The sequence below is a fragment of the Arthrobacter sp. T572 genome, from assembly GCF_056780115.1.
This window is the reverse complement of the sequence record NZ_JBRAZQ010000002.1, coordinates 1190504-1305846: the sequence shown is the minus strand read 5'-3', so window position 1 is coordinate 1305846 and position 115343 is coordinate 1190504. Positions and strand designations below refer to the sequence as shown.

At 64.2% G+C, this 115343-nt stretch carries 104 protein-coding genes, 1 tRNA gene and 1 riboswitch (1 of these 106 cut by a window edge); of the genes, 44 read left to right on the top strand and 61 right to left on the bottom strand.

Features of this window, described 5'->3' with window-relative positions; genetic code table 11:
- Positions 1-563 carry the 5' portion of an aldose 1-epimerase family protein gene (locus ACUYMZ_RS07255; protein ID WP_481602589.1) on the bottom strand. It extends 388 nt beyond the left edge of the window, so only the first 563 of its 951 coding nucleotides appear in the window; it begins with the start codon at positions 561-563; its stop codon lies off the left edge, out of view.
- A 101-nt stretch (positions 564-664) separates the two neighbouring features.
- On the opposite strand from ACUYMZ_RS07255, the gene galT reads away from it, so the two are divergent.
- The 3 genes from galT (at position 665) to ACUYMZ_RS07240 (ending at position 4278) form a co-directional block, all read left to right on the top strand.
- On the top strand, positions 665-1816 hold the full coding sequence (gene galT / locus ACUYMZ_RS07250) for a galactose-1-phosphate uridylyltransferase (RefSeq protein ID WP_481602588.1): 1152 nt from the start codon (positions 665-667) through the stop codon (positions 1814-1816).
- Positions 1813-2973, top strand: a complete 1161-nt coding sequence (gene galK / locus ACUYMZ_RS07245) for a galactokinase (RefSeq protein WP_481602587.1) — start codon at positions 1813-1815, stop codon at positions 2971-2973. The genes galT and galK overlap by 4 nt, the downstream gene beginning before the upstream one ends.
- 66 nt (positions 2974-3039) lie before the next feature.
- Positions 3040-4278, top strand: a complete 1239-nt coding sequence (locus tag ACUYMZ_RS07240; RefSeq protein WP_481602586.1) for an acetyl-CoA C-acetyltransferase — start codon at positions 3040-3042, stop codon at positions 4276-4278.
- 66 nt (positions 4279-4344) lie between these two features.
- On the opposite strand, the gene ACUYMZ_RS07235 is transcribed toward ACUYMZ_RS07240, so the two are convergent.
- Complete coding sequence (locus ACUYMZ_RS07235; RefSeq protein ID WP_426006473.1) at positions 4345-5256, bottom strand: Bax inhibitor-1/YccA family protein; 912 nt, start codon at positions 5254-5256, stop codon at positions 4345-4347.
- Positions 5257-5565: 309 nt separating this feature from the next.
- On the opposite strand from ACUYMZ_RS07235, the gene ACUYMZ_RS07230 reads away from it, so the two are divergent.
- The 5 genes from ACUYMZ_RS07230 to ACUYMZ_RS07210 all read left to right on the top strand — a co-directional run bounded on the left by ACUYMZ_RS07230 (position 5566) and on the right by ACUYMZ_RS07210 (position 11212).
- Positions 5566-6963 (top strand): branched-chain amino acid ABC transporter permease, encoded by a 1398-nt coding sequence (locus ACUYMZ_RS07230; protein WP_426006472.1) that lies wholly within the window; start codon positions 5566-5568, stop codon positions 6961-6963.
- 9 nt (positions 6964-6972) lie between these two features.
- On the top strand, positions 6973-7941 hold the full coding sequence (locus ACUYMZ_RS07225) for a branched-chain amino acid ABC transporter permease (protein ID WP_426006471.1): 969 nt from the start codon (positions 6973-6975) through the stop codon (positions 7939-7941).
- Positions 7938-8945, top strand: a complete 1008-nt coding sequence (locus ACUYMZ_RS07220; protein WP_442423505.1) for an ABC transporter ATP-binding protein — start codon at positions 7938-7940, stop codon at positions 8943-8945. The genes ACUYMZ_RS07225 and ACUYMZ_RS07220 overlap by 4 nt, the downstream gene beginning before the upstream one ends.
- Entirely contained in the window at positions 8942-9715 is a 774-nt protein-coding gene (locus tag ACUYMZ_RS07215) for an ABC transporter ATP-binding protein (RefSeq protein WP_426006469.1), read from the top strand. Before ACUYMZ_RS07220 ends, ACUYMZ_RS07215 begins: the two co-directional genes overlap by 4 nt.
- A gap of 654 nt (positions 9716-10369) precedes the next feature.
- Entirely contained in the window at positions 10370-11212 is an 843-nt protein-coding gene (locus ACUYMZ_RS07210) for a phosphotransferase family protein (protein ID WP_481602585.1), read from the top strand.
- A gap of 67 nt (positions 11213-11279) precedes the next feature.
- Here ACUYMZ_RS07210 and ACUYMZ_RS07205 read toward each other — a convergent pair whose 3' ends face one another.
- The 24 genes from ACUYMZ_RS07205 to ACUYMZ_RS07090 form a co-directional block, all read right to left on the bottom strand.
- Positions 11280-12635 (bottom strand): ABC transporter substrate-binding protein, encoded by a 1356-nt coding sequence (locus ACUYMZ_RS07205; RefSeq protein WP_426006466.1) that lies wholly within the window; start codon positions 12633-12635, stop codon positions 11280-11282.
- 223 nt (positions 12636-12858) lie between these two features.
- Positions 12859-12932, bottom strand: a tRNA-Leu gene (locus ACUYMZ_RS07200).
- A gap of 21 nt (positions 12933-12953) precedes the next feature.
- The gene (locus tag ACUYMZ_RS07195) at positions 12954-13874 is read right to left on the bottom strand and encodes an N-acetyltransferase (protein WP_481602584.1); all 921 of its coding nucleotides are present in this window, start codon (positions 13872-13874) and stop codon (positions 12954-12956) included.
- A gap of 94 nt (positions 13875-13968) precedes the next feature.
- Complete coding sequence (locus ACUYMZ_RS07190; protein WP_426006464.1) at positions 13969-15423, bottom strand: NAD(P)/FAD-dependent oxidoreductase; 1455 nt, start codon at positions 15421-15423, stop codon at positions 13969-13971.
- Positions 15424-15461: 38 nt separating this feature from the next.
- Positions 15462-16844 carry a S8 family serine peptidase gene (locus ACUYMZ_RS07185; RefSeq protein ID WP_481602583.1) on the bottom strand — a complete coding sequence of 461 codons (1383 nt, stop codon included), beginning with the start codon at positions 16842-16844 and terminating at the stop codon, positions 15462-15464.
- The gene (locus ACUYMZ_RS07180) at positions 16841-17797 is read right to left on the bottom strand and encodes a Ppx/GppA phosphatase family protein (RefSeq protein ID WP_481602582.1); all 957 of its coding nucleotides are present in this window, start codon (positions 17795-17797) and stop codon (positions 16841-16843) included. The genes ACUYMZ_RS07185 and ACUYMZ_RS07180 overlap by 4 nt, the downstream gene beginning before the upstream one ends.
- Positions 17794-18474, bottom strand: a complete 681-nt coding sequence (locus ACUYMZ_RS07175) for a DUF501 domain-containing protein (protein ID WP_481605834.1) — start codon at positions 18472-18474, stop codon at positions 17794-17796. The genes ACUYMZ_RS07180 and ACUYMZ_RS07175 overlap by 4 nt, the downstream gene beginning before the upstream one ends.
- A 68-nt stretch (positions 18475-18542) precedes the next feature.
- Entirely contained in the window at positions 18543-19205 is a 663-nt protein-coding gene (locus ACUYMZ_RS07170; protein WP_481602581.1) for an FtsB family cell division protein, read from the bottom strand.
- A gap of 167 nt (positions 19206-19372) precedes the next feature.
- Entirely contained in the window at positions 19373-20653 is a 1281-nt protein-coding gene (eno, locus tag ACUYMZ_RS07165; protein WP_426006459.1) for a phosphopyruvate hydratase, read from the bottom strand.
- 116 nt (positions 20654-20769) lie between these two features.
- Positions 20770-21447 carry a MazG nucleotide pyrophosphohydrolase domain-containing protein gene (locus tag ACUYMZ_RS07160; RefSeq protein ID WP_481602580.1) on the bottom strand — a complete coding sequence of 226 codons (678 nt, stop codon included), beginning with the start codon at positions 21445-21447 and terminating at the stop codon, positions 20770-20772.
- Positions 21425-22567, bottom strand: a complete 1143-nt coding sequence (locus tag ACUYMZ_RS07155) for an adenosine deaminase (RefSeq protein ID WP_481602579.1) — start codon at positions 22565-22567, stop codon at positions 21425-21427. The genes ACUYMZ_RS07160 and ACUYMZ_RS07155 overlap by 23 nt, the downstream gene beginning before the upstream one ends.
- Positions 22568-22597: 30 nt before the next feature.
- Entirely contained in the window at positions 22598-23290 is a 693-nt protein-coding gene (locus tag ACUYMZ_RS07150; protein ID WP_426007501.1) for a DedA family protein, read from the bottom strand.
- Between the two features lie 194 nt (positions 23291-23484).
- A complete protein-coding gene (locus tag ACUYMZ_RS07145; RefSeq protein WP_481605832.1) occupies positions 23485-24177 on the bottom strand; it encodes a DedA family protein in 693 nt (230 codons plus the stop codon).
- Positions 24178-24261: 84 nt separating this feature from the next.
- The gene (locus tag ACUYMZ_RS07140; RefSeq protein ID WP_426006456.1) at positions 24262-25572 is read right to left on the bottom strand and encodes a thymidine phosphorylase; all 1311 of its coding nucleotides are present in this window, start codon (positions 25570-25572) and stop codon (positions 24262-24264) included.
- The gene (locus ACUYMZ_RS07135; RefSeq protein ID WP_426006455.1) at positions 25569-25973 is read right to left on the bottom strand and encodes a cytidine deaminase; all 405 of its coding nucleotides are present in this window, start codon (positions 25971-25973) and stop codon (positions 25569-25571) included. Before ACUYMZ_RS07135 ends, ACUYMZ_RS07140 begins: the two co-directional genes overlap by 4 nt.
- A 2-nt stretch (positions 25974-25975) precedes the next feature.
- The gene (locus ACUYMZ_RS07130; RefSeq protein WP_481602578.1) at positions 25976-27265 is read right to left on the bottom strand and encodes an ABC transporter permease; all 1290 of its coding nucleotides are present in this window, start codon (positions 27263-27265) and stop codon (positions 25976-25978) included.
- The gene (locus tag ACUYMZ_RS07125) at positions 27262-28626 is read right to left on the bottom strand and encodes an ABC transporter permease (protein WP_481602577.1); all 1365 of its coding nucleotides are present in this window, start codon (positions 28624-28626) and stop codon (positions 27262-27264) included. The genes ACUYMZ_RS07130 and ACUYMZ_RS07125 overlap by 4 nt, the downstream gene beginning before the upstream one ends.
- The gene (locus tag ACUYMZ_RS07120; protein ID WP_442423511.1) at positions 28616-30136 is read right to left on the bottom strand and encodes an ABC transporter ATP-binding protein; all 1521 of its coding nucleotides are present in this window, start codon (positions 30134-30136) and stop codon (positions 28616-28618) included. The genes ACUYMZ_RS07125 and ACUYMZ_RS07120 overlap by 11 nt, the downstream gene beginning before the upstream one ends.
- Positions 30137-30263: 127 nt before the next feature.
- The gene (locus ACUYMZ_RS07115) at positions 30264-31370 is read right to left on the bottom strand and encodes a BMP family lipoprotein (protein WP_426006451.1); all 1107 of its coding nucleotides are present in this window, start codon (positions 31368-31370) and stop codon (positions 30264-30266) included.
- A gap of 227 nt (positions 31371-31597) precedes the next feature.
- Positions 31598-32623 (bottom strand): NADP-dependent oxidoreductase, encoded by a 1026-nt coding sequence (locus ACUYMZ_RS07110; RefSeq protein WP_481602576.1) that lies wholly within the window; start codon positions 32621-32623, stop codon positions 31598-31600.
- Positions 32620-33051, bottom strand: coding sequence for an organic hydroperoxide resistance protein (locus ACUYMZ_RS07105; protein ID WP_426006449.1), 432 nt, complete (start codon positions 33049-33051; stop codon positions 32620-32622). Before ACUYMZ_RS07105 ends, ACUYMZ_RS07110 begins: the two co-directional genes overlap by 4 nt.
- A 45-nt stretch (positions 33052-33096) precedes the next feature.
- Positions 33097-33531 (bottom strand): MarR family winged helix-turn-helix transcriptional regulator, encoded by a 435-nt coding sequence (locus tag ACUYMZ_RS07100; protein WP_426006447.1) that lies wholly within the window; start codon positions 33529-33531, stop codon positions 33097-33099.
- 122 nt (positions 33532-33653) lie between these two features.
- Positions 33654-34859: an amidohydrolase gene (locus ACUYMZ_RS07095; RefSeq protein ID WP_426006446.1), complete on the bottom strand. Its 1206-nt coding sequence runs from the start codon at positions 34857-34859 to the stop codon at positions 33654-33656.
- A 110-nt stretch (positions 34860-34969) separates the two neighbouring features.
- Positions 34970-36103, bottom strand: a complete 1134-nt coding sequence (locus ACUYMZ_RS07090) for a mannose-1-phosphate guanylyltransferase (RefSeq protein ID WP_426006445.1) — start codon at positions 36101-36103, stop codon at positions 34970-34972.
- 253 nt (positions 36104-36356) lie between these two features.
- Here ACUYMZ_RS07090 and sdhC point away from each other — a divergent pair, with 253 nt between their 5' ends.
- From sdhC to ACUYMZ_RS07065, 5 genes are all read left to right on the top strand, one after another.
- Positions 36357-36737 carry a succinate dehydrogenase, cytochrome b556 subunit gene (sdhC, locus tag ACUYMZ_RS07085; protein WP_011773978.1) on the top strand — a complete coding sequence of 127 codons (381 nt, stop codon included), beginning with the start codon at positions 36357-36359 and terminating at the stop codon, positions 36735-36737.
- Positions 36738-36740: 3 nt separating this feature from the next.
- A complete protein-coding gene (locus tag ACUYMZ_RS07080) occupies positions 36741-37202 on the top strand; it encodes a succinate dehydrogenase hydrophobic membrane anchor subunit (RefSeq protein WP_426006444.1) in 462 nt (153 codons plus the stop codon).
- 103 nt (positions 37203-37305) lie between these two features.
- A complete protein-coding gene (sdhA, locus tag ACUYMZ_RS07075) occupies positions 37306-39105 on the top strand; it encodes a succinate dehydrogenase flavoprotein subunit (RefSeq protein WP_426006443.1) in 1800 nt (599 codons plus the stop codon).
- On the top strand, positions 39105-39887 hold the full coding sequence (locus tag ACUYMZ_RS07070) for a succinate dehydrogenase iron-sulfur subunit (RefSeq protein WP_347110268.1): 783 nt from the start codon (positions 39105-39107) through the stop codon (positions 39885-39887). Before sdhA ends, ACUYMZ_RS07070 begins: the two co-directional genes overlap by 1 nt.
- A gap of 115 nt (positions 39888-40002) precedes the next feature.
- Positions 40003-40779 (top strand): alpha/beta hydrolase, encoded by a 777-nt coding sequence (locus tag ACUYMZ_RS07065; RefSeq protein ID WP_481602575.1) that lies wholly within the window; start codon positions 40003-40005, stop codon positions 40777-40779.
- 94 nt (positions 40780-40873) lie between these two features.
- Here ACUYMZ_RS07065 and ACUYMZ_RS07060 read toward each other — a convergent pair whose 3' ends face one another.
- Positions 40874-42175, bottom strand: a complete 1302-nt coding sequence (locus ACUYMZ_RS07060) for an ABC transporter substrate-binding protein (RefSeq protein WP_442423935.1) — start codon at positions 42173-42175, stop codon at positions 40874-40876.
- A gap of 117 nt (positions 42176-42292) precedes the next feature.
- Between ACUYMZ_RS07060 and ACUYMZ_RS07055 the strand changes: the two genes are divergently transcribed.
- Entirely contained in the window at positions 42293-44503 is a 2211-nt protein-coding gene (locus ACUYMZ_RS07055) for a hypothetical protein (protein WP_481602574.1), read from the top strand.
- Between the two features lie 13 nt (positions 44504-44516).
- On the opposite strand, the gene ACUYMZ_RS07050 is transcribed toward ACUYMZ_RS07055, so the two are convergent.
- From ACUYMZ_RS07050 to glyA, 11 genes are all read right to left on the bottom strand, one after another.
- Positions 44517-44669: a hypothetical protein gene (locus ACUYMZ_RS07050; RefSeq protein WP_426006438.1), complete on the bottom strand. Its 153-nt coding sequence runs from the start codon at positions 44667-44669 to the stop codon at positions 44517-44519.
- A gap of 24 nt (positions 44670-44693) precedes the next feature.
- Complete coding sequence (locus ACUYMZ_RS07045) at positions 44694-45779, bottom strand: YihY/virulence factor BrkB family protein (protein WP_426006437.1); 1086 nt, start codon at positions 45777-45779, stop codon at positions 44694-44696.
- Positions 45706-46383 (bottom strand): 2'-5' RNA ligase family protein, encoded by a 678-nt coding sequence (locus tag ACUYMZ_RS07040; RefSeq protein WP_442423937.1) that lies wholly within the window; start codon positions 46381-46383, stop codon positions 45706-45708. The genes ACUYMZ_RS07045 and ACUYMZ_RS07040 overlap by 74 nt, the downstream gene beginning before the upstream one ends.
- Positions 46384-46387: 4 nt before the next feature.
- Complete coding sequence (gene trpS, locus ACUYMZ_RS07035; protein WP_426006435.1) at positions 46388-47485, bottom strand: tryptophan--tRNA ligase; 1098 nt, start codon at positions 47483-47485, stop codon at positions 46388-46390.
- A gap of 23 nt (positions 47486-47508) precedes the next feature.
- A complete protein-coding gene (locus ACUYMZ_RS07030) occupies positions 47509-48342 on the bottom strand; it encodes an exodeoxyribonuclease III (RefSeq protein ID WP_426006434.1) in 834 nt (277 codons plus the stop codon).
- 10 nt (positions 48343-48352) lie between these two features.
- A complete protein-coding gene (locus ACUYMZ_RS07025) occupies positions 48353-48919 on the bottom strand; it encodes a hypothetical protein (protein ID WP_426006433.1) in 567 nt (188 codons plus the stop codon).
- 71 nt (positions 48920-48990) lie between these two features.
- Positions 48991-49824: an ABC transporter permease gene (locus ACUYMZ_RS07020; protein ID WP_481602573.1), complete on the bottom strand. Its 834-nt coding sequence runs from the start codon at positions 49822-49824 to the stop codon at positions 48991-48993.
- A complete protein-coding gene (locus ACUYMZ_RS07015) occupies positions 49821-50687 on the bottom strand; it encodes an ABC transporter permease (RefSeq protein ID WP_481602572.1) in 867 nt (288 codons plus the stop codon). The genes ACUYMZ_RS07020 and ACUYMZ_RS07015 overlap by 4 nt, the downstream gene beginning before the upstream one ends.
- Positions 50680-51609 (bottom strand): ABC transporter ATP-binding protein, encoded by a 930-nt coding sequence (locus ACUYMZ_RS07010; protein WP_481605830.1) that lies wholly within the window; start codon positions 51607-51609, stop codon positions 50680-50682. Before ACUYMZ_RS07010 ends, ACUYMZ_RS07015 begins: the two co-directional genes overlap by 8 nt.
- 202 nt (positions 51610-51811) lie before the next feature.
- The gene (locus tag ACUYMZ_RS07005; RefSeq protein ID WP_426006430.1) at positions 51812-52702 is read right to left on the bottom strand and encodes a bifunctional methylenetetrahydrofolate dehydrogenase/methenyltetrahydrofolate cyclohydrolase; all 891 of its coding nucleotides are present in this window, start codon (positions 52700-52702) and stop codon (positions 51812-51814) included.
- Positions 52696-53991, bottom strand: coding sequence for a serine hydroxymethyltransferase (gene glyA / locus ACUYMZ_RS07000; protein WP_442423941.1), 1296 nt, complete (start codon positions 53989-53991; stop codon positions 52696-52698). The genes ACUYMZ_RS07005 and glyA overlap by 7 nt, the downstream gene beginning before the upstream one ends.
- A 118-nt stretch (positions 53992-54109) precedes the next feature.
- A riboswitch (ZMP/ZTP riboswitch) is annotated at positions 54110-54195 on the bottom strand.
- A 35-nt stretch (positions 54196-54230) separates the two neighbouring features.
- Here glyA and purU point away from each other — a divergent pair.
- From purU to ACUYMZ_RS06985, 3 genes are all read left to right on the top strand, one after another.
- The gene (gene purU / locus ACUYMZ_RS06995; protein WP_442423942.1) at positions 54231-55079 is read left to right on the top strand and encodes a formyltetrahydrofolate deformylase; all 849 of its coding nucleotides are present in this window, start codon (positions 54231-54233) and stop codon (positions 55077-55079) included.
- 21 nt (positions 55080-55100) lie between these two features.
- Positions 55101-55760 (top strand): class I SAM-dependent methyltransferase, encoded by a 660-nt coding sequence (locus ACUYMZ_RS06990; protein ID WP_481602571.1) that lies wholly within the window; start codon positions 55101-55103, stop codon positions 55758-55760.
- Positions 55761-55844: 84 nt separating this feature from the next.
- Positions 55845-56363: a gamma carbonic anhydrase family protein gene (locus tag ACUYMZ_RS06985; RefSeq protein WP_481602570.1), complete on the top strand. Its 519-nt coding sequence runs from the start codon at positions 55845-55847 to the stop codon at positions 56361-56363.
- Positions 56364-56413: 50 nt separating this feature from the next.
- Here the strand turns inward: ACUYMZ_RS06985 and ACUYMZ_RS06980 are convergent, their stop codons facing one another.
- Together ACUYMZ_RS06980 and ACUYMZ_RS06975 are read right to left on the bottom strand one after the other, a co-directional pair.
- Complete coding sequence (locus ACUYMZ_RS06980) at positions 56414-58111, bottom strand: flavin monoamine oxidase family protein (RefSeq protein ID WP_481602569.1); 1698 nt, start codon at positions 58109-58111, stop codon at positions 56414-56416.
- Positions 58108-59634 carry an amino acid permease gene (locus ACUYMZ_RS06975; RefSeq protein ID WP_442423946.1) on the bottom strand — a complete coding sequence of 509 codons (1527 nt, stop codon included), beginning with the start codon at positions 59632-59634 and terminating at the stop codon, positions 58108-58110. Before ACUYMZ_RS06975 ends, ACUYMZ_RS06980 begins: the two co-directional genes overlap by 4 nt.
- A gap of 99 nt (positions 59635-59733) precedes the next feature.
- On the opposite strand from ACUYMZ_RS06975, the gene alr reads away from it, so the two are divergent.
- Together alr and ACUYMZ_RS06965 are read left to right on the top strand one after the other, a co-directional pair.
- Positions 59734-60966, top strand: coding sequence for an alanine racemase (gene alr, locus ACUYMZ_RS06970; protein WP_481602568.1), 1233 nt, complete (start codon positions 59734-59736; stop codon positions 60964-60966).
- On the top strand, positions 60956-62548 hold the full coding sequence (locus tag ACUYMZ_RS06965) for a PucR family transcriptional regulator (protein ID WP_481602567.1): 1593 nt from the start codon (positions 60956-60958) through the stop codon (positions 62546-62548). The genes alr and ACUYMZ_RS06965 overlap by 11 nt, the downstream gene beginning before the upstream one ends.
- Here ACUYMZ_RS06965 and ACUYMZ_RS06960 read toward each other — a convergent pair.
- The gene (locus ACUYMZ_RS06960) at positions 62545-63438 is read right to left on the bottom strand and encodes a carbon-nitrogen hydrolase family protein (protein WP_481602566.1); all 894 of its coding nucleotides are present in this window, start codon (positions 63436-63438) and stop codon (positions 62545-62547) included. The genes ACUYMZ_RS06965 and ACUYMZ_RS06960 overlap by 4 nt on opposite strands.
- Before the next feature lie 231 nt (positions 63439-63669).
- Here ACUYMZ_RS06960 and ACUYMZ_RS06955 point away from each other — a divergent pair, with 231 nt between their 5' ends.
- From ACUYMZ_RS06955 to ACUYMZ_RS06930, 6 genes are all read left to right on the top strand, one after another.
- On the top strand, positions 63670-64860 hold the full coding sequence (locus ACUYMZ_RS06955) for an ROK family transcriptional regulator (RefSeq protein WP_481602565.1): 1191 nt from the start codon (positions 63670-63672) through the stop codon (positions 64858-64860).
- A gap of 128 nt (positions 64861-64988) precedes the next feature.
- Positions 64989-66545 carry a multiple monosaccharide ABC transporter ATP-binding protein gene (gene mmsA, locus ACUYMZ_RS06950; RefSeq protein WP_426006416.1) on the top strand — a complete coding sequence of 519 codons (1557 nt, stop codon included), beginning with the start codon at positions 64989-64991 and terminating at the stop codon, positions 66543-66545.
- 44 nt (positions 66546-66589) lie between these two features.
- Positions 66590-67858 (top strand): multiple monosaccharide ABC transporter permease, encoded by a 1269-nt coding sequence (gene mmsB / locus ACUYMZ_RS06945; RefSeq protein WP_426006415.1) that lies wholly within the window; start codon positions 66590-66592, stop codon positions 67856-67858.
- A gap of 70 nt (positions 67859-67928) precedes the next feature.
- Positions 67929-69026, top strand: a complete 1098-nt coding sequence (locus ACUYMZ_RS06940) for a substrate-binding domain-containing protein (protein WP_426006414.1) — start codon at positions 67929-67931, stop codon at positions 69024-69026.
- Positions 69027-69203: 177 nt separating this feature from the next.
- Positions 69204-70646 (top strand): ABC transporter permease, encoded by a 1443-nt coding sequence (locus ACUYMZ_RS06935; protein ID WP_481602564.1) that lies wholly within the window; start codon positions 69204-69206, stop codon positions 70644-70646.
- 2 nt (positions 70647-70648) lie between these two features.
- A complete protein-coding gene (locus ACUYMZ_RS06930) occupies positions 70649-71341 on the top strand; it encodes an ABC transporter ATP-binding protein (protein WP_481602563.1) in 693 nt (230 codons plus the stop codon).
- On the opposite strand, the gene ACUYMZ_RS06925 is transcribed toward ACUYMZ_RS06930, so the two are convergent.
- The 3 genes from ACUYMZ_RS06925 to ACUYMZ_RS06915 are packed head-to-tail and all read right to left on the bottom strand — an operon-like array spanning position 71319 to position 74311.
- Positions 71319-72500: an ABC transporter permease gene (locus ACUYMZ_RS06925; RefSeq protein ID WP_481602562.1), complete on the bottom strand. Its 1182-nt coding sequence runs from the start codon at positions 72498-72500 to the stop codon at positions 71319-71321. The genes ACUYMZ_RS06930 and ACUYMZ_RS06925 overlap by 23 nt on opposite strands.
- Positions 72497-73225, bottom strand: coding sequence for an ABC transporter ATP-binding protein (locus ACUYMZ_RS06920; RefSeq protein WP_426006410.1), 729 nt, complete (start codon positions 73223-73225; stop codon positions 72497-72499). The genes ACUYMZ_RS06925 and ACUYMZ_RS06920 overlap by 4 nt, the downstream gene beginning before the upstream one ends.
- Before the next feature lie 6 nt (positions 73226-73231).
- Entirely contained in the window at positions 73232-74311 is a 1080-nt protein-coding gene (locus tag ACUYMZ_RS06915) for an efflux RND transporter periplasmic adaptor subunit (protein WP_481602561.1), read from the bottom strand.
- Positions 74312-74594: 283 nt separating this feature from the next.
- Here ACUYMZ_RS06915 and ACUYMZ_RS06910 point away from each other — a divergent pair, with 283 nt between their 5' ends.
- On the top strand, positions 74595-75665 hold the full coding sequence (locus ACUYMZ_RS06910; protein WP_481602560.1) for a Gfo/Idh/MocA family protein: 1071 nt from the start codon (positions 74595-74597) through the stop codon (positions 75663-75665).
- 55 nt (positions 75666-75720) lie between these two features.
- On the opposite strand, the gene ACUYMZ_RS06905 is transcribed toward ACUYMZ_RS06910, so the two are convergent.
- From ACUYMZ_RS06905 to ACUYMZ_RS06895, 3 genes are all read right to left on the bottom strand, one after another.
- Positions 75721-76161 (bottom strand): DoxX family protein, encoded by a 441-nt coding sequence (locus ACUYMZ_RS06905; protein ID WP_426006407.1) that lies wholly within the window; start codon positions 76159-76161, stop codon positions 75721-75723.
- Positions 76162-76262: 101 nt separating this feature from the next.
- Positions 76263-76946 carry a phosphonatase-like hydrolase gene (locus ACUYMZ_RS06900; protein ID WP_481602559.1) on the bottom strand — a complete coding sequence of 228 codons (684 nt, stop codon included), beginning with the start codon at positions 76944-76946 and terminating at the stop codon, positions 76263-76265.
- Entirely contained in the window at positions 76943-77740 is a 798-nt protein-coding gene (locus tag ACUYMZ_RS06895) for a GntR family transcriptional regulator (protein ID WP_481602558.1), read from the bottom strand. Before ACUYMZ_RS06895 ends, ACUYMZ_RS06900 begins: the two co-directional genes overlap by 4 nt.
- Positions 77741-77903: 163 nt before the next feature.
- Between ACUYMZ_RS06895 and ACUYMZ_RS06890 the strand changes: the two genes are divergently transcribed.
- The 5 genes from ACUYMZ_RS06890 to ACUYMZ_RS06870 all read left to right on the top strand — a co-directional run bounded on the left by ACUYMZ_RS06890 (position 77904) and on the right by ACUYMZ_RS06870 (position 82916).
- Positions 77904-79106 carry a TIGR03364 family FAD-dependent oxidoreductase gene (locus ACUYMZ_RS06890; protein ID WP_481602557.1) on the top strand — a complete coding sequence of 401 codons (1203 nt, stop codon included), beginning with the start codon at positions 77904-77906 and terminating at the stop codon, positions 79104-79106.
- A 35-nt stretch (positions 79107-79141) separates the two neighbouring features.
- Positions 79142-80059, top strand: coding sequence for a phosphate/phosphite/phosphonate ABC transporter substrate-binding protein (locus ACUYMZ_RS06885; RefSeq protein ID WP_481602556.1), 918 nt, complete (start codon positions 79142-79144; stop codon positions 80057-80059).
- Positions 80059-80820 carry a phosphonate ABC transporter ATP-binding protein gene (locus tag ACUYMZ_RS06880; RefSeq protein WP_481602555.1) on the top strand — a complete coding sequence of 254 codons (762 nt, stop codon included), beginning with the start codon at positions 80059-80061 and terminating at the stop codon, positions 80818-80820. The genes ACUYMZ_RS06885 and ACUYMZ_RS06880 overlap by 1 nt, the downstream gene beginning before the upstream one ends.
- Positions 80817-81671, top strand: coding sequence for a phosphonate ABC transporter, permease protein PhnE (gene phnE, locus ACUYMZ_RS06875; RefSeq protein ID WP_481602554.1), 855 nt, complete (start codon positions 80817-80819; stop codon positions 81669-81671). Before ACUYMZ_RS06880 ends, phnE begins: the two co-directional genes overlap by 4 nt.
- A gap of 141 nt (positions 81672-81812) precedes the next feature.
- Positions 81813-82916, top strand: coding sequence for an FAD-dependent oxidoreductase (locus ACUYMZ_RS06870; protein WP_481602553.1), 1104 nt, complete (start codon positions 81813-81815; stop codon positions 82914-82916).
- Positions 82917-82988: 72 nt separating this feature from the next.
- On the opposite strand, the gene ACUYMZ_RS06865 is transcribed toward ACUYMZ_RS06870, so the two are convergent.
- Positions 82989-85208: an NADP-dependent isocitrate dehydrogenase gene (locus ACUYMZ_RS06865; protein ID WP_481602552.1), complete on the bottom strand. Its 2220-nt coding sequence runs from the start codon at positions 85206-85208 to the stop codon at positions 82989-82991.
- 332 nt (positions 85209-85540) lie between these two features.
- On the opposite strand from ACUYMZ_RS06865, the gene ACUYMZ_RS06860 reads away from it, so the two are divergent.
- On the top strand, positions 85541-86542 hold the full coding sequence (locus tag ACUYMZ_RS06860; RefSeq protein ID WP_481602551.1) for a trypsin-like serine peptidase: 1002 nt from the start codon (positions 85541-85543) through the stop codon (positions 86540-86542).
- 127 nt (positions 86543-86669) lie between these two features.
- Here the strand turns inward: ACUYMZ_RS06860 and purH are convergent, their stop codons facing one another.
- Positions 86670-88340: a bifunctional phosphoribosylaminoimidazolecarboxamide formyltransferase/IMP cyclohydrolase gene (purH, locus tag ACUYMZ_RS06855; protein WP_481602550.1), complete on the bottom strand. Its 1671-nt coding sequence runs from the start codon at positions 88338-88340 to the stop codon at positions 86670-86672.
- Between the two features lie 108 nt (positions 88341-88448).
- Between purH and ACUYMZ_RS06850 the strand changes: the two genes are divergently transcribed.
- The 3 genes from ACUYMZ_RS06850 to ACUYMZ_RS06840 are packed head-to-tail and all read left to right on the top strand — an operon-like array spanning position 88449 to position 91719.
- Positions 88449-89396 carry an N-acetylglucosamine kinase gene (locus tag ACUYMZ_RS06850; protein ID WP_481602549.1) on the top strand — a complete coding sequence of 316 codons (948 nt, stop codon included), beginning with the start codon at positions 88449-88451 and terminating at the stop codon, positions 89394-89396.
- Positions 89371-90321 carry an N-acetylmuramic acid 6-phosphate etherase gene (murQ, locus tag ACUYMZ_RS06845; protein WP_481602548.1) on the top strand — a complete coding sequence of 317 codons (951 nt, stop codon included), beginning with the start codon at positions 89371-89373 and terminating at the stop codon, positions 90319-90321. Before ACUYMZ_RS06850 ends, murQ begins: the two co-directional genes overlap by 26 nt.
- 45 nt (positions 90322-90366) lie before the next feature.
- A complete protein-coding gene (locus ACUYMZ_RS06840) occupies positions 90367-91719 on the top strand; it encodes an MFS transporter (protein WP_426006393.1) in 1353 nt (450 codons plus the stop codon).
- A gap of 72 nt (positions 91720-91791) precedes the next feature.
- On the opposite strand, the gene ACUYMZ_RS06835 is transcribed toward ACUYMZ_RS06840, so the two are convergent.
- Positions 91792-92595 (bottom strand): hypothetical protein, encoded by an 804-nt coding sequence (locus ACUYMZ_RS06835; RefSeq protein ID WP_481602547.1) that lies wholly within the window; start codon positions 92593-92595, stop codon positions 91792-91794.
- A gap of 252 nt (positions 92596-92847) precedes the next feature.
- Complete coding sequence (gene purN, locus ACUYMZ_RS06830) at positions 92848-93429, bottom strand: phosphoribosylglycinamide formyltransferase (RefSeq protein WP_481602546.1); 582 nt, start codon at positions 93427-93429, stop codon at positions 92848-92850.
- Between the two features lie 11 nt (positions 93430-93440).
- On the opposite strand from purN, the gene ACUYMZ_RS06825 reads away from it, so the two are divergent.
- The gene (locus ACUYMZ_RS06825; RefSeq protein ID WP_426006390.1) at positions 93441-93890 is read left to right on the top strand and encodes a hypothetical protein; all 450 of its coding nucleotides are present in this window, start codon (positions 93441-93443) and stop codon (positions 93888-93890) included.
- 18 nt (positions 93891-93908) lie between these two features.
- Here ACUYMZ_RS06825 and ACUYMZ_RS06820 read toward each other — a convergent pair whose 3' ends face one another.
- From ACUYMZ_RS06820 to ACUYMZ_RS06805, 4 genes are all read right to left on the bottom strand, one after another.
- The gene (locus ACUYMZ_RS06820) at positions 93909-95240 is read right to left on the bottom strand and encodes a cell division protein PerM (protein ID WP_481602545.1); all 1332 of its coding nucleotides are present in this window, start codon (positions 95238-95240) and stop codon (positions 93909-93911) included.
- Between the two features lie 326 nt (positions 95241-95566).
- Complete coding sequence (locus ACUYMZ_RS06815) at positions 95567-95944, bottom strand: hypothetical protein (protein ID WP_481602544.1); 378 nt, start codon at positions 95942-95944, stop codon at positions 95567-95569.
- The gene (locus tag ACUYMZ_RS06810) at positions 95941-96432 is read right to left on the bottom strand and encodes a J domain-containing protein (RefSeq protein WP_481602543.1); all 492 of its coding nucleotides are present in this window, start codon (positions 96430-96432) and stop codon (positions 95941-95943) included. The genes ACUYMZ_RS06815 and ACUYMZ_RS06810 overlap by 4 nt, the downstream gene beginning before the upstream one ends.
- Positions 96433-96655: 223 nt before the next feature.
- Positions 96656-97078 (bottom strand): Hsp20/alpha crystallin family protein, encoded by a 423-nt coding sequence (locus tag ACUYMZ_RS06805; RefSeq protein WP_426006385.1) that lies wholly within the window; start codon positions 97076-97078, stop codon positions 96656-96658.
- Between the two features lie 136 nt (positions 97079-97214).
- Between ACUYMZ_RS06805 and ACUYMZ_RS06800 the strand changes: the two genes are divergently transcribed.
- Positions 97215-97646 (top strand): MerR family transcriptional regulator, encoded by a 432-nt coding sequence (locus tag ACUYMZ_RS06800; protein ID WP_481602542.1) that lies wholly within the window; start codon positions 97215-97217, stop codon positions 97644-97646.
- A 79-nt stretch (positions 97647-97725) separates the two neighbouring features.
- Here ACUYMZ_RS06800 and ACUYMZ_RS06795 read toward each other — a convergent pair whose 3' ends face one another.
- The 3 genes from ACUYMZ_RS06795 to ACUYMZ_RS06785 all read right to left on the bottom strand — a co-directional run bounded on the left by ACUYMZ_RS06795 (position 97726) and on the right by ACUYMZ_RS06785 (position 102112).
- Entirely contained in the window at positions 97726-98208 is a 483-nt protein-coding gene (locus ACUYMZ_RS06795; protein WP_481605828.1) for an excalibur calcium-binding domain-containing protein, read from the bottom strand.
- Between the two features lie 276 nt (positions 98209-98484).
- Positions 98485-100311, bottom strand: coding sequence for an FG-GAP-like repeat-containing protein (locus tag ACUYMZ_RS06790; protein WP_481602541.1), 1827 nt, complete (start codon positions 100309-100311; stop codon positions 98485-98487).
- A gap of 136 nt (positions 100312-100447) precedes the next feature.
- Complete coding sequence (locus ACUYMZ_RS06785; protein WP_481602540.1) at positions 100448-102112, bottom strand: FG-GAP-like repeat-containing protein; 1665 nt, start codon at positions 102110-102112, stop codon at positions 100448-100450.
- 395 nt (positions 102113-102507) lie between these two features.
- On the opposite strand from ACUYMZ_RS06785, the gene ACUYMZ_RS06780 reads away from it, so the two are divergent.
- The 5 genes from ACUYMZ_RS06780 to ACUYMZ_RS06760 all read left to right on the top strand — a co-directional run bounded on the left by ACUYMZ_RS06780 (position 102508) and on the right by ACUYMZ_RS06760 (position 108976).
- A complete protein-coding gene (locus ACUYMZ_RS06780) occupies positions 102508-103671 on the top strand; it encodes a glycosyltransferase family 4 protein (protein WP_481602539.1) in 1164 nt (387 codons plus the stop codon).
- A complete protein-coding gene (locus tag ACUYMZ_RS06775; RefSeq protein WP_481602538.1) occupies positions 103668-105092 on the top strand; it encodes a UDP-glucose dehydrogenase family protein in 1425 nt (474 codons plus the stop codon). Before ACUYMZ_RS06780 ends, ACUYMZ_RS06775 begins: the two co-directional genes overlap by 4 nt.
- A 406-nt stretch (positions 105093-105498) precedes the next feature.
- A complete protein-coding gene (locus tag ACUYMZ_RS06770) occupies positions 105499-106248 on the top strand; it encodes an FHA domain-containing protein (protein WP_426006377.1) in 750 nt (249 codons plus the stop codon).
- A 17-nt stretch (positions 106249-106265) separates the two neighbouring features.
- Entirely contained in the window at positions 106266-107003 is a 738-nt protein-coding gene (locus tag ACUYMZ_RS06765) for a hypothetical protein (RefSeq protein ID WP_442423975.1), read from the top strand.
- A complete protein-coding gene (locus tag ACUYMZ_RS06760) occupies positions 107000-108976 on the top strand; it encodes a protein kinase domain-containing protein (protein ID WP_481602537.1) in 1977 nt (658 codons plus the stop codon). Before ACUYMZ_RS06765 ends, ACUYMZ_RS06760 begins: the two co-directional genes overlap by 4 nt.
- A 44-nt stretch (positions 108977-109020) precedes the next feature.
- Here ACUYMZ_RS06760 and ACUYMZ_RS06755 read toward each other — a convergent pair whose 3' ends face one another.
- Complete coding sequence (locus ACUYMZ_RS06755) at positions 109021-110271, bottom strand: plasmid pRiA4b ORF-3 family protein (protein ID WP_481602536.1); 1251 nt, start codon at positions 110269-110271, stop codon at positions 109021-109023.
- 167 nt (positions 110272-110438) lie between these two features.
- Here ACUYMZ_RS06755 and ACUYMZ_RS06750 point away from each other — a divergent pair, with 167 nt between their 5' ends.
- Positions 110439-110846 carry a hypothetical protein gene (locus ACUYMZ_RS06750; RefSeq protein ID WP_481602535.1) on the top strand — a complete coding sequence of 136 codons (408 nt, stop codon included), beginning with the start codon at positions 110439-110441 and terminating at the stop codon, positions 110844-110846.
- A gap of 339 nt (positions 110847-111185) precedes the next feature.
- Positions 111186-111341 (top strand): hypothetical protein, encoded by a 156-nt coding sequence (locus tag ACUYMZ_RS06745; protein ID WP_481602534.1) that lies wholly within the window; start codon positions 111186-111188, stop codon positions 111339-111341.
- A 2-nt stretch (positions 111342-111343) separates the two neighbouring features.
- Here ACUYMZ_RS06745 and ACUYMZ_RS06740 read toward each other — a convergent pair whose 3' ends face one another.
- A complete protein-coding gene (locus tag ACUYMZ_RS06740) occupies positions 111344-112597 on the bottom strand; it encodes an APC family permease (protein ID WP_481602533.1) in 1254 nt (417 codons plus the stop codon).
- A gap of 75 nt (positions 112598-112672) precedes the next feature.
- A complete protein-coding gene (locus tag ACUYMZ_RS06735; RefSeq protein ID WP_481602532.1) occupies positions 112673-115219 on the bottom strand; it encodes a helix-turn-helix transcriptional regulator in 2547 nt (848 codons plus the stop codon).
- Positions 115220-115343 lie beyond the last annotated feature (124 nt).

Here is a 115343-nt window from a genome sequence, read left to right as displayed (position 1 = left end):
AGGACCAAATCCTCGGGCGGTACGTCGCCCAACCTCAGGTACGGGTGGGCGCCGAGGACGAAGGGAGCTTTGTCCTGGGAGTCGTTGATCAGGGTCTGCCGCACCCGCAGGTCCAGGTTGGCGTCCACTTCGTAGCGAACCCGGTGTCGCACCAGGAACGGATAACCGTGCTGCGGGAACACGGTTGCCTCGAGGGTGACCGAGTGCTCTGATTCGTCCACCAGCGTGTAGCCGGTATTCCGCAGGAGGCCGTGGCTGGCATTGTTGTACTTGACCTCGGTGATATCGAGTTGCTGCTTCTTGCCCTCCAGCAACCAGGCGCCGTCCTCCACCCGGTTGGCCCAAGGAGCCAGCGTGATGCCGGTGGCGCCGGGTGGAATGTCGGCGTCGCCGTAGCTCTCGGTCAGTTGGACGCCATTGCGGGAATACAGGCGGAGGCCTGCAGCGAGCTCGGTCACGACGGCGAGCGCGTCGCCGCGGCGGAGTTCGAACTGGCGTCCGGTGGCGAAGCGCCGTGGCTCTGCGTGGTGGCCGGTTTCAGCGGAAGGTGAGGAAGCAGGCATGGGAACCACCGTACTGCATCTGTTGGCTTCCCTCCCCGGATTCAATGTTAAGTTTTGTGAGAATCTATGCGCTTTTGGGTGATTGTGGAATAATGGTCTGCATGACCCGCATTACCAGTACCCGCCTTGCGGACAGCCGCGAGCTGATCTACTTCGATGATCCAGGAACTCCGGAGCGCATGCCCGCCTCCTTGGCGGACCACCGCGACCTTCCCGTCCGCGGTGAGCCCGGCGAAGTCCGGTTCGATGCCTTGTCGGGTGAATGGGTGGCCATCGCCGCACATCGGCAGACCCGGACACACCTGCCGCCGGCCCATCAGTGCCCCATCTGCCCCACCACTGAGGAGAATCCGTCGGAGATCCCCGCCGCGGACTATGACGTGGTGGTTTTCGAGAACCGCTTCCCGTCACTGGGTCCGGCGGTTGGTGACATCCCGGTACCACCTCCCGCGGGAGGGTCCGGCCACGGGATCAAGGGTCCGGCCTTTGGCCGGTGCGAGGTCGTGGCTTTCACTCCCCGGCACACCGGTTCGTTCGCCGAGCTGGGGGAAACCCGCGCGCGGACAGTCATCGAAGCCTGGGCCCACCGCACGGAAGCACTGAGCGCCTTGCCGGGCATCCGCCAGGTTTTCCCGTTCGAAAACCGCGGCGCCGATATCGGCGTGACGCTCCACCATCCGCACGGCCAAATCTACGCCTACCCGTACGTGACACCGCGCGCTGCCACCTTGGGTGCTGTGGCCCGGAAGTACTACGACGACTCCGGCGCCAAAGAGACCCTGGGGGCCTCCCTCTTGAAGGCTGAGTGCGAAGACGGCAGCCGGATGGTCCTGGAAGCAACCCACTTCAGCGCCTACGTGCCGTTCGCTGCCCGGTGGCCCCTTGAAGTGCACCTGGTTCCGCACCGCAGCGTCCCGGACCTTGCAGCCCTGACGGGCGAAGAACGGGACGAACTCGCCCACGTCTACCTGGACCTGCTGAAGCGGCTGGACGCCCTTTACCCTACGCCGATGCCGTATATCTCCGCTTGGCACCAGGCACCCTTGGACCCGGCCCTCCGCCCTGCAGGCCAACTCCACCTTCAACTCACGTCCCCCCGCCGCGCAGCCGATAAACTCAAGTACCTCGCAGGGTCCGAGGCCGCCATGGGGGCGTTCATCAATGACACCACCCCGGAGGCCGTCGCGGACCGCCTGCGAAGCGTCGCGGCTCAAGCCCCTGTTTCCCAGACCCTGGAAGGCAGCCCAGCATGAGCACCACCACGGACACCAGCGCCCTCACCGCCCGTTTCCGGGAAACCTTTGGGTCGGCTCCCGACGGCGTGTGGCAGGCGCCGGGGCGCGTCAACCTGATAGGTGAACACACCGACTACAACGAGGGCTTCGTCCTGCCGTTCGCCATCGACAAGACGGCCAAGGTGGCCCTTCGGGTCAGAGATGATTCCAACGTCCGGTTGCTGTCCACATTCGGCGGGCACGGTGTGGTCGAGGCCGACCTCGCGGGGCTGGAACCGGGATCCGGCGAAGGCTGGGCCCGGTACCCCTTGGGGGTTGCGTGGGCGTTGCAGGAGCAAGGCATCGACATCCCCGGATTCGACCTCCTGCTGGATTCCGACGTGCCGCTGGGTGCCGGGCTGTCCTCTTCACACGCCATTGAATGCGCCGTCATCACCGCGCTGAACGAGATCAACGGAGCCGGTCTGGGTGCCGAGCAGCTGGTCATCGCCACCCAGCGGGCCGAGAACGTGTTCGTAGGAGCTCCCACCGGCATCATGGACCAATCGGCCTCGCTGCGCGGAGCCAAAGGGCACGCGGTGTTCCTGGACTGCCGGGACCAGCATGTGGAACTGGTGCCGTTCGACGCCGAGGCGTCCGGTTTGGTCCTGCTGGTGATCGACACGAAAGTCTCGCACTCCCACGCTGACGGCGGTTATGCTTCCCGCCGCGCGTCCTGTGAGCTGGGGGCAGAGGTACTGGGCGTCACGGCACTGCGCGACGTCGGACTGGAGGCTTTGGAAGATGCAGCAGGCCTGCTGGATGAGATCACGCTGAAGCGCGTCCGCCACGTTGTCACCGAGAACGATCGTGTCCTCCAAACCGTGGAAGCCCTGGCCGCCACCGGGCCGGCAAGCATCGGCGCGTTGCTGGATGCCAGCCATGTTTCCATGCGGGACGATTTCGAGATTTCCTGCCCTGAACTGGACATCGCCGTGGATACGGCCCGGGCCAATGGGGCCATCGGCGCACGGATGACTGGCGGCGGGTTCGGCGGCTCAGCCATCGCCCTGACCCCGGTGGGCAAGGAGCAACAGGTGCGTGACGCCGTCGTCGTGGCCTTCAGCGAGGCGGGGTTCATGGCACCGGACATCTTCACCGTGACTCCTGCGGCCGGCGCGTTGCGTCTTGCCTGAACGCCGCCGAGGCGTGCGTTCGGCATCCGCCCGGCGCCAGCCATGTGCCGGGCGTAAGCTGGGCCCATGACTGAGGCTGTGATCGTTTCCACTGCCAGAAGCCCGATCGGCAGGGCCTTCAAGGGCTCCCTCAAGGACGAACGCCCCGACGACCTCGCCACGGCCATGGTGCAGGCTGCCCTGGCCAAGCTCCCGGGGTTCGAGCCGGCCAGCGGCCCCGGGACCGGATTGGACGACATCCTGCTCGGCTGTGCGGAGCCCAGCGGGGAGGCCGGTTCCAACATGGCGCGGGTTGTTGCCGTGCTCGCAGGCCTTGACCGCGTTCCCGCTGCGACCGTCAACCGGTTCTGCGCGTCGAGCCTGCAAACATTGCGCATGGCCTTCCACGCGATCAAAGCAGGCGAAGCCCACGCCGTGGTGTCCGCAGGGGTGGAAAGTGTCTCCCGTTATAAAGACTGGGCCGGTGCCGGGGAAACCGACGCGGCCAACCATAACCCATTGTTCGGCGCGGCAGCACAGCGGACGGCGGCGCGGGCAGCGTCCAATATCCCTTGGACCGACCCCCGGCTTGGCGGGCGGTTGCCGGATATCTATATCTCCATGGGCCAGACCGCCGAGAACGTGGCCACGACGTATGGCATTTCCCGGCGGGAGCAGGACGAATGGGGTGTCACCAGTCAGAACCGGGCCGAGGCAGCCATCGCGTCCGGCTTCTACGCGCGGGACATCACCCCGTACACCCGCAAAGATGGCACTGTGGTGGATCGGGACGACTCCCCCAGGCCGGGCGTTACGTTGGAGGCGGTCTCGGCATTGCAGCCGGTGTTCCGTGCGGAAGGTACCGTCACCGCCGGGAATGCCTGCCCGTTGAACGATGGCGCCGCGGCTGTGGTGGTCATGAGTGAATCAAGGGCACGGGAACTGGAGCTCCAGCCCCTGGCGCGGATTGTGTCCACAGGCGTCAGTGCGCTCTCACCGGAGATCATGGGCCTGGGGCCGGTGGAGTCCACCCGCCGGGCCCTCGCCCTTGCCGGGCTGACCATGGAGGACATTGACCTGGTGGAACTCAACGAGGCTTTCGCCGTCCAGGTCATAGCGAGCGCACGCGAGCTGCAGATCGACCCGGAGAAGCTGAACGTCCACGGTGGTGCGATCGCTTTGGGGCATCCATTCGGGATGACCGGTGCGCGAATGGCCACCACGCTGCTCAATGGTCTCCAGGACCGCGACCAGACCCTGGGGCTGGCCACCTTGTGCGTTGGCGGTGGCCAGGGAATGGCGGTCGTGTTCGAGCGCTTGAGCTGAAGGGTCTCTTAACGGGACGCGCCCCGAAGGTTTCCCTTCGGGGCACGTGCAGCGGAACGGATGCCGTTAGTCGTCGCCGCGCAGGATCGCCAGCAGGCGGATGATTTCGACGTAGAGCCACACGAGGGTGACAGTCAGGCCGAAGGCAGCGGTCCAGGAGTAGCGCTCGGGAGCACCGGCGCGAACGCCTTCCTCAATGCTGGTGAAGTCCATGATCAGCGAGAACGCCGCCAGACCGATGGCCAGGATGCCGATGAAGACACCCAGCGGGATGCCCGCGATCTCGAAACTCGTGCGGAGGCCGAAAGGCTCCTGCACAGCACCGGTCCACATCATCACGAGGTTGATCAGCGCGAAGACTGCGTACCCGATGGTGGCGATCATGAAGAAGCGGATCATCTTGGGGGTGGCACGGACCTTGCCGCTCTTGAACAGCAGCAGCGTGACCCCAAAGACAGCCAAGGTGCCGATGACTGCCTGAAGGCCGACGCCCGGGAACATGCCGTCGAGAACGCGGGTGAGGCCACCCAGGAAGAGGCCCTCAAGGCCTGCGTAAGCAAGGATCAGGGCAGGCGACGGCTGCTTCTTGAACGTGTTGACCAGCGCCAGGACGAAACCGCCCAGCGCGCCGACGATCATGAGCATGGTAGCCAGGGCAGGAGCCACGAACAGGGTGACTGCGGCGCCGATGACCAGCACCACCAGGCACATGACGGTCTTCATGATGACGTCGTCGTAGGTCATGCGTCCGGTGTCCGCAGGACCTGCAGCCGGCTGGTTGTACATCTGCTGCAGCTGTTCGTGCGTCAGGTTCTGCTGCTGCGCCGCCCAGGCGGACTGGGCGTCCATGACCTGGCCGGGTGCCCGGCCTGGGACCTGGTTAAACTGCTGGCCGTACGGGTTCTGCGGAACAGGCGGCGCCTGTGTGGCTCCACGGAAATTCTTTCCGTTGAAGATCGGGTTTCCGCCAAGTGCCATTGCGGGTGTCCTCCTGAAAAAGGGCTAAGTGATAATTCACGGTACCAATTACCACGCGTTCAGGGCAGGGAAAGTTCCCCTGTTCACCCAGACGACACTGAACCGTGACACGACAGGCCCCTGCAGCCGTCGTAAGTCGCCCGCCTTCCCCCTCCGAAGGTTGCCTGTGACGCCACAGTTGTTATCTGATCGCTACCTTAGGGGCCCTGAAGTGGGGATTTTTTGTTCCCCCCGAGCGGTAACATAGGCCACACATGGGTGACCTAAGTCACAATCGCGGCATTTAGGCAAGAATTGTCCACGAAGCCCATGACCGTTCGCACCGGCTGCAATGGCGCTGCCGGGACCACCCCCACTGTGGAGGTTTCCATTTTGAGAAGCACACTGCGCGACCCGTCCATGAGACGGTCCAAGGGACTGCAGAGAGCTGTGGGCGCATTCTTCGCCGCCCTCATCGCCACTCTGCTGATCGCCGCACCGGCGGCGGAGGCAACCACCCCCTCGCCTTCGCCATCACCAACAACATTCCAGAACAACATCAGCGGGTTCCTCCGCGACGACGCCCGGGCACCGATCTCCGGCGTCAAGATCAAGGCCTCCGGAAACGGGTTCGAGGGTGAGGCAACCTCGGGCTCCAACGGCGCCTGGAACATCGGAGTACCGGTGCAGGGCACCTACACGATCGAGCTTGACACCTCTACCTTGCCGGAGGGAATCACGCTCGCCGAGGGCCAGGAGAACCCCAGGGATGTCACGTTCAGCCAGACATCCAACCTGTCCGTGATCTTCGCCTTCGGCAAAGGCATCGTGATCCAGCAACAGGACTTCGGACAAAACCTCCTCAACCGTCTGGTGGCCGGCCTCAGTTTCGGCTTGCTGCTGGCGCTGGCCTCAGTAGGCCTCTCCCTGATCTTTGGAACCACCGGCCTGACCAACTTCGCGCACGGTGAGATGGTCACGCTCGGCGCGGTGCTCGTGTTCCTGTTTAACGGCTTTGGCTTCCCCTTCTGGCTGGCCATCCTGTTGGCCCTGGTAGGCGGCGGGCTCTTCGGCTACGTCCAGGACGCCGGTCTCTGGCGCCCCCTGCGGCGCCGCGGTTCCGGCCTTGTCCCCATGATGATCGTCAGCATCGGCCTCGCACTGGCCATCCGCTACGTCATCCAGTTCTTCTTCGGTGGTGCAACCCAGCAACTGCCGGGCGCACAGAGCGCCGAGATCCAGATTGGACCGGTCTCCATCTCGCCCAACAACCTGTGGTCGCTCATCATCAGCGCCGTGGTCATTGGCCTGATCGGCTTCGTCCTCCTGAAGACACGCCTGGGCAAGGCAACCCGCGCCGTCGCCGACAACCCGGCCCTGGCGGCAGCGTCCGGCATCGACGTTGACTCGGTGATCCGGATTGTGTGGATCGTCGGCGGCGTCCTGGCTTCCCTCGGCGGCATCCTCTGGGCGTACTACCGGCCCGGCGTTACCTTCGACATGGGCTCCCAGATCCTGTTGCTCATCTTCGCGGGCGTCACCTTGGGCGGCCTCGGCACCGTGTTCGGTGCACTGATCGGTTCAATCGTCGTGGGCATCTTCGTGGAGTTGACCACCGTGTTCGGGCTGCCCGCCGACCTTAAATACGTTGGCGCCCTCTTCATCATGATCGTTGTCCTTCTGTTCCGGCCCCAGGGTATCCTCGGCCGGCGTGAGCGTGTGGGTTAGGAGCGGGCCATGGACTTCGGTTTTATTCTTTCCAGCGCCCTGGGCGAACTTTTCAGTCCAACGACGGCGGCCTACGCACTCGCCGCTTTGGGCCTCGCCGTCCACTTCGGCTACTCGGGCCTGCTGAACTTCGGCCAGGCAGGCTTCATGGCCGTGGGTGCCTACGGTTTCGCTATCTCGACATTGTCCTTCGAGGTGCCGTTCTTCATCGGCCTGCTCATCGCGGTGCTGTGTTCGGTGATTTTCGCCTTCATCCTCGGTATCCCCACCCTGCGGCTGCGGGCGGATTACCTGGCAATCGTCACCATCGCCGCCGCCGAAATCGTCCGGTACGTGGTCACCACCAACCAGCTGACCAGTGTCACGGGCTCGGCCAATGGCCTGGCGGCCTTCGAGGGCGGCTTCTACTCCATGAACCCGTTCCCTGAAGGCTCCTACATGGGCATGAACAACAGGGACTTCTTCATCCGTGTTGTCGGATGGGGCCTGGTCATCATCTGCTGTGTCCTGGTGTGGCTCCTGATGCGCAGCCCGTGGGGCCGTGTCCTGAAGGGCATCCGCGAAGACGAGAACGCCGTTCGGTCGCTCGGCAAGAACGTGTACTCCTACAAGATGCAGGCCCTGGTGATCGGCGGCGTGCTCGGCGCCCTGGCAGGCATGATCTTCACGCTCCCCCGCGGCGCGGTCCAGCCATCCAACTACGGCACGGAACTCACCTTCTTCCTCTGGACATGCCTCCTGCTGGGCGGCATGGCCACGGTCCTGGGTCCGGTGATCGGCGCCATGATCTTCTGGGTGGTTCTTTCCCTGACGCAGAGCGTGCTCTATGGACTCATTGAATCCGGAGCCATCACCTGGCTGACCACGGTACAGGCAGGCCAGTTGCGCTACATTCTGGTGGGCGTGGCCCTGATGCTCCTGATGATCTTCCGGCCGCAAGGCGTCTTCGGCAACAAGAAGGAGCTTGCTTTCACATGAGCGAGACCAACAGCGGGACCAACGGTCAAAACGCTGACACCATCGATTACATGACGGATAACCGTCCCATCGCCGTCGGGGACAACACCCCCGGCTGCAAGAAGCGCGACCCGATCGTCGTCGCGGAGAACGTCACCCGGTCCTTCGGCGGCATCAATGCCGTGGACGTGGAATACCTGGAGATTCCCCGCCACAAGATCACCGCCCTGATCGGCCCCAACGGCGCGGGCAAAACCACGTTGTTCAACCTGTTGACGGGCTTTGACACCCCCAACTCCGGCAAGTGGGAGTTCGAGGGCAACAGCCTGGCCGGTGTCTCCTCCTACAAGGTGGCCCGCATGGGCATGGTCCGGACGTTCCAGCTGACCAAGGTCATGGGCAAGCTGACCGTGATGGAGAACATGCGGCTCGGCGCAGCCAACCAGCCCGGCGAGCGCCTCTCCAAGGCATTGTTCAAAGGGATCTGGGGAGGACGCGAAAAGGAGATCACCGCCCAGGCGGACCTCCTGCTGGAGAAGTTCAAGCTGGACGCCAAGAAGGATGACTACGCTGCCTCCCTCTCGGGCGGGCAGCGCAAGCTCCTCGAAATGGCCCGCTCCCTCATGGTCCGCCCCAAGCTGGTCATGCTGGATGAGCCCATGGCGGGCGTGAACCCGGCACTGACCCAGTCGCTCCTGGACCACATCAAGAACCTCAAGGCCGAGGGCATGACCGTGCTGTTCGTCGAGCACGACATGAACATGGTCCGCCACATCGCCGACTGGGTGGTGGTCATGGCCGAGGGCAAGGTGGTGGCCGAAGGCCCGCCCGGTGAGGTCATGAAGAACCCCGCCGTCATCGATGCCTATCTCGGCGCCCACCATGACGTGGACCTCGGCGACGCTGAGGGCATCAAGGAACTCGAAGCCGAACTCGAGGCGGACGATGAGTCCGTGGTGGGCACCGAAGACGCCGGGATCCTGTCTACCGACATCACCGAGACCAAGCACGAGGGGGAAAAATGAGTGGAGCAAGCCCCATGGCTGCTGCCCCTTCAGCGGCTCCCGTTGGCGACGCCGTCGTCAAGGTCACCAACCTGGTGGCCGGGTACCTGCCGGGCGTGAACATCCTTAATGGCTGCAGCATCGAAGCCCGGAAGGGCGAACTGATCGGCATCATCGGCCCCAACGGCGCGGGTAAGTCCACGCTGCTGAAGGCCATGTTCGGTTTGGTGAAGATCCACTCCGGCACCGTGGTTGTCCGGGGCCAGGACCTGACCGGGCTGAAGGCCAACAAGCTGGTCACACAAGGCGTCGGCTTTGTTCCCCAGACGAACAACGTTTTCGCCACCCTGACCATCGAGGAAAACCTTCAGATGGGCATGTTCCAGCGGCCCAAAGCCTTCACGGAGCGCTTTGACTTTGTTGCCAGCCTCTTCCCCGAACTCGCCAAGCGCCGCGCACAACGGGCTGGGTCGCTGTCCGGTGGCGAGCGGCAGATGGTGGCCATGGGCCGGGCACTCATGATGGACCCTGCGGTCCTGTTGCTGGACGAACCGTCCGCAGGCCTCTCCCCCGTCAAGCAGGACGAGACTTTCCTGCGTGTCCACGAGATCAACCGGGCCGGAGTCTCCGTGATCATGGTGGAGCAGAACGCCCGCCGCTGCCTGCAGATCTGCGACCGGGGCTACGTCCTGGACCAAGGGAAGGATGCTTACACCGGCACCGGCCGTGAACTTATGAAGGACCCCAAGGTGATCCAGCTGTATCTGGGTACCCTCGCGGACGAAGTCTGACAAGTACGGCACAGCACTAGTTGGCCCCGGTTCAGCTTGCTGAGCCGGGGCCAACGTTTTGCTGGGCCCTCCCGCCCCCGTACCGCCACCACCCACTTCGAGCCCACACAGCCCCCCCAAAGCCCCGAAAACCCGGCGTGTCCACCCTGACCAGCCCCAAAGCAGGTGGCAGCCGCACACCCACCTCCCACAAGCGCAAACCCACGACGACGGCACTCACCCACGCGCCGCCGTCGAACCTCCCGCTCCAAGTGACAGACGCAAACCCAGACCCCGTACCGCCACCACCCACTTCGAGCCCACACAGCCCCCCAAAGCCCCGAAAACCCGGCGTGTCCACCCTGAGAAGCCCCAAAGCAGGTGGCAGCCGCACACCCACCTCCCACAAGCGCAAACCCACGACGACGGCACTCACCCACGCGCCGCCGTCGAACCTCCCGCTCCGGATGACACCGCAAACCCAGACCCCCGTACCGCCACCACCTACTTCGAGCCCACACAGCCCCCCCAAAGCCCCGAAAACCCGGCGTGTCCACCCTGAGAAGCCCCAAAGCAGGTGGCAGCCGCACACCCACCCGCCCGTCGTGCCCCGCCCACAGCACGCAAAGCAGGCTGGCAACGCGGATCGCCCCGCAGGCATGGCATTCTGGGTTGGTGATTGAGTCGATCAGCGAGAGGCAACACAGCCTGCTCGTCGCGTGGTTGGGCAGCTTTACCGTGGTGGGCGACTACTCGTGGCCACTGCAAGACACCACGGTGCTGCACGTGGAAAGCATGGATGGACGCAAGTTCATCGTCAAGGCCAGCCGAACCAGCCACCATATCCGCCGTGAGATCGCCGCCTATGCCAGGGGCATGGACGGGCTGGAGGGGAAAGTTCCCACACTTCTGTTCTCTGCGCCGGAAGAGGGCTTGCTCGTTACCCAATACCTTGAGGGAACGCTGGTTGCCGGCAGTCCTGCTGAAAGCTCCCCGGACGTATATCGCCAAGCCGGGGCAGTTCTGGCACGGCTTCATCGTCCGGCTGGTATGTCGCGGAGTTACATGCGGTCATTAAGCGCCCGGACCAATGCCCTGATCGATAAGGCGAGGGATGTGCTGCCGCAGTCCATGGTGAGCCACCTGATCAAGGAGGTCTCCGCCGTCGAGCTTTGCCCGGTTGCGCTGGTGACGTCCCATGGTGACTACCAGCCAAGGAACTGGCTTTGCGACGCCGGCGAGGTGAAAGTCATCGATTTCGGCCGCGCAGACCTGCGCCCTTGGGTGCATGATCTGGTCCGGCTGAGTCACCAGCAGTTCCTTACGGCCCCTGACCTCGCGGACGCGTTCCACGAAGGCTTCGGACAGACCATGTCCAGCCCGGAGGAGCATGCCGTGTGGCGGCTCGAAAACCTGGACCAAGCGGTGGGTACGGTGGTGTGGGCACATGGAATTGGAGACCACGGCTTCGCACAACAGGGTGTGGAAATGGTTGAGAGAGTGCTCACGGAGTCCTAAAGAAACAGGCCCCCTTCCACCGGAGTGGAAGGGGGCCTGTTGGTCAGCGGGCGGAGGGAGTTGCGGCTTAGAGCTTGCCGAACTCTTCCCGGACCGGCTTGTAGGTGTTGTCATCCTGGTACTCATAGATACCGATGTACGCCTCGGTCGGGTCACCGGCGTCGGAGAACGTCACCGGGCCGGACTGGCCGTCGTAGTCGATGTCCTTGCCCTCGCGGAGCAGCTTGACGCAGGAGCCGAAGTCGGAGCACTTCTCGCCGCCCTCGGAGACTTCCTTGAGCTTGGCCGCAATGTCCGGACCCTTGGTGCTCTTGGCGGCCTCGGACGCCAGGGCAATGAGGTTCACGGCGTCATACGACTCGCCTGCGTAGGAGTAGTCCTTCAGGGCGGGATCGATGGCGAGCAGCTTCTGCTTGAAGGCATCCTTGGCGAAGGTGCCGGGGATGGTTCCCTGTGCGCCCTTCAAGGTGCCGGCCTGGAAGTCCTTGCTGTAGTCGGAGGTGTTGCCGTCAACCAGGAACAGCTGCGTGGGCTTGATGCCCTTGCCGGTGATCAGCGGAACAATGCTCTTGGCCTGGTCGAAGGTGATCAGGGCGATGGCATCCGGCTTGGCCGCGAGGACCTTGTCCACCTGGCTGCTGAACTGCGAGTCGCCTTCGTTGAAGAGTTCTTCTGCAACGACCTTGCCACCGGCTGCCTCGAAGGCTTCCTTGACGTTCTTCTGCAGGCCGGTGCCATAAGCGTCGTTGAGGACGATCATGCCAACGGTCTGGGCGCCACAGGTGGCCATGTAGTTGCCGAGCACCTTGCCCTGGAGGACGTCGGAGGGAGCCGTACGCCAGTACAGGCCCTTGTCATCCCAGGTGGTGAAGTCGGGCGAGGTGTTCGCAGGCGAGAACTGGATGACGCCGGCACCGGTGATCTGGTTGATGACCGTCTTGGAGACACCCGAAGATGCTGCGCCGATCACAGCACTCACGCCCTGGCCAAGGAGGGCCGTGGTGGACTGTGTGGCGATGTCCGTCTTGGTGTCACCGGAGTCGCGGTGGACTACCGAGACCGGAGCGCCCAGGACACCACCGGCGTCGTTGACTTCCTTGATGCCCAGGTTCACACCGGCAATTTCAGGTGGCCCGAGGAACGCCAGCGACCCCGTTGTCGGCAGGAGCGAACCAATCTTGAGCGGCGTGTCAGTGGTGGTAGTCGAGGGAGGCACAGGTCCCGTGTTGGAGGCAGCCTGGCTGTTGCCGGCTCCCGCCCCGCCGCTCGGTGCCGGGCAGGAGATCCCTGCCGCCGCGGCGGATGAAGACCCAGTCGTGGTCGGCGTCGAAGACCCACCACAAGCTGTGGCCAGAAGAGCGACCCCAATGCCAAGCGCGGTTAGCTTGGCGGCTCGGGGCGCCGCTGGGGAAAGATCAAACATTCGTTGTCTCCTCGATCGAAAGGTGCGAACTGCCTTTGATGCGATTTACTCAGGTGTTCCTGATTAAGACTCAAACTAATGCAATTGACTGGCGAAAATAAGTGATTCAGGTCACATCCCTATAACACTCGTTGCCTGTGGGGAATCTACACGAAAGCTGGGAGTCTGCCCACAGTGCAAAAACGCAGAAGGAGGGAAAGTTCAGAACTTTCCCTCCCGGCAGTGCCCCAGGTGGGACTCGAACCCACAACACGCGGATTTTAAGTCCGATGCCTCTGCCAATTGGGCTACTGGGGCGCCCGGACCATGGTATCCCAGCTAGAGGCGTTCAAACGGCGGCGCGTAGCGGAAGGTGCCTTGGACGCCATCGGGCCATCCCGGCAGCGTTAGCAGTTGAAAGTGGTCGCCCCACACCTCCTCGGGAGGCGCTACCCCGGCACTGGTCGCCGGAATGTAGCCGAATTTCGGGTAATAGGCGGTACTGCCAAGGAGGGCTATGCCCGGTTCCCCCGCGGCAGCGGCCCGCGCGTGCGTTTCGCGCATCAACGCCGAGCCGATCCCGCAGCGCTGCAACGTCGGCTCCACGCCGATAGGGCCCAGGGCCAAGAGTTCAAGGCCGTCCACCCACCCGCGCGTGCTGATCACGTGGCCCACAATGTCGCCGCCCATCTCGGCCACGATGCTGAACCCGGGCAAGTACTCCGCACAGTCGAACAGTTCCTGCAGCAGCCCCACTTCGACGGGTATGCCGTCCACCGGGGCGCCGGTCACCGGGGATATCGAGAACGCCCGGGACGTTAAGGCGAGGATCGCCGGCCGGTCCTCGGGCCGCTCGTTGCGCAGAACGATGCCACGCGAGAGCAGCCGCAGCACTTCAAGGGCCCGGTCCGCGTCAGCCGACGGCACCAGCAAGTGGTCGTGGTGGAAGCCGGCCAGGACGTTGCAGCTGATCCCGGCGTGCGTCAGCGCTGCGCTGACGGCCGCAGTGAGGCCCACGGCTTCCAAAGCCGAATGGATCTGCAGCGTGATCCAGGAAGCAACAAAGTCGTAGGCCAGGCCCAGCCGGTCCGCCTCCCCGCGATGCAGGACCACGGTCAGCCCTTCCGCCTCGCGGACAGCGGCTTCGATCTCCCCCTCCAAGGGCTTGCCGTGCGGCCACAACGCGTACACATAATCTCCCTCCCGGAGGGAAGGATGCATGGACTGGAGCAGCGTGGTGAGGTCGGTTTCGCCGGGCATGGGAACAGTCTAGGGGCCGTCCGGGCGGCCGGTCTGCGGTTAAACGTCGACGGCGGCCACCCACCTGAAGTGGGCGGCCGCCGTCGGGCGTTTGCTACTTGGCGTCAGCCGTCACCGGGGTCTTCTCCTCGGCGGGCTTCTCCGGAGCCGGGGCCGGCGCGGGAGCGGCGGCCGGCTTGGGGGCCGGGGTGGCTGCGGCAACGAATGCACCGCGCGGGTTGTCCAGGTCCATCAGCTGCGTGGTGTCGCGGCCTGCGAAGAAGGACAGGATCCAGCCGAAGATCACGCGGAACTTGCGCTCAACGGTAGGCATGGCCATGCCGTGGTAACCACGGTGTGCCAGCCATGCGAGGCCGCCCTTGAGGCCGATGCGGCCCAGGAGGTTGATGTTGGCAACGCCCTTCCACTCGCCGAAGCCGGCCACAGCGCCAAGGTTCTTGTGCTTGTAGTCGTGCAGCGGCTTGTCCCAGCGGGAAGCCCAAAGGTTCTTGGCGAGCTTCTTGGCCTGGCGCAGCGCGTGCTGTGCGTTGGGAACGCAGGTGCCGTCGGGCAGGCCCTTGCCCGTCAGGTCCGGGACGGCGGCGATGTCGCCGGCGGCCCAGGCGTTCTCGATAATGCCCTCGTCACCGGCGATGCGGAGGTCCGGCAGGACGCGGACGCGGCCACGGGGCTCCAACGGGAAGTCCGTGGAACGGATCATCGGGTTGGCCTGAACGCCTGCAGCCCACACGAGGGTGTCGGCTTCGACCTCGCCTGCGGAAGTCTTGTCCGGCAGGTTGATGAGCTTGAGCGTGCCATCGGCGCTGTCCAGCGAGGTGTTGAGCAGAACCTCGATACCGCGGCTGCGGAGGTGCTCGACGACCCATTCAGCCTGCGGTGCCGTGACCTCGGGCATGATGCGGCCCATGGCTTCGACCAGGACGAAACGGACTTCTTCCTGGCGGATGCGCGGGTTGTTGCGCACTGCCGCGCGGGCGAGGTCTTCCATTTCGGTGAGGCACTCGATGCCGGCAAAACCGCCACCGACCACCACGAAGGTGAGGGCCTTGGCGCGTTCGGCGGGATCGGTCATGGTGGAAGCGGCTTCAATGCGCTCCAGGAGCTTGTTGCGCAATGCAACGGCTTCCTCAATGGTCTTCAGGCCAATGCCCTTGTCCGCCAGGCCCTTGATGGGGAACGTGCGGGTGATGGCACCTGCGGCAATAACGACGTCGAAGTACGGAACCTCGAACGGGGCGCCGCCATCGGAGGGGGCAACCACTGCCGTGCGGTTGGCGTGGTCGATGCTGGTGACGCGGCCCTGGATGAGCTCAGTCTGCTTGAGGTGCTTGCGGTGGGACACGACGGCGTGGCGTGCCTCGATGTTGCCACCGGCCACCTCGGGGAGGAACGGCTGGTAGGTCATGTAGGGCAGCGGATCGACGACGGTGACGATGCCACCTGCGTTCGCGATCTTCTTCTGCAGTTTGAGGGCTACGTACAGGCCGACGTAGCCGCCGCCTACGACGAGAACCCGCGGACGGTCAATGAGCTCTGGGGTGGTTGCCATGACACCAGAGTACAGTACTTTGTGAAAATCTTCACTAACTACGGTTTGGCGGGCGGATCCACTGCCTCCATCACGCCGGTGTCGGCCTCCTCGGCCTGCGCCGGGGCACTGCGGGCTACGCGCCGCAGCTGGATGGCGGCACCTGCGATGATCAGGACAAACAATGCCCCAAAGCCCAGCACCACCGCGGCAGGCAGGGCATCATCCACCTGCGCCGGTGTCCTGGCGACGGGCACCGTGGGATCGGCCAACGTGGGTGCTGCGCTGGTGGGGCTGGCGACGGGAGCCTGCGACGGAGTGCTGAAGTCGCCGCGGCGGTGCACTCGGATCCAGTCCGCAATGGACCCCAAGGGGTTGGCGGCAGCAGCCGGCACATCATCCTTCAGCGCGGCCTCGGCATTGAGGATCCCGTAGCCATAAATCGGATCCTTCCCCGGGGCCCCGGCATCCTTGGCCGTGCTGACGATCCTGTTGATGACCTGCCTGGCACTCATCTCCGGCCACTTGGACCGGATCAGGGCAGCTACGCCGGAAACGATCGGAGCAGCTCCCGAGGTGCCGGCCCATTCGGCGTAGCCGCCGCCGGGCATGCCGCCCACGAGGTTCTCAGCAGGTGCAGCCACGCCGATGCTGATGCCCTGGGACGAGGAATCGATGCTGGCCTTGCCCTCGCCGTCCAGCCCTGCCACCGTCAGGACGCCGGGAATCGTGGCAGGAGCACCCACCTGGACGTTGCCTCCCACGCGGTTTCCGGCCGCCGCCACTATGACCACGTCCTTCTGTTCGGCGTAGAGGAACGCGGCGTCCCAGCTCTGCGGCCAGTCCGGGGAAGTGCTGCCCAGTGAGATGTTGATGACCTTGGCACCGTTGTCCACGGCCCAGCGGACAGCGTCCGGAATCTGCTCCTGGTCCGTCTTGCCGCCGGGATTGGGCGAGCCAAGCCACGTGGAGACCGCGAGGATCTGGGCCTCAGGGGCAACCCCCACCATGCCGTCCGGCCCGCCGGCAGGTGCCGGGGCAGGAGGAACAGCCGAGGGCGAGGCTGACGGTGAGGCGGTGGGCGTGGCATGACCCCTGCCCGCCAGCATGGTGGCTACCAGGGTGCCGTGCTCCGGTTTGGCGCCGATACTCTTCTGGCCGTTGGAAGCTCCCGCGCCGGAGGCATCCGCTCCCCCGGTGACAACTCCGCGCAGGTCAGGGTGGTTGCCGTCCACGCCGCTGTCGATGACAGCCACTTTCACGCCCGCTCCCTTGGAGACTTCCCAGGCTGCGGTGATACCGGACTCCTTCAGCCAGTACTCTTTGTCCCGCCAGGCATCCGCGGCAGCAGGTGGCGCCGCATAGAGGGACCCTGCCAGTGCGCCACCGGCCAGCAGGACCGACATGGCAGCGGAAAAGGAGCGTCGACGCGTCAACGTCATGCAGAATCCCGGATGCTCAAGGCTATGCCGTCAAGGATGTCATGCTCACTGGAGACGGCTCCGTTGACGGAGCCTTTGCTGACATCCGACAGGCGCTGCAGGATACGGCGCCACACCAGGGCTCCGGCTCCAATGACGTCCACGCGTCCGGGGTGCATGTAGGGCAAAACGGCGCGCTCGGCCCGCGTCATCTCCAGGAGGCTGGTGGCGGCATCGCTGATGGTTTCCAGGTCCAGGCGGGCACCGTGGATGCGGTGGGGCTGGTATTCCGTCAGGCCCAGTGCATGGGCCGTAATGGTGGTGACTGAACCCGCCACACCCACCACAACAGAGGCGCGGTCCAGCGGAACGGCAAGGGCCGCCTCGACAAGGGCGGCGTCGACGTCGGCCTCTGCTGCGGCGATCTGCGCAGCAGTGGGGGGATCGTTGCGCAAGTGGCGTTCGGTGAGCCGGACGCAGCCGATGTCCACGGACCGGGCAGCGATCACCCCGTTGGCATCACCCAGGACGAACTCGGTGCTGCCACCGCCAAGGTCAACCACCAGCACGGCGTCCTCACCCTGGACCGGCAGCACGCTGCTGGCGCCTGCGAAGGACAAGGCGGCTTCCTCGTCACCGGAAATGACTTCCGGCTCCACGCCCAGGAGGTCGCCGATACCGTCGACAAATACCTGGCGGTTTCGGGCGTCCCGGGTTGCCGAGGTCGCCACGAACCGGACCTCGCCGGCACCGTGGTGGTTGATCAGCGCGGCGTAGTCCTTGGCAGCGGCAAAAGTACGTTCCAAGGCATCGGGAGCAAGCTCGCCGGTGGCGTCCACACCTTGGCCAAGCCGGACCACGCGCATTTCCCGGACCACGTCCGTGAGCGGCGGTGCGCCGGTGTCCCCGGCGACGTCGGCGATCAGCAATCGGATGGAGTTGGTTCCGCAGTCAATCGCTGCAACCCTGCTCATGCATCATCCCCCGGTTCAACGTCCTGAAGCTTGGTTTTCCGGACCGGCGCAGGGCGGCCCACGATGTCCGGCAGGCCTTGCGGACCGTGGCGGCTCAGGTCCCTGGACGGAGCTTCGCCGGCCGTTTCCCAGGCACCATCGCAGTAGCAGCGGTCCTTGGTCCACCACTCCGCGATGGCTTCCAATGCTTCATCGCCGAGCGGGTTGACCCCCGGCCCCGCAGCCAGGGAATGCCCCACCAAGACGTGGAGACACTTCACGCGCGTGGGCATCCCACCTGCGGAAATACCGTCGATCTCCGGGACGGAACCGGTTCCCGAGCGCCCGGCAATGTCGTTGCGGGCCTGGAGGTAGGCCTCATGAGCCGCACGGTAGGCCCCGGCCAGTTCCGTATCCTCTGTGAGCCGTTGGTTCATCTCGTTCATCAGCCCGCCGGCCTCCAGCCGGGACACCGCGGAGGTGATGACGGGGTGGGTCAGGTAGAACGTGGTGGGGAACGGCGTGCCGTTGCTGAGCCTCGGTGCGGTGGCGGCCACCAGCGGGTTGCCGCAAACGCAGCGGGCCGGAATTTCGACGACGTCACGCACCGGCCTGCCCAACTGGCGGCTGAGGACGTCGAGGTCATGTGCTGACGGCTGCCGGGATTCCTGCGGCACTGCTGCCGTGTTCTCTTCCACGAGCGCTGCCAACCTTCCTGCCCTTGTTGCCGTGTCCCATGCGGACACGACGGCGGCGGGCACCGCGTCTAGTCTGTCGCCGATCGTCTGATGGACTCCCACAACGCATCAACCCATGGCAGGTTCGCCGGGTTGGCAGATGATCCGGAGCCGGTGCGGCCACCCGGGGTACCGGCGGCTTCTTCCCCGCCAAATACCCAGTAGCCCGTTTCACCCGGCATAACCATGTTAATGCGGTCGCGGGCCTGTTGTTTCACGTAGTTGGGGTCCTGCCATCGTGACAGCTGCTTGTTGAGCTCGGCCTGCTCGGCTTTGCGGCCCGCAATCTCGGCTTCCAGCGCCGAAATTTCTGCCCGTTTTTCCAAGAAGATACGCACCGTTGGCGCCAGCATGATGGTGATCGCAATCATCACCACTGCCAGCGCGAGCATCCTGCCGGAGAAGGCCTTGGCAGGTACGGGATCGTTGTCCTTGACCTCTGACGGTTCGGGTTTCCCGGGCTGTGCGGAGGATTTGGCGGCAGGCTTTGCCGGTTTACCGGACGCAGCTGCGGCCGGGGGTGCCGTGGGACTTCCTGTCCCGGTACGGGCGCCGCCGAACTCGGCCTTGATGACGTCTCCACCGCCGGCATCACTCTTGGCAGGGGTGGCCGCCGTGCCGGACGGCCGGTCCTTTCGGGAGGACCCTCCAAGGGCGTCGGCCCTGGGGACCTTTGGACGACGGGTAGCCATGACACTCCTGTAATGCCCGGTGCTTGCCTGGCGGTTGTGCGCTTGCCCTGCGCCTTGCGTGGACTTTTGGTCCGGCTCAGCCCGCGGTTCTGCAGGCAAGCGTTAAACGGAACCGGTGGCTATGGTCATTTCCACCATAGCCACCGGTCAGCTGTTTTCGCGGAAGGCTAGCCCTTGAAACGCGGGAACGCGCTGCGGCCGGCGTAGCGTGCGGCGTCGTCGAGTTCTTCTTCGATGCGCAGCAGCTGGTTGTACTTGGCAACGCGCTCGGAGCGGGCCGGGGCACCGGTCTTGATCTGGCCGGCGTTGGTGGCAACGGCGATGTCGGCGATCGTGGTGTCCTCGGTTTCGCCGGAGCGGTGCGAGGTGATGGTGGTGTAGCCGGAACGCTGGGCCAGGGAAACGGCGTCGAGCGTCTCGGTCAGGGAACCGATCTGGTTGACCTTGACCAGCAGGGAGTTGGCCGTAGCGGCGTCGATGCCCTGCTGCAGGCGGACCGGGTTGGTGACGAAGAGGTCGTCACCCACCAGCTGGACCTTGTCGCCGATCGTGTCGGTGAGGGTCTTCCAACCTTCCCAGTCGTTCTCGTCCAGCGGGTCCTCGATGGAAACCAGCGGGTAGTCCTCTACGAGTCCGGCGTAGTAGGCGCTCATTTCGGCCGAGTTCAAGGACTTGCCTTCGAACTGGTAGGTGCCGTCCTTGTAGAACTCGGAGGAAGCGACATCCAGGGCCAGGGCAATGTCAGTGCCCGGGGTGTAGCCGGCGTTCTTGATGGCTTCCTGGATCAGGTCAAGGGCAGCGCGGTTGGAGGGCAGGTTCGGCGCGAAGCCGCCTTCGTCGCCCAGGCCGGTGGAGAGGCCCTTTTCCTTCAGGACGGACTTGAGGTTGTGGTAGACCTCAACACCCCAGCGCAGGCCTTCGGAGAAGGTTTCGGCGCCGATGGGGGCGATCATGAATTCCTGGATGTCCACGTCGGAGTCGGCGTGGGAACCACCGTTGAGGATGTTCATCAGCGGGACCGGCAGGACGTGGGCGTTCGGACCGCCCAGGTACTTGTAGAGCGGCAGGTCCGAGGATGCTGCAGCAGCGTTGGCAACGGCCAGGGAGACACCCAGGATGGCGTTCGCGCCCAGCTTGCCCTTGTTCGGGGTGCCGTCGAGGTCGATCATGGCCTGGTCGATGCTGCGCTGGTCCGTGGCGTCGAAGCCGATGAGGGCCGGCGAGATTTCGTCGATGACGGCGTCAACAGCCTTCTGGACACCCTTGCCGAGGTAGCGGCCCTTGTCACCGTCGCGAAGCTCAACAGCCTCGTGCTCACCGGTGGAGGCACCGGAGGGAACTGCTGCGCGGCCGATCTGGCCGTCGGAGAGCAGAACCTCAACTTCTACGGTCGGGTTTCCGCGGGAATCAAGGATCTCGCGGGCGTGGATGGCATCGATAAGCGCCATGGATGTGCTCCTTATGGGCGAATTACAGGAATGTGGAGGGAAATTCTCAACGTCCTCGTCGCTACTAGCGTAGTCGAGAGGGGGCCAGGTTACGGCACGGATTCACAAGACTAACGTCACGAAGCCGGGCCGGGAGGGTCCTGGAAAGCGCGTACGGCCTTGCGGAGGGCCCGTTCGGCATCGAGCCCCTGTTCCCGCGCGCCCGCCACGACGGCCAGCAGCAGCTCCCCCAGCGCCTCTTCCGAGGCCGGGATGAGAGGAACCACGACGCCGGCCGGGCGGCTTTGGGCGGCTACGGACAGGCCCGCGCGGGCAGCCCGGTCCAGTGACTTCTGCGCTGCCGCCAACGCCGGAAGGTGCGGCGGAATGCCCTCGAACGGATCGGCACGTTCCGGTTTCTCCGCGCGTTTGGCGGCGTCCCACTTGAGGATGATTTCCTCTACACTCGCCGGGAAACTCTCCTGCAGGGAACCGTCCGCTTTGAAGACGTGCCGGTTCCGCCGGACCATCTTGGCGTTGATGTCCCGTGCTACGTCCTCGAAGTCAAAGCTGCCCCGCTCCTCGGCGAGCCGGGCGTGAAGTACTACTTGAAGCAGCACATCGCCCAGCTCACCGCGAAGCTCATCATCAACAGCACCAGCCTCGATCGAGTCCACCACTTCATAGGCTTCCTCGATCAGGTACTCCACCAGGGACTCGTGGGTGAGCGCGCCCATCCACGGGCAGTGCTCCCGCAAGGCACTGATTGTTGTGATGAGCTGATCGATGCCGTCAGCCGAGGTTGGCGTAGGCATCGTTGATGTACTCGACCAGGGCCTCGCGCTCATCCAGCGGCAGGAACGCTGCTTCGGCCGCGTTCAGCGTCAGTTCCAGCAGGTCGTCGAGATCGTAGTCGAAGGTCTCCACCAGGAGTTCGAACTCATCCGCAAGGCTGACGCCGCTCATCAGGCGGTTGTCCGTGTTGATGGTGACCTTGAAACCCAGCTGGAAGAGCATGTCCAGGGGGTGGCTTTCGATGCCCTCGCCGAAAGTGGAGATTGCACCGGTCTGAAGGTTGGAGGACGGGCAGATCTCCAGGGCGATGCCGCGGTCGCGCACCCAGGCGGCCACGCCGCCGAGCGTCACCATGCCGACCGTGCCTTCGCCGTCGTCGGGCGCGTTGTCCTCAAACTCCACCGAGATGTCCTCGGCGATCCGAACCCCGTGGCCCAGACGCAGGGCACGGCCGTCCACCAGCGCCGACTGGATGCTGTCCAGCCCGGCGGCCTCACCGGCATGGACCGTGGCGGGGAAATTGTTCTCCGCCAGGTACGTGAACGCATCCTTGAAGCGCGAGGGCAGGAAGCCGTCTTCGGCTCCGGCGATATCGAAGCCCACAGCGCCCTTGGCCCGGTGGCGGACCGCGAGTTCGGCAATTTCCTGGCCGCGATCGGCATGGCGCATGGCGGTGATCAACTGACCCACCTGGATCTGCTGGCCGCGGGCTTCGGCAGCATCGACGCCGGCTTCCAGGCCGTCCTGCACCGCCTCCACGACCTCGTCCAGGGTCAGGCCCTTCTGCAGGTGCTGTTCAGGGGCCCACCGGACTTCGCCGTACACCACACCGTCCTCGGCGAGGTCCTCAACGAACTCCTTGGCAACCCGGAACAGACCGTCCTTGGTCTGCATCACGGCAATGGTGTGGTCGAACGTCTCGAGGTAGCGCACCAGGGAACCGGAGTCGGCGGACTCCCGGAACCATTCGCCCAGTGCCACGGGATCCGTGGAGGGCAGTGTGTGGCCTACAGCCTCGGCCAGCTCAATGATGGTGGCCGGGCGGAGCCCGCCGTCCAGGTGGTCGTGCAGGGAAACCTTGGGCAGGCTCTTCAGGTCGAAGTCGAGGGCAGGGGCAGCGTCAACAATGGGCTCAGTCACGTACCCCACTGTAGGGGGACGGCAGGGAGCTTAGCCAGCAGGATTGGAAACGTCGCCTGCAGCTGCCGGTTGATGCGTCATCTCGGCAGCTGCAACCAGGGGCACCTCCGCGCGGGCAGCCTCGTCACGGGCAATGTCCCGCTTCTCCAGGTACTTGTGCCACCAGCGCAGGGCGTGGTCCACCACGATCCCCAGGAGCACGGCGAACGCCACGGCGATTCCCACGCCAAGCAACGGGTTGTTGTGCACCCATTGGCCGGCGAGCAATCCAATACCGATCGAGTAGCCGACCCAGGTGATGCAGGCGAAGGCGTCCAGCCAGAAAAACGTCCGGTGCCGGAACCCGGTCTGGCCTGCCACGTAGTTCACGGCCACGCGTCCCCACGGAATGTAACGGGCCGTGAAGATCAGCACCGCGCCCCGCTTGTCCAGCTCGTATTGGGCCCAGGCGAACATTTTCTGCACCTTGGGCCGGCGCATCCACTTCCACCGGGTCAGGCCGATCTTGCGGCCCAGCAGGTACGCCATGTTGTCCCCGGCCATGGCCCCGATCAGGGCCGTGGTACCCAGGATCCAAAGATTGGGTTCCCCGCTGTGAAGGGACAGCGCCGAGAGCCCCACAATGGCTGTTTCACTGGGGAGGATAGTGGCAAAACCGTCGATGAAGAAGAACAGAAGGAGTACCGGATAAATCCACGGCTGCCCGGCTGCATGCTCGAGCATTTGGTTCAAAAACTCCACGCGGCGGTAGCTCCTCGGCGAATATGACTTGACACTGTGACGGAAGTCGCTCTAAGTGTCCCATGGCCGGGACGTCGTTCGCTACGCCCCAGCCTGCGGGATCACAAACTTAACGCTATCCGCGACGGCCTGGTTCCGCCGTCAGCCGCCGGACTGATCTTGGGCACCCCGTGGCGTCATACCGTGGGTGGAGAAGGCGCCTCGCCCTCCGGGACGTTCCTGGCCGGACCGGTTTCCCTCAGGTCATCGGCCTCCACCTTGCCGTTCTCCAGGGGAGTCGATCCGCGGACCTTGCTGATGATGCGGTCGATGATGATCCCCAGGATCACGGCCACCACGATCGCGATCACTGCGCCCAGCAGATGGTTGTGCTCGAACCAGACCCCGAAAAAGTATCCGAGGACCACCGAGTACGCCGCCCATAGGATGGCTGAAAGGCTGGTCAGCGCCACGAAACGGCGATGGTTGAAATGCGTGGCCCCAGCGGTCAGGTTCACCGCCACGCGTCCGATCGGGATGAACCGCGCCACCATGATCAGCGAGGCCGCCCGCCGTCGTAATTCCTTGCCCGCCCAGCGGAAGGCTCCCTGCATGCGCTGGGTCCGCATCCACCGCCACCGTTGGACGCCGATCCGGCGGCCGATGAGATAGGCGATGTTATCGCCGGAGAAAGCCCCCACGGCTGCCACCACTGCCAGCAACCAGACGTTGGGAGACCCCCCGCTGCCCGACACGGCGCTCAAACCGACCACCACGGACTCGCTCGGAATTGGGGGAAAGAAACCGTCAATCAGACAACACGCCAGCACCAGGACCAGCACCCAGGGCTGCTCTGCCGCGGCGAGAATGAAATCGTTGATGCCCTGCACGGTTTCCTTCGGGTAGCCGGCACCATGGGCACCGGGAGGCTGGTGTTCCGGGTGCCCACGGGAGGACAACCCGGAACATTAAGCCTAGGCGATGCGGTCGATGATCAGCTGCCGGGCAGGACGGGATCCTTCTGGAGCAATCACCACGGCGTCCCGCAGCGCTTCCTTGGCACGGTCGAACTTTTCCGGGGTGTCGGTGAGGAGCGTCATGAGCGGCTCCCCCGCCCGCACCAACGCACCGGGCTTGGCGTGCAAGCGTACCCCGGCAGCTGCCTGCACCTGGTCCTCCTTCCGGGCCCGGCCCGCACCCAGGCGCCAGGCGGCGACGCCCACGGAGAGCGCGTCCAGTTCCACCAGCACGCCGTCCGCCGGAGCATAGACAACCTCTGACTCCCTGGCCACCGGCAGCGCAGCCCGCGGATCGCCGCCCTGTGCTTCGATCATGCGGTTCCAGACATCCATGGCGCGCCCGTCCTTCAAGGCCGCGGCAGGATCGGCGTCATGGACGCCGGCACCGGCCAGCATCTCTTCGGCCAGGCGGACGGTCAGTTCGACGACGTCTTCCGGGCCTCCGCCCGCCAGCACCTCTACCGATTCCTCCACCTCGATGGCGTTGCCGGCAGTGAGTCCCAACGGGGTGGACATGTCGGTCATCAGCGCAACCGTGTGCACCCCGGCATCCTTGCCCAACGCCACCATGGTTTCCGCGAGTTCCCGGGCGCGGGCTTCGTCCTTCATGAATGCCCCGGAGCCAACCTTGACGTCCAGCACCAGCGAGCCGGTGCCCTCGGCAATCTTCTTGCTCATGATCGAGGACGCGATCAGCGGAATGGCTTCAACAGTGCCGGTCACGTCCCGCAGGGCGTACAGCTTCTTGTCCGCAGGAGCCAGCCCCGATCCGGCAGCACAGATCACAGCCCCTACGTCCTGAAGCTGGGCCATGATTTCGGCGTTGCTGAGGTTGGCCCGCCATCCGGGGATGGCTTCGAGCTTGTCCAGCGTCCCCCCGGTGTGGCCTAGTCCCCTTCCGGACAACTGCGGCACCGCCACGCCGAACACCGCCACCAGGGGCGCCAGCGGCAGGGTGATCTTGTCACCGACCCCACCGGTGGAGTGCTTGTCGCTGGTAGGTTTCCTGCCGCCGTCGGGCTTTGTCAGCGACGAAAAGTCCATCCGCTCCCCCGAGGCGATCATCGCCGACGTCCAGCGCGAGATCTCGTCGCGGTCCATGCCGTTGAGCAGGATGGCCATGTTCAGCGCAGCCATCTGTTCGTCGGCGATGACGCCACGGGTGTAGGCATCAATCGTCCAGTCGATCTGTTCCGGGGTGAGCGTGCCCTTGTCCCGTTTGATGGTGATGATCTGGACGGCGTCGAACGCTTCGGTGCTTGTCACGTGCTTTCCTCCAGGTGCTCGGGACCAAAGGCGTCAGGCAGCACCTGGTCCATGGTTTTGATTCCCTGCGTGGTCATGAGCTGCATTCCGGGTGCCCGGAATTCGTAGAGCAGCTGGCGGCACCGGCCGCACGGCATGAGGACGTTGCCCTGGCCGTCAACGCAGTAGAACGCAGCCAGCCTGCCTCCCCCGCCCAGGTGCAACTGGCCCACCAGGGCACATTCCGCGCACAGCGTCAGGCCGTAGCTGGCGTTCTCCACGTTGCAGCCGCTGATGATGCGCCCGTCCTCGGTGAGGGCCGCAGCCCCCACCGGGAACCTGGAGTACGGCGCGTAAGCCTTCTCCATGGCCTGCTTCGCAGCAGCTTCCAGCGCTTGCCAGTCGATGTCAGCCTTGGGCATCGTCAACCTTTCACGTACGGTATGCCGCTGGCGGCCGGTGGCCGCGACTTACCCACCAAACCGGCGACGGCGAAGATGGTCACCAAGTACGGCAGCATGGCCATGAACTGGCTCGGAACGGGAGTACCGATGATGCCCAGGATCGACTGCAGGTTGTAGGCGAAGCCGAACAGCAGCGAAGCCAGGAACGCCCCGATCGGGTTCCAGCGCCCGAAGATCAGCGCCGCCAACGCGATAAAGCCGCGTCCGCCCGAGATGTCCTTGGTGAAGGAGTCGATGGTCACCAGCGTGAACACCGCTCCACCGATACCGGCGATCGCACCGCCCAGCGTGACGTTCCAGAACCGCGTGGCATTGACGTTGATACCCAGGGTGTCAGCGGCCTGCGGGTGCTCGCCCACCGCACGGACCCGCAGGCCCCAGCGGGTCTTGAACAGCCCGAACCACACCACGGCGACCGCGATGTACATCAGGTAACCGGCGATCGACTGTTCGAACAGGATGGGGCCGATGATCGGAATGTCGGACAACAGCGGGATGGGCAGGATGTCCAGGCGGCCAGGGGTGTTGAACTGTTCCTTGTTGGGCACCATTACGGTGCCGAACAGGAAGCCGGTGAGGCCCGATACCAGCACGTTCAGCACCACGCCCACAATGATCTGGTTGACGAGGTACTTGATGCTGAAGACCGCCAGGACCATGGAGACGGCAGCACCTGCAGCCGCTGCCGCGATCAACCCCACGTACGGGCTGCCCGTCACGGTAGCCACCAATGCCGCCGTGAAGGCACCACCGAGCAGCTGGCCCTCGATCGCGATGTTCACCACGCCCACGCGTTCACACAGGACACCGGAGAGGGAGCCGAACACCAACGGCACGGCCAGGGTCACGGAGCCCGCCACGAGGCCGGCCAGGGAAATGGATGGCTGGCGAGCGCCCGCAACGATCCACACCAGCAGGGCAAACACGAACAGCACGGCGAAAGCTATGGGCAACCATTTGGGAGACCGTTCGCCCCGGGTCCACAGGAAGATCGAGTACGCGGCAATGGCCAGCAGGAGGATGCCGAGCACCACCCCGCCTGATTGGCCCGGAATGAGGAGGGCGGGGACGGCGACGGCGTCACCGGGATCGCTGATCTTCATCTCCGCGGTCTGGTCCGGACCCATCAGGCCGAAAAAGACCAACGCAATCAGGGCTAAGACACCCAGGGACAGCGGAACCTTCAGGGAAGGCCTGAAGCCGGGCAGGGCGGTTGCTCCGGAACGCGGAGCGGTGGATGTTGCGCTCACTTGGCACCTCCGGTGGCGTTGGCCAGCTCAGCTTTGCCGGTGGCCTTGGGCTTCTTGGTCTTCTTCTTCGGTTCCAGCCGGAACAGCGACCTGATCAGCGGGGGCGCCGCGATGAACAGCACGATCAGGGACTGCACCACCAGCACGATGTCGATGGGGGTTCCCGTTTGGATCTGCATCTGGACGGCACCGGCACGGAAAGCGCCGAACAGGAGCCCGGCGAAGAACGTCCCCCACGGCGTGCTCCGGCCCAGCAGGGCCACGGTGATGGAGTCGAAGCCGATCTGGGCTGCCACGCCGCCAGTAAGGACCTTCTCCGTACCGGCCACCTGGGCAACGCCTCCGAACGCCGCGAGGGCACCGGCGAACGCCATGACCAGGATGGTGGCCCGCGGAACCTTAACGCCGGCGGTGCGGGCGGCCACAGGGTTGGCACCCACGGCCCGGAACTCGAAGCCGATCGTGGAACGGTTCAGCAGCCACCAGACGCCGTAGGTCAGCAGGACTGCCACCATGAAGCCCAGGTGCAGGCGGGACCCGGGAATCAGGACAGGGTACGTTGCCGTTTCGTCCAGGCGCGGCGAGATGGGACTGTTGTCGCCCGGCCGCCGGAAAGCCGCGGTGTTCAGGAGGAAGTCCAGCAGGAACAGCGCCACGTAATTCAGCATGATGGTCACGATGACTTCGTGGGCACCGGTGCGGGCTTTGAGGATGCCAACGATCGCGCCCCACACCGCACCGCCCAGGACACCCATGATGATGACCACCAGCAGGTGCAGCCCAAACGGCAGGTGCCAGGCGAAGCCCACATACGCGGCCAGCGTGGCACTGATGATGATCTGGCCTTGGGCACCGATGTTGAACAGACCCGCGCGGAAGGCCAAGGCAACGCCGAGGCCCGCACAAATCAGCGGCGTGGCTACGGTCATGGTTTCCAGCAACGGCAGGAAACCTTGCCGCGGGTTGAAGACAGATCCTTGGAACAGGGCCACGTAGCTCTCCGTCATGGCGTTCCACAGGGCGCTGAGGAAATCGGTGGGCCGGGCGAAGAAGTACCCAGCGGTCCGGGCTACCTGGCTGTCCGTGCTGGCGATCAGCAGGCCGCCGAGAATCAATGCCACGATCACGGCCAGGACGGAGACGAACCCGTTGCCCATGACGATCCGGCGCATCGTGCTGCCCTGGCGGTGCCCGGGGTCCCCGCTTTGGGAGGAAACCGGCACGATGGAGGGTTCCATCATGCCGCCGGCAGTATCCAGGGCGACGTCGGCGGCACGGACTTCGGAGGTGTCTTCCGGACGGGTTTCCTTCGGATCCACGTGATCGGGTCCGGGTGCGTTTGCTGGGTCCCTATCCGTCATGGGAGCCTCCTTCCGGGCCGACGCCGGCCATCATCAAGCCGAGGGTGTCCCGCGGTGTCCCCGCCGGCACGATTCCTACGAGCTTGCCTTTGTAGAGCACGGCGATCCGGTCCGCGAGCTCGATCACTTCATCCAGCTCCGTGGACACGATCATGACCGGTGTGCCAACGTCCCGTTCGGCCACGATGCGTTTATGCAGGAATTCGATGGAACCGACGTCCACGCCGCGCGTTGGCTGGCTGGCAATGAACAGCCGCAGGGGGCGGGACAGTTCCCGCGCCATGACCACCTTCTGCTGGTTGCCGCCGGAGAGTGTGCCGGCCGCTGCACCCGCCGAGGGGGTGCGGATGTCGAATTCCTCAATCTTGGCCTTGGCGTTTTCGGCCACCTTGGCGGGCTTCATGCTGACGCCGCTGGCAAAGGGCGCTTGGTCGTAGAGGTCCAGGACAAGGTTCTCGGCAACCGAGAACGGCCCCACCAAACCGTCCACGGTGCGGTCCTCCGGGACGAAGCCGACGCCGGAACGCAGCACGTCCTTGACCGGCAGTCCCAGCAGTTGTTTTCCGTCCAGGGTCACGGAGCCGCTGACGTGCTCCTGCACGCCAAGGATCGCTTCGGTCAGTTCGGTCTGCCCGTTACCCTGCACACCGGCGATCGCCAGGATCTCGCCCTGTGCGATATCGAAGCTGATGCCATCCACTACGTTGGTTCCGTTGGACGCACGGACTGTCAGGTTCTCCACCACGAAGGTGGTCTCCTTGGGCTGTGCCTGTGCCTTGTCCAGGCTCAGGCTCACGGGGCGGCCCACCATCATGGAAGCCAGCTCTGTGGCAGAGGCCGAGGGAGGAGCATCACCCACCACTTGTCCGCGCCTGATGACCGTGATGACGTCCGAGACAGCCTTTACCTCCCGCAACTTGTGGGAGATGAAAACGATCGATGTGCCCGAAGCCTTGAGCTGGCGCATGATGTCAAGGAGTTCGTCCGTTTCCTGCGGCGTGAGGACGGCCGTGGGTTCGTCCAGGATGAGCACTTTGGCGTCGCGTACCAATGCCTTGATGATCTCCACGCGCTGCTGCACGCCAACCGGCAGGTCCTCCACCAGGGCGTCAGGGTCCACATCAAAGCCATACTTGGCGGAAATTTCACGGACCTTCCGGCGGGTTTCCTCAATGCTGAGGACTCCGCCGAAGGACGTAGGTTCGGCACCCAGGGCCACGTTTTCGGCCACCGTGAAAACCGGGACGAGCATGAAGTGCTGGTGCACCATGCCGATCCCCGCCGCCATGGCATCTCCGGGGCCGCGGAAGGTGACGGGCTGGTCATCCACGAGGATTTGTCCGGCTGTTGGCTCATAAAGTCCATACAGCACATTCATGAGGGTCGATTTTCCGGCGCCATTCTCACCCAGGAGGCAATGGATCTGGCCGGATTCAACCACGAGGTCAATGTCTTGATTGGCGTAGAAGGTCCCGAAGGCTTTCGAGATCCCCTTCAGTTCGAGTTTCACAACTCCCACCGTTCTGTGAGTCCGAGGGACGGCTGTACTGCCCACTACCTTTTGGTAGCAGCGTAGTCAGGGCAAAAACGCGCCGCCAGTACCGGGGCCCGGTACTGGCGGCGCGTCGAGGAATTGTTTACTTCTTGGGGCTCGCAGCCGACTCAACGACCAGCTTGCCGGAGGCGATGTCAGCCTTCAGGGCATCCAGTTCCGATTTGGTCTCGGAGGAGACGGCGGAATCGAGGTCGTGGAACGGTGCGATCGCAACGCCATCGTTGGCCAAGGTGCCAACGTAGGCTTCGTTGCTGAACTTGCCGTCCTTGTCGTCCTTCACCACGGACTCCACGGCCTCGCCCATCTGCTTGACCACGGAGGTCAGCATGAGGTCCTTGTACTCGGGAGCGGTGAGGTAGCCGTCCGAGTCGACCCAGATGAGCTTGACGTCCTTGCCGGCAGCCTTGGCTTCCTTCAGGGCAGCACCTGCACCCTTGCCCACAGGTCCGGCGACGGGCATCACGATGTCCGCGCCCTGGTCCAGGAGGTTGAGCGTGACCTGCTTGCCGGTGTCCTGCTTCTCAAAGTCACCCGTGAAGGAACCGTCCTGCGTGGCCTTGTCCCAGCCGACAACCTGGACAGACTTGCCCTTGGCCTTGTTGTAGGCCTGGACGCCGTCGTAGAAACCGTCCATGAAGATGGTGACCGTGGGGATCTTGATACCGCCGAAGGTACCCACCTTGCCGGTCTTGGACGTGGCGGCCGCTGCGTAACCGGCCAGGTATGCGGCCTGGGCGGTGTCGTAGACGATCGGCTTGACGTTGGCGATCGGCGTCTCGTACGAGTAGTCAACGATCGCGAAGTGCTTGTCCGTGTTCTTTTCCGCAGCGGCCTTGGTGGCATCGCCCAGGAGGAAGCCAACGGTGACGGTCAGGTTGCACCCGGCGGAGATCATGCCGTTGAGGTTGGTCTCGAAGTCGCTGTTGGCCTTGGACTCTGCGGACTTGACGGTTATGCCAAGATCCGTCTCAGCCTTCTTGAGGCCTTCGAACGAGGACTGGTTGAAGGATTGGTCGTCGAATCCGCCGGAGTCGGACACGATGCAGCCGGTGTAGTCACTCTTGGTGGCCGCACCGGAGCCGGCGTCGGGAGCCTGGCCGCAACCGGTCAGCAGGAGCGCTGCTGCGCCAACAGTTGCGACACCAGCCATTGAACCGCGCTTCAGGGCGGCGCGCAGTGGTTTCTTCAATTTTCCTCCAGGAAGAAAGTGGTGTGGGCTACGACGGATGGTCAATGAGTGTCCGTTTCCTATACCTGAGGCAGAAATTCTGTTTTCACTGATGCTTCGCAGCACTGCGCCGAGGCGCACTTGGTGACACCAACACTAGTGGGCTGGACCACACCCGGATAGCACAATCCCGGGCACCGCGGCAGATTGTTGACCTTTTGTTACCAAGCAGTAGCCGGGCTGTTGCGTCACAAGCGGACGAGCATCTTTCCCGTATTGGCCCCGTCCAGCAGATCGATAAACGCCTGCGGGGCGTTCTCCAAACCGTCCACGATTGTCTCGTCGTAGCGGACCGTCCCATCAGCCAGCCACGCAGCCATCCTTTCCCTGAATTCGGCGGCATGGGCGCGTTGGCCACCCACCAGGAAGCCACGCAGCGTCAACTGCTTGCCGATGGCCACAGCGAGGTTCCTGGGCGCAGCCGGGGGCTCGGTGGAGTTGTATTGTGCTATCGCTCCGCACATGGCCACGCGCCCGCCCACGGTCAGTGTGTCCAAAGCAGCTTCCAGGTGGTCGCCCCCGACGTTGTCGAAGTACACGTCGATACCGCGGTCCCCCGCTGCCTGACGCAACTGCTCCAGCACCGGAGCGTCGTTGTAGTTGAAGGCGGCGTCAAAGCCCAGGTCCAGCAACCTGGCAACCTTGTCCGCCGAACCCGCACTGCCGATTACTTTCCCGGCGCCCATTGCCTTGGCAATCTGGCCCACCATTGACCCCACGGCTCCGGCTGCACCGGACACGAAGACGACGTCCCCTTCCTTGAATCCGGCCACCTTGAGCAATCCGGCGTAGGCGGTCAGCCCGGTCATGCCCAGCGCCCCAAGGAAGGCCGGCGTCGGAGCCAGCCCCTTGGGCACCACGGTTGCCGCGGTGGCGTCCACCACCGCGTGGTCCCGCCACCCCAGTTGATGCACGACGACGTCACCCACCTTGTGCGCGTCCGAACGGGACGCGATCACCTCACCTGCCGCACCGCCGTCGAGCGCTGCATCAAGGCGGAAGGGAGCCGAATAGGACTTCGTGTCATTCATGCGGCCACGCATGTAAGGATCGACGGACATGTACTGGTTCCGCACCAGGATCTGGCCGCTCTTCAGTTCCTGCACGGGAGCGGTGACGAGCCGGAAGTTGTCCGGGACCGGCCGGCCCGACGGGCGCGAGGCCAGGTGGATTTCGCGGGTAGTGGCGGGCATTGCCGTCTCTGGAATGCTCATGCGGCGAACTCCACCAGTTTCAGGTCGACGGCCATGTTGCCGCGTGTTGCGTTCGAGTAGGGGCAGATCCTGTGCGCTTTGGCCATCAGCTCCTCGGCCTTGCCGCGCTCCAGTGCCGGCAGGGCAATCTCGAGTTCGGCCGCCAGCCCGAATCCCACTCCGTCCGGAAGGGCGCCGATGTGGACCTTGGCTGCGACGGCGGAGTCGGTCAGGTCCACACGCTCCTTGCGGCCCACCAGGCGCAGGGCCGAGTGGAAGCAGGCTGCATATCCTGCCGCGAACAGTTGTTCAGGGTTGGTGCCTTGGCCGTTGCCGCCCAGTTCTACAGGGCTGGCGAGGGCGACATCCAGTTTGCCGTCGTTGGTGCGGGCATTGCCGTCACGGCCTTCGCCGGAAGCCAAGGCCTCTGCGGTGTACAGGGTCTTCATGGGTCTGTCCCCTTCTCTGTGGTGGATTGTGGTGCAGCGGAAAAGTCAGGGTGCCGCATGGAGGGCGGCGGTGAGCTTCCCGAGGGTGGCATGCAGCTGGGCCATTTCGTCAGCCGACAGGCCCGCTGCTTCGGCCAGGCGCAGGGGCACGGCTTGCGCTTTGGCGCTCAGGCGGGTTCCGGCGTCGGTGAGGACCACGTCCACACGCCGCTCGTCCTCCGCCGAGCGGTGCCGCTCCACGAGGCCCATGGCCTCAAGACGCTTCAGCAACGGCGACAGCGTGCCGGAGTCCAGGCCCAGTTCGGCGCCAAGCGCGCGGACGCTCCGCGGCTCCTCCTCCCAAAGCACCAGCATCACCAGATACTGCGGGTAGGTCAGGCCGAGGTCGTCGAGCACCGGGCGGTAGACCGCCGTCGCGGCTTTCGACGCCGAGTACAGCGCAAAGCAGACCTGGTGGCGGAGCCGGGGAGCATCACTCATGGGAGAAACGGTAGCTCACAATTACATTGTGCACAACTTAATTCAGCCCACCCGAACCCAACTGGGTCGCATTTGTGCGCGTTTTGACGGCTCAGAACGCGCACAAATGCGACCCACTTGGGTTACTGGTTGAGGTCGCGGATGGTTCGCAGGGCGGCTGCGGTGAGGACCCGGACGGCGTAGCCAAGGGCGCGCTCGTCGACGATGAAGTCGCCGCGGTGGAGGTCATACTCCTCGCCACCGGGAGTGTGGGTACCAAGGCGCATCATGGCACCGGGAAGGTCCGCGAGGAACCAGGCAAAATCCTCGCCACCCATGGACTGCGGAGTCAGAACCACCGCGTTCTCGCCCAACTCGGCGCGCGCGGCAGCCTCAATCAACGCCGTTTCGTGTTCCGAGTTGACCACGGGCGGGACGCCGCGCGTGTGCTCAAGGTGCACATCGACGCCGTAAGGCGCAGCCACCTGCTTGACGACCTCGTCCAGCAATTCGCCGGCACTGTGCCAGGCATCGCGGTCAAGGCACCGCATGGTGCCCGCCATGTAGCCCGACGCGGGGATGGCATTGGGAGCTGCACCTGCGGAAATCTGCCCCCACACCACAGAAACGCCACTGCGCACGTCGACGCGGCGCGACAGGACAGCCGGAACGTTGACGGCAATCTGCGCCAGGGCGAAGACCAGGTCTTCGGTCAAGTGGGGACGCGACGTGTGCCCGCCCCGGCCCGTCAACTCGATCTTGATGGTGTCCGAGGCCGACGTGATGGCACCGATGCGCGTACCGATCTGCCCGGCGTTGATGCGCGGGTCACAGTGCAGCGCAAGAATGCGGGGAACACCCTCCAGCACACCCTGCTCAATGCAGGACAGCGCGCCACCGGGCATGGTCTCCTCCGCAGGCTGGAAGATGATGCGGACGGTTCCGCCGAGCGGAGTGTTCTTGTGCATCCGCTGCAGCACCAGGGCAATGCCCAGCATGGTGGTGGTGTGGACGTCATGGCCGCAGGCATGGGTCACGCCATGGTTCTTGGATGCGAACGGCAGGCCCGTCTCTTCGATGATGGGCAGGGCGTCGATGTCACCGCGCAAGGCAGTGGCAATGGGCCCCTCCCCGACATCCACCGTCAGCCCCGTGCCTTCGAGCCGCCGCGGCTTCAAGCCGGCCGCTTCGAGCCGCTCCACGAGTTTGTCCGTGGTGCGGAACTCCTTAAAGGACAGCTCCGGATGCGCATGGAGGTCGCGCCTGAACTCGATGAGCCCGGGAAGCAGTTCATCGACCCAAGGACTGACAACGGGAGGCGGCTCGGTCTCGGTGGTGTAATTGCGCACGTCACAACTCTAGCCAAGCGCGGCGGACGACGAACGAAAGCCACCTCTTGGTTACGCCGCGTTCAGGCGCAGGACAACAAAAGAGGTGGCTTCCGGTGTAGGTTTCCGCTTTACAGGACGTCGGTATCGCCGCTGGCCTTCAACGCGTCAACGGTGCCCTTGACCAGCTGGGCATGTTCCTTCGTGGTGACCAGGAGGGCGTCCGGCGTGTCCACGATGACCACGTCCTTGATGCCGATCAGCGCAATGACCCGCTTGGTATCGGAGACCACCACGCCGCTGGCGTTCTCAGCGAAAACGCGGGCTCCCTCACCCAGGACGGTCACTTCGTCGACGTCGCCGGCGCTGTTCAGGCGGCCGATCGCGGCAAAGTCACCAACGTCGTCCCAACGGAAAGAGCCAGGCACGACGGCGACATCGCCGGCTGCCGCTGCGGGCTCGGCCACTGCGTAGTCGATGGCGATCTTGGGCAGGGTTGGCCACACCCGGGCAGTCACTTCGGCACGCCGGGGAGTGTCCCAGGCTTCGGCGATTTCCTGGAGCCCGGCAAACAGCTCAGGCTGGTTCGCCTCAAGGTGCTTGAGCATGAGCGACACGGGCGCGACGAACATCCCGGCGTTCCACACGTAGTCTCCGGCCTCGACGTACTTCCGGGCCACCTCCTGGCTGGGCTTCTCGACGAACTCAGCGACAGTCAGGGCGTTCGGGGCACCGTCCACCTTCAGTGCCTGGCCGGAACGGATGTAACCGAATCCCGTGGAAGGGTGCGTTGGCTTGATACCGATGGTGACGATCTTCCCCGTAGCGGCAGTAAAGATGGCCTCCCGGACGGTGTCCTGGAACAGGTCGTCGGGACTGATGACCTGGTCCGCGGCGAATGAGCCCATGATCGTTTCCGGGTCGCGGCGGTGCAGGATGGCGGCAGCCAGGCCGATGGCGGCACCTGAGTCCTTGGGTTCGCTTTCAAGGACGAGTTCGTCGTCGCCGACTTCGGGCAACTGCCGGCACACGGCGGCGCGGTGGGCCTCGCCGGTGACCACCAGCACCCGCTCCCCGGCCAGCGGCTCGAGGCGGTCGTAGGTGGACCTCAACAACGTGCTGCCGGAGCCCGTCAGGTCGTGGAGGAACTTGGGCGCAGCGGCACGCGAGAGTGGCCATAGCCGGGTCCCCACACCACCCGCCGGAATAACCGCATGGAAGCGGTTCAACGGCGATTCCGGAATTGTCACGTCTTCTGTACTCACTGCAACACTTTATCGGACGCAGCACCCGGGACCGGCAGTTCGCCACACATGTGGCTTTCGTCTCAAACGGAGGGATAAATCGCCGGAATACGGGCAGGACACATGGAATTTACAAGCAAAGAAGCCCGTCCTAAATTGAATAAGCTGTAAGCGAAGCCTAGATTTAGGCGTGAGCTACGAGTGCTCTCGCAGCAGGCGTTCCCCCCGCGTGGATCCCATGCCAGCGCCGCTGTGTTGCAGGAAGGTTTATTCAGTGCCGACAAAACCAGCTGGCACCTTGTACCGCGGCCGTGAAGGCATGTGGTCCTGGGTTGGACACCGTATCACCGGTGTAGTGATCTTTTTCTTCTTGTTGGTCCATGTGCTGGACACCTCACTGGTGCGCGTGTCCCCTGAGGCCTACACCGCCGTTATCGGCGCCTACAAGAACCCCCTCATGGCCCTGGGCGAAACGGGCCTGGTCGCTGCGATCATCTTCCACGCCTTCAACGGCCTGCGCGTGATCGCCATCGACTTCTGGAAGAAGGGCGCCAAGTACCAGCGCCAGCTGCTCTGGGTCGTGCTTGCGCTGTGGCTGGTCACGTTCGCAGGGTTCGCCATCCGCCACCTTTCCCTCGCGCTGGGAGGCCACTAAGCCATGACCACCATCCAGTCCCCCCGCAGCGGCAAGATCGCCCCGAAGTACAACCGCACCGGCAGCAGCCGCGGCAACTTCGAAATGCTCGCATGGCTGTTCATGCGTCTTTCCGGCGTCGTTCTGGTCATCCTCATTTTCGGCCACCTGTTTGTGAACCTGCTGGTGGGCGAAGGCATCCACGCCATCGACTTCGGCTTTGTTGCCGGCAAATGGGCCGATCCGTTCTGGCAGTTCTGGGACCTGGCCATGCTGTGGCTGGCCATGCTCCACGGCACCAACGGAGTCCGGACCATCATCAACGACTACGCAGAGAAGGACTCCACCCGCTTCTGGCTGAAGACGGTCCTCTACGCCGCAACCGTGGTGATCATCATCCTCGGCACCCTGGTGATCTTCACCTTCGATCCGTGCCCGGTCGTCGACGGCGTCCAGCTTCCCGGCGGTTTCTGCCCGGCGCCTTAGCCGCTTCCACGGCGTGGCCGACCCCGCCCGGGACCGGCCGCGCCTTCCTTTGCGGAGCAGGCTCCGCCGACCATCTGAATTTCTGAAAGAGAGAGCATCCAGTATGCAGGTCCATAAGTACGACGTCGTCATTGTCGGTGCCGGTGGCGCCGGCATGCGCGCCGCGATCGAGTCCGGTCAGCGCGCACGCACCGCGGTACTGACCAAGCTCTACCCCACCCGTTCCCACACCGGTGCAGCCCAGGGCGGCATGTGTGCAGCGCTTGCCAATGTCGAGGAAGACAACTGGGAATGGCACACGTTCGACACCATCAAGGGTGGCGACTACCTGGTTGACCAGGACGCAGCCGAAGTCATGGCCAAGGAAGCCATCGACGCCGTGCTGGACCTGGAAAAGATGGGTTTGCCCTTCAACCGCACGCCCGAAGGCCGCATCGACCAGCGCCGTTTCGGTGGCCACACCCGTGACCACGGCAAGGCTCCGGTTCGCCGTGCCTGCTACGCCGCCGACCGTACCGGCCACATGATCCTGCAGACGCTGTACCAAAACTGCGTCAAGCACAACGTCGAGTTCTACAACGAGTACTACGTCCTTGACCTCCTGCTGGTTGAAGAGGACGCCGTCCGCGAAGACGGAACCACGTACAAGCAGAAGCGTGTTGCCGGCGTGGTCTCCTACGACCTCGCTTCCGGCGAACTCCACGTGTTCCAGGCCAAGTCCGTAGTCTTCGCCTCCGGCGGTGCGGGCAAGGTCTTCAAGACCACCTCCAACGCCCACACCCTTACCGGTGACGGCATGGGCATCGCTTTCCGCCGCGGTATCCCGCTGGAGGACATGGAGTTCTTCCAGTTCCACCCGACCGGCCTGGCCGGCCTGGGCATCCTCCTCACCGAGGGTGCACGCGGTGAAGGCGCCATCCTCCGTAACTCCGACGGCGAACGCTTCATGGAGCGTTACGCCCCCACCATCAAGGACCTCGCACCCCGTGACATCGTGGCCCGCGCCATGGCCAACGAGGTCCGCGAAGGCCGCGGGTGCGGTCCGAACAAGGACTACGTCCTCCTGGACCTCACGCACCTGGAGCCGGAGCACATCGAAGCCAAGCTCCCGGACATCACCGAGTTTGCCCGTACGTACCTCGGCGTAGAGCCCTTCACCGACCCCGTGCCGGTGTTCCCCACGGCCCACTACGCCATGGGCGGCATCCCCACCAACATCGCCACCGAGGTCCTCCAGGACAACGACACCGTTGTCCCCGGCCTCTTCGCTGCCGGCGAGGTTGCCTGTGTTTCCGTGCATGGATCGAACCGACTTGGCACCAACTCGCTGCTGGACATCAACGTGTTCGGCAAGCGCGCAGGCATCGCTGCGGCCGAATACGCCAAGACTGCCGGCTACGTTGAGCTCCCGGAGAACCCTGAGGGCATGACCCGCGGCATCCTGGACAGCCTGCTCAACGGCACGGGCACCGAGCGCGTAGCCCAGATCCGCAAGGAACTGCAGGACACCATGGACGCCAACATGCAGGTGTTCCGTACCAAGGAGTCGCTGCAGCAGGTCCTGAGCGACATCGCTTCCTTCGAAGAGCGCTACAAGAACGTCACCGTCCAGGACAAGGGCAAGCGCTTCAACCTGGACCTCCTGGAAGCCGTGGAACTTGGCTTCCTGCTCGACATGGCAAAGGTCATGACCGTTGGTGCACTCCACCGTGAAGAGTCCCGTGGTGGCCACTACCGCGAAGACTTCCCGGACCGCGACGACGAGAAGTTCATGAAGCACTCCATGGCTTACCTGGACAACACCGTCACCGCCGACTCGTCTGCCGAGTCCGTTGCGGGCATCCGTCTCGAGACGAAGCCCGTTGTCTTCACCCGTTACGAGCCGATGGAGCGTAAGTACTAATGACCACCGAAATGGCAGAGCCCGCTTCCAAGATCGAGCTGCCCGCCAGCGTTGCCGGCGACGGTGAGATCCCCACGTTCCACATCACGCTGCGTGTCCGCCGGTATGATCCCGAGATCTCCGACGAAGCCCGTTGGGACGACTACAAGCTGACCATGTACGGCACGGACCGCGTGCTGGACGCCTTGCACAAGGTCAAGTGGGAAATCGACGGCACGGTTTCGTTCCGCCGCTCCTGCGCCCACGGTGTATGTGGTTCGGATGCCATGCGCATCAACGGCCGCAACCGCCTTGCGTGCAAGACCCTGCTGAAGGACCTCGACACCACCAAGCCCATCACCGTTGAGCCCATCAAGGGCCTTCCGGTGGAGAAGGACTTGATTGTGGACATGGAGCCGTTCTTCCAGTCCTTCCGTGAAGTCATGCCGTTCCTGATCAACAAGGGCCACGAGCCCACCAAGGAACGCCTGCAGTCCGTTGAGGACCGTGAGCGCTTTGACGACACCACCAAGTGCATCCTCTGCGCTGCCTGCACCTCGTCCTGCCCGGTCTTCTGGACCGATGGCCAGTACTTCGGCCCGGCAGCGATCGTCAACGCACACCGCTTCATCTTCGACTCCCGTGATGATGCCGGCGACATGCGCCTTGAAATCCTCAACGACAAAGAAGGCGTGTGGCGCTGCCGCACCACCTTCAACTGCTCCGAGGCTTGCCCGCGTGGCATCCAGGTGACCAAGGCCATCGCCGAGGTCAAGCAGGCCATCCTGTCCCGCAAGATCTAGTCGCCGTTCCCTGAGGAACAGCACGACGACGGCGCCGCTCACCACTGCTGGTGACCGGCGCCGTCGTCGTTAATCCACTGCCGCAACCACCGCCATCCCCAAGGAGACCAGCAGCGTGTCACGATCCGAAAAGATTACCTTCACAGGAAGCACGGGCGATGTCCTGGCAGGCATTGTGGATGTGCCCGAAGGAGACATCCGGGGCTGGGGCCTGTACTCCCACGGACTGACGCTGGGCAAGGACAGCCCGGCCGCGTCGCGGATCTGCAAGGGGCTCGCCGACCAGGGCGTGGGCATGCTGCGGTTCGACAACCTGGGCCTGGGCGGCTCGGAGGGCGAGTGGTCGGCAGGTTCCTTCAGCGTGAAGGTAGCCGACACCATCCGGGCGGCGGGCTTCATGCAGGAGCAGGGCCGGGCGGTCTCCCTGATCGTGGGACATTCGTTCGGCGGCGCGGCCGTGCTGGCCGCGGCCCGCGACCTTCCCGAGGTGAAGGCCGTGGTGACAGTGGGCGCACCCTACGAACCCAAGCATGTGGAACACATGTTCGACGCCGAGATCGATTCGATCCTGCGTGATGGCAGTGCGGTGGTGGACCTGGGCGGGCGGCCCATGGAGATCCGCCGGCATTTCGTGGAGGACGTGGAACGCGCGGATCTTCGGGACTGCATCCGGACCCTCCACCGCCCCCTGATGGTGATGCACTCCCCTACCGACAACACCGTGGGCATCGACAACGCCAGTGAGATCTTCCGTACCGCCCGGCATCCCCGCAGCTTCATTTCGCTGGAGGGCAGCGAACATCTGCTCACAGGGAAGGGCCAGGCGGCGCGGGTGGCACGCATCATCGGCGCGTGGGCGGATCCGTACTTGGAGACCAGCGACCCCGCCTAACAGGACCGGCCTGACCCAACTGGGTCGCATTTGTGCGCGTTTTGAGCCGTCAAAACGCGCACAAATGCGACCCAGTTGGGTGTGGTGGAGTGTGTTACTTGCCGATGGCGGCCTTGCTTTCGCTGAGCCACTGCTCGGCCGCTTTCTCCGGCGTGAGTCGCTTGAAGAGGACCTCGGTGTTGATGCGCGCCGTGATTTCCGAGACGGCCGTTGAGCCCGTGGGTCCGATGTAGGTCGGCGCGAAGTCCATCTTGCCAATCTGGTCAATGTATTCGGCTTCAACCTTGCCTGTGGGGGTCAGCAGGTCCTGGATGGCCGTCCGCATGCCGGCGTTGCTCGGGACGCCGCGGTCGCTCTGGATGATCTTGGCCGCGGACTCGTTGTTCACCAGGAAATTGACCAGTTTGGCAGCTGCCTCGGTGTGCTTGCTCCGCGCGGAAATCGTGTAGAACTGGGACGACTGCAGCCAGATACCGGGCGTCGGCTTCTCGCCCGGGAGCTTCAGGAGCTTGAGTTCGGCGCCGGAGGCCTTGCTGAGGGCGGAGAGGGAATTGCTCCAAGTGAGCATCATGCCCGCCTGGCCCATGCCCATGAGTGTCTGCTCGGTGCTGACGTTGAGCTTCTCCACTGTCTCCGAAGCACTGGGGGCTGCGCCTGATTCACTCAGCTTGACGGAGAAGTCGAAGTACTCCTTGACCGTGTCCTTTCCCAGTCCCAGTTCACCGTCCTGGGTGTACAGCGACTCCCCCCGCTGGCGGGCGAAAGCGTCCAGGGAATCGTGGGTCAGTACAGTAGCCGTTCCATAGGTCCCCTTGGGGCTCTTGGACGTGATGTCGCCGGCAATGCGGGCGAAGTCGTCCCAGGTCCACGTGCTGTCATCCGGAAGCGAGACGCCGGCAGCCTGGAAAACTGCGGGGTTCACGACGATCGCCAGTGCGTTGGCCCCGGTGGAGACGCCGTACTGGGTGCCCTTGACCTGGCCGTTTTCCAACGCACCCTGGTCCAGCTTGGACAGGTCAAGTGCGCTGCCGGCCTTGGACAAGTCCAACAAAGCGCCGCGGTTGGCGTACTCAGCCGGGTAGGCGCCGCCCATGGTGATGACGTCTGGAGCGTCGTTGGCGGCTACCTGGGTGGCCAACTTGTCGAAATAGCCGCTGATGTCGCCGTATTCGGGTTTGACCTTGATGTCAGGGTTGGCTGCCTCGAATTCCTGGATTGCCTTGGTAGTCAGTTCGGCCCGGCCGGCGTTGCCCCACCAGCTGAAGCGGATTTCGACGGGGCCGTCCTGGGACTGGCCTGCGTCGCTGCCGCCACAGGCTGTGGCCATGCCAAGCATCCCTGCAACGGCCACGAGGGCCAGTGATCTGCGGAAGGTACGGAGAGATTTACGCGTCATTGGGTAAGCTTCTTTCAGACTCAGAAAACGGTTCCTGAAACGTATCAAGTGCTGTAGTATCCGTCAATAGTTCTGAATGTGAACTATTACCCGGTGCGGCCCCCAGCGAAGGATGACATGAACCACTCCCGGCTACCGATTGATCGCGAGGCACTGGCCAGGCGACACAACGTACGGCAACACAAGCTGGATCCGCGCAGTCCTGTATCGGTGGGCAACGGCGAATTTGCCTTCACCATGGATCTCACCGGCCTCCAGACGTTCCCCGCTTCCTACCCCGTGGGAGCACGTGATGACCGGGCCCCCGGAACGCTCCTTGGCACGCAAGCGCAGTGGGGCTGGCACTCCGTTCCGGCGGGAACCCCCTACGGGCTGGCAGGCTCCACCGTCATGTACGACTCGCCCCGCGGACCCGTACCCTACGTGGACATGGTGGGCGAGATCGTCAATGACCGTGAGACCGACACGTCCGACGCCGAAACCTGGTTGAGGGCAAACCCGCACCGCCTGGACCTGGCGCGGATCGGATTCCGTTGGGTGGAGGACGGTCAGGATCATGCCCTCACACCCTCGGAGATCAGCGGGGCGGAGCAGATCCTGGACCTCTGGTCCGGCGTGGTGACCAGCAGCTTCGCGGTGGCCGGTCACCCCGTGAAAGTCACGACGGCGTGCCACCCCGACCGCGATGAGCTCGGCCTCCGCGTCGAGTCACCGGCGCTCGGCAAGGGCCTGGTGATCGGCATCGACTTCCCGTACGGCTCGGAAGCGTGGCACGACGCCGCCGACTGGACCAAGCCGGAGGCGCACAGCACCCGGCGCAATCTGCCGGCCGATGCCGGACCGCAGGACACCACGAGCTGGGTTGTGGACCGGGAACTGGATGACTCCCGCTATGCCGTGATCGTCACGGGCCGGGGCCTGGACGTGGAGCAGACAGCCCGGCATTCACTCCGGATCGGACCGGGACAGCCATCCGGCACCCTCGATCTCTCCCTCGCCTTCCTGTCCTCCGGAGACGGTGACTGCATTCCGCGGGGCAACAACAGGCCTGGACGGGCCGCGCCCTTGGTGGGCCTGGGAACGGAACCGGATTCCGGCGTCGTGCCTTCAACGGAACAGGGCGCCGGAAGCAGTGTCGCGGCAGCGTCGGCAGCCTACTGGCCGGGGTTCTGGCGCTCGGGCGGAGCGATCGAGCTTGATGCCACCAATGATCCGCGGGCCAAGGAACTGGAGCGGCGTATTGTCCTGTCGCAGTACCTGACCGCCATCAACTGCTCGGGCTCGTTGCCGCCTCAGGAAACCGGGTTGGTGTGCAACTCCTGGCGCGGCCGGTTCCACCTGGAGATGCACTGGTGGCATGCCGCGCACTTCGCCCAGTGGAACAGGCCGGAGCTTCTGTTGCCCTCGCTCAGGTGGTACTCAACAGTCCTGGAAACGTCCCGCCAAACCGCCAAGGCGCAGGGCTTCGATGGAGTGCGCTGGCCCAAGCAGGTGGGACCCGACGGGAGGGAAAGCCCCAGCACGATCGGGACGTTCCTCATCTGGCAGCAGCCGCACCCGATCTATCTCGCTGAACTGCTGTACCGGGCCAACCCCGGGCGTGAGGTCCTGGAAGAGTTCGCTGAGATTGTCTTCGAGTCTGCGGCGTTCATGGCCGGCTTTGCCCACCCAACGCAGCGCGGTTTTGAGCTCGGCCCCCCGCTGGTTCCGGCGCAGGAGAGCTACGGCTCCATCCGCAGCAGGGTCAGCAACCCGACCTTCGAACTGGCCTACTGGCAGTGGGCCCTGACCATCGCGTCGGAATGGCGGAAGAGGCTGGGCCTGGAGCCTGTGGCCGCCTGGCAGGACGTGGCCGCCGGAATGGTGGAACCCCGGGTGAAGGACGGAGTCTATGCCGCCATTGACGTCGAGCCCTTCACCATCCGCACCGACCATCCATCCATGCTGTGCGCGCTGGGCCTGCTGCCGCGGACGGACGTGATTGATCCGGACATCATGCGGGCAACACTGTCAGGAGTGCTGGCGGATTGGGACTGGGACAGCACCTGGGGCTGGGACTACCCTGTCATGGCCATGACAGCCGCACGTCTGGAAGATCCCCAGGCGGCAGTCAATGCGCTCCTGCTCGACGCTGGAAAGAACACCGTCCTGCCGAACGGGCACAACCGGCAAACGGATTCGCTGCCCCTGTACCTTCCGGGCAATGGCGGACTGCTGGCCGCCGTGGCCCTCATGGCAGCCGGCTGGGACAACGGACCCTCGCGCCATGCTCCCGGATTTCCTGCGGACTGGACCGTGGCGTGGGAAGGGCTGGTGTCCGCCCCCTGATTCGGCTGCGAGGTCATTCACGCCGGGGTCCAGTTGCCGCGCCCACCAGCGCCCCGAGCCCGAGCCCCACCAGAATCCCCGCGAAGGGTGACTCGAAGATCAGCTGGCCCACGATCAACCCGGCCGCTGCCCCCAGGAGGCAGGCGATCCACAGTTGGTTGTTCATGGCGCCTCCATGCGAGGGGATCAGTCAGGTTTGGGGCGTGGCACGGCGTGAGCCGAGGAACTTCTTCCGCGGACTCTCCCCGGCCTTCAGGTCAGCTTCCCGGATGGCGGCCCAGGAAGCCGATACCAGGTAGACCTGGCTCACCAGGTTGAACCAGATCAGCAGCCCGATGATGATCGCGAACGATGCCAGGACCGGGTTGTTGCCTGCCCGGGCCAACAATTCCGTGCTGAAGATCTGCAGGACCGTGGTGCCCACGCCGGCAAGCACCACACCCTCCAGGAAGGGTTGTCGCCCCAGCTTAAGGCCACCGGCGATGCGGAACAGGACTGCCGCCGTCGCGCAGTTGAGCAGGAGGGGGACGACGATCTTGACCACGGCCGCCACCGGGGCCGCCACGGCCTCATCTAGCCGAAGGAAATCAAACAGCACGTCCGCAGCAGTGCCGAACACCAGGGAGGCTCCGGCGCTGACCACGAGGATGACGCCCAGGAGCAACAGCGTGCCGGCGTCGACCAGCTTCTGCAGAATGGGGCTGCGCTGCAGGGGGTCGGCGTCCATGACGCCGCGGACCCCCTCGCGCACGCTCGCTATCCACCCCAGGGAGGTGTAGATGGTGACCACCGCTGCGATGACCGCCGTCCAGCCAAGTCCCGACGGGTTCAAAAGCGTCTGCGGATCCACCAGGCCATCCCGGCCATCCACCTGCAGCAACCCGGGGGCTGCCGAGGCGACGCTCCGGATCACAGCGTCGGTCAGGACCGGATTGCCACCCAACACAATGCCCGCCACCGCAAACCCTGTGGTGAGGAGACCAGTGACGGAGAAAAACATGTTGAAGCCGATACCGGCGCTCAGCAGCGGACCGTGTTGCCTGCTGTAGTGCTGGAAGGAACGCATGGCCCGGTTGGTATTGAGCCTGGCCATGAACAGGGCAAAGAACGCGCCGGCCTTTTGTGGCAAGCCTGCACCGGCTCTTTTGGCCTGGCCCCATTCCTGGCGTTTGTGGAGCAGCTGGAGTTTGAGCTTTGCCAGCTCAATGGGCAGCGGAGGACTGTCCGCTTGAGGACGTTGGTTCCGCCTGCTTCGTTTCGTCAGTGTTCCCGCCAAAGTCGAGCTCTTCCCGTAGCTGCCAAATTCCATTGGTGTCGTGCTCGTAGAGTCCCATGCTAACCACAGGAAAGGTGGCCCGGTAATCTCTTAGGACCGTTTCGGCCTCGTCAAGGTTTTCCTGGGCGACGTCGTGCGCCACGGTCACATGCGGGTGGTACGGGAAAGGAAGTAACCGCTCCAAGGGGCCGGTCTGGAGTTTTTCGTGCAACTGCACGCACTCTTCAAAGCCCTCCTCCACGTTGACGAATACCACTGGTGACACAGGCCGGAAGGACCCGGTGCCGGAGATGGTGATGGTGAAAGGCTTCTGTGCACGGGCGACGGCCCTGACGTGGTCCCGGGTAGCGGCCCAGTCCTGGGTGGGGGTGGTGGTGATCAGGGTGATGTGCGCCGGAATGACCTCGGCCATGGGATCACCAAAGGAAGCGCGCCATTCCTGGAGCTCCTTGGCGATCTCCGGCGGGAAGCCCAGAATCACTCCAACGCACAGGGTGTCACCGGCGCCACAGTCGGTGCCGGTGACAGCAGGCCGGCGCGATTCGTCCGGACCGGAACCTGGCAGGGTTCCGGTCTTGACGTTGATCTGGCCAGCGGCGCACATGGACTTAGCGGACTCCCTGCTCGCTGGGGCTTGCGGTTCCGCGGTACGGCAGGAAACCGACCTTGGAGTACACGTCGGCCAAGGTGGCCGAGGCGATGTCACGGGCTTTGTCCGCCCCGTGGGCCAGGAGCCGGTCGAGCTCTGCCGGATCTGCCAGGAGCTCGTTGGCCCGCTCCCGGATGGGTGCCAGGTGTCCGGATACGAGCTCTGCCAGGTCAACCTTCAGGTGCCCGTACATCTTGCCCTGGTAGTCCGCCACGATCTTCTCCACCGGACTTCCGCTGATGGCCGAGTAGATGGTGAGCAGATTGGAGACGCCGGGCTTGTTCTCGCGGTCGTAGCGGATCTCGGTCTCAGTGTCCGTCACAGCGGACTTGATCCTCTTGGCCACGGTCTTGGGGTCATCGAGCAGGTTGATGAGACCGGCCGGCGACTCGGCGGACTTGGACATCTTGGCCGTGGGGTTCTGGAGATCGTAGATCTTGGCGGATTCCTTCTGGATGAAGGCCTCCGGCACCTGGAACGTCTGGCCGAACCGGCTGTTGAAGCGGTTGGCAAGGTCCCTGCTCAGTTCCACATGCTGGCGCTGGTCTTCACCCACCGGGACGCCGTGCGGCTGGTACAGCAGGATATCTGCGGCCTGAAGGATCGGGTACGTGAACAGCCCAACGCTGGCGTGGTCCGAGCCCTGCTTCTGCGCCTTGTCCTTGAACTGGGTCATGCGGCCGGCCTCACCCATGCCCGTGATGCAGTTGAGCACCCAGGCCAGTTGGGCGTGCTCCGGAACCTGCGACTGGACAAACAGCGTGCACTTCTCCACGTCAACGCCACCGGCAATGTACTGGGCTGCGGTGACGCGGGTGCGGCGGGCCAGCTCAGCGGGGTCCTGCGGCACCGTGATGGCGTGCAGGTCCGGGATGAAGAAAACGGCGTCGTACTCGTCCTGCATACGGACCCAGTTGACCAGTGCCCCGAGGTAGTTGCCCAGGTGCAGGGAGTCGGCGGACGGCTGCATCCCGGAGAGCACGCGGTGCTTGGCACCGGCTGCGGGCAAGGTGGAGACGGCGGGCAGTACGGCAGCGTCTGTTTCAGCAGTAGTCATGGAGGTAGGTACTTTCGTCAAGCTTAGAGCCGGTAGTCAACGACCACCGGTGCGTGGTCAGAGAAGCGGGTGTCCCACGAAGGCGCCCGGTCAACCACGGCCGAGAAAGCGGCGGCGGCGAGTGCCGGGGTGGCCAGGTGGTAGTCGATGCGCCAGCCAGTGTCGGTGTCAAAGGCTTTTCCGCGCTGGGACCACCAGGTGTAGGGGCCGGCGACATTACCTGCCAGGCCCCTGTGGACATCCCTCCATCCAATCTCGTCGCCGAAGAAGCGGTCGAAGTACGCACGCTCCTCAGGCAGGAAGCCGGCACGCTTGACGTTGCCCTTCCAGTTCTTGATGTCCAGCTCCGTGTGCCCCACGTTGAGGTCGCCCACCACCAGGGCGTGGTCGCTGTGCTTGGCCAGCTCAGGCAGGCGTGTGGTCATGGCATCCAGGAAACGGTACTTGTCATCCTGCTTGGGCGTGCCTGCTTCACCTGAGTGGACATACGCGCTGACGGCAGTGAGCGTCGTAGCTTCTCCAGCGGAGTTGTGCACCAGGAAATCCGCCTCGACCCAGCGGCCGGACGTATCGAAGTAGGCGTCCCCGTTGCCCACCCGGGTTGCCGTGGGCTCCTGGCGGGATGCGATGGCCACCCCCGCACGGCCCTTGGCCTCCGCCTCGGCGTGGAGGATGTACCAGCCCTCGCCGATCAGCGAGTTCACGATTGCATCAGGAGCACGGACTTCCTGCAGGCAAAGGATGTCGACTTCGCGCGGCTCGAGCCACTCCGCCATGCCCTTTTTGTAGGCAGCCCTCAGGCCGTTGACGTTGACTGATGCGATGCGAAGGAAATCCTTCTTCAATGCCGTACTCACCCGCTCTACTCTAGTCGATGATGGTTCCGGCCACCGGCTCGTCGGAGCCTCCGGAAGACTTGATCATGTCGCGGGCATTGGTGGACGTGATGGCGATGGTTTCCAGCGCCCGGTTGATGGTGTCCTGGTTGGCTGCAGCGCCCTTGGCACGCTCTTCCTCCACCACGCGTACCTGCACCTGGACGATCTTGAAGGAGTGGTCCAGTTTGAGGTCCCGAACCTCGTCGGCCTGGCTGCGCTCGGCAACGACGCGGGTTCCGCCGTGGTCGGCAACGTTCGACGACGGCGCGCGGCCGGCTGCGGAGTTGAAGGCAGCTTGCGCTTCGCTCAGCTTTGCCCCGGCCCGCTGCGCGGCCTTGCGGATGCTCAGCACGACGAACGTGGCCAAGGCAAGCCAGCCGAAGGCCACGACTGCCACGACCCACCCCACGACATCGTTCTGGTTGGCCGCGAAAATAACAGCCACCAGGAAGGCAATGATGACAACGGTCATCCCCAGGCCGCCGATGCGGAAGCCCTTGAACGGACCCTTGGCGGAAGCGGACGTGGACGGGTGCGGGTCACCGAGAGATTGCATGGGTTTATTGTCTCAAACGCCCGGCCGTGCCCCTGACGCTTCCACGGACGGCGAACATCGGGTACCCGGCATCACTTCAGGAAGAGTTGCCGCAGCCTGCCGGTGGTCAGCATGATGCCCAGGGTGATCATCACCAGGTAGTAGCCCACGTGGATGGCCGTGGCCCCGCTGAACGAGCCCACACTGATCTGGCGCAGCAACTCCACCCCATGCCAGAGCGGCATCGCCTGGATGAACCATTGGATGGGCTGCGGATAGACGCTGAGCGGGTAGAACGTGGCGCTGAACAGGAACATGGGAAGCAGGAAGAAGTTGATCCAGTCCATTTGCTGGAACGTCTTCATGAAGCTGGTGATCCCCATGCCGAAACTCGCAAAGCCGAATGCGATCAGCACCGACGCCGGAATCACGAGGATGGCCCACCATGAGGTCAGCAGTCCCATGACACCCATCACCGCGGTGAAGCCCGTGGCGTACAGGAGTCCGCGGAGCAGGGCCAGGAAAATCTCCCCCATGGCCACATCCAAAGGCCCCAGCGAGGTGTACAGCATGCCCTGGTACAGCTTGGCGAAGTTCATCTTGAAGAACACGTTCCACGTGGAATCGTAGATGGCGCCGTTCATGGCCGAGACAGCCAGCAATGCGGGCGCGATGTACGCGGCATAGCTGATTTCCCCGCCTCCCGGGCCCTGCACGGTTCCGACGATCGACCCCATGCCCACCCCCATGGCCAGCAGGAACAGGACGGGCTCAAAGAACCCGGAGACCATCACCAGCCACGTGCTGGACCTCGCAGCCATAAGCCCCCGGCCCACCACCGCGCGGGCATTGCGCGAGTACAGCGACCCGAACTTCCGCTCCCGTGCCGCATCAGTGGCGCTGTGCCCACCGGTCAGGGTGCTCATGAGCCCATCCTCCTGACGAATTGGCGCCGCACCAGGAGCCAGCCTCCAGCGGCGGTGGCCACGAGATACACCAAATGGACGATGGTCAGCAGCGGGTTCCCCTCCATCCCGTACGTGAAGACGCGGCCCAGTTCCGTGCCATGCCACACCGGCGACAACCAGCCGATCCACCGGACGGCAAGCGGCAGGGTGTCCAGCGGAAAGAACGTCCCCGAGAAGAGGAACAGCGGCATCACGATGAACCGTTGCACCAGGGCGAACTGTCCCTTGTCCTGCGTGATGCTGGCGGCATATGCCATCAGTGGCAGGCCGAAGGACAATGCGGCCACGGTGGCAACAATCGCGGACACCCAGCCCCAGGGGCCGGGAGATGCCCTGAACATCGCCACCACGGCAAAGTACACCACCGATTGCAGAAGGAACCTGAGGGTGCTGGCCATGATGTGGCCGCTCGCGATCTGCTGCGGGACCAGCGGCGATGCATGGGGACCGTAGAACACCCGGCGCCACTTGAAGCCGTCCATGATCGGGTAGGAAAACTCACCCGAGGCCGTCATCACTGCCGCGGACACCAGCAAGGCGGGGGCCACGAACTCCAGATAGCTCACTCCGCCAAAGAGGGACTCACTGTTGGCGTCGACCAGGCTGGCCAGCCCCACCCCCATGGCGAAAAGGTAGGCCACCGGCTGCCCCACGCTGTACAGCACCACGGACCAGCCGTAGTTCCGCATCACCCGCAGGACCTGCTCGGCGTAGAAGAAGGAGCCCCACCGCCGCGCCCTGGCTGCCGAGACGGCAGGTGGGTGCGCCCTCTGCGGAGGTCCCGCCGTCGTGGTTTTACTGCCCGGCAGCTGCTCAGTCAACGAGGCTCCTGCCCGTCAGCCGGAGGAACACGTCCTCCAGCGAGGACCGGCGCACCAGCGAGGTCAACGGGCGAAGTCCGCGGGCCGTCACCTGTTCCAGGGCCGATTCGCCGTCCTGCGTGTAGATGAGGACACGGTCCGGCAGCGTCTCCAGCCGCTCACCGATGCCTTGAAGCTCGACGGCGATGGTCCCGTTCCTGTCCGACCCGAACCTGAGCTCAAGTACTTCGCGCGACGAGTGCTCGCGGATCAGGCCGGCCGGCGAACCTTCTGCCATGATCCGGCCCTTGTCCACCACGATCAGCCGGTCGCAGAGTTGTTCGGCCTCATCCATGTAGTGGGTGGTGAGGATCAGCGTGACACCGCTTTCCTTGAGCCGGAACAGCCGGTCCCAGAGGATGTGCCGGGCCTGCGGGTCCAGGCCGGTGGTGGGTTCATCCAGCAGGAGGATCCGGGGTTCGTTGATGAGGGATCGCGCAATGGTCAGGCGGCGCTTCATCCCGCCGGACAGGGCGTCCACCTTGGATTTGGCTTTGTCCGTGAGCTGTGCGAATTCCAGGAGTTCGTCCGCTTTCGGGCGCAGGTAGCTCAGGGGAAGACCGAAATAACGCCCGTAGACGATCAGGTTTTCCCGGACCTTCAGTTCTTCGTCGAGGTTGTCCTGTTGCGGCACGACGCCCAGGTGCGCACGGACTTCGGGGCCATGGGTTTCCGGGTCCAGGCCCATGATGTTCAACGTTCCGGACGTCCTTTGCGAGACGCCGCCGATCATCTTCATGGTGGTGGACTTGCCGGCACCGTTGGGCCCGAGCAACCCGAAGGACTCCCCTGCCGGAACATCGAAGGAGATGTTGTCCACGGCCGTGAGGTCGCCGTAGGCCTTGGTGAGGTTGCGCGCGCTGATGACGGTGGATGGGTTCATGCCGTCGTTGGACTGCGACGTTCCGGAGGGTGTTGGCGACGTTGCCGGGCTGGTTGCTTCATTGTGCACCCTCAGCAGACTAATCGCGCCCACCGATATGTGAAAGGGCTCTTGCAGATAATTGCCCAACTGACCGGCAGCAGTGGTTGTTCTGAGGGCTCAAAACAACCTCTGCTGCCAGTCAGTTGAAACGGCGTTGTGTCTAGGCGATACCGGCCTGGCGCTCGGCGGACTCCACGACGTTGGCCAGCAGCATGGCGCGGGTCATCGGCCCAACGCCGCCCGGGTTCGGGGACAGCCAGGCGGCGACGTCCGCCGCAGCCGGGTCCACGTCTCCGGTGACCACTGCCTTGCCGTTGCCGTCGTCCACACGGCTGACGCCGACGTCGAGCACGATTGCACCCGGCTTGAGGTCTTCAGCCTTGATCATGTGCGGGACGCCTGCAGCAGCAATTACGACGTCGGCCTGCCGGAGTTCGGCGGGAAGATCCACCGTTCCGGTGTGTGCCAGGACCACGGTTGCGTTGACTTCCTTGCGGGTCAGCAGGAGGCCGATGGGCCGCCCGATGGTGACGCCGCGGCCGACCACCAGGACACGCTTGCCCTTGAGCTCGATGCCGTGGCGGCGCATCAACTCCACGCAGCCCTTGGGGGTGCAGGGCAGCGGGGACTTCATCTCACCGTTCACGTTGGCCACCAGGCGGCCAAGGTTCATGGGGTGCAGGCCGTCGGCGTCCTTGTCCGGATCCATGGCCTCCAGGATGGCGTCCTGGTCGATGTGCTTGGGCAGCGGAAGCTGGACGATGTATCCGGTGCACTCCGGGTTCCCGTTGAGCTCCTGGACCACCTTGAGCAGTTCGTCCTGGGTGATGTCCTCGGGAAGGTCGCGGCGGATGGACTGGATGCCCACCTCGGCGCAGTCCTTGTGCTTTCCGCCGACGTACCAGGTGCTTCCGGGATCCGAGCCCACCAGGATGGTGCCCAGGCCAGGAACGATTCCCTTGCCGGCGAGGACGGCAACGCGTTCGGTCAGTTCTGCCTTGATGGCCGCGGCGGTTGCCTTGCCATCAAGGATCTGTGCTGCGTTCACCACTGCTCGTGCTGCGGGTAGAGCGGGAAGTCGGCGGCGAGCTTGTCGACGCGGGCCTGGAGGGCTTCCACATCCGTAGCGGAACCGGACTTCAGTGCGGTGGCGATGATCTCGGCAACCTCGGTGAACTCGGCAGCACCGAATCCGCGGGTAGCCAGGGCAGGCGTACCGATGCGGAGGCCCGAGGTGACCATCGGCGGGCGCGGGTCGAACGGAACAGCGTTGCGGTTCACGGTGATGCCCACGGAGTGCAGGAGGTCTTCGGCCTGCTGGCCGTCCAGCTGCGAGTTGCGCAGGTCAACGAGGACCAGGTGGACATCCGTGCCGCCGGTGAGGACGGAAACGCCGGCCTCGGCCACGTCCGGCTGGTTGAGGCGGTCGGCGATGATCTTGGCGCCTTCGAGGACGCGCTCCTGGCGCTCCTTGAATTCCTCGCTGCCGGCGATCTTGAAGGCCACGGCCTTCGCTGCGATCACGTGCATGAGCGGGCCGCCCTGCTGGCCCGGGAACACGTTGGAGTTGATCTTCTTGCCGTACTGTTCCTTGGCCAGGATCACGCCGGAACGCGGGCCGGCGAGGGTCTTGTGCACGGTGGAGGTCACGACGTCGGAGTGCGGGACCGGGCTCGGGTGCAGGCCGGCTGCGACGAGGCCTGCGAAGTGTGCCATGTCGGTCCAGAGGAGTGCGCCGACCTCGTCAGCGATCGAGCGGAAGGCAGCGAAGTCCAGGTGGCGCGGGTAGGCGGACCAGCCGGCGATGATGACCTGCGGCTTCTCCTTGATGGCCTGCTCGCGGAGCTTGTCCATGTCCACGCGGAAGGTGTCTTCTTCCACCTGGTAGGCAGCGACTTCGTACAACTTGCCGGAGAAGTTGAGCTTCATGCCGTGGGTCAGGTGACCGCCGTGTGCCAGGGAGAGACCGAGGATCTTGTCGCCAGGGGTGATCATGGCAGACAGTGCGGCGGCGTTGGCCTGTGCACCGGAGTGCGGCTGGACGTTGGCGTATTCGGCACCAAACAGGGCCTTGACGCGGTCGATGGCGAGCTGCTCGGCAACATCGACGTATTCGCAACCGCCGTAGTAGCGCTTGCCCGGGTAACCCTCGGCGTACTTGTTGGTCAGGACGGAGCCCTGGGCTTCCATGACAGCGCGGGGTGCGAAGTTCTCGGACGCGATCATTTCCAGGGTGCCGCGCTGGCGGCCAAGCTCCTGGTCGAGGACTGCTGCGATTTCAGGATCGAGCTCAGCGAGCGGCTGGTTGCTGACAGACGCTGAAGTGGTGGTGGTAGACACGGAAATCTCCTGGCTAGGGAATGGGAGGTGCTACAGGTCAGGCTACCGGCAGCAGCATTCCCGCGTCCTCTCGATGACAAGAGGCATCGGTCACTCTGCATGCATTCGGTAAAACATGACCCTCGGCCCAGGCGTACGATCCGTGGTCTTCGTGATTGCCGCTCCCTGGTGGTAGTCCACCCAACGCCAGTTGCGACCCGTTAACAGTACAACAACGCCGCGCGGGTAGGCTTGGGCGTGTGACTGACTCCGCATTTGTTGTGACCCTTTCCTGCCCTGACCGCCCCGGCATCGTGCATGCCGTCGCCGGAGCCCTTCTGGAGGCAGGATGCAACATCGCCGATTCCCAACAGTACGGAAGCCCCACCACGGGTAACTTTTTCATGCGCGTGGAGGCAACGACGTCGGGCCCCCAGCAGGCGCTGGAGGCCGCGCTGCTTCCGGTTGCCGGGTCGTTCGGCATGACGTGGCAGGTCAATCCGGTAGGCCGGAAGGTCCGCACCATCATCATGTGCTCCAAGGACGCACACTGCCTCAACGACCTCCTGTTCGCCCAGCGCGCAGGCACCCTGCCCATCGAGGTCCCCGCGATCGTGTCCAACCACCGCGACCTCGAGGAACTGGCCAGGTTCTACGGCATCCCCTTCCACCACATTCCGGTCACCGCTGACACCAAGCCCCAGGCCGAAGCGGAGCTGCTGAAGCTGATCACCGAGCACGATGTGGAACTGACGGTCCTGGCCCGCTACATGCAGGTGCTGTCCAACGATCTCTGCCGGGAATTGAACGGCAAGGCCATCAACATCCACCACTCGTTCCTGCCCTCCTTCAAGGGCGCCAAGCCCTACCACCAGGCCCACGCACGCGGTGTGAAGCTCATCGGCGCCACCGCCCACTACGTCACTGCGGACCTGGATGAGGGGCCGATCATCGAGCAGGAAGTCATCCGCGTGGACCACGCCCGCACGGCCGCCCAGTTCGTCCAGATGGGCCGCGATGTGGAAGGACGGACGCTGGCCCAGGCGGTCCAGTGGCACGCCGAGCACCGGGTGCTCCTGGATGGCACCCGGACCGTGGTGTTCAACTGACGCCGGTCCTACGCTGGGGGTATGCAGGGTATCCCTGATCCGGAAGCTGACCTGGCTCTCTACTACGACCGCCATGCCGCAGTGCGAAACACCCGGTCTTTGACTCCACACCGGGTGGAGGCCAGGCAGTGGTTCGTGCGGCTGCTGAAGGAGGAGCACCGTCGCTCCCTGTTTGAGCTCGGCTGCGGAACCGGTGTTGAAGGCCTGGCCTTTGTCCAGGCGGGGCTGCACTACACCGGAGTGGACCTGTCCGGTGAAAGCATCCAGGTGGCCCGGGCCCACGGGCTTGAGTGCTCTGTGGCCAGCGGACGGAGGCTGCCTTTTGCCGACGGGGTTTTCGACGCCGTGTGGAGCATGAGCACCCTCCTGCACGTGCCCAACAGCAGGATTCACGACGTCGTCAGCCAACTTGTGCGGGTCGCCGCACCTGGTGCGCCGATCGCCGTCGGGCTGTGGTCCGGCGACGACGACGAAGTCCTGAACCCGGAAGACCTCGACGAGCCCCGCCGGTTCTTCAGCCGCCGGAGCGATGACACCCTGCACCGGATCTTCGGTGCCCATGGTGTGGTGGAGCACTTCCGGACCTGGCCCGAAGGAACGGGGGTGGAGTCCGGGCCCGGAGCAGGCCATTGGACCCAGCACTACCAGTTCCTGGTCCTCCGCACCCCCTCACCCAACTAGGTCGCATTAGTGCGCGTTTTGAGGGCTCATAACGCGCACTAATGCGACCCAGTTGGGTGCACGGGGTGACTTATGCTGGGGCATATGGCTCCCTCATACACTTTTGCCGGGGACACCCCGGACATCCATGGCACCGCCTTCGTGGCACCCACGGCGTCGATCATCGGCAAGGCCACGTTGGCCCGGGACTCCAGCGCGTTCTATGGCGTCTCGGTCCGTGCAGACACGGCGGCGATCACGGTAGGCGCAGGTTCCAACCTCCAGGACAACGTGGTCCTGCACGCGGACCCCGGATTCCCTTGCACCGTCGGCGAGCGCGTCTCAGTCGGTCACAGCGCCGTGGTGCACGGCTGCACCGTGGAGGACGACTGCCTCATCGGCATGAGCGCCACGATCCTCAACGGCGCCGTGATCGGAAGCGGTTCCCTCATCGCGGCGGGCGCCGTGGTCCTTGAGGGCACAGTCATCCCCCCGCGCTCCCTGGTGGCCGGCGTCCCGGCGAAGGTGCGCCGCGAGCTCACCGACGAGGAATTCGACGGCGTGAAGCGCAACGCCGCCCACTACAAGGAACTGGCTGCGGCCCACCGGGAAATGCACGCCTGACGAACGAATGCGGGGCCCGCTCGCGCAGAGCGGGCCCCGCTTTCGTTGCATCAGTCCAGGGGGATCGGACCCAACTTGTCCAGCAGCTCACCCGGTCCGGGGTTGCCGGTGGCCGAGGATCCACCCAGGTGGTTCACTACGCCCCACACAGCGTTGAGGCCCGTGGTCACAGCGCCCTCGGCCCAACCGGCGGTAAAGGACACGTCGTCCCCGGCCAGGAAGATGCCACGCTGGTTCTCCGGCAGCTTGTCCTGCTTGAAGTGGGTGAACAACCGCTGCTGGTACCGGTAGTGTCCGGGCAGGTTGGCTTTGAACGCACCCATGAAGTTGGGGTCGGCTTCCCAGGACACCGTGATCGGCTGCCCCACGATGTGGCTGGCAATGTCCACGCCCGGGTAGATCTGCTCCAGCGAGTGCAGCATGAGCTTCACGCGTTCCTCGGCGCTGAGCGAAAGCCACTTCAGGGCATCGTCGTTCCAGGTGTAGGACAGCAGGATGACGGCGGGCTTGTCCGGGCCGTCGTCCAGCAGGTAGGTGGCCCGGTTGAGGCGGTCGGTGAGGGTCATGGAAAGGACCTCGCGGCCGGTTTCCGGGTCGATGTCCTTCCAGAACGGCCGGTCCACCATCACGAAGGTCTTGGACGACTGCATGTAGTGCGAGCGCTCGATCGCGGTCCACATCTCCGCTGGGAACAGTGCTTCTTCGGTGGGGATGCGCGTGGACAGCAACCAAGACTGGCAGGTGGTCACCACCGCAGAATAGGTCGCCTCGCGGCCCCAGCTTTCCCGGACCACCAGGTCGCCGTTGTCTGCGCGGCGGATGTTGTCCACGGCTCCGCGCGGCGAACCTGAGTGCAGCGACGCCAGCGAGGTGCCCTGCGGCCAGTGCGTGATGTCCGACGGCGCGTGGTTCCAGAGTGCCTCGGGCAGCCTTTGCGCTCCTCCCCGGATCAGCCGGTGCTGGTCATCGGCGTCGGTGTAGACGACGCGCAGGATCTCCAGGATGGAGTTGGGGAAGTCCGTGTCCCAGCCACCGGTGCCGAAGCCGACCTGGCCAAAAGCCTCGCGGTGCGCGAAGCCTGCATCCTTGAAGGACTTGCTGGCGGCGATGAATCCATAGAACGTCTGCTCGTCGAGTTCGGGCAGGAGCTCATTCCAGAGTTCCTTGATGCGCTTGGTGTCACGGGCCTTGATGGCTTCCTGCATTTCCGTGAACGCCGCTCCGTCCTTGATCGCGTCTTTCCAAGCGTCGGCTACTTCGCGGAAGAACGGCGGCAGGTCCTCGGGCGTGGCAGCGTAGTGCTTCCGGCCCGCCAGTTCGATGACCGTGCTGGAGGTGACAGGCGCCAACGGGTTGGGGAAGTCCTGTGTTTCCAGTCCCAGGAGGTCGATGTAGTGGTACAAGGCCTTGCCGGAGACGGGGAACCGCATGCCACCGAGGTCGGCAACCACGCCGGGGGCCGAGGGGAAGCTGGCTGTCCTGAGCCGGCCGCCGATTTGGTCGGCCTCGTAAATGACGGGCTTGAGGCCGAGCTTCATGAGTTCGTAGGCCGTCACTAGCCCGGACAGCCCTGCGCCGATGACGGCGACTTCGGTCCCGTATCGCCCCGCGGGGACGGACCCCAGCCCGTCCGGGTGGGCCAGGTAGTGGTCGTAGCTGAACGGAAAGTCCGGGTTCAGCATGGTGATGGGAGCCTCCGCCGGGCTGTCGGCTGAGGGGTCAGTGGGGAGTTCGGTGGCGATGGTCATGCGTTGTCTGCTTTCACAGGTTCCGGGCTCGTGGCCCTGGTGGTCATTTCACGGTAGTCCTGCTCGCTCAGTGCGGCTACCTTGGAATTCCGGCGTCCATAGCCGAAGTAGATGGCGGCTCCCACGAGCATCCAGACCCCAAAGGTGATCCAGGTGTCCGCACCGAGGTTGACCATCAGGTAAGCGCACATGGCGGCGCCCAGGATGGGTGTGATGGGGTACAGCGGCACCTTGAAGTTCCGTTCCAGGTCCGGACGGCTGCGCCGCAGATAGATGACGGCCGCGTTGACGAGCGCGAATGCGAACAGCGTGCCAATGCTGGTGGCGTCGGCCAGCGCGCCCAGGGGCACCAGCCCGGCGGCAAGTGCGACGGCGGTTCCCACCAGCAGCGTTCCGGCCACCGGGGTGCCGGTGCGGCGGGAGACGCGGCCAAAGACCTTGGGCACCATGCCATCGCGGGACATGGACAACAGGATGCGGGTCTGGCCGTAGAGCACGGTGAGCACGATGCTGGCGATGGCAAGCACGGCGCCGGCTGAGAAGACCAGGGCAATCCACGGCTGTCCCGTGATCTCATGCAGGATCTGGACGAGGGCGGCTTCGGTGCCGTCGAACCAGCCCCATGGCCGGGCACCGATGGCTGCGACGGCAACCAGCACGTAGATGGTGGTCACGATCAGCATGGAAAGCATGATGGCCCTGGGCAGGTCGCGCTTGGGGTTCCGTGCTTCTTCACCGGCGGTGGATGCTGCGTCGAAGCCGATGTAGGAGAAGAAGACGCTGGACGCCGCTGCGGATACGCCCGCTGCGCCCATGGGCAGGAGCGGCTCGAAGTTGCCTGCGTTGAAGGCGGTGAAGGCTACTGCACAGAAGAACAGCAGGATGCCGACCTTGATGACCACGATTGCCGTGTTGATCCACGCGCTTTCGCGGGCGCCCCGGACCAGCAGGACCATGGCCAGCAGCACGATGACCATGGCCGGAATGTTGACCACTCCCCCGTCGCCCGGTGGCTGGCTCAGGGCATCGGGCAGGACCTGCCCAAAGGCGGCAAGGGTTTCATTGACGTACTGCCCGGCCCCGACGGCTACCGCCGCCACGGACACTGCGTATTCCAGTACGAGGCACCAGCCACAGATCCAGGCCATGCCCTCTCCCATGGTGGCGTAGGAGTAGGAGTAGCTGGATCCGGCCACGGGGACCAGCCCGGCCATCTCCGCGTAGGACACGGCGGAGAGAAGGGCTGCAATGCCGGCCACCACAAACGAGATCCAGATTGCGGGGCCTGCCAGCGGCACGGACTCTCCCAGGATGACCAGGATGCCGGTGCCCAGGGTGGCGCCGACGCTGATCATGGTCAGTTGGAGGACTCCGAAGCTGCGGACCAGCGGCGTGCCGCCTTCGCTGCTTCCGGCCTCGCCGACCATTTGGCCGAGGGGTTTGCGGCGCAGGAGCTGGGCGCCCAGGCCCAGTCCCGCGCTTCGGGTGGCGGGTGGTTTTTGGGTGTTGACAGGCACGGTCACCGTTGACGTCCCTTCATGAGTAGTTTCGGTTTCCCCTCCACAAGACTGCCATGTGAGCCAGCTCTCAAGTTGGTGCAAAATGACCTATAGTGTTCAACCATGAGACGTAATGCACCCCATTCATTCCCCGCCCCGGCGGCGGTTTCCGGGCAGGTCAAGGTGGATCTGTCCGCGATTTCAGACAACATCCGCATCCTCAGGAAGCGCACGCAGGCACCTCATTTCATGGCCGTGGTCAAGGGCAACGCCTACGGCCATGGCTTGGTGGAGGTCGCCCGTACGGCCGTCAGCTCCGGGGCCGACTGGTTGGGAACCGCCCAACTCAACGAGGCTGTGGCTCTCCGCAAAGCCGGCATCACACAGCCCATCCTTTCCTGGCTCTATCTGGCATCCCAGACAAGCGCCACCATCATCGAAGCCCTGGAAAACGACATCGACGTGTCCCTCGGAAGCGTCCGCCAACTGGAGGTGCTTGCCGGTGCCGCCGGACGCCTGGGACGTCCCGCCGTCGTACATCTGGAACTGGACAGCGGCCTGAGCCGTGGCGGGGCGCGCAAGGAGGACTGGCCGGAACTCGTAGCGCAAGCCCGGCAAGCGGAGGTGGAAGGCACCGTCCGGGTGCGCGGAATCTGGACCCACCTCGCGTGGGCCGACGTCCCCGCCCACCCCGGCAATGCGGCAGCCGTGGCTGAGTTCGAGGACGCCGTAAGTCAGGCCCGCGCAGCAGGATTGAGCCCGGAACTTCGGCACGTGTCGAGTTCGGCCAATATCCTGGACCGGCCCGAGTTCCACTTCGACATGGTCCGCGCGGGATTGGCCATCTACGGGTTGGCGCCGGCCGACCACCTGGATCCCGCCGACTTCGGCCTGCGGCCCGCACTGAGCGTCACCGCGCCGCTGGTCATGGTCAAGAAAGTCCCGGCCGGTACGGGCGTCAGCTACGAACACCAGGCCATCACTTACGAGCCGCGCTATCTGGGCCTCATTCCCCTGGGCTACGCGGACGGCATCCCCAAGGGAATCAGCGGAAGGTCGGTGGTTCACGTGGGCGGGCGCCAGGTACCCGTGATCGGCAAGGTGTGCATGGACCAGTTCATGGTGGACCTGGGTCCCGATGCCACGGGGATCGACGTCGGCGACACCGCCGTCCTGTTCGGCGACCCCGCGTGCGGCGCTGCGAGTGCCGACGATTGGGGCTCGGCCATCGGCAGCCACGGCGACGAAATCATCAACAGAATTGCCCCGCGCCTGCCGCGCGTTTATGAATCCAGCGCGTACGAATGCCCCGACTACCAGGAGCCGGCCGCCGCCGGGCAGGGCAATGTCGCCTGAGCCCGCCACCGCCCGCATCAGCTCCGTCACCCTCGACCAGTTCCTGGAGCAGCTGCCGCCTGAGTTGACAATGCTTCACGACGGCGGCAGCGGCACCGAACTGCTGCGCTGGGTGGAACCAAGCGAGCTGGAAGACCCAACGCCCTACCTGCCCGAGGGCGAATTCCTGCTCACCGCCGGGCTGCCTTTCCTGGGGAAAGGTGGCTCGGCGGCCAAGGTGGACGCCTACGTCAAGCGGTTGGTGGGTGCCAAGGTTGCCGCACTGGGCTTTGGCATCCAGCCCTATTTCGACGCCGTTCCCGACGTGCTGCTTGAGGCTTGCCGAAGGCACAACCTCACCTTGTTCGAGGTTCCCGAGTCTTTGCCGTTCGCCGCGATCGGCTTGGAGTTCTCCCAGCTCCTGGAGACGGATGCGGCCCGGGTTTTCCGGCAGCTTGCCGACACCAACCGGCAGCTGATGCGGGCGGTCCTCTCCCCCAGGCCGGAACACGAACTCCTGGCTGCGCTGGTCCAGCGCGTGCCCGTGTGGGCTTTGCTGGTGGGAGCGGACGGACGGGTGCGGGCCCGGGGGCACTGTGCCGGCGGCAGCACCGCCGTCGAGCAGTCACAGCTGGCACCCATGCTGGACCGGCTCCTGTCCGGCAGCGGGCCCCGCGTGGAGATGGACAGCTTTGAACAGCCCGGCTCGGCGCTGGTGTTCGGGCATCCGCTGCGCAGCACCAAGGACGCCAACCTGGGCGCCCTGGTCCTGGGTGCCGACGCACCGCTGACGCCTGCCCAGAACAGCGTGGTGCAGTCCGCCGTGGGTCTGTTGGAGCTGCTGGTGCGGCAACGGACCAGTGGATCCCTGGCCCCCAGCCAACTTGCAACAGCCGTGCTGCTGCACCCTGACTCGCTGGCGAACGGCGGCACCAGGCATGTCAACGGTCTCCGGGACCTGCTGGCGCAAAGCGTCTCCTCCACCAGGTCCGCTCCGGTCCGCGTGGTGCAGGGCATCAAAGTCGATTCACCCGAGTGGCCCGCCGGCGACAGCCCCGTTCGTGAGGTGCTCCAATGGCGGCGGCTGTTCGACACCAAGCTCGTGGAGATCACCGAGTACGGATTCGCGGCCATCACGCGGTTGCGCGTTGACGATGCACTGCTGGCCGATGTCGAGAAGCTCGGCTGGCGCCTGGTGATCGGCGAGCCGACGGAACTGGCAGGCCTGACCGAGGCCTACCACCGTGCCAGTTCCCTGCGTGCCCGGGTACAGCTAAGCGGCAAGAGCGCCCGCGCGGACGAGATGACCTGGTCCGTCACCGGCCTGCTGGGCCAGGAAGCGGGAACCATGCTGGCGTCGCGGCTGCTGGCACCGGTCCTGGCACTCGAACCTGAACGCCGTGGTCCCCTGCTGGCTGTCCTGCGTGGCTGGCTCAGCGAAAACGGCAGCTGGGACGCCTCAGCCAAACTGCTCGGGTTGCACCGCAACAGCGTGCGCCGGCAGATCGGAGTCCTGGCTGAGCTGCTGGACATGGACCTCAACCAGGCGCAGGTCCGGGCCGAGCTGTGGATCGCGCTGCAGTATGTGGACGGGTCCGACTAGCGGTCCCACTCCGCATACAGTTCCGGCCTCCGCTCCCGGAGGTACGGGACCTCGTTCCGGGCTGCCTTGACGCTGTCCGTCCCCACCTCGGCGAACAGCAAGGCGGGCCCCTCCCCGGCGGCGGCCAGCAACGACCCGTCCGGGCCGGCTACCACACTGCCGCCCAGGAAGCTGTACACATCCTCATGCCCCGAGTGGTTGGCGTAGGCGACGTTCAGCTGGCTTTCCAGCGCCCTGGCGCGGATCAGGACCTGCGGGACGTTCTCGAATCCGGCCGACAACGCCGTTGGCACGAGCAGCAATTCGGCGCCGCGGCTTGCAGCCGCCCGGACGGCCTCGGGGAACTCCACGTCGTAACAGATCAGCATGGACGTACGGATTCCGTTGAAATCCACGACGGCGGGAGGTGCTTGCGCGCCAACGAACGCCTTGTGTTCCTCCGGACCAAACAGGTGAACCTTGTTGTAGGTGAGCAAGCCGGTGCCGCTGGCGTCCAGCAAAGTAGCCGAGATGTGCCAGCGGTCCTCGCCGGAAGACGGCTCCGCTCCGGCGTCGTGCGCGTGGGCGTCGAGCGCTTGGGCGTCGAGCGCTTGGGCGTCGTGCGCTTGGGCGTCGAGGTCCGGCAGGGCCGCCGGCGCCGGGAGGCTGTAGACAAGGCCGATACCGTGCTTCCTGGCAATGCCGGCCAACCGTTGGTGAAGCTCCGGCAGGATGGCTGGGTCCAGTTCTGCGTGAAGCCGCAGTGGCGCATAGCCCACAGGGAACAACTCCGGAGTGAGCAGGATGGCGGCGCCGGCTTGGGCGGACCGGTGTGCAGCCTCGTCAATGGTCCGCAGGTTGGCGTCGATGTCCAGCACGGACGCGTTGGCCTGAAGGACGGATAGCAGCATCTTTACCACCTTGGTTAATCGACTTCGGGCCACTGCGGGCCACTTCTCCTTCCAGCGTAGGCCTGCGTGGGGGGCCCGGAGCAGGGCGTTTGGACCCACGTGCTCCTTGGCTGGGACGCATTGCCCGTTGCGCTCGGGGAGGAACCACTTGCGTTGGAGTATGTCTCGAAAGATTGACTCCTTGTGTTCACTTCTTGACTACAAGTCTTCTCTTGGGGCACGCTTCTTGTCATGCCCGCTACACAGCGCTCAACGAAGAGCCACCCACGAAAACCCGGTTCGCAATCAGCGCTCCGGCACCTCAACCAGCAACGGATCATCGAGTGCTTGCTGAGTGGGCCGTCGACGCAGGCCGAGCTGTCCCGGCAAACCGGGCTGTCCACCGCCACCGTGTCCAACATCGTCAAGATCATGCAGGACGCCGGACTGGTATCCACTGAACCGACCACCAGTTCCGGCCGCCGGGCAACCAACGTCAGGTTGAACAGCAACGGAGCCGTCGCCGTCGGAATCGACTTCGGGCGCCGCCACCTGCGGGTGGTCCTTGCCTCGCTGGGCTACCACGTCATCGCCGAGGAATTCATCGAGCTTCCCCTCGGCCACCAGGCCGAGGAAGGCATCGACGCGGCCGTCCGCCTGCTGGACCGGCTGCTGGAAGAAAACGACATCGACCCCACCGCCGTAGTCGGCGCCGGAGCCGGCATTCCGGGGCCGATCGACCGCCGATCGGGTACTGTCGCCCAAGGCGCGATCCTGCCCGAGTGGGTGGGAATCGACATCCTCCACAGGTTGGAGGAAGCGCTCAAAGTTCCCGTGTTCGTTGACAACGATGCCAACCTTGGTGCGCTCTCCGAGGTCACGTGGGGACCGCACAGCGGCGTCTCCAACCTGATGTTCCTCAAAGTGGGGTCGGGCATCGGCGCCGGGCTGATCCTCAACGGGGCGCCCTACTACGGAAACGTGGGCATTACGGGCGAAATCGGCCATGCGACCATCCACGAACACGGACTGGTATGCCGGTGCGGAAACCGCGGATGCCTGGAAACGATCGCATCAACCACCACCATGATCGAGCTGCTGGGGCGCGGCCAGGAAACCCTGCTCACCCCGCAGGACATTGTCCGCAACTGCCTTGCCGGCGACTCCGCCACCCAGCGCGTGGTGGACGACGCCGGCCTTGCCGTGGGCCGGGCACTCGGCAACGTCGCCAACCTCATCAACCCGGAAGTGATCGTGGTGGGCGGCCCGCTGGCGGGCCTGGGCAACCTGTTGCTGGACCCGATCCGCCGGGGCCTGGTACGCCACGCAGTACCCGTGGTTGGAGAGACAACACACCTGGCCATGTCCTCCCTTGGAGCCCGGGCAGAGGCCCTGGGAGCGGCAGCTTTGGTCTTCCAACACGCAGGTATTACCGCCAGGTAACGAAATCGTTAGCTAGCTCATGCGTTCAAGTCTTGACGACAAGACGGGTGATCCAGTTTACTTTTTCATCAGACAGCCCCGCCATTGTGGGGCCGACAACGACGTCATGCATTGGAGGCGTAGGGCTAATGACACCCCTTGACACGCAAGATGAACCGATCCTTCTGGAAATGCGGTCCATCACCAAGGAATTCCCGGGCGTGAAGGCCTTGTCCAACGTGAGCCTGCGCGTGAAAGCCGGAGAGATCCACGCCATCTGCGGCGAGAACGGTGCCGGGAAATCCACGCTGATGAAGGTCCTCTCGGGCGTTTACCCCCACGGCAGCTACACAGGCGACATCGTGTACATGGCCGAAACGCAGCAGTTCAAGGACATCCGCGCCAGCGAGGCCGCAGGCATCGTGATCATCCACCAGGAACTCGCGCTGATTCCGGAACTGTCCATCATGGAGAACATCTTCCTGGGCAACGAGCCCACCAAGTGGGGAGTGATCGACTGGGCAGAGGCCCGCCGCCGGTCGGTTGAGTTGCTGGCCCGCGTTGGCCTGCGCGAAGACCCGGACACCCCCATCAAGGAAATCGGTGTCGGCAAGCAGCAGTTGGTGGAAATCGCCAAGGCCCTGAACAAGTCGGTCCGCCTGCTCATCCTGGACGAGCCCACCGCGGCTCTGAACGAATCCGACTCCCAGCACCTGCTGGACTTGATCCTCGGCCTCAAGGGCAAGGGCATCACCTCGATCATCATTTCCCACAAGCTCAACGAGATCGAACAGATCGCGGACGAGATCACCATCATCCGTGACGGCAAGTCGATCGAAACCCTCAACGTCAAGCGTGACGGCGTGGACGAAGACCGCATCATCAAGGGCATGGTCGGCCGAACCCTGGAATCCCGTTTCCCGGACCACGAGCCGAAGATCGGCGAAGTCTTCTTCGAAGTGAAGGACTGGACCGTGGGCCACCCGCAGATCCAGGACAGGCTGGTCTGCAAGGGATCGAACTTCTTTGTCCGCCGTGGCGAAATCGTCGGCTTCGCAGGACTCATGGGCGCAGGCCGCACGGAACTGGCCCGCTCCATTTTCGGCCACTCCTACGGCCGCTTCATCAAGGGCCAGGTCTACAAGGACGGCAAGCCGGTGCACCTGAAGACCGTCCGCGCAGCAATCGACGCCGGCCTTGGCTATGTCACCGAGGACCGCAAGTCCCTTGGCCTCAACCTGCTCGATGACATCAAGACCACCACTGTCGCGGCAGCCCTGAACAAGATCAGCAACTACTCGGTGGTGGACAGCCGCAAGGAATTCCAGGTGGCCGAGGAGTACCGCAAATCGTTGCGGACCAAGACCCCGTCGGTGGAGGAAGGCGTGGCCAAACTCTCCGGCGGCAACCAGCAGAAAGTGGTGCTGGCCAAATGGATGTTCACCGACCCGGACCTGCTCATTCTGGATGAACCCACCCGCGGCATCGACGTCGGCGCCAAGTACGAGATCTACGGGATCATCCAGCGGCTGGCCAACCAGGGCAAGGGAGTGATCGTCATCTCCTCGGAGCTTCCTGAGCTCCTGGGCCTGTCCGACCGCATCTACACGATTTTCGAAGGCGCCATCACCGGTGTCCTGAACAAAGACGAGGCGAGCCAGGAAAGCCTGATGAAGCTTATGACCTCTTCCCGGAAAGCAGCCTGACCCTTGGCCCAGAACCACCCCTTCCTGACACAAGGACCAAAACAATGAACGCGCTCAAGAAGCTCTTTGGTGGCAATACCCGCCAATTCGGCATGATCTTCGCCCTGGTGGCGCTGATCGTCTTCTTCCAGATCTTCACGCAGGGCCGCACGTTGACCCCCGGCAACGTGATCAACCTGTTCAACGGCAACTCCTACATCCTGATCCTGGCCATCGGCATGGTGCTGGTGATCATTGCCGGCCACATCGACCTCTCCGTAGGCTCCGTGGCGGCCTTTGTGGGTGTCTCCGTGGCCCTCGCCATCCGGGACTGGGGCATCCCCTGGTACATGGGTGTGCTCTTCGGACTGTTCCTGGGCGCGATCATCGGCGCCTGGCAAGGTTTCTGGACAGCGTATGTAGGCATACCAGCCTTCATCGTGACGCTGGCGGGCATGCTCCTGTTCCGTGGTTTCAACCAGTTCGTGGGCAAGTCCAACACCATCCCCGTTCCCAACGACTTCCAGTACCTCGGTTCCGGGTATCTTCCCGAAGTCGGGCCCAACACCGGCTTCAACAACCTGACCCTCCTGATCGGCATCCTGGCCGCAGCGTTCGTGGTGGTCATGTCCCTCCGTGCCCGTGCAGCCAACAAGGCCCTGGGTGCTGACGTTCCCGAACTCTGGGTCGAAGTCACCAAGCTGGTCCTGATTTGCGGTGCCATCCTTTACGCCACCTACCTGTTCGCCACGGGCCGCCCCGGCACGTCCTTCCCGATCCCCGGGCTGATTCTGGCCGTCCTGGTCCTCTTCTACGGCTTCGTGGCTGACAAGACCGTCCTGGGCCGCCACGTCTACGCCGTGGGTGGCAACCGCCACGCAGCCGAGCTGTCCGGTGTCCAGTCCAAGAAGGTCAACTTCATGGTCATGCTCAACATGTCGGTCCTGGCAGGCCTGGCAGGCATGATCTTCGTTGGCCGCTCCACCGCGTCCGGTCCGTTCGACGGCGTCGGCTGGGAGCTGGACGCCATCGCCGCCGTGTTCATCGGTGGCGCCGCAGTGACCGGTGGCGTCGGTACCGTGATCGGCTCAATCGTGGGCGGCCTGGTGATGGCTGTCCTCAACAACGGCCTCCAGCTGCTGGGCGTCGGAGCCGACCTTACCCAGATCATCAAGGGCCTGGTGCTCCTGGCCGCCGTTGCCTTCGATGTCTACAACAAGTCCCAGGGCAAGCGGTCCATCACGGGCCTGCTGATGAAGAACTTCCAGCGCAACAACGAGATCAAACCGGACGAGACAACCTCCACCAAAGAGGTCATCTCCAAGGAAGCCTGAGCGGTTTCCACCAGAACTTCTCCACCAGAAGACTCGCTCCACCCCACCCACAGAGAAAGTGAACCAAGATATGCGAATGTTTGGTAAAGCAGGAAAGGCAGCAGCAGTAGCTGCCATCGCGGCACTGGCGCTGACAGCCTGCGGCCGCTCGGACAGCGGCTCCAGCACCAGCACGGCAGGCGGGGAAGCGTTCCCCAAGGACTCGCTGATCGGCGTCGCACTTCCGCAGAAGACCAGTGAGAACTGGGTCCTGGCGGAGAAGCTGTTCAACGACGGCCTCACCAGCGCCGGCTTCAAGCCGGACGTACAGTTCGCCAACGGCGGCGTCTCGGAGCAGCAGAACCAGATCAGCGCCATGGTCACCAAGGGTGCCAAGGTCATCATCGTGGGAGCCATCGACGGCGCCCAGCTCGGCACCCAGCTCAAGCAGGCCAAGGATGCCGGTGCCACCGTCATCGCCTACGACCGCTTGCTCCTGAACACCGAGAACGTGGACTACTACGTGGCCTACGACAACTTCAAGGTCGGTGAGCTGCAGGGCCAGGCACTGCTGGACGGACTGAAGGCCAAGAAGCCAACCGGTCCGTACAACGTCGAGCTCTTTGCCGGTTCCCCGGATGATGCCAACGCCAAGGTCTTCTTTGACGGCGCCATGAGCGTCCTGAAGCCGAAGATCGACGACGGTACCCTCAAGGTCCTGTCCGGCCAGACCGCTTTCGAGCAGGCTGTGACCCAGGGCTGGAAGGCAGAGAACGCCCAGCGCCGCGCTGACACGCTGCTGACCGGCAGCTACGGCACCGCATCACTGGACGGCGTCCTCTCGCCAAACGACACCCTTGCCCGTGCAGTGCTGACGTCCGTCAAGGCCGCCGGCAAGCCGCTTCCCGTCGTGACCGGCCAGGACTCCGAGGTTGAGTCCGTCAAGTCGATCATGGCCGGCGAGCAGTACTCCACCATCAACAAGGACACCCGCAAGCTGGTTGAGCACGCCATCACCATGGTGAAGGACCTGCAGGCCGGCAAGGAACTGGAGATCAACGACAAGGACTCCTACAAGAACGGTGTGAAGACCGTTCCGGCGTACCTCCTGCCGCCGCAGATCGTCACGGCAGAGAACGTCAAGACGGCTTACGTTGACGATCCGGTCCTCGGCCCGATCACCAAGTAACACCTCTTTACAGGAAGCCCCGGTCCGCCAGCAGGCGGGCCGGGGCTTTTTGCTGTGTCCGTGTGGTCTTTCACAGCCCACGCATAGCTTCGGCTGGCTTCCCGCACAGCGCGGCTGGCCAGTGTTGGTCCTGCGGCCCGCGTCCGACGGGCCGCTCATCAGGTCCAAAGGAGAAACGTGAGCGTCCTTGCCCGAAGCGTAGGCAACGCCTTCCGCAACAAAATCAGAACGGCAGCCGTGGTGGCGGTGCTGGCCGTCGCCATCGGCCTGGCCTTGGCCATGTTGGTCGCCAACCAGGCCGTGGGTGCCAAGGTCCAGGAACTCAACGCATCCGTGGGCACCACCCTGACGGTGAATCCGGCCGGCGGACAGGGCTTTGAAGGCGGCGGGGAACCACTCACGACGGCGGAAGCCGAGACCGCTGCGGGCGTCGCCAACGTCACCTCGGTCGTGGGAACCAAAGCGCTCCGTCTCCAGACGGAATCCGCGACGTCGGGCACCACCACGCAGGCCGGCCCGGGCGGCGGCTTCGGACCTGGCGGCCAACAGGCCGCAACAGTGACCACCAACCTGACAGCCGCCGTCGACGCCGGGACGCTCGGCAACCGGAACGGCTCCACCGGAACAACAACGGACGCCGCTGCCCAGCCGGTCCGCACCCTTCCGATCACAGCCACTGGCATCGGCGCGGAAGTGGATACCACCGGCAAGGCCCTGGACATCACCAGCGGCACGGGGTTGGGCGACTACACCGTCGCGGACGGCAAAGCACTCCTGGGAACTACCCTGGCCGAAAAGAACAGCTTGACGGTCGGGTCCACGTTCACGATCGCGGATAAGACCTTTACGGTCGCGGGAATCTTCGACGCCGGAACCACCTTCGGCAACAACGCCGTCTATGTGACGCTTCCCGAGGCCCAAACCCTTGCCGACACCCCTGATGAGCTTTCCACCATGATTGTCACCGTCAACAGCATGGACAACGTGGACGGCACCAAGACTGCCCTGCAAAGCGCACTCGGCACCGACAAGGCGGACGTCACCCAAGGCCAGCGCAACCTCGAAACCGCCGTCAGTTCCCTGGACAGCGTCAAGAACATCTCGTTGGTCGCCTTCATCGCAGCACTCGCCACCGCCGGCCTGATCATCCTGCTCATCATGGTGATGCTGGTCCGCGAGCGTCGCCGCGAAATCGGTGTACTGAAGGCCATCGGCGCCCGCAACCGCACCATCGGCCTGCAGTTTGTACTGGAGTCGCTGGTCCTGGTCGCCTTGGGCAGCGTGGTGGGTGCGGTGATCGCTTCCCTTGCCAGCGGCGGCATCGCCTCTGCGCTCATCAGTTCAAATACAAGCACGACGGCGGCACCCGCCACCCAGCGCGGCGGCGGCCTGGCCGGGGCGATGCCAAACGGCGGTGTTCCCGGCGGTGGAGGGTTCGGTGGGCAAGGCGGTCCGTTCGGTGGGGCAGGCCAGTTGCTGACCTCCGTCACCGCGAGCGCCTCCCCCGGCGTGATCGCCGCGGGCATAGCTGCGGTGTTCGCCGTCGCCGTCATCGGCGCCCTTGTACCTGCCCTGCTGACCGCCCGTATCCGTCCCATCGAAGTACTCCGAGGAGAATAGCCGTGATCGTAGTCAAGGACCTCGTCCGCCAGTTCAAGTCCGGAGACAGGACCATCAAGCCGGTCAACGGCGTCAGCTTCGAGCTGGAGAAGGGGTCGCTGGCGTCCATCGTCGGTAAGAGCGGCAGCGGCAAAAGCACCCTGTTGTCCCTCCTTGGTGCGCTGGACAAGCCGACCGCGGGAGACGTCGTCGTTGATGGCGTGAGCCTCGCGGGCCTTCCGGACGGCAAGCTGACCGAGTACCGCCGCCGGGACATCGGCTTCGTGTTCCAGCAGTTCAACCTGATTCCCAACCTCAGCGCCGTGGACAACGTGATGCTGCCCATGGAGTTCGCCGGCGTGCGCAAGGCTTCCCGGCTGCAGCGTGCCAGGGAACTTTTGGAGCAGGTCCAGTTGGATCCGGAGAAGCATTCCCGGCGGACCAACCGGCTCTCCGGCGGCGAGCAGCAGCGTGTGGCCATCGCCCGGGCTTTGGCCAATGAGCCTAAGCTGATCCTGGCCGATGAGCCCACCGGAAACCTTGACGAGCAAACCGGCGAGCACATCATCCAGTTGCTGAGTTCCTTGAGTCGTGACCACAACACCACCATTTTGGTGGTGACCCACGACCGCTCGCTGGCACAGAAGACGGACCGGCGCTTCCGGCTTCAGCAGGGACGCTTGAGCGAGGAGGTCAGAACCGGATTGCGTCAATAACCTTCACGCGCACCGCAACGACTGCCGGGATGGCCCCCGCCAGGGCGCCCACAAGGACCGCCGCTCCGAACCCCATGAGCGCGGCCTCGATAGGGAACGCCGGGAACTCGTTGAGCCCCGGCGCGACCTTGGACTCGATCCATGGGTTTTTCACCACCGCGATCGCCAGCATGACGCCGGCCACGCCGGCGACCGCGGTGGCGACCACGGATTCCATCATGACCCCGAAGAAGATCCGTCCGGAGGTGGCACCAAAGCTCCTCCGGATGCCGATTTCGCGGACCCTGTACCGCACGGTGACCATCGAGATGTTCACCATCCCGACTGCGCCCAGGAGCAGGACCAGACCGGCTATGCCACCCACAATCCATTGGGTCGGCCCCAGCGGATCTCCCCAGGCAGCGTAGTCCACCCGCTGCGCTTGGGCATAGGTCCCCGGGAACTGCGATTGAAGGTCCGCGCTGATCGCAGCGGTCAGGGGTCCTGCCTGTTCTTCCCCCACCCACATCTTGAACTCGGACATCTGCGGCCGCACGCCGATCAGCTGTGCCCCGTCAGTAAGGATGAAAGCAGAGGGCGGGGCCATCTCGTGGACGTTCGGAACCACGCCGATGATCACCGCGGTTGCCGGATGCTCCCCTGGCAGGGTGACGGTGGGCTGGGTTGTGAGGTTGGGCCTTCCGGCCTGGTCATAGAAGGCTTCGGAAACGACGACGGCGGGTGCGAGCCTTTGCCCGTCATCGGCGGCGAACCAGCTTCCCTGCAGAATGGGGACGCGGTGGATAATGCCGTAGCCGATATCCACGATGGTCATTTCGACTCTGGTGACGCCCCGGGGAAACTGGAAGCCCGCCTGCGTCCTGCCCACGTGCGAGGACGTCGTGATCCCGAAACGCTGCTGGATGCCTTCATAGGCTTTGTCGAGCTGCTCGGGGCTTGGTACCGACGGGCCGTTCACGCTCAGGGAGACCGTAGCTACCCTGCCTTGGTCCCGCTCGGACTGGGCTTTGATGCCTTCCCGGGCCAGATTTCCCAGGCCCACCACTGACGTCAGCGCTGATACCGAAAGTGCAACACCCACAAGGGCCAGGAGGATCCGCACTTTATTGATGCGCAGCTCCTGCCACGCTTCCACCAGCGTGGACACAAAGCCGGTCATGCGGGTACTCCTGCCTCTGTGAGTGCCATGGTGCCGAGGACTCCGGAGTCGAGGCGGTAGCAGGCACGGGCCAGCGCGGCCACGTTGACGTCATGGGTGATGGTGACAAGGGCGGCCGCCGATTCCGTGGCTACGGTGTCCAGCAACGCCATGACGGATTGGCCGGTCTCCACATCCAGGGCACCGGTGGGCTCGTCGGCAAGGATCAGCCTGGGCTTTCGGACCAGTGCCCGCGCGATGGCCACACGCTGCTGTTCACCTCCGGAGAGCATGTTGGGCATGGTGTCGGCCCGGGCCGCGAGGCCAACCCTGTCCAGCATGTCCATGGCGAGTTCCCGTCGACGCCAAAAATCCTTGCCCTGTGCATAGAGCAGCGGCGTGATCACGTTATCCAGTGCGCTGCGACCGGGCAGGAGGTTGAACTGCTGGAACACGAACCCCACCGTGGAACCACGCAACCGGGCGCGGGCGTTGCTCCCCAAACGGTCCGCCGGTTGGCCCAGGAAGTGCAATTCACCGGAGGTGGGCACGTCGAGGAGACCAAGGAGATTAAGCAGGGTCGATTTGCCGCAACCGGACCTTCCCACGATCGCGGTGTGGTCGCCGCCGCGCACCTCAAGGTCGATACCACGGAGGATGTGCAATTGTTGCCCGTCAGGCAGCGTGACCGAGCGGGTGACGGAGCGGAGGCTGACGAGGGATTCGCTTGTTGTTTCGTCGTCCACGCTGACCTACCCGCCCTGGACGTAGGTGACGGGCCCGGGACCCATCATCGGGTCAGTGACTGCGGGGGCGCCGGGAACGAATTCAAGAACCTGCTCACCTTCGGCCAGTCCCGACACCACCTCGACGATGGAGCCGTCATTGAGGCCGAGCTGGATTTTCCGTTCCTCCGGTGCTCCGCCGGCTGCACTGGAAACCCAGACGATGCCGTCTCTCACGCTGCCCTTCACGGCGGTCAGTGGAACGGTCAGGACGTCAGCGGCCACACCTGCACTGACGGTCATCGTGGCAGCGAGGCCCGCGAAGACCTGCTGGTCCGCGGGCACGGCACAGCTCAGCGTCCCCGTCGGCGTGCTGCTCTCCTCCTGTTGCCCTCCGCCTGGTCCCGCCAAGGCAGCCCCGACACCCATGCCGGCACCCCCTCCTGAGCCGGCCAAACCGCCCGAGCCGGTGCCGCCGTCGTCGGAAGCGTTGTTCTTGAGCGCCACCTCGGCGCACTGGAAGGGCGCCGGACCACCTACCAGGGCAATCTCTGCCGGCCCGGGTTTGCCGAGCAGCCTGTACTGCTGGGCGGCAGTGACGGAGCCTGCCACGGTGTAGGTGCCGGGGTCGATCCTGCCGACGCTCTCACCGACGGTGACTTGCTGGTCGATCAGTGTGCTCAGTGACTGCAGTGTTCCCGTGCCCGGGGCAAGGACGTTGAGGTAGTCATAGACCGGCTTTGGCGGTGTTCCGTCCTTGGAAACCTGAGGGTTGGTCACGGCCCGTTCAGCTTTGACCTGGAACAGCGGGTCGCCTTTGGACACGGCGGCCCCGGGCTCAACGAAGATCTTGACCACGCTGCCGGCGGAGGTACTGCGCACAGGTTCGGCCGCGTCGGACTGCACTGTGCCTTTGATCTGTACGGTGTTGGTGACCGTGGCCCGTGTGGCCGGGACCATCGGAATATCCACTTCGGCCAGCGGAGCCGGCTGCGAAGCGGCGGACTTGAGTCCATCAATGAAGGCGATCTTGACCAAGGCCACGGCAATTATTGCGAAGACCAACAACCAGGCAACCGGCAAAATGACGCGCCGAAAAACACCCATCCCTGCTCCATTTCGGTAACTCCCCACAGAACCTCTGCGAGGGATGATTGCTTCAGCCTAGGCGACGTCCCGGGGACTTCGGGTCATTCGCAAGGATGAACAGAATGCTTACCGTGTCGCCGCGCGGCGCCCGTTCCCAGCCGATGTGGCCGCACCCCTTATTCGCGCTGACCGCGCCCGTTCGCGCCGTTCGCACCCGGGATTTCCGGTGCGATCGGCGGGAACGGGCGCGACGCTCCGGAGCTCCGCGTTAACGGGCGGGGCGAGTGAGAGGATTGCTGCCATGACACTCCCTATCGCCAAGCCGTGGCTTTTCTCCCAGACCAACCAGGATCCGCAGGCCGCCACGGGCAAACGGCTGAAGTGGGGTGTGGTTTCCACAGGGAACATCGCCAACAGCGTGTCGCAGGATCTGTCCCTGCTGGAGGATGCCGAGCTGTATGCAGTGAGCTCCCGGACACAGGCGGCAGCTGACGCTTTCGCCCACGCGGTTGGATTCGCCAAGGCCTACGGCGACGACGGCGGTGTACCCGGCTACCAGCGTCTGTTCGAGGACCCGGAAGTCGATGTGGTCTACGTCGCTACTCCCCATGCCCAGCATTTCCAGATCGCGTCGGCTGCCTTGCGGGCCGGGAAGCATGTGCTGTGCGAGAAGGCCCTGACCATCAACGCCCGGGAAGCCACGGAGCTGGTGAAGCTGGCGCGGGAGCAGAACGTCTTCTTCATGGAAGCCGTGTGGAGCCGCTTCCTGCCCAGCATGCAACGCGCCTTCTCGATTGCGGCATCCGGGGAAATCGGCCAGGTCCAGTGGGTCACGGCGGATCTGGGTTTCCCGGCGCCATACGATCCCTCGGCCCGGATCTGGGCCCTCAACGACGGCGGCGGAGCACTCCTGGACATCACGGTGTACCCGCTCCTCTGGGCTCTGGGGACCCTCGGCTTTCCGCAGTCCGTCACTGCGATCGGCACCCTGAACGAGGACGGCGTGGACTCACAGAACGCCCTGACCCTTGGCTATGACACCGGTGCGCAGGCCCAGCTCACGTCATCCTTGATAGCACATGGTCCACGGACCGCCACGGTGGCCGGCGGGCTCGGCTACGTCCAGACCGTGGGCTCGGTCAACAACCCCCGCGAACTGGTGATCCGCGTCGGCTGGGACGAGCCGCGTCACGAGCGCTTCGACGTCGTGGGCATCGGCTACACGTACGAACTCCGGGAAGTCACCCGCTGCATCCAGCAGGGACTGACCGAAAGCCCGGTCATGCCTCTTGAAGACTCCGTGAACGTGATGCGCTTGTTCGACGGCGTTCGGGCGCAACTGGGAATCCGGTACCCCAATGACGCCCGCTGAGCGGTGACCTGAGGCGCCGAGCTGCGGACCGGCGTCGTGATTTAACCCGGGCGGGTTAACGCGAGCCGCGGGCCGGCTGGCGCGCCAGCTTCCGATCCACGGACAGGGCGCCGGGTCCCAGGAAGACAAACGCCACCGAGATCGCGAAGTACACAATCAAGAGCTCCGCCGTGACCCCGGCAGCATCGGTCAGCAAGGGCTTGCCCGCTTCCGTGACGAACCAGATGCAGGCGAACATGATGGCTGCCAGAAACCCGGCAACCCTGGTCAGTGCGCCCAGCAGCAACAACGCTCCGAGCCCTACTTCGCCCGCGATGACCAGCCAGGCCACGGTCTCCGGCTTCTGGACAGCCATGGCCGCCACCGAGTTGGCAAACGCGGCGTGACCGGCCATGAGCTTCTGCAGCCCGTGCACCAGAAGCAGTGCCCCGAAGACAACGCGCAGGATGGTGACGCCGCGGGCAGAGGACGTGGGAGAGGGGTGAAGGAATTTCACGCGTTCCAATCTTCCATGCCCGCGGCTTGTCGCCAAACACCCCACCCAAGTAGGTCGCATTTAAGCACGTTTTGAGCGCTGAAAACGTGCTTAACTGCGACCTACTTGGGAACGGGGGACAGCAGCGCCGGGATGTCCTTGACGCCGTCCAGGATGTGGTGGTGCGGGTGGGCAGAGAGTTCGGCGCGGCCCAGCTTCCCCGTCAGCACGCCCACCGCAGTGACTCCCGCATTGTTGGCTGCCGCGAGGTCGTTGACGGTGTCGCCGGCTGCGATCACCTCGCGGACGTCCTGGACGCCGGTGAGCTCCATGGCGCGTTGGATCATGTGGGGCGCCGGCCGCCCGGCGGGAACCTCGTCGGAACATACGACGGCGTCCAGCAGGTTTCCGTCCGACACCCGCCAGCCCAGCCGCTCAAGGAGGGGTTCTGCCACGTCCCGCGAGAAACCGGTGGTCAGCGCCACCTTGACGCCTTGGCGCCGGAGTTCCCGGAACGCATCCTCCACGCCGTCCAAGGCGACGGGCGGGTTGGCGTCATAGAACTCAACCAGCAGTTCCTTGAACCGTTCGAAGGCGCGGTCCACGGTGGCCCGATCGGCCGTCCCGCCACCAGCCGTGATGAGTGCCGTGATGGCCTCCACCTTGTCCGCCCCCATCCATTCCTGGACGGCTTCCGGTCTGGTGGTGGCTCCGGTTTCCTCGACGCAGCGCGCCAGGGCAACGTAAACGTCACCGTGTTCATCGATCGTGGTACCGGCCATATCGCAGGCAACAAGCTGGATCATGCAGGGGCTCCTTTGGCGGACGCGGGTCCGTGCGAACCCGGATCGGTGTGGATGCGGACCAGTGCGGCCCGGCGTTCCACGGTGTTGTCGATGGTGAAGTTGGTCAGTGCCGGCAGGTAACGGTCCTCGGAGTACTCCAGGGGTTGCCCGTCGGCAGACCGGGTGACGCGGCGTTCGCGCAGCAACGGTGTTCCCTCGCGCTGCTCCAGGAGTTCGGCGTCCTCGTCGCTGGCGGCCACGGCATCAATGGTGTGCCGTGCGCTGTGCAGATCCACGCCCTGCTCCTTGAGATAGGCGAAGATCGATCCGGAGTCCGTATCGAAGTCAAACAACTTCCTTCCTACCTCCAGCACGAACGTTGTGCGTTCGATCATGGCCGGCACCTGGTCCAGGTACCGGACGCGGAGGATTTCCACCACGGTGGTGCCCGGCGCCAGGTCCAGGGCATCGGCCGCTTCCTGGCTCGCCTCGCGGCGCGCCACCTCCAGGGTCCGCTGGCCCGGCTTCTTGCCGATGCCCGTGGCCCATTCGGTGAAGGAATTGAACGTGGAAAAGCTCTGCGTCGGCACGGACGAGCGGACCATCGGAGGACGGCCGCGCCCACCGGTCACCGCACCTTCCGAACGGAGGAAGGCGAGCGCCTGGCGGATGGGCCCACGTGATGTTCCGAACTCGCGGCACAGCTCGGCCTCGCTTGGCAACTGGAAGCCCGGGGGCCAATCGCCCGACGCGATCCGGCGCATGAATTCCTCGCTAAGCCGGACATGGAGGGGCGTGTTCTGCTGGATGCTCACCAGTTGATCATACAAGTTGATTCGGCTCCGATGCCGCTTACTAGGCGGATTCACGTGAATTTGAGATGAACCTCGGTGAACAGACATTAAATTCTGATTAACTTGTATATACAAGTGGCAATCTGGCTTGATTCGTTTCTTATCTGCCGTCAAGGTCGATTCTGTGAACAACCCAAGCACCTCCCCTGCAACTGCCGGCAACGCATCCAGCCAGCCCACCGACGTCGTGATTGTTGGCGCCGGAATCGTTGGCCTCGCCCACGCTGCCCATGCTGTTGCCAACGGCCTGACCGTCACCATCATCGAGCGCGACCACCATGCGGCCGGGGCCTCGGTCCGTAACTTCGGCCACTGCTGCATCACCGCACAATCCGGCGAACTCTACGAACTCGCTCAGACCTCGCGGAAGTACTGGCTCGACTTTGCCGCGCGTGCCGGTTTCTGGGCCGCCGAATCCGGCGCCGTGGTCCTCGCCCGAACCGAAACCGAAATGGCGGTGCTGCGGGAGCTTTCCCGGGAACGGGAACCGGGGCAGGTGGAACTGCTGTCCCCCACCCAGACCCGCCAGCGCCTGGGCGCGGCTGCAGGGCACGACGGCGGCACTCCGGTTGAGGGGGCATGGCCGGGCCTGGTGGGGGGTGCTTTCCTTCGGGACGACCTCCGCGTCGACCCCCGGACCACGGTGGCCAAGCTGGCAGACTGGCTGGTCCGGCAGCCCGGCGTCGAACTCCACTGGGACACCTCGGCCCTGGGCTTCGGGCAAAGCGACGGCCTGGCCACAGTGGCAACGTCACGCGGAGTACTCAGCGCCCGGCAGGTGTTCGTGTGCGTCGGCCATGACGTGGACTACCTTTTCCCCGACCTGGCGCAAGAGCATGGGATCAACCGCTGCGCCCTGCAGATGTCTTTGGCAGCCAAACCCGAAGGCCTGGAGTTCGCTCCCGCCGTGCTGACAGCTACCTCAATGCTCCGCTACCCCGCCTTCACGGACATGCCTGCGGCGGCAGCCCTCAGGGATGAAGTGCAGGCACAACAACCCGGGCTGCTGGACATCGGCGCCAACGTCATGTTCACCCAGCGCCCGGACGGAAGCATCATCCTGGGCGACTCCCACCACTACCACCGGACGGCCGATCCCTTCCTGGACGAGGCTGTCACGTCCGCCCTCAACTCGGACATCGAAGCCCGGGTGGGCCGGCCGTTGGACATCATCCAGCGGTGGCAGGGCGTCTATGCATCATCGGACGTGGCTCCCATCCTGGTCCGCGATGTCCACCCCGGCGTCACTGTGGTTTCCGTGACATCCGGCGTGGGCATGACGCTTTCCTTCGGCCTGGCCCACCGCAACACCTCCCGACTCTTCTGACCCCTTCCTTTCCCTTCGCATCTGAGGAACTTCCCATGAAAACCAAGCTCTTCACCGGATCCACCCTTGCCCTGGCTGCGGTCCTTGCCTTGACTGCCTGCGGCGGATCCGCGCAGTCCAGCAGCTCCCCCAAAGCCTCCGCCACTTGCCCCAACGGCGAAATCAAGTTCGGCATTGAACCCTACGAGGACCCCGCCAAGCTCAAGCCCGCCTACGATGTCCTGGCTGCAGCCCTCGCTGAGAAGCTGGACTGCCCTGTGGACGTGCCGGTGGTGGAAGACTATGCCGCGGAGGTCCTGGCCATGCGCAACGGCAAGCTGGACCTGGGCCAGTTCGGTCCCCTGGGCTACGTGTTCGCTGATGCCAAGGCCGGAGCCGAACCCCTGGTGTCCTTCGGTACCGCGGAGAAGGAACTGAGTACCTACACCGCAGGAATCTGGGTCCCCAAGGACAGCCCCATCCAGGCCATTGGCGACCTCAAGGGCAAGTCGCTGGCGTTGGGCAGCGTGGGCTCCACGTCCGGAGACGTGTTGCCCCGGTTCGGTCTCCGCGAAGCAGGAATCGCCGACGCCGACCTCAAGATGGACTACACCGGAGGACACCCGGAAGCCCTGCTCGCCCTGACCAACGGCAGGGTGGATGCGGCCCAGATCAATTCGCAGACCCTGGCAACGGCGATCGCCGAGGGCACGTTCACCAAGGACGACTTCCGCCAGGTGTGGACTTCGGATCCGATCCCCAACGACCCCATCACCGTCCGCGGAGACGCCGACCCGGCCTTCAAGAGCGCCGTCAAGGAAGCGTTCCTGTCCTTGTCGCCGGAAGACGTCGCCAAGGTAGGCGAGTTCTTGGACGTCACCCCTCCCGGCCCCATGCTGGAGGTCACCAAAGACAACTACACCCCCTTGTTCGACCTCGCGGACACCATGGGCCTGACCGAAAAGGACCTCTAGTGGCACCGCTGCTGTCTGTCCAGGGTTTGCGGAAATCCTTCGACGGGCGCACTGTGCTCGATGGCGTGGACTTCTCCGTCGCAGCGGGAGAGCTGGTGGCTTTCCTGGGGGCCAACGGCTCCGGGAAATCCACCACGCTGCGCTGCGTCATGGGAATCACTGCACCGGACGCCGGGACCATCAGCGTTGGCGGGACGCCTTTGGACCCGGCACCGGGCAGGGAACAGCAGTTGGCCCGCCAACGCCTGGCCATGATCTTCCAGAAGATCCACCTTGTCCCCCGGCGGACCGCCTTGGACAACGTGTGCGCGGGCGCTCTGGCCCGGATCCCCACCATCCGGTCCCTCACCCCGGCTCTGTTCCCGGCCGATGTCCAGCAGGATGCCCTCGACTGCCTTGACCGTGTTGGCCTGGCTGATCGCGCGTTCGACCGCGTGGGCCGGCTTTCCGGCGGACAGCAGCAGCGCGTGGCCGTAGCCCGGGCACTGTGCCAGCGGGCCGACGTCGTACTCGCCGACGAGCCAGTGTCCGCGCTGGACCCGCACGCCGCCGAACAGGTCATGGCCCTCCTGCGGGAGCTCGCCCACACGGAGGGGCTGGCGGTGGCAGCGGTGCTTCACCAACCGGACCTGGCCCTCCGCTACGCCGACCGGTCCATCGGGTTGCTTCAGGGTTCCATGACCTTCAACCTGCCCTCGGCGGAGGTCACCGCCGATCATCTCGACACCCTTTACGCCCCGGACAGGACACTCGCCGCATGACACCCCAGACTCTGAACACCGCCGTCGTGCGGCGGGACGCTCCGAGCCAAGCCCGCGTGGCGCTGGTCCGCCCGAAGAAGCCCCTGCGCTGGATCACGACGGCGGCAGCGGTTGCCGCCGTCGTCGGACTCCACGCTGTGGCCATCCAGGGGACGGACTTCAGGCCCGAACTCCTGGTGGACGGCTGGGAAGGCATGGCCGCGTTCGTGGCCGATGCGTTCCCGCCGGACCTCAGTTGGGAGCGCACGCTGAAGCCCGGCCTCGAGGCCACCCTCGTGACCTTGTGGATTGGCTTGCTGGGCACCACGTTGTCCGTGCCGTTTGCTCTGCTCCTGGCCGCGCTGGCCGCCGCGAACACAAGCCCCCACCGGCTGGTGTATCAGGCGGCGCGTTCCATCCTGTCCTTCTTCCGTGCCGTGCCGGACATCGTGTTCGCACTGATCTTCGTGACTGCCGTTGGGCTGGGCCCGTTCGCCGGAGTGCTCGCTTTGATCTGCCACAACACGGGCGTCATGGGCAAGCTGTGGGCCGAATCCATGGAGGAGATCGACGCCGGGCCGCAGGAGGCACTGCGTACAGCCGGCGCCAACCGGATCCAGCAGGTAGCCAATGCCACGCTGCCCATGGTGGTCCCCCAGTTCGTGGGTTTGCTGTTGTACCGGTTCGACGTCAACGTGCGCTCGTCGCTGGTCCTTGGCCTGGTGGGTGCCGGTGGCATCGGTTTGCTGATCAACCAGTCCATCAAGTCGTTCCAGTTCGATTCCATGCTCACGCACATCCTGATCGTGCTGGTGCTGATCATCGTGGTGGACCAGTTCTCCGCGTGGATCCGCCGACGCCTGGCCGCATAAACCTCCCCCATACCCAACTAGGTCGCAGTTAAGCACGTTTAGCGGCGTCTAAACGCGCACAAGTGCGACCTAGTTGGGCGGGGCGGGGGACAATGGAGGCTGACGGTTTTGCAATGAGCCGAATGAAGGGACGGAGCGGGTATGCAGGTTGACGTTGTAGTCGTCGGCGGAGGAGCCATGGGATCGGCCGCCGCCTGGCAGTTGGCACGCAGCGGCAAATCGGTGGTGCTCCTGGAAAGGTTCGAGGAAGGCCACCACATGGGCGCCTCCCACGGTGCCACCCGGAACTTCAACACAGCGTACGCCGAGGCCGACTACCTGGACCTGCTGGCCGAGTCCAAGCTGTTGTGGGACGAACTCGCCGCAGAGTACGGCGCTCCCCTGCTGGACCTTGTGGGCCTGGCAAATCACGGCCACGTGGCACGGCTCAAGGAAGTGCACGCGGCCCACCAAGCCCGCGGCATCGAGAGCTACTTCATCTCCGCCGGCGAGGCTGCCGACCGGTGGCAGGGCATGAACTTCAGCACCGACGTGCTCTTTGTACCCGGCTCCGGCCGCATCCGGGCAGCCGAAGCCCTGACAGCGTTGCGGAAGTCCGCCGAGTCGCGGGGCGCCCTTTTCAAGTACTCCACTCCTGTCCGGGACATCCAGGTCACCGGCGGCGAGTCGGTAGTGGTGGTCACGGAAGATACCGAGTACACCGCCCGCCACGTGGTGGTGACGGCCGGTGCCTGGACATCCAAGCTCATCGGCGCGCAGGTGGACCTGCCGGCGCTGGTGGTCACCCAGGAACAGCCCGCGCACTTCACGCCGCGGGACAACACCCTGGTCTGGCCCAGCTTCAACCACACCCCGGACCTGGATGATGACCTGTACGAGTACTGGTACAGCCCGGTCTACGGGATGCTCACTCCCGGCGAAGGCGTCAAGGCCGGGTGGCACGGTGTCGGCCCCGTCATGGACCCGGACGAGCGCACGTTCCAGCCCATCCCCCACCAAATGGATGCCTTGGTGCGGTACGCAGAAGAGTGGCTTCCCGGCGTCGACCCTTCCACCGCGGTTCCCATCAGCTGCACCTACACCACCACACCCACCGAGGACTTCGTCCTGGACCACTTTGGGCCCTTGGTGGTGGGAGCCGGATTCTCCGGACACGGTTTCAAGTTCACGCCAGCCATTGGCCGGGTGCTGAAGGACATCGTCGACGGCGGCACGGCACCTGCGCGGTTCGCCGCCGAGCGTTAAAACGCAACTGACCCGCAGTTGTGGTTGTCATGAGCTCTCAAAACGACAACAACTGCGAGTCAGTTGGGCGGACTAATTCAGGGTGGCGAGGACCTCGTTGAAGGTTGCCGACGGGCGCATGATCTCTGCGGCCTTGGCAGCGTCCGGGCGGTAGTAGCCGCCAAGTTCGACGCCGGAGCCCTGGACTGCGTTCAGCTCACCAACGATTGTCTGTTCGTTGGAGGTCAACGATTCTGCGATCGGCGCGAAGGCTGCTGCCAGGTCCGCGTCCGAGGTCTGCTTGGCCAGTTCCTGGGCCCAGTAGAGAGCCAGGTAGAAGTGGCTGCCGCGGTTGTCCAGCTCGCCAACGCTGCGGCGCGGGGACTTGTTTTCCAGCAGGAACGTACCCGTTGCGCGGTCCAGAGTGTCGGCCAGGACCTGGGCGCGGGCGTTGCCCGTGGTGGTGGCCAGGTGCTCGAAGCTGACGGCCAGGGCAAGGAACTCACCCAGGCTGTCCCAGCGGAGGTGGTTTTCCTTGACCAGCTGCTGGACGTGCTTGGGAGCGGATCCACCGGCGCCGGTCTCGAACAGGCCACCGCCGTTGATCAACGGAACGATGGACAGCATCTTGGCGCTGGTGCCCAGTTCCAGGATCGGGAACAGGTCCGTGAGGTAGTCGCGGAGCACGTTGCCGGTCACCGAGATGGTGTCCTGGCCCTTGCGGATGCGCTCCAGCGTGAAGGCCGTTGCCTCGACCGGGGACAGGATCTCGATCTGGAGGCCCTCGGTGTCGTGCTCCTTGAGGTACTCGTTGACCTTGGCGATCAGGTTGGCGTCGTGGGCACGCGTCTTGTCCAGCCAGAACACGGCCGGAGTCTGGGAAGCGCGGGCCCGGGTGACGGCCAGCTTGACCCAGTCACGGATCGGCACATCCTTGGTCTGGCATGCACGCCAGATGTCACCGGGGAAGACCTGGTGTTCAATCAGCACGGTACCTGCACGGTTGACGAGCTGGACGGTGCCGGGAACCTCGATCTCGAACGTCTTGTCGTGGCTGCCGTACTCTTCGGCTGCCTGCGCCATGAGGCCGACGTTGGGGACGGTGCCCATGGTGGTGGGATCGAAAGCACCGTTGGCACGGCAGTCGTCGATCACTGCCTGGTAGATGCCGGCGTAGGAGCTGTCCGGCAGGACCGCCAGGGTGTCGGCTTCCTTGCCGTCCGGGCCCCACATGTGGCCGGAGGAACGGATCATGGCGGGCATGGAAGCGTCAACGATGATGTCCGACGGGACGTGAAGGCTGGTGATGCCCTTGTCCGAGTCCACCATGGCCAGGGCCGGGCCATCTTCCAGGCCCTTGGCGATGGCTGCCTTGACGCCTTCGCGGACGTCCTCCGGCAGGTCCTCAAGACCGCTCAGGATGGCTGCGAGGCCGTTGTTGGGGCTGATGCCGGCGGCTGCGAGCTGCTTGCCGTAGGTGTCGAACAGCTCGGAGAAGTAGGCCTTGACCACGTGGCCAAAGATGATGGGGTCGGAGACCTTCATCATGGTGGCCTTCAGGTGTGCCGAGAAGAGGATGCCTTCTTCCTTGGCACGGGCCACCTGGGCCTTGAGGAACTCGTCCAGGGCCTCGGCGCGCAGGACGGTGCCGTCCACAACTTCACCGGCCAGGACCGGGAAGTCCTTCTTGAGGACCTTGACGGTGCCGTCTTCGCGGACCAGCTGGATGCTCAGGGCGTCATCGGCTTCGATGACCACGGACTTCTCATTGGAGCGGAAGTCGTTCTGTCCCATGGTGGCGACGTTGGTCTTGGAGTCTGCGGTCCAGGCGCCCATGGAGTGCGGGTTCTGCCGGGCGTAGTTCTTCACTGACAGGGGCGCGCGGCGGTCGGAGTTGCCTTCGCGCAGCACCGGGTTCACAGCGGAACCCTTGATCTTGTCGTAGCGGGAGCGGATGTCCGTCTCGGTGTCCGAGGAGGGGTTGTCCGGGTAGTCCGGGAGGGCGTAGCCCTGGGCCTGGAGCTCGGCGATGGCAGCCTTGAGCTGCGGGACGGAGGCGCTGATGTTGGGCAGCTTGATGATGTTGGCTTCCGGCTGCTTTGCCAGTTCGCCAAGTTCAGCCAGGGCGTTGCCCGTGCGCTGCTCTTCAGTCAGGAAATCGCCGAACACGGCGATGATGCGGCCGGCCAGCGAAATGTCGCGGGTCTCGACCTCCACACCTGCGGTCGAGGCGTAAGCTTCCACAATCGGCAGGAACGAGTAGGTAGCCAGCATCGGCGCTTCGTCTGTGTGGGTATAGATAATCTTGGCCATTGGCGGGGTTCTCCCTGAAAGTCTGCAGATTTCAACATCTCTAACTTACCCGAGCAGGCCGTTTTGGCAGCCCTTCGTGTCCGGGATCACGCCGTGCGTTACCGCTTTCACGGCCGTCCCGCAGGCGGTTGGAAGACCGACGGCGGCCTGACCGCCGCAGTGGAGTACCGCCGTCGTCCTCCTCTCCAAAGCCGCAACAGGAACTGGAAGCAAAATATCACAAAATCTGAAACATCTATTTACAAACTTGTCACACGTTGGGTACCTTCGATTCCGTCAGTCGGCGGTCGCCATCACTGACCGCCTCACTCCCTCGATTAGGTAGGAACAACGTGACAAAAACCAAGACCCTGGCCACAAGCCTGCTGAGTCTGTCTGCTGCCGCACTCCTCGCCCTCACCGGCACGGCCGGCGCCAATGCTGCCCCGGCAACCAACGCAGACTCACAAGGCTCGGTGGCCAGCAGCCACGCGGTATCTGACAGCGGTACCGCGGACTACTGGACTCCGGAACGCATGAAGTCCGCCAAGTCCGGTGACATCCTTGCCGCCAAGGCGCTGGAACGCGGCAAGCTCCTCAACCTCGGCAAGTCCCTCGCATCCGAGGCCCCCGGCGCCCTGACCAGCATCCCCGGCCAGCAGGCAGCCACCGATTCCAAGGCCATCAACCTCAAGGCCAACCAGAGCGAAACCCCCGTCAAACACATCGGCAAAGTCTTCTTCACCCTGGGCGGGGCCAACTACGTCTGCTCCGCCAACTCCGTGACCTCCACCAACAGGAGCACAGTGTCCACCGCCGGCCACTGCCTCAACGAAGGCCCCGGAGCGTTCGCCACCAACTTCGTCTTCGTCCCGGCTTACCTCAACGGCGCGGCGCCTTACGGCAAGTGGACGGCAAGGGCACTGTACGCCCCCACGCAGTGGTCCGGCAGCGGCAGCATGCAGTACGACACCGGCTTCGCCGTCCTCAACACCCTCAACGGCCAGCGCCTCGCCGACGTCGTCGGAGCCTCCGGTGTCCAGTTCAACGCCGCCCGCGGCCTCAGTTACAAGGCTTTCGGCTACCCGGCAGCAGCTCCGTTCAACGGTGAATCGCTCAAGAGCTGCTCCGGCACCGCCACCAACGATCCCTACAACCCGCAGTTCAACACCCAGGGCATCCCGTGCAACATGACCGGTGGCTCCTCGGGCGGACCGTGGTTCATCGGTACCAGCTCCAACGGCTACCAGAACTCGGTCAACTCCTACGGTTACGGCAGCAACTCCACCAAGATGTACGGCCCGTACTGGGGCTCGGTCATCCAGTCCACCTACAACACGGCCTCGGCTTCGTAAGGTTTTTGGCAAGTCCCTGTTAAATACGACGGCGGCCGTCCCCTTTCGGGGGCGGCCGCCAGCGTGTGAGCCCACGCCGCCCGGGTTCCCTGGCCGAAGCGCAGCGACGTCAGGGCGGCGGTGGAGACTAGTGGAAGAAGTGGCGTGCGCCCGTGAAGTACATGGTGATGCCGGCAGCGTTGGCTGCTGCGATGACTTCCTCGTCGCGGACCGAGCCACCCGGCTGGACCACGGCGCGGACACCGGCGTCGATCAGGATCTGCAGGCCATCAGCGAACGGGAAGAACGCATCGGAGGCTGCCACGGCGCCGCGTGCGCGCTCGGGTGCGTTGTCGCCGCTGGCGTTGGAGGCACCGCCGGCGCCATCGACGTCGGACTCCACCTGGACGCCCAACGTGTTGGCGCGCTCGACCGCCAGCTTGCAGGAGTCAAGGCGGTTGACCTGGCCCATGCCGATGCCCACTGCTGCGCCGTTGTCGGCCAGGAGGATGGCGTTGGACTTGGCTGCACGGCAGGCCGTCCATGCGAAGGCGAGGTCGGCGAGGGTCTTCTCGTCAGCAGCTTCGCCGGCGGCCAGGGTCCAGTTGGCGGGGTTGTCGCCGTCGGCATCAACCTTGTCCGTCATCTGAACCAGCACACCACCGGAAACCTGGCGCATCTCGGAGGGGTAGCGGCCGTAGCCCTCGGGCAGGGCGAGGAGGCGGATGTTCTTCTTCTTGGAGAGGATCTCCACGGCTTCGGGCTCGAAGTCCGGGGCAATGACAACCTCGGTGAAGATGTCCGCAACAGTGCGGGCCATGCCGGCCGTGACCGTGCGGTTGGCTGCGATGACGCCACCGAAAGCGGAGACGGGGTCGCACGCGTGGGCCTTGGCATGGGCGTCTGCGATCGGGTCTGCGGCGTCGGCGGAACCGACGGCAACACCGCACGGGTTGGCGTGCTTGATGATCGCGACGGCGGGCCCGGCGAAGTCGAAAGCGGCACGGAGGGCGGCGTCGGCGTCGACGAAGTTGTTGTAGCTCATGGCCTTGCCGTGCAGCTGGTCAGCCTGGGCGATGCCGGCCGGAGCAGCCTTGTCCACGTAGAGCGCGGCCTGCTGGTGCGGGTTCTCGCCGTAGCGGAGGACCTCCGAGCGCTCCAAGGCCAGGCCTGCGTAGGCGGGCCAGTCGATGACGCCGTCGCCGTCTTCGTCCAGGAACTGGCTGGCGGTCCAGGTTGCCACGGCGTTGTCATAGCTGGCCGTGTGCGCGAAAGCCTTGGCGGCCAGGCGGCGGCGGGTGTTCAGGTCGAAGCCGCCGTGTGCTGCGGCGTCGACGACGGCGCCGTAGAAGGTGGGGTCCGTGACAATCGCGACGGCGGCGTGGTTCTTCGCGGCCGAACGCACCATGGCGGGGCCTCCGATGTCGATCTGCTCAACAACGTCGTCCTGCGCGGCGCCGGACTTCACGGTCTCGACGAACGGGTACAGGTTGACCACTACGAGGTCGAAGGGTTCGATCTCCATGCCGGCGAGGGTGTCCATGTGCGCCGGGACGCGACGGTCGGCGAGAATGCCGCCGTGGACGCGCGGGTGCAGGGTCTTGACGCGGCCATCCAGCATTTCCGGGGAGCCGGTGACTTCTTCGACTTCCTTGACCGGGATGCCCGCGGCAGCGATCTTCTTGGCGGTGGAGCCGGTGGAGACGATGGCAACGCCGGCTGCGTGCAGGCCCTTTGCGAGCTCCTCCAGTCCCGTCTTGTCGTAAACCGAGATCAGTGCACGGCGGATGGGAACACGGTCAAGCTGCGTCAAGCTCACAAAAGTCTCCGTCTTAGTTCGCGTAGATGGCGCGGGTGGTGGGATGAAGGCAGTTTATCGTGTTTCGTTGCATGGCTGGTTTTGCGTCCTGCAACATAGGGTTGATCCATGGAAGCCACCGAGGTCGTTCTTGTTGCCGATGTTGGGAAAAGCCGTTGCCGCGTGGAGCTGCGGTCCGGCGATGAGCTCCTTGGTGCGGCGGACCAGCACGGCTTTCCCGGGGTGCACGTGGACAACGGGCCAACCCTGGCGTTCGAGCTCCTCCTTGAAACAACGGCCCTGCTTCCTCCGTCGTTGCCCATCAGCACCCTCACGGCGGTAGGGGCAGCGGTGGCCGGTGTGGAGGCGTCCGCGGAGAAGTCCCGGGAGCTCGCCACCATGTTGTCTAACCGGTTCAGCGTCCCCGCAGCTGTGCTCTCGGACGCCACGGCAGCGCAGTTGGGGGCACTGCAGGGCGGACCGGGCACCACCTTGATCGTGGGAACCGGCGCAGTGGCCTTTCGTTTCGACGGGTCCGGTGTCCTCCACCGTGCGGACGGCTGGGGACCCTATCTTGGCGATCGCGGCAGCGGCCGGTGGATCGGCCAGCAGGGCCTCCAGGCAGTTCTGCACGCGTACGACGGCGGCCCCACCACATCGCTGCTGGCTGCGGCGGGCGCCCTGGCTGAGTCGCCCGAACTGCTCCCGGGCTGGTTGGCCAAGCAGGAGAACCCCTACCGCGCCATGGCCCGGTTCACGCCGCTGGTTCTGCACGCAGCGGAGGCGGGTGACGACGTCGCACTTAAGATCGTCGGCGAGGCCTGTCGCATCCTGACCACCACTGTTAAGTTGGCCTCCGAGGGCGACGACAGCAGCTCTCCCCGTGTGGCGATGCTTGGCGGGGTGGTGGAGTCGGAGTTCTTTGCGGAACTCTTGCGGAAGTCCCTGGCTTCGGCTGGGATTGAAGTGGTGGAGCCGCTGGGTGATGGCCTGGATGGCGCTGCCCTCGCTGCGACGCGCCGCGGGCTCATCCAGGAAAGGTACATCCACCGTGACGGAACAAACTGGCCGGACTGACGCTGACAAGCTCGCGGACCTCCGCACCGAACTGGCCGGACTGCAGACCGAAGCTGCGGCGGAGAACCTGAAGGACCTGGACATCCTGGGCACGGATGAACTCGTGCAGGCCATGCTGGACCACGGTGCAGGAGTACATGCAGCAGTCGCGGAGGCTAGGGATGCGGTTGTACAAACGGTCGACGCCGTGGCGGAGCGGCTCCAGCGCGGAGGCCGCCTCTTGTACGTGGGAGCCGGGACGGCCGGGCGGCTGGGGGTGCTCGACGCGAGCGAATGCCCGCCGACGTTCGGCACACCGCCGGGACTCGTCGTCGGGCTCATCGCTGGCGGTACCCAGGCGATCCAGAAGCCGGTCGAGTACGCGGAGGACAGCGCCACGGCGGGCGCGCGGGACCTGCACGATATCAACGTGACGGAAGCGGACGCCGTCGTGGGTATTACCGCGTCCGGAAGGACCCCCTACGTGATCGGCGCTCTGGAGGAGGCGCGGAAGCGGGGGGCGTTTACGGCGTCGCTGGCCTGCAACAGGGGGTCGGCCGTGAGCCACCTTGCTGATGTAGCGATCGAGGTGGTGGTGGGCCCGGAGTTCATCGCGGGCTCGACGAGGCTGAACTCGGGCACGGCGCAGAAGCTGGTGCTGAACATGATCAGCACACTGGTGATGGTGAAACTCGGCAAGACCTACGGCAACCTGATGGTCGACCTGCGGGCAACCAACAAGAAGCTCCTGGCACGGTCGCAACGGACGGTGCAGCACGCCACGGGTGTCTCCGCGGCTGAGGCGGCGCAAGCGTTGGACTCGGTGGGGGGCTCCGTGAAGGCTGCGATCCTGGTGCTGCTGACCGGACTGGATCCGGCCGGGGCGAAGGCTGCGTTGGAAGAAGCCGGTGGTTTCCTGCGGCGGGCCATTGAAAGGCACCGGTAGCCCCGCTGTCTGCCCCAGCGCATAAGGTGTGATGCAGGAGGGCAAATGAATACATACACAGCCGTGCCCAGCGGCGAACAAGTTGTGCAGGAACTGCCGTGGCGGTGGAAGGTCCAGGGAAAGATCTTCCTGATCGGCGGCCTCGGTTTCATGTTCGATGCCTGGGATGTCACGCTCAACGGCATCCTGATCCCGCTGCTGTCCAAGCACTGGTCTTTGCAGCCCGCCGATGCCGCGTGGATCGGTACTGCCAACCTGATCGGCATGGCGGTGGGGGCGTTCGCCTGGGGGACCATCGCGGACACCATTGGGCGTAAGAAGGCGTTCACGGCCACCCTCCTGATCTTCAGTATCTTCACCGTCCTGGGCGCGTTCGCTCCGGACATTGTGTGGTTCTGCATCTTCCGCTTCATGGCCGGCTTTGGCCTGGGCGGCTGCATTCCCGTGGACTACGCGCTGGTCGGCGAGTTCACGCCCCGCAAGCAACGCGGCAAGGTGCTCACCGCCATGGACGGCTGGTGGCCCGTGGGTGCTGCGCTGTGCGGGTTTGTTTCCGCCGGGCTCGTGGCCGCCTTTGCGGATTGGCGCCTGACGATGCTGATCATGGTGCTGCCGGCGTTGCTCGTGTTCTGGGTCCGGCGCAGCGTGCCCGAGTCGCCGCTGTTCCTGATCCGGAAGGGGCGGAGGCAGGAGGCCGCCGCAGTGATCGATGGTTTGGTCCGGGCCACCGGAGCCGAGCCCCGCGCCTACAGCCTGCCCGAACCCCAGGCTGCCCCGCGTCTCTCCCCCGGCAGCGCGTGGACCCAGCTGCGGAATGTCTGGACCTTCAACTGGAAGATCACCACCGCTGCCTGGGCGCTGTTCTTCTCAGTCCTGCTGGTCTATTACCTGTCCCTGACGTGGATGCCCCGCATCCTGATCGGCGCGGGATTCGAAGAGTACAAGGCCTTTGTCACTACCGCCGGCATGGCCGCTGTGGGACTTCTGGGCGTGATCGTTGCTGCCCTGCTGGTGGAGCGGGTGGGCCGCAAGTGGATCCTGGCCATCACGGGTCCGTTGTCTGCCGTGACGCTGGTGATCGTGGCGTTCGTGGTGGACGTGCCTTCGGCGGCGGTGTTCTGGCTGCTCGTCTTCGGGTTCGTGGTGCAGGTGGCGATTCCCGTGCTGTACGCCTACGTTTCCGAGCTGTATCCCACCGAGCTGCGCGGTTCAGGCTTCGGGTGGGCTTCCACGTTCTCCCGTATCGGTGCAGGTTTTGGTCCGTTGGTGTTTGCCTCGTTCTTCTGGCCGGAGTTCGGACTGGCAACCTCGTTCGCCCTGGCCGGTGGTTTGGTGCTGGTCTCCGTGCTCTGGATGGCGTTCTTCTCCCCCGAGACAAAGCAGCGCATCCTCTCCTAATCCCCCACCCCCTTACCCAACTGGGTCGCATTTGTGCGCGTTATGGGCCCTCAAAACGCGCACAGCTGCGACCTATTTGGGGGTCCAGCCGTGTTGCTCGAGCGCCCGCCTCACCTTGCGCACAGCGGTTGTTGCGTCAGTGGACATGTGTATCTTTGAAATGCGTACGAGGATCCACCCTGCCTTAGCGAAGTCTTCTTCCTTCTGGATGTCCTTAACGATCTGCCCGGGCTCGGAGTGACTCTCACCCTCGTAGTCGACTGCGACCCGCCACTCGCGGTAACTCAGGTCAGGTTGCCGTACGACGCCGGGACTCAACTCCGTGCGCACGTTGACTTCCGGTGTGGGCAGCCCAGCCCCGGCAAGCGCCAGCCTCAGCCGCGTTTCCGGTGCGGAGTCGGCACCTACGCGCGCCTGTTCCAAAGCGAGGCGTGCTTTGCGGATGCCGGGTGTCCCCCAGTGACGGTCCAGCATCTCCTCGAGCTCGCCGGGGGTGCAGTACGGCGCCGTGCGGTTCTCAAACTCCGGCCTTGGGATTCGAATGAGGTGATCCGCCACCACGGTGATCTCGTCAATGTCCATCTTCCGCGCGCAGTCCAACCACGTCCTGGCTCGAGTCGTGATGAACAGTCCGTTGAGGGTGGTGATCTCATCTTCGAAGAACTGCCCCCTATGCCCGATCACGCCCTTCCGCCGAGGGATAGCCATGGGCTCCGGCCTGGAAATGTGGATGGCTGGTTCGTGGCTTCCCGGCAGGAAACCTGGGAACTCCCATAGCAGGAAGGCCGTGGCGTGCGAAGCTGCCGAGAACGGCGTGATGCGGGTTAGAGGCCGAACCACATCCACCAGCGAGTGGTCGGTTCCGGATCGGGGCACTCGGATCCCCCTGCTGGGTGAGTCCAGGCTGTGGTGACTGAGTCGCCGTCGTGATACTCCAGCCCTTACGGCTTCATGCCACGTGAACGGCAATGACGACAGTGGATCAGGCAGGGGTCTTGGTGTCTTCATGCCCCATGCTGACAAACATCAGTGGGCGGATGCGCGGTTATCCACAGGCATGGGCCCCCAGAGGAAATGTAGGTAGCAGCACAGCGCGTTTTGAGGGCTCACAACGCGCACAAATGCGACCTAGTTGGGGGTGGGGGAAGGTGTGGAGGCGAGGTCGGCCAGGGTTTGGACCAGGAGGCGGCGCTCCACGACCTTGATGCGCTCGTGGAGGGTTTCCTCGCTGTCCCCCGGCTCGATCACAACGGCTTCCTGCGCAATGATCGGCCCGGTATCCACGCCCGCGTCGGCCCAGTGCACGGTGCAGCCCGTGACCTTCACTCCGTATGCCATGGCATCGCGGACCCCGTGGGCGCCGGGGAAGGAAGGCAGCAGGGCCGGGTGGGTGTTGACGTACTTGCCGTTGAAGGCATCGATGAAGTCCGCGCTGACGATCCTCATGAACCCGGAGGAAACCACGACGTCCGGGGCGTAGGACAAAACCTTGTCGCGCAGTGCCGCGTCCCACTCGTCGCGCGTTTCAAAGGAGTTGAAGTTGACCACGAAGGTCTCGATGCCGGCCTCGTCGGACCGCTCCACGCCATAAGTATCGGGCCGGTCTGCGCCCACCGCGGCGATCTCGACGTCCAGCTCACCCGACTTCACGGCGTCGATGACAGCCTGAAGGTTGGAACCAGTACCGGACACGAGGACAACAATGCGCATTGCACTAGCTTATGGGCGGCTCGCGTAGGCTGGAAAACATGAATCCCGACGTCGGCCCGCGGCCGAGCCAGCAGCCCCGCACCGAGGCGGAAAAGTCTGCGCTCAGCGTGACACAAATCCTTTTCCGCGCCTTCCTTCTGACGGCGTTGGGATCGTTTTTCGTCTTCTCCCTGAACGTGAACTACGTCTGGTTGAGCGCTGTTTTGACGCTGGCGGGCCTGGTGTTGGGAATCGTGGTTCTGGTCCGGACGGTGAAGTACAAACACCCCCGCCTCATGATGTTCGGGACGATCTCCGGGCTGGTTGTTTCCGCGATCATGTGCCTGCTGATTCTCACCTCCGCGCTGTTCTTCAAACAGGTCAGCACGTACCAGGACTGTGCCCGGTCGGCTTTGACGGAGTCGGCCAAGACGCAGTGCCTCGCGGAGCTTGAAAACTCGATGCCCGGGCCGCTGCGCTAGCAACCACTGGCGCAGGTCCTAGGCGTGCTCGTCGTCGTACGCGTTTTCGTCCAGGTTCGCCTCGCGCAGCTTCTGGCTGCGTTCCAGCCACGGCCCCACTGCGTAGCCGATCACGACGCCGATACCCACTTCCACTGCCACCCAGACCGCCGTCCACAGCGGGTGGGGTCCGATTTCGGTGAGCCGGCCAATGCCAGCCGATCCCCGCGCGATCCATGCCAGCGCCCCGCTCAGGAGTCCTGCTACCGCACCGATGAACGCGCCCAGGAAGAGCGTCGATGCCGCGGCGGTGAACCAGCGGGCCTTGATCTTGATGGAGAGCCACTCGTCAAAATGGTTTTCCCCTTGGCGCAGGAACCACCATCCGGCCAGGACCCCGGCCGTGACAGGGAGTGCGAGTGCCATGGGGCCGGCGTCGAGCTGTCCGCTCGGCAGCCCACCGAAGATCGGGACAGCCGGGAGGGGCCCCACGGCCGTTCCCAAAGGCCCGGCAGTAGAGCCGACGCCCAGTGAGAAGCCCGCACCGGACATCCAGGCGAGCGTGAAGATCACCAGGTTGGGAAGGAATCCGAGCTGGGCGATGGTGAGCACGGCACCGCCGAAGGCTCCGGCTTTGAGGCCCTCATAGACGGCGATGATGTCAGCCCAATGCCAGACGATGTCCACGGCCAGCAGCAGCGCCGCCAGGGAAACCGCTGCCATGGTGGCCACGAAGCCCGCTTGCAATGCTGACCCCACGTAGGATCCGGCCCATCGCGAGTGCTGGCTGGTCTTGGCGAGCCAGGCGACCGCGTCGACGCCGATGAGCCGGCTCCACGAGCCCGCCTCGCGTCGTGCACCCACCACCATGCCCAGGCCGAAGGAAATCAGCGGGATGCTCATGGCGAGCCACAGGTTGATGACCACGTCCGACGTGCGGCACACAAATCCCGTGGCGGCGCCGAATGCTGCGTACACAATCCATGCGCCAAGGAAGGCCTGCCACAACTGGTCCGTGTAGGAGGCACGGGCCAGACGACGGCCGGCCCGCCAGGCGAGCAGGAACGGAATGAGTGTCAGGCCCAACGGAATGAGGGAAAGCAACCCGGAGCCCGGGTGTCCTGCCGTGCCGACATTCACGGCGGACAAGTTCAGGGGAACCCCGTGGATCAGCAGCCAGGCCTGACCGCCCAGCCTGGCAAGGGCGTCCACGTTCCGGTTCTGGAAGCCGTCCGTGGCCCAAACACCAACCAACGGCAGGAGCACCACGACCGCGGAGATGAGGGCTGCCTGCACTGCTTCCAGACCGCCCTGCAGCCACAGGGGCATGGGGAGGCCACGGGTTCCAGTCTGATCAGCACGCAGTTTCATCGTGATCTATCGTGCCACGGCAGGCTTCGCGGCCGGGTAAGGCTGCCCCGGAAGCACCCGGATTTCCGGAGCTTTTTGTGGTGACCGGCCGTAAGATGGGAGGTATTCGCAAGGGGTGGTACTACGCGACGCCCGTGGAGTTCCAAGGACCCAAAAGACCCGGAAATTAATCGAAGCCGGGAACTAGGAGCGGCCAATGGATAGGTGTCACAACTAACAACAGAAAGTCGTACTAGCAGCTGGTGCAACCGATACGGATTTTCTCCATGGTTGCACCAGCCTTCTTATGAGCGGGGCTGTCTCGGCGCCCATGGCCAGTGAGTCGGCTAAAGCTGCGGCCCGTAGATGAACTCCTTGGCGTGGTTGACGGCCTTCTTGAAAGCATCGTTCCTCAAGGTGACCTGCTCCTGGCTGGCTCCCTTGCTCGGCTCGATGAACGTTGTGGGCCCCGGCCTGAGCATCCAGATATCCCCCGCTGGCGGCAGGTAGAACACACCGAAGGACCGGTGCTCGGGATCATCCGTCCAGATGGGCACCACTGCCACGGCGGCCCCCGTGTCCGGGTTGATCCATTGCGCCCGGGGCATGGGTTGCTCGTGGACTTCGGGATCCAGGAACGGGGCCGTTCCCCTCCCCCAGCGCTTCTCGAACCGTTCGTAGAAGGCGGGGATGATGTGGCCGTCGTAGGGACGCCATGCACTCATCGGTAACTCCTTGGAGTTCTCTGCTGGGATCTGCTGGGCGGCGCCCACCGGGTGGGGCCGGCGACGAACGGGGGTTGCGCACGGCCCGGCTCGCTGCCTGGCCCACCGCGGGCGGGCTCGGCATGGCCCGGCCCGCTGCGGCTGGTCTCGCCGCGGGGCGCCTCCGGGCGCTGCACGTCCGGCTGGGTTCCGGCGTCGCGCCGATGCACCCGGACCTTGACCGGTGTCCCCTTGCCCGGCACAGGCTGCCCCCGGCGTGCGCGATCGTAGGCTGCCCGTTTCTCCGGGTTCGAGAGCACCACATACGCCTGCATGATGGCATGGAGTTCCTGGCCGTCGGCACCTCCGGTGACGTATCCGGCGTCGTGATTCAGGCGGGTGTCCGGGTGGAGACGGCGAAGCAATGAGCGGTAGGCGCGCGAGATGTCCCGGGCCGAGGCGTCGGGGGCAACGTTGAGGAGGGCGTAGTAATCAGGCTGCTTGCTCACAGTAGTGTCCGGTAAACGTGCCGTGGATGGGGTGTGGCCCTCGGCGTGAGCCGAGGGCCACTATCCCGGGAGACAGTTTCGGGGGCCGCGCTTCCTCTGCGCAACAAGCGCCGTGGCGTGGTGCGAAAACCTGCACCCTCATTTCCGATGCGGCCGGTCCACTGTTCCCGGTCCTTTGCTCCGTCCAGGCCACCCCCGGGGAGACCCGGACGGAGCCGATTGGCTAGGCGTTGATCTCCTGCCGTTGCTCGTTGGACGTGATCTCGATGCGCCGTGGCTTTGCCTTTTCGGCGACAGGAATGCGGAGCGTCAGCACGCCTGCGTCGTAGCTGGCCTGGACGCGTTCGGTGTCCAGCGTGTCGCCGAGGATCAGCTGGCGGCTGAAGACGCCCTGGGGACGCTCAGCGGCGAGCATCTCGGTGTTCTCCCCTGCGGGTGACTTGCGTTCTGCCTTGACGGTCAGGACGTTGCGCTCGATGTCCAAGTCCACCGAGTCGGGGCTGACACCCGGCAGGTCAAAGGCAACAACGAATTGTCCGTCCTCCTGCCATGCGTCCATCGGCATGCCGGCAGGGCGTGCTGTTGTGCCAAAAACCTGTTGGGCGAGTCGATCAAATTCGCGGAACGGGTCAGTGCGCATCAGCATTGTGGTCTCACTCCTTTTGGGTCAAGTGATGCGGTCTTGTTGTTGTGCCAGCCTTCCTGATCTATGGTGGCTGGTATAGATTTTTTATAGCACCAGCCAGAGAGTGGTGCAAGAGGTTTCTCGGAAGATTTTGGAGGTGCCGGTGGCGGTTTCGGGTGGCGGTGAAACGCACGACGGCGGACCGGCCGGCGCCCCGCCTTTCGGCGCCTCTGGTGGGGCGGCCCCGCGTGACGCGTTGGGTGTCTACGCGATCTCAGTGGCAGCCGAACTTGTGGGCATGGGCCAGCAGAACATCCGGCTCTACGAACGCAAGGGACTGCTCACTCCGGACAGGACCGACGGCGGCACGCGCCGTTACAGCGAAGCGGACCTCGCGACGCTGCGCAGGATCGGGATGCTCCTGGACGAAGGGCTGAACCTGGCCGGGGTGAAACTGGTGCTTGAACTGGAAGCGGCCAATCGCGGGCTCGAAGCCGACAACCGTGGGCTCGTTGAGGACAATCGTGGGCTCCGGGCGGACAACCGCGGGCTGCGGAAGGACTTGAAGCGGGCGCGGGGTGGGGAGTAGGCGGCTTAGCCCTCTAAGCACGAGTGTGGCCACCCCAAGACACACGGGCGGCCACACTCGCTAACGAAGCTGGTTGGTTCTACTTGTCGCAACCCCAGCCATCGCCGTCCCTGTCAAGATGGCGTCCGTAGCCAGGCTGGCTGCTGCTGATAGGAGCGGCACCGTCCGCCCGCACTGCTGCACAATTCGGATAATAGGGAGCAGCGGGTGCCTTCTGGGCCGGTTGTGCAGGCGGAGCAGGCTGTGCCGGCGGAGCTTCAACGACTGGTGGAGCGGCCGGAGCAACGACAGCCGGCGTATTTTCCACGACGGGCGGGGCCACAAGCTGAGCCACGGTGGCCACAGGCGTGGGTGTAGGCGATGGCGATTCATCCGTAAGGTGACGAACGCCGAGCTGCACCGTGGATCCCTTCACTGCATTAGCCCCCGCCGCAGGGTCCTGGCTCACAACTTCCCAGTTCCTTTTGACAAGGATGGTTTTGTCATCGTTCACATCTGTGGCCTCAACTTCCACTCCAAGATCTTCAAGCTGGTCCGTAGCCTTATCCAGCGTGAGCCCCACGACATTTAGAAGAGTGGTGGTTTGTGCTGCAGCTACCGAGGTTGTAGCGCTTGGCGAAGTCTGTGTTGCCGCGTTCTTCCCGCAACCAGTCAAAGCGATGCCTGCTAACACTAATAGTGCAAGTAACTTCTTCAATGATTCATGCCCCCTTTATAAAGCGAGCCCGATATTCAGGAAGGGCGTCATTGCCAGATGCTTCCGAAAGGCTCGCTTCGTCACAAATTATCAGCGCCCCCCTTTCCGCGCCGACTTCGGACCGCAATGCAAGTCACAAACTCATAGAATCGCCGTCATGCCGTTCCAGCCTTGGCCTATAACACTGCCGATGGGCCACTTAGCACCGCCGCTGCCTGAAAAGAGCCACAAGGCCCCGGACGAATCGCGTGCCATGACGTCCGCTTTTCGGTCACCGCTGAAGTCACCCGGCGCAAAGAGTGCCGTCATGACGTTCCATCCCTGGCCGTACTGCACTTGTGTAAGCCATCCGCCAACGCCGTTACCTGGGTAAAGCCAAAGCCGCCCTCCCGAATCACGAGCCATGATGTCGGATGCGCCGTCGGTATTGAAGTCACCAACTCCCAGTATGTCCGTCATGGATGACCATCCGAATCCGATCTGGATACGAGGCAGCCAGCCGCCCTTCCCATTTCCCGGATAAAGCCACAGAGCCCCGACCGAGTCTCGGGCCGCTACGTCGATCTTCCCGTCGCCGTTGAAGTCGCCAACACCAGTGATTGCGGTCATGACGTTCCAGCCAGCCCCTACCTGCACGCGCGGCAACCAGCCGCCGGAACCGTTTCCGCCGTACAGCCAGAGGACGCCGGAGGTGTCGCGGGCCAACACGTCGGAGAATCCATCGCGGTTGAAGTCGCCAGGAGCGACAATGGCCGTCATGACATTCCAGCCCTGACCGACTTGCCGCCGATCGAGCCATCCGGCTGCTCCGTCACCTGGATAGAGCCAAAGGACGCCGGAACCGTCACGAGCCAACACGTCGGCGTTGCGGTCTCCGTTGAAGTCGTTCTTCACTGGCTGCGGGTCGGCGGGCTGAATGACGGTCACAGAAGCGCTGCCTTGGTTGGCTACGTACGCAGTGCCTGTGTAATCGTGGATGGCCACGGCGACGGGCTGGGCCCCCGTTCGAACCACAGTCGACGTATTGGACGAGTCGATGACGGACACACCACCACTACTCAGCGTTGCATAGGTTCTGTGTCGGGTGGAATCCACGGCCAAGGAAGTCGGCTGGCTGGGAATGCTGATCTGTGCGACCTTGGTCCTCGCTACAGGGTTGACCAACACCATCGAGGAGTTGCCCGCGGTATTCAACGATTCAATGTAGACGGTCCCCGTCCTAGAGTCGACGGCGACCTTCCCGAACCTTTCGTTGGTCTGGTAGATGAGGCTCGAGTGATTGGAATCGTCCACGAGGCCCAGTTCGCTCTGCGGGTTACCGATGTAGCTTCCCTCAACCGAACGGTAGACAGCGTTCGTCTGAGTGTTCATAGCGTGACCAACGGCATTTCCAGCACCCAGGACATAGACATCCTTGGTATTTGTTTTGCCGTCTAAAACGGTAAGGACGCCGTCTGTGGTCACGAAGACCTTATTCCTGAACGAATCGACAACGATGCTGCGCGGTGTCGACGTGTAATACGGAATGTCGACGGGTGTAGGACTTATCCGGGGATCAAAGACAGTTATCCCATTGCCGTAGGCGACATAGACCTTCCCCGTCACCGGGTTGACGGCCACGATGCCGGGGTTGGGTCCGGTCTTGACCTTTCCTAAGACTGTTGACCCTCTCATTACGACGATGGATCCGTTAGCACCGGCTTTCCCTGCAACGCTGATGTAGGCGGTACTGCTACCACCCGTTGCAACACCTTGAGCGACGCCCCCAACGTCTACAGTGGTCACTTTTCGTGTGCCGGCATCGATGACTGACACGCCGCTGTCGGTGGCAACATAGACGTCGCCCGTGTCAGCGACTGCGATGTCATGCGGCGCTGTACCAACAGGAATATCGAAGGATGTCGAGTCGGCAACGGCCGGCGACCCCACCACCAGCGAAACGACCATCGACCCGACGATGGCGAGCACCGCCGTCGTACGCTTTAGGCGTGACTTTCCGACTCCGGGCGCAGTTAGACCGGACGCGACAGAACCCATGGGACCCCCAAGAAGTGAGACGCGACAGTCGCGTCGATGAGCGGAGTCTACAGGTCCGTGAGCCAACTCACAGAATCGCCGTCATTCCGTTCCACCCCGTACCTACCCGAGAAGCTGAAGGCCACGCCGAACCCCCGGCACCGGAGTACAACCACAGCTCGCCTGCTGAGTTGCGGGCAAGAATGTCGGCACGGCCGTCGCCGTCGAAATCACCAGGGCCGACCAGTGAATTCATGGAATTCCAGCCCTGGCCGATAGCAGTCCTCCCCAACCAGCTGCCGTAGCCGTTTGGCTGGTAGAGCCACAACGCGCCAGCGCCATCGCGGGCAACGATGTCATGTACGCCATCTCCGTTGAAATCCGTCACGCCGGTGATTTCGGACATCCCGTTCCAGCCGGTACCTGCCCAGGTCCGGGATAGCCAACCACCTGCACCGTCGCCGCGGTAGATCCAAAGAGTGCCGCTGCTGTCCCGTGCTGCGATGTCCAAAAACGTATCGCCGTGGAAGTCGCCAATATCCACGATTGCGCTCATTCCGTTCCAGCCCTGCCCCACCTGGACCCTGGGCAGCCAGCCGCCCGAGCCGTCACCGGGGTAAAGCCAAAGCACACCGGAACCGTCACGGGCCATCACGTCGGAATTACCGTCACCGTTGAAATCACCGGGAGTCAACAACGCGGTCATGACGTTCCACCCCTGGCCTACAGCGCGGCGGGGCAGCCACCCACCGGAGCCATCACCCGGGTACAGCCACAGTACGCCGGACGCATCCCTTGCTAGCACGTCCGCTGTCCCGTCACCGTTGAAATCGTTCTTCATGGGCTTTGGAACGGACCCATCAATAACAGCAACGGAGTTGAAGCCATTGTTCAGCACGTACGTCTTGTCAGCTGAGGTATCGACGGCAGCCGCGAACGGTTCCCAGCCGGAATAAACGGCATGGGCGGTATTGTCCTGACCGTCGATGATGGTCACGCCGCGGCCTGAGAGAAGGGCATAGGCCTTATTGCTGGCCTCGTTCAGTACGATTTCGCGGATCTGCGTTGGGGTTTTGATCTGGGCAATCTGGTTCTGCGAGACGCCATCGATCACTTTGACCGCGCCTTCCGGCGAAGCCATATCCGCTGCTACGAAAATCCTGTTTGTCTGGGAGTTTACGGCCACCGTGCCCACATTGTTGGTCATGGGAATTGTGCTCGTGACTTTGTCCGTTGCCCCGTCAACCACCCTGATACTGGCACCGAAGCGTGCCAGAGTGGTGAAGTAGATCTTGTTGGTTGCCTCATTGACGGCAACTGACAGGATGCCGCCCGTTCCAATGTTGATGGACGTCTTGAGCTTGCCGCTTGCGTCGATCACATACAGGACTCCACCAGCCAGAACGTACGCCTTGTTCGTAGCAGGGTTCACTTGGATGTCGCGGGTATCCCCACTGACCGGAACCTTGGTGACGGCATTGGTATCGCCATTGATGATGGACACACCGTCTTTGACCCCAACGTAAATTTTGTTGTTTGACTCATCGACGCCCAGGACTCCGGGATTAGCGCCAACGGGCACGTTCACCGGTGCGCCGTAAGTGCCACCATCCACGACCGAAACATAGCCGCTTATGGTACTCACGTAGATCTTGTTGGTCACGCTGTTGACGGCTACATACGCCGGTACGTCGTTGGCCGCCACGTGCCCCGCGCCGGGTCCAAAGCTGGAGACGCCCTGAGAGGTAGCCACGTGAACCGTGTGTGTCACAGGGTTCACGGCAATTGCGGATGGCCGGTCACCAACCGAGAACATGTCCGTAACATCATCAGCCACGGCAAGAGATGGTGCACCAAGACTGCCCACAAACAACGCCAGCCCCACACCGGCTGCGACCGTCCGCACCGCCCCTAGGCGCCGCCGTCGTACGTTAACCCCGGCGCCCCGCGGCAAAGAAAGCGCGCGCGAATCAACCCCAACAGCACCCATGAAAGACCCCCAGCATCAAGAACGCCCCAGCCGCGTCGTAGAAGGCGAGTCTACCGCCGGGGTGCGACATAACAGACAACCACCTGTTAACCAACTCTTCCTCCACAGGCCACCCGATCGAACCCGCAACGCCAACCGCCCCGACCACCGTTGAAGGCGTGAGGATCGCAATCGTTGCCGAATCATTCCTGCCGCTGATGAACGGGGTAACCCACTCCATACTTCGGGTGCTGGAGCATCTGCAGGAGCGCGGCGATGAGGTGATGGTGATTGCACCGTCGACGTCTGACACTGAGGTTTCGAGCGTCGTGAAGGGTGCGTACGTCCATCGGCTGCCGTCCGTACCGCTGGCCGGTTACACGAATGTGCGGGTTGCGTTGGGTGGTGTGAATCGGGTCAAGAGAATCCTTGCCGATTTCGCCCCCGACGTCGTTCACCTCGCCTCACCGTTCGTGCTCGGCTGGCGCGCCGTGCAGGCCGCGGACCAACTGGGCATCCCCACGGTGGCGATCTACCAAACCGAGGTTCCCAGCTACGCCGCCCGTTATGGCGTGCCGTTCCTGGAGAACTGGGCCTGGAACCGCGTGGACAACATCCACCTCCTGGCCACCCGAACCCTGGTGCCGTCCACATTCGCGCTGAACCAGTTGCGTGGGCGCGGCATCATGCGCGTGGACATGTGGCGGCGCGGTGTGGATACCGCCCGCTTCAACCCCGCTAAACGTTCGACGGCGTGGCGCCGCTCGGTGGCGCCCAGCGGTCACCGGATCGTGGGCTACGTGGGGCGCCTGGCCATTGAGAAGCAGGTGGAAGACCTGGCCGTGCTGGCCGACCTGCCGAACACCAAGCTGGTGATCGTTGGTGACGGGCCTCAGCGGCCGGCCTTGGAGGCCGCGCTTCCGGATGCGCACTTTGCCGGTTTCCTCGGCGGGGAATCCCTGGCCGAGGCGGTCGCTTCCTTTGACCTGTTCGTCCACCCCGGCGAGTTCGAGACCTTCTGCCAGACCATCCAGGAAGCCATGGCATCGGGCGTCCCCGTAGTGGCGACAGGACGCGGAGGCCCCCTGGACCTGGTGGAGAACTCCCGCACCGGCTGGCTGTACGAACCCGGCAACCTGGATCAGTTGCGAGGCTACGTTCAGGACCTGGTGGGCGACGACGCCAAGCGCCGGGCGTTCGCAACGGCAGCAACCGCGTCGGTCCAAGGCCGGACGTGGCCGGTGCTGTCAGCCGATCTGGTGCGCCATTACACCGAAGTCATTGCGGGTGTGCCATCCGGCCCCGCCTCAGAACTCACCCAGAGCAAAGGACCTTTGTCATGAAGATTTCCGTGATCGGCTGCGGCTACCTCGGCGCAGTACACGCCGCCACCCTCGCTTCAATGGGCCACAGCGTGGTGGGCATCGACGTCGATTCCCATAAGGTTGAGCAGCTCAACAAGGCCCTGGCTCCCTTCCACGAACCCGGCTTGGACGAGCTCCTCCGCGATGGCCGCACGAATGGCCGGCTGGAGTTCACCACCGATTTCGCTGCGGCTGCCGACGCGCAGGTGCACTTCCTTTGCGTGGGAACCCCGCAGTCCAAAACCTCCGACACTGCGGACCTCACCTACCTGATGGCCGCTACCCGGAGCCTGCTCCCCCACCTGGGTAAGGGTGCCGCCGTCGTGGGTAAATCAACGGTGCCGGTAGGCACGGTGGAGACCATCCGCGGGCTGCTGGCCCGACGCTCCGATGTGCTGCTTGGCTGGAACCCTGAATTCCTGCGGCAGGGTACTGCTGTGAAGGACTCACTCGTGCCGGACAGGCTCGTGTACGGTGTGCCGGGCGGAAAGGGTGCCGCGGCCGGTGAGCCGATCACTGCCGTCCTGGACGCCGTGTACCAGCCACTGATCAGCGCCGGCATCCCGCGTTTGGTCTGCAACTTCGCGACGGCGGAGCTCATCAAATCCGCGGCCAATGCCTTCCTGGCCACGAAAGTCAGCTTCATCAACGCCATGGCCGAACTGTGCGATGCGTCCGGCGCTGATGTGAGTGAACTCAGCGAAGCCATGGGCCTTGATCCCCGTATCGGCAACCGTTACATGCACGCCGGGCTCGGCTTCGGCGGCGGCTGCCTCCCCAAGGACATCCGGTCGTTCCGGGCGCAAGCCCGCGACCTCGAGGTGCCCTCGGTGGACGAGTGGATGGCCCTGGTTGACTCCGTGAACGTCAACCAGCGCTCCCGCGCCGTGGATATCGCCCGCGAGATGTGCCGCGGCTTCCTGTCCGGGCGTACGGTGACCGTCCTCGGCGCCGCCTTCAAACCCGACACCGATGACATCCGCGACTCCCCTGCCCTGGACGTCGCCGCTCAGCTCGCCGCAGCCGGCGCGCACGTCACCGTCACCGACCCCAAAGCCATCAACAACGCATGGATCCGCTACCCGCAGATCCGTTTCGAATCTTCCACCAAGCGCGCACTGGAAGGCGCAGAGTTGGTGCTGCTGCTGACTGAGTGGAACGAGTACGTCGCCTTGCGGCCGGCTGAGGTCGGCGCACTCGTACGACGGCGGATGGTGCTGGATGCGCGAAACGTCCTGGACGCTGAGGCCTGGCGGAGCGCCGGGTGGACGGTGCGCGGGTTGGGCACCGGCGCGTCGGTTGCGTCTGAGGAACGTGGAGACGCTGCGGAGGCGCCGGCAGGGGCGGCGCCAGCGGTGCCGGCGGTGCCGGCGGCGCGGAAGAAGCACGCGCGGGCGTAGGACTCACCACCGCTATTCCTCAATCTGCAGCTCGGCGTACCGCCCTCGAATCGGACTGACATACAGCGCAAAAACGGTGGGCAAGGTTTTGCAAGATCGCAAAAGTTTGTGATTTCTGTTTGCTGCCCCAGTGCCAATCCTGCTGATCTGGAAGCTCCATACGAGAAGGGTGATTCACATGGAGCTTTTGATCGTCGCTGGCATACTTCTCTTCGTTGCTCTGGGTTCTGCAGGCATGCTCTACCAACGGCTGAGCGTTCGTTTATGCCTCCCGCGGCCGCGCGAGCTCCTGACTATATGGGCAAAACGTGGCCAAAGCATGGGGGCGAGCGATTATGAGGTGATTGTTCCCCGAATCCAGCAAGGGCTTCGGAAGGCGACAATCCCCAGCACTCAAGGCCGCCGCTTGGCTGTCGGGGCCCTGACATTGAATTTCAGTGATGCTGACCTCAGTGAAATCACAAACTATTGGAAACTGGACGCATTCGCCCACGACATCGGGGAGTCCTACAGGTACTCATGCACGGAAGCCCGCGTAGGCAACATTCCTTCCCAGCGAATGGAGATCTTTTTCGTAGCCGAGGCAGGCCGCCGTGACAACAGCCCGCTCGTGCGGCCAGGCCGCCCCAAGGAGGGCGGCCTTCGCATCGAAGTCGTTCTCGATCAGCCAGCCTTTTCTGCCGAGAAAGTCCTCACGCCCGAACCTGTTGGAGCCCAACAAAACACAGGTGACGCAGATCCGACAGCCACGTCGCTGTTGGACCCGGAGACTGCGCCCTTCACGGACGCCGAACTCCACGATCTGGTCCAGGACTGGGGTGGCTCGGGCAGGGGCGGAACGGGTGAGGACACCCAACCCGCCCCGGTACAAGGACGGCTCCGGTATGGCGCCACTTCGGTCTGTGTCATCACGGGTGCAGGCATCACGATCGGCCGGGCTCCAACCTGCGATCTTGTCCTCACACACAAGAGCGTGTCCCGCCAGCATGCCCGCATCTACAAAGCAGCCCAAGGTTGGTATCTTTCCCCCATAGACTCGCACCGCTGCATCATCAACGGCCAAACGATTTACGAGGAGGCACCGATACAGGAAGGTGATTCGTTGCGGTTTGGAGCCATCAGCGATTCGTACACCTTCGAAGAGGTCCAGCAGTGAGGTCCGGGCAGCGTCCCTTGAAGATCGGAGACCATGTGGAAGTGAAGGTTCGGCGTCAGGACACTCGCGGCGAGGTGTCTCTGCTTCCTCATCATTACCTCGTCATCGGCCACGGCCTCGGTGAGGACGTGCCGTTTGACCGCATCGACTTCGATATCGAAGGCCTATCCCGCAGAGCCGTTGAAATGTATAACTCCGGGCACAGCCTCTCCGTGGCGTCTTACCAAGAGCCGTGGGGAACCGTCAGCGTCACCCAGGAGGGTGTGGGACTTGCCAAGCTGCAGAAAAACAGGTCCCAGACCTTCATCCCGCCCTTTTCCATACAACTTCGCATCAACGTTGGTGATGACGTGGAGTTAGCTTTCCGCGTCTCGTGCGGCCCTGCACGCGAGGATGAACAAGACACGGCAATGCCACCGGAGCCGAAGCGCCGAAACTCGAGCGACTGGCTGTTGGCAGTAAACGCTTTGGCTTGCGCCCTTGAAGACGGGCTGCCGCTGACGAACGGGGCCGCTAAGTCGTACTTCAACGCCGCAATCGACGTTTCCTCCGGTGACACCTACAGATGGCCAAGGGCAAGGGCTGATTTAGCCGCCAGATATGGGATCAACCCAGCAGACCTGGAGGGACTTCTCTTGGCCGGCAGGAACCGTCGTGACGTGACCCCAGATGTCCAGGACATGCTGAGGGCCCACCGGAACAATCGGGTTAGCAATGCCTCACGCGAAGAGCACGCGAAGGAGGGAACAGGATGACTGTCGAACTCAAGGTCGAGGACTCGGGCCCACGACCTGACCTGGAAGGCCGGACGGTCACCATGGACGCTGTTCTTGCCGACGGTGAGCCTCGCAAGATCAGGTTCAAATTGGGTGAACGGGTGGGCAGTGGCGGGAGCGCCAACGTCTACCGGGTAGAACCGCCAACCTGGTCAAACAAAACGTGGAATGCTCTCAATCTACGGCGCGGAACACCACTGGTATGCAAGTGCGAATTCGAACAAAGCGACCTGCTTCGTCGACGGCAGCTGACCCTAAAGGCTCTGGAAGAGGCACGGGCCAAGTCGCCGGAGGATCTGCTCGGACTTGTCCCGTTGCTCGCAGCAGGCAGGAGAGAACAGCGCGATACCAGTTCCAGGATCTATCTGGAGTTGATGCCGCATGCGGGCGAGACGCTGACCCATGCAATAAATTCGGATGAATGGGCGAGCCTTACCCATGAACAAATCCTTCTTGCCTTTCAGCCCATCGTTGTTGCCATGGCCAACGTGCATCGCATCCGACCGCTCAAGGATCCCCACGGCGAAATCACGGGGCACAGGGACATTAAGCCCAGCAACACCTTCGTGCTTTTTCCTGAGGATCCAGGCTTTGGGCAGGCCTTTGATTCGCGTGCGGAACAGCTTCCCCGTGCAGAGGGCCTGCCGCTGCTCAGAGTTGGAGATCTGGGAAACCTGTACACCAAAAGTCTCGATCGGGAGGCTACATGGACAGCCCGCCCCATGAGAAGCCGCTATTGGACCGCCCCGGAAGTATTGCGCTATCAAAACGCTGCCGCAGACGTGGTGGCCCGCGATGTGTGGAGCCTTGGAGCCACATTGTTTTTCGCGCTCACGGGCAAACACCCCTGGTCGAGTGTGGAAACGTGGATGGGCAACAAGCAAGACATCGCTGACTTCGAGGTAGCCGTTGCGCTGGAAGTCCTACCGGACTCCGATGGTTTCGCGGACTTGGAAGCTACTGAGAGAGGAACTGCCATAGCGGTTTTGATCAGATCGTGCCTGACTACGGCGCCCGAGTCCCGACCGAGCATGCGGGATGTCATGCATGAAATTGATGAGATCACAGGAACCGCTTCTTCCGCGACCGAAGACCGGAAGCCCCTGCGCACAGCTGGCAGCGTCCCAGACAGTACCACCGCCAATGAACCTGCGAAGGAAGTCAGCGCTTCGATCATCCGGCCCCTGGCCCTTATTGGAATTGTCATCCTGTGCCTCGGCCTGGCTGGGTTGGCACTGACTACGTGGATGAAGTCGGGAACAAACGGCGGAAGCACCCCCGCAGCTTCGGTAACCGTAACGCCCAGTCAACCCGCCGGTCCAGAAACGCCAGCACCATTGGCGTCGCCCGAGATTGGCCGCGGTGGGTGGGGGCCGGGCCGAACAACGTATACGTCAGAAGTTCCGGCCGACCACGCTGTATTGAATTCCATCACAAACAGATACCCGCAGGACGCCACAATCGATGAGCGCTTGTTTTTATGGGTGGCAGGTGAAGACGGAAAAGACAGTTCATACAGCGTAGACGTGGCACCGGGCGATGAGATATCACTGGTTGGCTTTGTGGCCAACGATGCCGCAGACAACATCCGAGCATCAAAATCCCTGATTTCGAACCTTACTGCCGAACTCGGTCAGAAAGGGCGCGGCAGCCAATTGGGTCTATATGTCAGCCTCGAAGCCACTACACCCGGCGAGCCAAATGACCATTCTGAGGTTTGGGCCGGAGTCTCGGTGAGCAGCGCCACCCCCATTCAATTACAGTACGTACAGAATTCCTTTAGGGTGCAGAGCTCTTCGGGTACTTGGTCTGAAAACGGCGATGTTTTTGGTCGTGGAGAAAAGGTGAAGCTAGGGCTCAAAGGGCCAGATGGATTGCTGCCAGTCGGTTCAGGAGACGATGTTCTCTATTTGTACTTCAAGATGAAGGTCATACCCGATTCCGGACAGTGACACCGCTCTCAGGTTGGTGTCCGCACCATCAAGTGGAACCGCCATCACCTGCCGGCACCCAGGCGGGTCTGGAGGTCCAGCAAAAACTTAATGCCGACGTCCGAGAGCCGTTCACTGACCCGGTCCCAGCTTGGGCGCTCCCACAGTTCAATTCTGTGCAGGCCCCGGCTGACCTCGTGGTACAGGTGGCCTGCCCAATACGGAGGGGCGTCGCCCATGATTCTCAAGCCAGCATGGTGCAGCGCGGCTTCTATGACCTGGTCCATGAGTCCATATGGTGGCTCGTTGCCCGTCAATTCCCAGTGAACGATGAGTGGGAGGAGAACTGCGGCGGCGTCGTTGTCGGGAGTGGCTAAACGTGCCACCACGTAGTCCCATAGGCCAGCGGGGTCCCCCACAAGCTGACGGGCAGCAGGTGTCAGGAGAAGTTTGTCCTTGTACTTCCTGAGGAGCTTCCATTCTTGAAGCTGTTCACGCAGATTTCGGATCGGCGACGTACTGACCTCGACCCTGCCGGTTGAAACCCAGCCGTCATCCCAATTGAGCGCAGTCATGGCGTGCTTCACGAATGCAGGCTTGAGGTAGCCAGCGCTCGTCAAGGGCAGACCATCCGGCTCTGCTTCGCTTAAGAACCAGAGGATGGGCGCTAAAGCGGTTACGCGGTCTGCCTCGGTGACCTCGGAAGGCCACAACCGTCGGGACAATCGCCGAAGGTCCTCGTTCACCGCGTGCAGGTCGAACGTCGTTGGGTCAAACGCGGACGCCCGTTCCTGGGTCACAAGTTCAAGCCAATCAACTGCTTCCCTGTGCTCGGGATGCCGCTGATCCCCCACCACCCTGACCACGTTCGCGTACCCGAAGACGCCGCCGGAGTCCTCGATCGGACCACGCATAGCTCCATCAGTACACCTGGCGGTCATTCCGTGGAGCTCAGCCGGTCCGACGACATCGATCTCGTGCGTCCAGCTGTCGCCAAAATCGTACTCGTACTCAAAAAGCGACCTGCCCGGAAGAGAAGGGTCGAACAGTTCAAGTAGCCCCACTTCAGCCGAAGACTCGGCACCGACCGGAGATTCGTCGTCGAGCACGGTGATGACCCGCCGCTTTCCATCCGGCCCCGTGCCATAGAAAACGTAAAGATGGGTGTTCTTCCACCCAAAGGCCACCTGGATCGCTTCATGCGCCTCTGCGAGCGTGGCCGTCTGAGGAAGGACGAGTTGCCGCCAGATTTCCGGTTCCGCGTCTCGGATGGAGATGCGCAGCTCCAGGGCAGGGACTTCTACGGATGCAGCCATATGGCACATTGTGCCAGTGACCTCCCAGCCGGGACTATTCCTCGCCACCTAGCCCCCGTCACAACACCACCTAAATCGGCCGCCACCACCACCTAGATTGATGCGCCATCGTCTGGGGAGGCCGTTGCCGCCACTTAGCCGGCGGTTGCACCGACGAAGATCCACCCATGGTGACCTTCTTCTATCCGCATGCCCTCCGGGTCCTCGGCTTAATCGTTATCGTGTGTTCGGCCGGGTCAGCGATCCTCCTTGCGGCAGCGACACCACCCCGTGAACCATCAATGCTGGACATCCCCACGCTGAGGAACGTAGGGGTGGTTTTGCTCGGAGTCTTCGGTGTCGTGGGGCCGGTCAGTCTACTGTTCCCGCGGCCCCGGGCGTTTCCGTTGATGAAGGCCGGGGCCTTTGCCTGCGCGGCATTCGCCAACGCCATGACTCTGAGTCCTTTGCTGGCAGTTCCCTTCCAGGACACAGCCTCTCTGGTGGCGGTTGTGTCCGGGCTCGCGCTGACCGTGGGCAGCCTCGTGGTGTACATGGAAGCGGTGCACAAGAAGCTCGCGGAGCGCCGGCGCTAACGCCGCCACCACCTAGGCCAAGCTCCGCCACCACTCAATTTCACCCCCACAACCACTCACATGGACCCGATCTGCCACCTAATTTCCCAAAGCCACCACCTAGACGCTGGATCCGGCGCATATTCTCACCCTGTGCCTTCGGGACGGGAACCCGTTGTCCGGCGGGATCCCCACCCGTCCCAGGCGTAGGAGGCACAGGCGCGGCTTCAGCCGATAACCCCCGGATGGGGCCGCGCCGCCTGTGCCGTTGATACCGCTTTGGATAAGCGTGCGTGTCCGCCTCCGTGCACCAGCACACCGTGGGTTAGCGTCTCTTTCGGAACAACAGATTGGAAGAGTATGCACATCAGCGAAGAGCACCAGCCGATCCCTGAACTCGAAGGCCAGACGTCCATCAATGACTTCCTGGCGCCCACGCCGGCCATCACACCGATCGAGCTGCGTGAACCCACCGACAGCGAGCTCGCCGCCTTCCTGTCAGCCAACAGGGCATAGCGTCAGGAGCGCGTCCGCAGCCGCACCCAGCGGTACGCGATCCCCACGGCGAACATCGCCACACCCAGGCCCACGGACAACGGCGGCAGGGTGGCTACCAGCACTACACAGGCCACGGCACCGGCAAGCTGTAGCGCCTTCGGGTAACGGCGGTCCTCAGCGGGCTGCGTAAAGGCCGCGATATTCGCCACCAGGTAATACAGCAGCACCCCGAAGGACGAGAAGCCGATCGCGCCCCGCAGATCCGCCACAGCAATGATCAAACAGATCACCACACCGATGGTGACCTCAGCCCGGTGCGGGACCTTGTACTTGGGGTGAACGGCTGCGAGCGCGTGCGGCAGGTCGTGCTCCCGGGCCATGGCCAGGCTGGTCCTGCCCAGGCCGGCCACCAGGGCCAGGAGCGCGCCCAGCGACGCAACTGCCGCGCCGACCCGGACCACTGGCGCTGCCCATCCCAGCGAGCCATTCCCGACGGCGGCAGCCAGCGGAGTCGGGTTGCCCGCCACACCGCCGGGGCCCAGGGCCGCGAGCAGCGTGACCGCAATGACGGCGTACAGAACCACGGTGATACCCAGCGCGATGGTGATGGCGCGAGGAATGGTCCTGCGAGGGTCCCGCACTTCTTCCCCCATGGTCGCGATCCGCGCATAGCCCGCAAACGCAAAGAACAGCAGCCCACCGGACTGAAGAACCCCGTACCAGCCCCCGGCCAGCAGACCTTCGCCCAGCACGTTGCCAAAGTCTGGACCGGAACCACCCCACACCGCGGCCAGCGAGACAGCAAGGGCGGCCAGCACGGCGATCACCAGGATCCGGGTCAGGCCCGCGGTCCGTGTCACCCCGTGATAATTCACCGCTGTCAGAAGTACGACGGCGGCAATCGCCACCGGGCGCTCCCAGCCTTGGGGAGCTGCGTACGCGGCGAAGGTCATGGCCATGGCAGCGGCGCTGGCTGTCTTTCCGATGACGAATCCCCATCCGGCGAGGAACCCGGGCCAGGGCCCGAGGCGTTCGCGTCCGTACACGTACGTCCCGCCGGAGGTGGGATAGGCGGCCGCGAGCTGCGCCGATGAGGTCGCGTTGCAGAAGGCGACGAAAGCCGCAATCACCAGGCCAACCAAGAGTCCTGACCCTGCAGCCTGGGCTGCCGGTGTGAAGGCGGCGAACACCCCGGCCCCAATCATCGATCCCAGGCCGATGAGGGACGCGTCAAAAGTTCCTAGTCTTCTGGCCAACGCGGGTGACTGGTTCACAAGTACCTTTCAGCATCAGGGGCCACAGCACTGCTGGGGAGTGCCGTGGCGGGGATGCTTCCAGCGTATCCAGTGTCACGTGGGCGGCAGTGAATTCCTGACGAGGATGAAGAGACTATTGCGCGACGTCGCTCCTGTTTTTCGCAAGGCGTTGGAAATGTGGTTCTCCACGGTCCTGGCACTGATGCCCAATTGTTCGGCGATTTCCACGTTGGAACGGTATCCCGCCATCACGGCGATCTCGGTCTCCCGCTCCGTCAAGGGCACCGATTTCACCGTGCTGAAAGACAGCGGTTCGAACGCAGCCGGGAAACTGGCCGCGAACTGCGACGATGCCTCGGCCAAGGCTTCTGCCGCCGTGGCGTCGCCTTCCAGGACGTGCCTTTTGAGGCCGCCCTGCAGCAACATGCCCACTTGGTACAGGTTGATGTCCGGTTCATAGTGCTTCAGGAGAATGCCAAGAAGGTCATGGTCTCCTTCAACCACGGCGGTTGCGATGGCCAGGAACTGATCGTGGACCGTGATGTTGCTGTCCCTGAGGATCTTTTTCAGCAGGTCCAGCACCGGAAGACCCGGGCTGAGGCAGGTGCAGAGCAGCGAGGTCATCATGGCTTCAAGCACGTAGCCGCTTTTCAGCTGCCGTTTGATCAGCAGTCCCGCGCGGCGGTCGAAGCCCGCAGCACGGGTGTTGCTTCCGGCGACCAGTACGTAAGCCCCCTTGCCCACGCCCGGCAACGGTCCGACGTCGGGCACTTCCGTTCGCGCTTGGGTGGCGATGGACAGCTCCGGCGCCGACGACGACGTGGCGTGCCGCAAACCCGCGAGGCGGAGCATGGCGTCGTAGAGGATGTCCACCACAAAGCCGGGGCGGCCCATGGCGAAGACGCTGCTCATGAGGTACTCGGCTTCCTCGAAGTAGCCGCGGTAGAACAATCCGTGGACCGCAATGTAGCTGCTGGTGACCACTCCGAACTGGTCCAGGTTCTTGCGGGCTTCGGCACGCCAATCGAGTGCGAACACCAGGGATTCGTCGATCCTGCCGGCGGCGAAGAGGGAGAATCCGTTGATGAAAGGGCGCAGGTGCGGGAAGGTCTCGTCGTCCTCGGCGTCCTTGATGGTGTCCAGGGCCGTCTCCGGGTTGAATCGGTAGAGGTGCATCAGGCCCTGGATCAAATGGCCGATTCCCGGGTTTTGGTCCACCCCGGTGTGGATGGGCGCCTCCGGCACGCGGCCGTGGGAGCCGCTGAGGAAGAGAATCGCAGCCTCTGCCCCCGCTTTCTGTCCGGGGTGCGCTTCACCGAAGTCCTTGAGGACCTCAACGGCGGCGTTCAGTCCCCGGCCGGCATTGATGGCGAGGAGGGCCTTCGTGATGGTGAGCAGCAGCAGGTCGGAGGGATCGGCGTCGTGCGTTGGCGTTTCTGTACAGACGCGCTGGGCGCGCTTTACATCGACGGGTGAGCCCCAATAGATGCGCAGCAGCGCCGCCGCGTTTGCAGCAGACTTGTTGGCCTCCCATCGCTCAAAGCGGGCACGCTCGCGGACCGCGCTGTGTTCGTGGAAGTGGCGGGCTGTGACGGCGTCGTCGCTGCTTCGTTCCCGGCGCAGCGCGGCAAGCACGCGGGAGAGGCTGTCCGATGTAGTGATGGTGTCCGCGGATTGGGGTGTGGAGTCCAGCACCCCGGCGATCCGGCTCCGCAGCAGGTGCCTGTCCCGCAAGGCTTTCTGGCCACGGAAGTAATCCGCCATGACCGGTGGGCTGATGGCAGCAGTGGGTCCGTTGTGGTGATCGTCCAGGACGGTGAGGAAGCCCCTGCGTTCAAGGGTGTCCAGAACGTCCGGGGTGATGATCTTCTGGAGGATGTCCAGGCGCGCGGTGCCCAGGATGGCCATGATGTTCAGGCCTGTGAACTCCTCCGGGGTGAGTTCGGCCAGCAGGGCCTCTATGGTCCCGCGCAGATGATCGCTCCACAACGTGTCACCGGTCATCCGCCACAGCCCGCCGCGCTGGACCACCAGGTCGCTCAGGGATGCGGTCTCGGCAATCTTCACGATGAGCCGGGGGTTTCCGGCGGACTTGGTGAGGATCCGTGCTGTTGTGTCGGCGTCGGCTGGCCCGCCGAGTACTTGCGAGACGAGGGTGTGGACTTGCTCGTAGTGCAGGGGGTCCAGCTGGAGGACGGCTTCACGCCCGTGGTTGAGGACAGCAAGTTGGCCCCTGGAGAAGCTGAGCGTCTCGGGTGCCGTGGCAACCAAGGGGCTGCTGGAGCGGCTGCGGACAGCTTCCAGTACGGCCAGGGATTCGTTGTCGACAAAGTGGATGTCGTCCACCACCAGGACATGTTTGCCCATCATGGCGAGGTGGCTTGAAAGGACATCAGCCAAATCCAACACCCCGCTGCGGCCCGGCCGCAGGTCCAGGCCGAGGCTCTTGATGGCCGCGTAGGGGATGTTCCTGTGGGTGCGGAGGCCGGCGATCGCGTGGACCACCGCCCCCGACTTCTCAAGGCTTGTGACAACGCTGCGCACTACCGTGCTTTTGCCGCTTCCGGGTACCCCAACAATGCGCACACCAATGCCTTGCGCAACATAGTCCAGGACGCGCTGGACCTCTGAATCGAACACCCGATCCAACCTTCTGCTTCTGTGCATGACCGTCATTCGGCTCACCTCGCAGGCTAGAACTTGGAGAGCGGACTAGGTGTTGAAAATGCCTTGCACAGGCCGGATTGCCCCAAACTAGGTGGCG

What these genes read in the sequence shown, in the direction of transcription:
- galT (WP_481602588.1), top strand. Translation starts at nt 665, where the DNA reads ATGACCCGCATTACCAGTACCCGCCTTGCGGACAGCCGCGAGCTGATC.
- galK (WP_481602587.1), top strand. Translation starts at nt 1,813, where the DNA reads ATGAGCACCACCACGGACACCAGCGCCCTCACCGCCCGTTTCCGGGAA.
- ACUYMZ_RS07240 (WP_481602586.1), top strand. Translation starts at nt 3,040, where the DNA reads ATGACTGAGGCTGTGATCGTTTCCACTGCCAGAAGCCCGATCGGCAGG.
- ACUYMZ_RS07235 (WP_426006473.1), bottom strand. Translation starts at nt 5,256, where the DNA reads ATGGCACTTGGCGGAAACCCGATCTTCAACGGAAAGAATTTCCGTGGA.
- ACUYMZ_RS07230 (WP_426006472.1), top strand. Translation starts at nt 5,566, where the DNA reads ATGACCGTTCGCACCGGCTGCAATGGCGCTGCCGGGACCACCCCCACT.
- ACUYMZ_RS07225 (WP_426006471.1), top strand. Translation starts at nt 6,973, where the DNA reads ATGGACTTCGGTTTTATTCTTTCCAGCGCCCTGGGCGAACTTTTCAGT.
- ACUYMZ_RS07220 (WP_442423505.1), top strand. Translation starts at nt 7,938, where the DNA reads ATGAGCGAGACCAACAGCGGGACCAACGGTCAAAACGCTGACACCATC.
- ACUYMZ_RS07215 (WP_426006469.1), top strand. Translation starts at nt 8,942, where the DNA reads ATGAGTGGAGCAAGCCCCATGGCTGCTGCCCCTTCAGCGGCTCCCGTT.
- ACUYMZ_RS07205 (WP_426006466.1), bottom strand. Translation starts at nt 12,635, where the DNA reads ATGTTTGATCTTTCCCCAGCGGCGCCCCGAGCCGCCAAGCTAACCGCG.
- ACUYMZ_RS07195 (WP_481602584.1), bottom strand. Translation starts at nt 13,874, where the DNA reads ATGCCCGGCGAAACCGACCTCACCACGCTGCTCCAGTCCATGCATCCT.
- ACUYMZ_RS07190 (WP_426006464.1), bottom strand. Translation starts at nt 15,423, where the DNA reads ATGGCAACCACCCCAGAGCTCATTGACCGTCCGCGGGTTCTCGTCGTA.
- ACUYMZ_RS07185 (WP_481602583.1), bottom strand. Translation starts at nt 16,844, where the DNA reads ATGACGTTGACGCGTCGACGCTCCTTTTCCGCTGCCATGTCGGTCCTG.
- ACUYMZ_RS07180 (WP_481602582.1), bottom strand. Translation starts at nt 17,797, where the DNA reads ATGAGCAGGGTTGCAGCGATTGACTGCGGAACCAACTCCATCCGATTG.
- ACUYMZ_RS07170 (WP_481602581.1), bottom strand. Translation starts at nt 19,205, where the DNA reads ATGGCTACCCGTCGTCCAAAGGTCCCCAGGGCCGACGCCCTTGGAGGG.
- eno (WP_426006459.1), bottom strand. Translation starts at nt 20,653, where the DNA reads ATGGCGCTTATCGATGCCATCCACGCCCGCGAGATCCTTGATTCCCGC.
- ACUYMZ_RS07160 (WP_481602580.1), bottom strand. Translation starts at nt 21,447, where the DNA reads ATGCCTACGCCAACCTCGGCTGACGGCATCGATCAGCTCATCACAACA.
- ACUYMZ_RS07150 (WP_426007501.1), bottom strand. Translation starts at nt 23,290, where the DNA reads ATGCTCGAGCATGCAGCCGGGCAGCCGTGGATTTATCCGGTACTCCTT.
- ACUYMZ_RS07135 (WP_426006455.1), bottom strand. Translation starts at nt 25,973, where the DNA reads ATGCCCAAGGCTGACATCGACTGGCAAGCGCTGGAAGCTGCTGCGAAG.
- ACUYMZ_RS07125 (WP_481602577.1), bottom strand. Translation starts at nt 28,626, where the DNA reads ATGACGGATAGGGACCCAGCAAACGCACCCGGACCCGATCACGTGGAT.
- ACUYMZ_RS07110 (WP_481602576.1), bottom strand. Translation starts at nt 32,623, where the DNA reads ATGAGCATTCCAGAGACGGCAATGCCCGCCACTACCCGCGAAATCCAC.
- ACUYMZ_RS07105 (WP_426006449.1), bottom strand. Translation starts at nt 33,051, where the DNA reads ATGAAGACCCTGTACACCGCAGAGGCCTTGGCTTCCGGCGAAGGCCGT.
- ACUYMZ_RS07100 (WP_426006447.1), bottom strand. Translation starts at nt 33,531, where the DNA reads ATGAGTGATGCTCCCCGGCTCCGCCACCAGGTCTGCTTTGCGCTGTAC.
- ACUYMZ_RS07080 (WP_426006444.1), top strand. Translation starts at nt 36,741, where the DNA reads ATGACCACCATCCAGTCCCCCCGCAGCGGCAAGATCGCCCCGAAGTAC.
- sdhA (WP_426006443.1), top strand. Translation starts at nt 37,306, where the DNA reads ATGCAGGTCCATAAGTACGACGTCGTCATTGTCGGTGCCGGTGGCGCC.
- ACUYMZ_RS07070 (WP_347110268.1), top strand. Translation starts at nt 39,105, where the DNA reads ATGACCACCGAAATGGCAGAGCCCGCTTCCAAGATCGAGCTGCCCGCC.
- ACUYMZ_RS07060 (WP_442423935.1), bottom strand. Translation starts at nt 42,175, where the DNA reads ATGACGCGTAAATCTCTCCGTACCTTCCGCAGATCACTGGCCCTCGTG.
- ACUYMZ_RS07055 (WP_481602574.1), top strand. Translation starts at nt 42,293, where the DNA reads ATGAACCACTCCCGGCTACCGATTGATCGCGAGGCACTGGCCAGGCGA.
- ACUYMZ_RS07050 (WP_426006438.1), bottom strand. Translation starts at nt 44,669, where the DNA reads ATGAACAACCAACTGTGGATCGCCTGCCTCCTGGGGGCAGCGGCCGGG.
- ACUYMZ_RS07040 (WP_442423937.1), bottom strand. Translation starts at nt 46,383, where the DNA reads ATGTGCGCCGCTGGCCAGATCAACGTCAAGACCGGAACCCTGCCAGGT.
- trpS (WP_426006435.1), bottom strand. Translation starts at nt 47,485, where the DNA reads ATGACTACTGCTGAAACAGACGCTGCCGTACTGCCCGCCGTCTCCACC.
- ACUYMZ_RS07025 (WP_426006433.1), bottom strand. Translation starts at nt 48,919, where the DNA reads ATGCAATCTCTCGGTGACCCGCACCCGTCCACGTCCGCTTCCGCCAAG.
- ACUYMZ_RS07020 (WP_481602573.1), bottom strand. Translation starts at nt 49,824, where the DNA reads ATGAGCACCCTGACCGGTGGGCACAGCGCCACTGATGCGGCACGGGAG.
- ACUYMZ_RS07010 (WP_481605830.1), bottom strand. Translation starts at nt 51,609, where the DNA reads ATGAACCCATCCACCGTCATCAGCGCGCGCAACCTCACCAAGGCCTAC.
- ACUYMZ_RS06990 (WP_481602571.1), top strand. Translation starts at nt 55,101, where the DNA reads ATGCAGGGTATCCCTGATCCGGAAGCTGACCTGGCTCTCTACTACGAC.
- ACUYMZ_RS06985 (WP_481602570.1), top strand. Translation starts at nt 55,845, where the DNA reads ATGGCTCCCTCATACACTTTTGCCGGGGACACCCCGGACATCCATGGC.
- ACUYMZ_RS06980 (WP_481602569.1), bottom strand. Translation starts at nt 58,111, where the DNA reads ATGACCATCGCCACCGAACTCCCCACTGACCCCTCAGCCGACAGCCCG.
- alr (WP_481602568.1), top strand. Translation starts at nt 59,734, where the DNA reads ATGAGACGTAATGCACCCCATTCATTCCCCGCCCCGGCGGCGGTTTCC.
- ACUYMZ_RS06965 (WP_481602567.1), top strand. Translation starts at nt 60,956, where the DNA reads ATGTCGCCTGAGCCCGCCACCGCCCGCATCAGCTCCGTCACCCTCGAC.
- ACUYMZ_RS06960 (WP_481602566.1), bottom strand. Translation starts at nt 63,438, where the DNA reads ATGCTGCTATCCGTCCTTCAGGCCAACGCGTCCGTGCTGGACATCGAC.
- ACUYMZ_RS06955 (WP_481602565.1), top strand. Translation starts at nt 63,670, where the DNA reads ATGCCCGCTACACAGCGCTCAACGAAGAGCCACCCACGAAAACCCGGT.
- mmsA (WP_426006416.1), top strand. Translation starts at nt 64,989, where the DNA reads ATGACACCCCTTGACACGCAAGATGAACCGATCCTTCTGGAAATGCGG.
- mmsB (WP_426006415.1), top strand. Translation starts at nt 66,590, where the DNA reads ATGAACGCGCTCAAGAAGCTCTTTGGTGGCAATACCCGCCAATTCGGC.
- ACUYMZ_RS06940 (WP_426006414.1), top strand. Translation starts at nt 67,929, where the DNA reads ATGCGAATGTTTGGTAAAGCAGGAAAGGCAGCAGCAGTAGCTGCCATC.
- ACUYMZ_RS06925 (WP_481602562.1), bottom strand. Translation starts at nt 72,500, where the DNA reads ATGACCGGCTTTGTGTCCACGCTGGTGGAAGCGTGGCAGGAGCTGCGC.
- ACUYMZ_RS06915 (WP_481602561.1), bottom strand. Translation starts at nt 74,311, where the DNA reads ATGGGTGTTTTTCGGCGCGTCATTTTGCCGGTTGCCTGGTTGTTGGTC.
- ACUYMZ_RS06910 (WP_481602560.1), top strand. Translation starts at nt 74,595, where the DNA reads ATGACACTCCCTATCGCCAAGCCGTGGCTTTTCTCCCAGACCAACCAG.
- ACUYMZ_RS06900 (WP_481602559.1), bottom strand. Translation starts at nt 76,946, where the DNA reads ATGATCCAGCTTGTTGCCTGCGATATGGCCGGTACCACGATCGATGAA.
- ACUYMZ_RS06885 (WP_481602556.1), top strand. Translation starts at nt 79,142, where the DNA reads ATGAAAACCAAGCTCTTCACCGGATCCACCCTTGCCCTGGCTGCGGTC.
- phnE (WP_481602554.1), top strand. Translation starts at nt 80,817, where the DNA reads ATGACACCCCAGACTCTGAACACCGCCGTCGTGCGGCGGGACGCTCCG.
- ACUYMZ_RS06870 (WP_481602553.1), top strand. Translation starts at nt 81,813, where the DNA reads ATGCAGGTTGACGTTGTAGTCGTCGGCGGAGGAGCCATGGGATCGGCC.
- ACUYMZ_RS06865 (WP_481602552.1), bottom strand. Translation starts at nt 85,208, where the DNA reads ATGGCCAAGATTATCTATACCCACACAGACGAAGCGCCGATGCTGGCT.
- ACUYMZ_RS06850 (WP_481602549.1), top strand. Translation starts at nt 88,449, where the DNA reads ATGGAAGCCACCGAGGTCGTTCTTGTTGCCGATGTTGGGAAAAGCCGT.
- ACUYMZ_RS06840 (WP_426006393.1), top strand. Translation starts at nt 90,367, where the DNA reads ATGAATACATACACAGCCGTGCCCAGCGGCGAACAAGTTGTGCAGGAA.
- purN (WP_481602546.1), bottom strand. Translation starts at nt 93,429, where the DNA reads ATGCGCATTGTTGTCCTCGTGTCCGGTACTGGTTCCAACCTTCAGGCT.
- ACUYMZ_RS06825 (WP_426006390.1), top strand. Translation starts at nt 93,441, where the DNA reads ATGGGCGGCTCGCGTAGGCTGGAAAACATGAATCCCGACGTCGGCCCG.
- ACUYMZ_RS06820 (WP_481602545.1), bottom strand. Translation starts at nt 95,240, where the DNA reads ATGAAACTGCGTGCTGATCAGACTGGAACCCGTGGCCTCCCCATGCCC.
- ACUYMZ_RS06815 (WP_481602544.1), bottom strand. Translation starts at nt 95,944, where the DNA reads ATGAGTGCATGGCGTCCCTACGACGGCCACATCATCCCCGCCTTCTAC.
- ACUYMZ_RS06805 (WP_426006385.1), bottom strand. Translation starts at nt 97,078, where the DNA reads ATGCTGATGCGCACTGACCCGTTCCGCGAATTTGATCGACTCGCCCAA.
- ACUYMZ_RS06775 (WP_481602538.1), top strand. Translation starts at nt 103,668, where the DNA reads ATGAAGATTTCCGTGATCGGCTGCGGCTACCTCGGCGCAGTACACGCC.
- ACUYMZ_RS06760 (WP_481602537.1), top strand. Translation starts at nt 107,000, where the DNA reads ATGACTGTCGAACTCAAGGTCGAGGACTCGGGCCCACGACCTGACCTG.
- ACUYMZ_RS06755 (WP_481602536.1), bottom strand. Translation starts at nt 110,271, where the DNA reads ATGGCTGCATCCGTAGAAGTCCCTGCCCTGGAGCTGCGCATCTCCATC.
- ACUYMZ_RS06750 (WP_481602535.1), top strand. Translation starts at nt 110,439, where the DNA reads ATGGTGACCTTCTTCTATCCGCATGCCCTCCGGGTCCTCGGCTTAATC.
- ACUYMZ_RS06745 (WP_481602534.1), top strand. Translation starts at nt 111,186, where the DNA reads ATGCACATCAGCGAAGAGCACCAGCCGATCCCTGAACTCGAAGGCCAG.